The organism is Bacillus sp. L75 (genome assembly GCF_003676355.1).
In the GTDB taxonomy this organism is placed as follows: Bacteria; Bacillota; Bacilli; order Bacillales; family Bacillaceae; genus Bacillus; species Bacillus velezensis.
In genome coordinates this window covers 57,672-173,014 of the sequence record NZ_ML064907.1, presented here as the reverse complement: position 1 = coordinate 173,014, position 115,343 = coordinate 57,672, and the positions used below count along the sequence as shown (strand labels likewise).

Sequence of the window (115,343 nt, the reverse complement as noted above, 5' to 3'; positions counted from 1 at the left end):
ACGGGACGTACAAACTGACAATCCGATCAAATGAAGACAATCAGGTTTTGGGGATCAGCACATCTTATATCTACAGTTCAAACCGCCTTTATCTTAATGGGAAATTAATCGGACAGAGCGGCAATCCTACAGAAAAAGCTGATTTTAAGGCGCAGAACAAACCGTACAGCAGCTTTTTCAGGCTTCACAAGGGTGACAATGAACTTGTCCTGCATTTTTCGAATTTCGGAAAAGTTCCCGGCTGGGGGATCGCAAAACCGATAACGTTTGGGACTCAGGAACAAATTATACGCGAGAATCAAATTTCCTTTTTTAATGATTCCATTATGATTACGGCTTTTTTCATTACCGGTTTATATTTTCTCGGCTTTTTTTTGCAACGGACAAAGGATAAACATTTATTGTTCTTTTCCGTGATGTGTCTGCTTTTTTCTGCCATTATTCTTATGATAGGGAAAGAAAGAATTATCTTTCTCCTCTTTCCGTCTATTTCATTTTCATTGCTGAATTCCTTGCGTATCATCTCAACCGTGCTTGTCAGCATGGCGGTTTTTCTTTATCTCTTTTATGCATACAGAGAAATTGTTTCAAAAACGACGATCACCTTTTTAACCGCTTTATCCGGGATTATCTTGATCACTGATTTTATGTCCGGAAGTTTCATTGACCATCTCTCATACATTTTACATTCTGTGCTTGCCGTTACGACTCTGTTTTATATTACATATATTTTTACGATTGCCGCCATAAGAAAAATAAAAGGAAGCACGTACCTTACACTCGCATCCGTCTCGATGAGCGCTTTTGTGATTCTTACTACCATTTCAGCTTACAGCGGCAAAACGGCTTTTTCTTTTAATTCGCTCTATTCATTGCCGACAGTCATCGCTTTATTGGCGGTGGTTCTTCTGATGGCGCAGCAATTCGCCGGAGCTTTCCGGGACAATGAAGTCCTCTCACGGAAATTAGTCAAAATCGACCAACTGAAAGATGAATTTATCGCCAAAACTTCACACGAATTCAAGACGCCGCTGAACAGCATTATTAATATATGCCAAACCCTTGTAGCCGGCAGAAAAAAGAAGACGATAGAGGAAGAGAAAGAAAATATGCAGCTGATCATCCGTATGGGCTACAGACTTTCTGATCTCGTAAATGATATTCTTGACTTGGAAAAAATGAAGCAGGGTATGCTGCAGATTCGTCCGGTTCCCGTCGATGTGCATGCCGTCATATGCAGTGAAATGAACTTCTACCGGCTTTTATCCAAACATAAAAAACTTGCCATTCTTAATCATGTGCCGGACGGCCTCCCTTTGGTGCTTGCAGATGAAAACCGATTCCGGCAAATCTTAACCAATCTTGTTGAAAACGCAATCAAGTACACATCCGAGGGGAACATTATTCTTTCTGCTGAAAGCCTGAATGACAAAATGATTCAAATCACGGTGGCCGATACCGGCAGCGGCATTCCTGAGGCTGATCTTGAAACCATTTTTGATTCTTTTCAGCAAGCGGGAGGGACGGAAGAAGATGGAACGGGTTTAGGTTTAAGTATTGTGAAACAGCTCGTCAAGCTCCAAAACGGGGACATCTGGGCGGAGTCAGCGGCGGCGCAAGGATCAGCCTTTCATTTTACGTTACCCGCCGCTCAAATTGATTCTTTACCGGAAGCAAAGACCGAACTTCCTGAATCACATCCCGGGCAGAGAATGTCGGATATTTCGCTGGTCACGCCTTATTACTCAGAAAAAATCGATGCTCCGACGATTCTGATCGTCGACGATAACATCGAGAGTTTGAAAATTTTAACTGATATGCTGGAAGGTGTTCCTTATAACGTAATCGCAGTAAAAAGCGGAAAAGAGGCGCTTCAAGCTGTCTCTTCCTCGAAGCTTGACTTGGTCATATTAGACTTGATGATGCCCGACATGACGGGTTTTGAAGTCTGCACAAACATCCGCGAAAGATTCAGCATGGTCGATCTGCCGGTTCTTATCGTTACGGCAGCCATTATCAGCCATGACAAATACAAGGCGTTTCATGCCGGAGCAAACGACATCTTACAAAAGCCTTATCATTACTCTGAATTCACCGCGCGTATTAAAAATTTAATTTTGATGAAGCATACGGCTCACCAAGCCACAAATTTAGAAATGGCATTTCTTCAGTCGCAGATTAAGCCTCATTTTCTTTACAACGTATTAAATACGATCATCGCGCTCAGCCATTTGGATATTGAAAAAGCACGGGAAACCACTGCTGCATTTACAAACTATTTAAGGATGAGTTTTGATTTTCAAAACACTTCGGACATCAGCTCATTCAGAAACGAACTTTCTATCATTACGTCATATCTTTCTATAGAAAAAACACGCTTCGGCAAACGGATTGATATCCTTTTTGATATTGAACAGGACATTGACTTCCCCCTTCCACCTTTAATGATACAGCCATTGGTGGAAAACGCCGTTCATCACGGGATCAGTAAGAAAAGAGGCGGCGGACGGATAAAGCTGACAGCGAAAAAACAAGGCGAAAACACGTATTTTATCAAAGTGGAGGATAATGGAACCGGCATCATGCCGGACATACAGAAAGATATTTTGTCTTCTGATGTTAATCGCAGTGTCGGCCTGAAAAATATCAATCGGCGGCTGAAGCATTTTTGCGGAAGCGAATTGACGATCACCAGCACCCCGGATGAGGGAACCGCTGTTTCGATGATGATTCACACTCCCGGCCCAACGGATGATTTGATCTCACTAAAAACGTCTTCATTAAGATACTGATTAACTTCAAAAGGCATGTAAATACTTCTGCCGGCTGTCGGGAAATTCCCGTCAGCCTTTATTTACCCAAAAAGACGCAAAAACAAAAAAGCTTGAAGAAAAAGTGATATCTTCTCCAAGCTTAGATGATCCGCACCAGTCTGGCCGTTTTCACTTAAGAAATCGTAACTCCCGCGCTTGCATATCCCGCCACTGTATTAATAAGCGAAAGGCCTGTCGCAGTGGCGGAGAATACCATTAACAGCCGGGTTTGAGGAGTTACCGCAATGTTCAGCCCTGTCGTGATTCCGTTGCTGATGCTGCCGATTGACAATATGCCGGTGAGGGGAGGAGCTAAAGTGACGGATGCTCCGGGGATCGGCGTGAACGTATTGTTCGGCACTGTGGAACTGTATAATTGTGCGGTTATCGTAACAGTCGAGCCGACAAGCGACAATGCTGCGGTTGTACTGAAATAGGCGGCAATTGATGTAATGGTTCCGCTTCTCGGAGCCGAAAAAGCAAAGTTCAGCAGAGTTCCTCCAGCCCCGGTAAGATCAATTGCACCTCCCCCTCCGACATTGACGCCCGTCACAGAATTGCCGAAGCCGACAAGGCTCACCGTTCCGATTAATCCGCCGGCAATGGTCGTCACGGCAGTTGGAAGACCTGAAGCATAGGGAATGATCGCGCCTGCTCCGGTTACTCCGGTCGCTCCGGTTACTCCTGTTGCTCCGGTCGCTCCGGTTACTCCCGTTACCCCGGTTGCCCCAGTTGCGCCGGTTACTCCCGTTGCCCCCGTTACTCCCGTTACCCCGGTTGCTCCAGTTGCGCCGGGTACTCCCGTTACCCCGGTGGCTCCCGTTACCCCGGTTACTCCTGTTGCCCCGGTTACCCCAGTTGCTCCGGTTACTCCTGTTGCCCCGGTCGCTCCGGTTACTCCTGTTGCGCCAGTATCTCCGGTTACTCCCGTGGCTCCCGTTACTCCTGTTGCTCCAGTTGCGCCGGTTACTCCCGTTACCCCGGTTGCTCCGGTTACTCCTGTTGCGCCCGTCGCTCCGGTTACTCCCGTGGCTCCCGTTGCTCCTGTTGCTCCAGTTGCGCCGGTTGCTCCCGTTACCCCCGTTGCTCCCGTTACCCCGGTGGCTCCGGTTGCTCCTGTTGCCCCGGTGGCGCCGGTGAGCCCGGTTACTCCCGTTATCCCGATTGCTCCGGTTACTCCGGTTGCGCCGGTTACTCCGGTTGCTCCGGTTGCGCCGGTGGCTCCCGTTACCCCCGTTGCGCCCGTTACCCCGGTGGCTCCCGTCGCTCCGGTTGCTCCCGTTGCCCCGGTGGCGCCGGTTACTCCCGTTACCCCGATTGCTCCGGTTACTCCGGTTGCCCCGGTGGCTCCCGTTATCCCAGCTGCGCCGGTTACTCCGGTTGAGCCTGTTACTCCCGTTGCTCCCGTTATTCCGGTCGATCCAGTAGCTCCGGTTACCCCGGTGGCGCCTGTTACTCCCGTTACCCCGGTTGCTCCGGTTATTCCGGTGGCGCCTGTTACTCCGGTTGAGCCTGTTACTCCGGTTGTTCCCGTTACTCCAGTTGCGCCGGTTGCTCCGGTTGCTCCCGTTATCCCAGTGGCTCCCGTATCCCCGGTTACCCCCGTTACTCCTGTTGAGCCTGTTACTCCGGTGGCGCCTGTTACCCCGGTGGCGCCTGTTACCCCGGTGGCGCCCGTTATTCCGGTCGCTCCTGTTACTCCCGTTACCCCGGTGGCCCCGGTAATCCCGGTTGCTCCAGTTACTCCAGTATCCCCGGTTACACCGGTAGCACCTGTTACTCCGGTGAGCCCGGTTGCTCCTGTTAACCCTGTTGCTCCCGTTACACCAGTGGCTCCTGTTACTCCGGTTGAGCCGGTTACTCCGGTTGCTCCCGTTACCCCGGTCTCTCCCATTATTCCAGTTGCGCCGGTTACTCCGGTCGCTCCCGTTATCCCAGTTGCGCCGGTTACTCCGGTTGCTCCCGTTACCCCGGTCGCTCCCGTTATCCCAGTTGCGCCGGTTACTCCCGTTGTTCCCGTTACCCCAGTTGCCCCTGTTACTCCGGTCGCTCCGGTTGCTCCAGTGGCGCCGGTTACTCCGGTCGCTCCCGTTCTCCCAGTTGCGCCGGTTACTCCGGTTGTGCCCGTTACCCCAGTTGCACCTGTTACCCCGGTCGCTCCGGTTACTCCAGTGGCGCCGGTTACTCCGGTTGCTCCAGTATCCCCGGTCGCTCCCGTTACCCCGGTGGCTCCGGTTACTCCGGTCGCGCCGGTTACCCCAGTTGCGCCGGTTACTCCGGTTGTTCCCGTTACCCCGGTTGCACCGGTTGCTCCGGTCGCTCCGGTTACTCCAGTGGCGCCCGTTACTCCGGTTGCTCCAGTATCCCCGGTCGCGCCCGTTACCCCGGTGGCTCCGGTTATTCCAGTCGCGCCGGTTGCTCCGGTCGAGCCTGTTACTCCCGTTGCTCCCGTTACTCCCGTGGCGCCGGTTGCTCCAGTCGCGCCGGGATCTCCAGTGACGCCGGTTACCCCAGTCGCTCCGGTATTCCCAGTCGAGCCCGTTGCTCCAGTGAATCCCGTTGCTCCAGTAAACCCCGTTGCTCCAGTGAACCCCGTTGCTCCAGTCAGCCCTGTTGCTCCGGTCAGCCCTGTTGCTCCGGTCAGCCCCGTTGCTCCGGTGAATCCTCTTACATGAAAATGATTTGGATGACAGCATGGACACCATCTTTCATGACAGCAAGAAGTTTTGCAACAGAATTCTTCACAGCAATGGGCCCGATTTTGATAACTGCGCCTTTGATTTCTTCTTTTATGTTGAAAATGACAGCAACACTCATTACTATTCCGGCAGTCGTAATCCCAAGAGTCGTATCTGTTATACCAAGTATCTCCTTTTCTCATTACACCACCTCTATTTGCATAATATTTCCACAACAAAAAAAGGTGTGGCAAAATCCCACTTCTATTGGGCAAATTTTTAAATGTTCTTTAAGGCTGCATCATGCAGCATTTACAGAAAAAAAGACCTAACTTTGCATAAGTCAGGTCTTTCATCTTTAAAATATCAGACTGCTATTTTCATGAGGTTGTCGGAAAACTTATGCTGTTAAAATCGATATTGAGAGCAGTTGCTGTCGTTAAATTATTAGCAGTTGTGAAGATAACCCTGAGCTGGTAAGTGTTCGTTCCTGCGGTCGGCGCAGTATCCACTACTGTATCAGCAATCGAAAAACTATCCGTAGCTGCGATAGTACTAGTTCGCGACAGAGTTCTTGTATGAATTTGCACTGCTCCCCTATATAATCTCACTTCATAAACAAAGTTTGAATTGGCTGCAGTTGTTAACGCGACACTGAGTGCATAATCAAGCTTTACATTCTGCAAAGCATTAACCGGGACTGCCAGCGTAGCAACGGGAACTTCTGTATTTAACGGCGGATAAACAGTGAGCGGCCCGTTGGTTCTTGTGAAGAGCAAGGTTGGTGTACTGCCTGTGGCGCCGGTTGGGCCTGTTACTCCCGTGGCTCCTGTTGACCCGGTTGCTCCTGTTACTCCGGTTGGGCCAGTTGCTCCGGTTGGCCCTGTTGCGCCGGTCGATCCTGTGGCGCCGGTGAGCCCGGTTGCTCCTGTTACTCCTGTTACTCCCGTTGCACCAGTGGCTCCTGTTACTCCCGTTGCACCAGTTGCGCCTGTTGCTCCCGTTGCTCCAGTCAAGCCGGTTATGCCTGTCGATCCGGTTGCGCCTGTTGGCCCTGTTGCACCGGTTGGGCCTGTCGCGCCAGTTGAACCGGTCGCTCCGGTGGCTCCTGTTACTCCCGTTGCACCAGTTGCTCCTGTTACTCCCGTTGCACCAGTGGCTCCTGTTACTCCCGTTGCACCAGTGGCTCCTGTTACTCCCGTTGCACCAGTGGCTCCTGTTACTCCCGTTGCACCCGTTGCTTCTGTTACTCCCGTTGCTCCCGTCAAGCCGGTTGGGCCCGTTATTCCAGTTACTCCGGTCGCTCCGGTTGAGCCTGTTGGCCCTGTTGCACCGGTTGGTCCGGTCGCTCCAGTTGAACCGGTCGCTCCGGTAGCTCCGGTGAGCCCGGTTGCTCCCGTTACTCCTGTGGCTCCTGTTGCTCCAGTTAGTCCTGTTACACCAGTTATTCCCGTTACTCCAGTTGGACCAGTTGCTCCGGTTGAACCTGTTACCCCTGTTGCCCCAGTCACTCCAGTTGCACCTGTTGATCCCGTTACTCCGGTGGCTCCAGTCACACCCGTTGAACCGGTTGGGCCTGTCGCGCCTGTTATTCCGGTTGTACCGGTTGGGCCTGTCGCGCCTGTTATTCCAGTTAGCCCGGTTACACCAGTTGCGCCTGTTGCTCCGGTTGAGCCCGTTATTCCGGTCGCTCCGGTTGAACCTGTTATACCCGTTGCTCCAGTCACTCCAGTTGCTCCGGTTGCTCCCGTTGCCCCGGTTGCTCCGGTTGAGCCCGTTATTCCGGTCACTCCGGTTGAACCTGTTATACGCGTTGCTCCAGTCACTCCAGTTGCTCCGGTTTCTCCAGTCGGTCCTGTTGATCCCGTTACTCCCGTTGAACCGGTTGCACCGGTTGCTCCCGTTGCCCCAGTTACTCCGGTTGAGCCCGTGGTTCCGGTTTCTCCTGTTGATCCTGTTGCGCCGGTTTCTCCGGTTTCTCCGGTTGAACCTGTTGCTCCCGTTGCTCCTGTTGGACCAGTTGCTCCGGTTGAGCCCGTGGTTCCGGTTTCTCCTGTTGCTCCTGTTGCGCCGGTTTCTCCGGTTGCTCCGGTTGAACCTGTTACCCCTGTTGCGCCAGTCGCTCCGGTTATCCCCGTTGACCCAGTCACTCCCGTTACACCGGTTGGGCCGGTTGGGCCGGTTGAGCCTGTCGATCCCGTTGCTCCTGTTACACCAGTTGATCCCGTGACCCCAGTTGGGCCGGTTTCTCCGGTTGAACCAGTTGACCCTGTTGGACCTGTTGCTCCTGTTACTCCAGTTGATCCCGTTGAGCCAGTCGCGCCGGTTTCTCCAGTTGGGCCGGTTTCTCCGGTCGAACCTGTTACACCTGTTGGGCCGGTTGGACCGGTCTCTCCCGTTGGGCCAGTTTCTCCCATTGCACCGGTTACTCCTGTTGCTCCAGTTACACCGGTTATTCCTGTTGACCCTGTTACACCAGTCGCTCCGGTTACTCCTGTTGACCCTGTTACACCGGTTGAGCCAGTCGCTCCGGTTATACCAGTTGCCCCTGTCGCTCCTGTTGAACCGGTTGCACCTGTGACTCCTGTTGGGCCGGTTTCTCCCGTTGAGCCAGTCGGTCCGGTTGAACCAATTGCTCCTGTCACTCCAGTTGCACCTGTTATCCCGGTTGAGCCTGTGACCCCAGTTGCTCCGGTTGAGCCAGTTGGTCCTGTTACACCAGTTATTCCCGTTACACCAGTTGGACCAGTTGCTCCGGTTGGGCCGGTCTCTCCCGTTGGACCGATTTCTCCAGTTACACCCGTTGCCCCTGTTGGGCCAGTTGATCCCGTTACTCCGGTTGCGCCGGTTTCTCCAGTAGCTCCGGTATCCCCGGTCGAGCCAGTTACTCCGGTTGCCCCAGTCACTCCAGTTGCACCTGTTGATCCCGTTACTCCGGTTTCTCCTGTCGATCCTGTTGCTCCAGTCACTCCCGTTGGACCGGTCGATCCGGTTACTCCCGTTACCCCAGTCGCTCCTGTTGTTCCCGTTGCTCCGGTTATACCAGTTGGGCCTGTTGCGCCGGTCGCTCCGGTTATCCCCGTTGCCCCTGTCGCTCCTGTTGAACCGGTTGCACCTGTGACTCCTGTTGGGCCGGTTTCTCCCGTTGAGCCGGTTGCACCGGTGACTCCTGTTGACCCTGTTACCCCAGTCGCTCCGGTTATGCCAGTTGCCCCTGTCACTCCTGTTGAACCGGTCGCACCTGTGACTCCTGTTGCGCCGGTTGGGCCGGTCTCTCCCGTTGGACCGGTTTCTCCAGTTACACCAGTTATTCCCGTTACACCAGTTGGACCAGTTGCTCCGGTTGGGCCGGTCTCTCCCGTTGGACCGATTTCTCCAGTTACACCCGTTGCCCCTGTTGGGCCAGTTGATCCCGTTACTCCGGTTGCGCCGGTTTCTCCAGTAGCTCCGGTATCCCCGGTCGAGCCAGTTACTCCGGTTGCCCCAGTCACTCCCGTTGGACCGGTCGATCCGGTTGCTCCCGTTACTCCGGTTGCCCCAGTCACTCCCGTTGCACCTGTTGATCCCGTTCCTCCGGTTGCGCCGGTTTCTCCAGTCGCTCCGGTATCCCCGGTCGCGCCAGTTGCTCCGGTTGCCCCAGTCCCTCCAGTTGCACCTGTTGCTCCCGTTCCTCCGGTTTCTCCTGTCGATCCTGTTGCTCCAGTCACTCCCGTTGGACCGGTCGATCCGGTTACTCCCGTTACCCCAGTCGCTCCTGTTGTTCCCGTTGCTCCGGTTATACCAGTTGGGCCTGTTGCGCCGGTCGCTCCGGTTATCCCCGTTGCCCCTGTCGCTCCTGTTGAACCGGTTGAACCTGTTACTCCTGTTGAGCCTGTTGCTCCGGTTGATCCCGTTATTCCGGTCGCTCCTGTTGCACCGATTGAGCCTGTTGCTCCTGTTATCCCCGTTTCTCCAGTCACTCCAGTTGCTCCGGTTTCTCCTGTTACACCGGTTGGGCCGGTTGATCCTGTTGGACCCGTGATTCCGGTTGGGCCTGTTATTCCTGTTGCTCCGGTTTCTCCCGTTGCTCCGGTTGAGCCGGTTTCTCCTGTTAAGCCAGTTGGGCCTGTTGCTCCGGTTGAACCAGTTACACCAGTTGGGCCGGTTACTCCCGTCGCCCCGGTTTCTCCTGTTGCTCCAGTCACTCCGGTTGAGCCAGTTGCTCCGGTTGCACCAGTTACACCAGTTGGGCCGGTTCCTCCCGTCGCCCCGGTTTCTCCTGTTAAACCAGTTGGGCCTGTTGCCCCGGTTGAACCAGTTACCCCAGTTGGGCCGGTTCCTCCCGTCGCCCCGGTTGCTCCTGTTGCTCCAGTCACGCCGGTTGAGCCAGTAGCTCCGGTATCCCCTGTCGAGCCAGTTACTCCGGTTGAACCAGTCACTCCAGTTGCACCTGTTGATCCCGTTACTCCGGTTTCTCCTGTCGATCCTGTTGCTCCTGTTATTCCGGTTGAGCCTGTTGATCCCGTTGGACCGGCCTCTCCCGTTGGGCCTGTTGATCCGGTTACACCCGTTACCCCAGTCGCTCCTGTTATCCCCGTCGCACCGGTTTCTCCTGTTACACCCGTTGGACCTGTTCCCCCGGTTGCGCCTGTTTCTCCAGTTAATCCCGTCGCACCAGTTGAGCCGGTTGCGCCTGTCGGTCCGGTTGCACCCGTTTCTCCGGTTGGGCCGGTTGAGCCTGTTGGGCCGGTTTCTCCAGTAGCTCCGGTATCCCCGGTCGAGCCAGTTTCTCCGGTTGCACCAGTCACTCCGGTTGCACCGGTTGGGCCGGTTGCGCCTGTCGGTCCGGTTGCACCCGTCACCCCGGTTGCACCGGTTGGGCCGGTTGAGCCCGTTGGGCCGGTTTCTCCAGTAGCGCCGGTATCCCCGGTCGAGCCAGTTTCGCCGGTTGCACCAGTCACTCCGGTTGCACCGGTTGAACCTGTTGCTCCGGTTGAGCCAGTCGCTCCTGTTACACCGGTTGGGCCGGTTGCTCCTGTTGGCCCTGTTGCGCCGGTTGGGCCGGTTTCTCCAGTAGCTCCGGTATCCCCGGCCGAGCCAGTTTCTCCGGTCGCACCAGTCCCTCCGGTGGCACCGGTTGAACCTGTGGCTCCGGTTGAGCCAGCCGCTCCTGTTACACCGGTTGGGCCGATTGATCCTGTTGGACCCGTGATTCCGGTTGGGCCGGTTTCTCCCGTTGAGCCTGTTGCTCCTGTTATTCCGGTTGAGCCGGTTGCTCCGGTTGCCCCAGTCGCTCCTGTTACCCCGGTTGGGCCGGTTGCTCCTGTTGGCCCTGTTGCGCCGGTTGGGCCAGTTTCTCCCGTTGCACCGGTTACACCTGTTGAGCCCGTTACACCAGTTGGACCCGTTACTCCGGTTGAGCCAGTTTCTCCCGTTGAGCCAGTTGAGCCAGTCGCGCCGGTTGAACCTGTTACTCCTGTGGATCCCGTTACTCCTGCTGGGCCAGTTTCTCCCGTTGCCCCAGTTACTCCCGTTGCTCCGGTTACTCCTGTCGCTCCAGTTGCTCCCGTTGCTCCGGTCGCTCCGGTTGAGCCTGTTGCTCCTGTTGCTCCAGTTGCTCCCGTTGCTCCGGTCGCTCCGGTTGAGCCTGTTGCTCCTGTTGCTCCAGTTGCTCCCGTTGCTCCGGTTACTCCTGTCGCTCCAGTTGCTCCCGTTGCCCCAGTTACTCCCGTTGCTCCGGTTGCTCCGGTTGCTCCAGTTGCTCCCGGTGCTCCGGTCGCTCCGGTTGAGCCTGTTGATCCTGTTACTCCAGTCAAACCGGTTGAACCCGTGGTCCCGGTTGCTCCTGTTGATCCTNGTTGGACCCGTTACTCCGGTTGAGCCAGTTTCTCCCGTTGAGCCAGTTGAGCCAGTCGCGCCGGTTGAACCTGTTACTCCTGTGGATCCCGTTACTCCTGCTGGGCCAGTTTCTCCCGTTGCCCCAGTTACTCCCGTTGCTCCGGTTACTCCTGTTGCTCCAGTTGCTCCCGTTGCTCCGGTCGCTCCGGTTGAGCCTGTTGATCCTGTTACTCCAGTCAAACCGGTTGAACCCGTGGTCCCGGTTGCTCCTGTTGATCCTGTTGAGCCTGTTGGCCCTGTTGCGCCGGTTGGTCCGGTTGGACCCGTTAGGCCTGTTGTACCTGTTGACCCGGTTGCGCCAGTTGCACCTGTTATTCCGGTTGAGCCTGTTGGGCCGGTTTCTCCTGTTGGCCCTGTTGCGCCGGTTTCTCCCGTTGCCCCCGTTACTCCGGTCGCTCCGGTTGCGCCTGTTGGGCCGGTTTCTCCCGTTGAACCAGTTACACCAGTTGAGCCGGTTTCTCCTGTTGCGCCCGTTGCTCCGGTTGGACCAGTTGGGCCTGTTGCACCAGTCGAACCGGTTGTTCCTGTTACTCCTGTTGGACCGGTTTCTCCCGTTGCCCCAGTTACTCCGGTCGCCCCGGTTACTCCGGTCGCTCCGGTTGCTCCTGTTACTCCTGTTGGACCGGTTTCTCCCGTGGCCCCAGTTACTCCGGTCGCCCCGGTTACTCCGGTCGCTCCGGTTACTCCGGTTGAACCTGTTACTCCAGTTGATCCCGTTACTCCCGTCGCTCCAGTTGCTCCTGTTGAACCAGTTACACCAGTTGGGCCGGTTTCTCCTGTCGCCCCGGTTACTCCGGTTGGACCCGTGATTCCGGTTGGGCCTGTTATTCCTGTTGCTCCGGTTTCTCCGGTCGCCCCAGTTACTCCCGTTGCTCCAGTCACACCCGTTGCACCGGTTGGGCCTGTTACTCCTGTTACTCCTGTTGCTCCAGTTGCTCCCGTTGCTCCCGTTGCGCCCGTCGCTCCGGTTGAACCGGTTACACCCGTTGCGCCTGTTGCGCCCGTTGCTCCAGTCCCACCCGTTGCACCGGTTGGGCCTGTTCCTCCTGTTACTCCAGTTGATCCCGTTGCGCCAGTCGCTCCGGTTGAACCGGTTACACCAGTTGCGCCTGTTGAGCCCGTTGCACCAGTCGTTCCGGTTACTCCGGTTCCACCTGTTGCGCCTGTTGAGCCGGTTATTCCAGTTATACCAGTTGATCCCGTTGGACCTGTTTCCCCAGTTACACCTGTTGGGCCGGTTGGGCCGGTTTCTCCAGTTATACCTGTCGCCCCAGTTTCCCCTGTTATTCCGGTTGTACCTGTCACTCCCGTTGGTCCAGTCTCCCCCGTTGGACCGGTCGAGCCTGTTATTCCGGTCGCTCCTGTTGTTCCCGTTCTCCCGGTTACACCCGTGACCCCAGTCGATCCTGTCGATCCCGTTACTCCTGCTGGGCCGGTTACTCCCGTCGCACCGGTTTCTCCTCTTGCTCCAGTCACTCCGGTTGAGCCAGTAGCTCCGGTATCCCCGGTCGATCCAGTTACTCCGGTTACCCCAGTCACTCCAGTTGCACCTGTTGATCCTGTTACTCCGGTTGAGCCTGTTGATCCCGTTGGGCCGGTTGACCCGGTTACACCCGTTCCCCCAGTCGCTCCGGTTGTTCCGGTTGCTCCCGTTGGGCCGGTTGACCCGGTTACACCCGTGCCCCCAGTCGCTCCTGTCGATCCCGTTCCTCCGGTTTCTCCTGTCGCGCCTGTTGCTCCTGTTACTCCGGTTGAGCCTGTTGATCCCGTTGGGCCGGTTGATCCGGTTACACCCGTTACCCCAGTCTCTCCAGTTGCACCTGTTGATCCCGTTACTCCGGTTTCTCCTGTCGCTCCTGTTGCTCCTGTTATTCCGGTTGAGCCTATTGATCCCGTTGGGCCGGTTCATCCGGTTACACCCGTTCCCCCAGTCGCTCCGGTTGTCCCCGTTGCTCCGGTTATACCAGTTGCGCCGGTCGCTCCGGTTGAGCCCGTGGTTCCGGTTACTCCTGTTGGCCCTGTTGCGCCGGTTGGGCCTGTCGATCCTGTTGCACCCGTTTCTCCGGTTGGGCCTGTTGAGCCGGTTGGGCCGATTTCTCCCGTTACACCGGTTGCGCCGGTTTCTCCCGTTGCCCCAGTTTCTCCTGTTGGGCCAGTTTCTCCCATTGCCCCGGTTACTCCTGTTGCTCCAGTTGCACCGGTTGGGCCGGTTGGACCAGTTACACCATTCACTCCAGTTGCACCAGTTTCTCCTGTTACACCCGTTGGACCTGTTCCCCCGGTTGCGCCTGTTTCTCCAGTTAATCCCGTCGCACCAGTTGAGCCGGTTGCGCCTGTCGGTCCGGTTGTTCCCGTTCCCCCGGTTACACCAGTTACCCCAGTCGATCCTGTTGCTCCAGTTACTCCTGTTGGGCCAGTTTCTCCTGTTGGGCCAGTTTCTCCTGTTGGGCCAGTTTCTCCTGTTGCACCTGTTGGGCCAGTTTCTCCTGTTGCACCTGTTGGGCCAGTTTCTCCTGTTGATCCTGTCGCGCCGGTTGGGCCTGTTATCCCTGTTGCTCCTGTTGGCCCTGTTATTCCTGTTGCTCCTGTTGGGCCAGTTATTCCCGTTGCGCCGGTCGCCCCGGATGCACCCGTCGCTCCAGTTTCTCCTGTTGAACCAGTTACACCAGTCGCTCCTGTTGGACCGGTCAAGCCGGTTGGGCCTGTTGCACCAGTCAAGCCAGTTGTTCCTGTTACTCCAGTCACTCCGGTTGAGCCCGTAGTTCCGGTTGCTCCCGTTGCACCAGTTACTCCGGTCGCTCCTCTTACTCCAGTCACTCCGGTTGAGCCCGTAGTTCCGGTTGCTCCCGTTGCACCAGTTACTCCGGTCGCTCCTCTTGCTCCAGTTACTCCGGTTGAGCCAGTGGTTCCGGTTGCTCCTCTTGCTCCTGTTACACCAGTCGAGCCGGTAGCTCCAGTTACTCCCGTCGCCCCTGTTACTCCTGTCGGACCAGTCACTCCGGTTGGGCCGGTTACACCCGTTGATCCTGTCGACCCGATTGAGCCGGTTACTCCTGTGGGACCTGTTACTCCCGTCGCCCCTGTTACTCCGGTTGATCCAGTCATTCCAGTCGACCCAGTCGCTCCTCTTGCTCCAGTCACTCCAGTTGAGCCCGTGGTTCCGGTTGCTCCTCTTGCTCCTGTTACACCAGTCGAGCCGGTAGCTCCAGTTACTCCGGTTGCTCCGGTCGCTCCTCTTGCTCCGGTCACTCCTGTGGGGCCCGTCACTCCTGTGGGACCTGTAATTCCCGTTACGCCAGGTTCACCCCCGGTTTGCGCCAATGAAACATCGTCTATTAAAACCGTTCCGGAAGAAACTTTACTTACTACAATGACGGCAAAGGCCGCGCCAGAAGGCACAGTACTTGTTTTATAGATTTCAGACCATGTGTGAAAGAGCACGTTCGGCAAATTTCCGGGTGTAATATTTTCTTGAATGGAACTGATTTGTTCACCTGCTGCGCTGACATATATGATCTGGAGAGTGACTTGGGGACTTGGCTCATTTCCGAGCGTTGCGAGTGATACGAATAGAGTCACTGACTTGGCTGAAATGGGAACGATTTGACTGAGGTAAGCATATGGCTGAGCTCCAATAAATTGCGCAGAATATCTCCCTGAATGTGCAAACAAACTGTTAATCTGGGTATTTGCCGAACTCCACCCCGCTAATGTGCCGGTTTCAAAGCTTCCGTTTATAATCGGATTATTCATTCAATCTTTTTCCCTCTCCTTCCCGTTGTTGACCGTCTTACTTATTAAGACAGCATATTAATACGGGCTGTGTTTTGACAATCTAAATAAAAAAGGTGATTTCTTTTCATCACCTTAATCCGATCCTTGAATGGGGAATCCCGTCGCAATGAGGGAGCGGTTTGCCGCTGCGACTTGTGTTACGTAATTCGAAGAAAGGACGGATAAATAGAGCTGATACGCGGCTGTTTCATCCGCCTTCATTTCGTCGATGTACGTAAAAGGAATTCCTATGATTTGCCCGCCTGAAGAAAAGAGGTTCCGCTCTTGTCTCTGTGTTTGTATCGATACGCCATTTCTTTGCAGCTCGAGAGCTAAGACCAATGAGAAATGAGACGCGAGCGGATCTAATTCCACATTTACTTGTATGACGGCATCCGTTTTCACCAATTGATCTGTCGGCGCGGCTATCACTGTGCTTAACACGTTTATCGGTGTTCCTTCTAACGGAATCATCATCTGGTCTGCTGTATTTTGAAAAGCTACAGCCGGAACCGCTCCCGGCGGCCCCTCAGGCCCCGGGGGACCGGGCGGACCCGCCTCCCCTTGCGGACCGCGGGAGCCGGCGGGTCCTCTTTTGCCTTCGGGACCTCGCAGCCCGGGTACGCACAAGGCAGATCGATTTTCATCTGAAGACGGAAACCGTTTTTCCGTCCCTGTTTCCGGCCTTTCATGTTCACATGGTAATTGTTCATACCGGTGTTTCATATGTCTGCTCATATATTTGTAAGGTTTCTGTTTCAATATCATGTATTGATTACGGCCGCTGCTCATATTATCACCCCGGCCATATTCTATTCGCACTGGAGTCATCATGTGCAGGCCCTTCCCCTTCCTTACAGAAATAAAAAAAAGGCAGACCTGAGTCTGCCTTTTTTTCTTCTACCATAACCCTAATACTTTCCACCATAATCCGCCGATCACAAGCCATGTCACAATATGGACGATTGACAGGATAAAGCCGATGGACCACCATTTGCTTTGCGATATATAACCCGCTCCGAAAAAGACCGGAGCTGCTCCTGAGCCGTAATGCGTCGTCGAACCGAAAAGGTTGCTGAAAAACGCCAGGCTGAGCGCCGCCAACAGCGGCGGAGCGCCTGCCGCCACGATGACGGCGAGAAATGCCGCATACATGGCGCTGATATGCGCGGTTGCGCTCGCAAAGAAGTAATGCGTGTAATAATACACGACAATCAGAATCATAAATGCCACAATCCATGAAAAACCGGAAACAGAAGATTTCATCATATTGCTGAACCAAGACACCATGCCGAGCTCATTCAGGAAATTCGCCAGCATCACAAGCGCCGCGAACCAAGTCAGCGTATCCCATGCACCTTGTTCCTTTTTGATGTCCTCCCATGTTAATACCTGTGACAAAAGCAAAACGGATAATCCGATCAGGGCCGTCGTCGTTGCGTCAATATTTAAGCTTCCTCCGAAAATCCACAGCGCAAGCACCAATAGAAAGACAATGACCATGGAGAGTTCGGATTTTTTAAACGGACCCATTTCTTTCAATTTTTCCGTTGCGATTTTAGCCGCATCCGGTGTTTCTTTAATTTCCGGCGGATACAGCTTATAAATGACGAGCGGCGTAATGATTAAGCTCGCCAATCCCGGTACAATGGCTGCGATTGCCCAGCTTGTCCATGTGATGTCCACCCCTGCGACATCGTGGGCCAGCTTGGCGATCAGCGGGTTCGCCGCCATTGCCGTCAAAAACATCGCAGACGTAATCAAGTTTCCTTGAAAACCGGTTTTTAATAAGAAAGCGCCGATTTTCCGCTCTGTTCCGTCTGCCGGCGTTGATCCGAAAGTTTCGGATAATGATCTGATAATAGGAAAAATAATGCCGCCCGCCCGTGCCGTGTTGCTCGGAATGGCAGGTGATAAAATTAAATCACTGAAAAGCAGTGAATAAGAAAGGCCGAGTGTTTTCTTCCCGAACCGTTGTACGAATACGTAAGAAATCCTGGCGCCGAGCCCGGTTTTGATAAATCCCCGGGAAATAAAAAAGGCGATGACAATCAGCCAGATTGTCTTGTTTCCAAATCCGCTTAACGTATTTTCAATAGATAGCGTTCCCGTTAACGCGGTGACTGCCAATGCAAAAATTGCAATTGCGCCCATTGGCAAGGGCTTGGAGATAAAGCCGATAATTGTTGCGACAAAAATAGCGAACAAATGCCATGCTTTAGGTTCAAGTCCGGACGGCGCGGGAATAAACCAAATGATTAATCCCACAGCAACAGTAATAAGCAAAGGAATGATTTTTACTGCCTGCTGTTTTTTTGCGTCTTTTTCTGAAGCCATTACAGGTCTCCTCCTATTTTGTTGTCTTCCATCCCCTATCCCATTTTACTACTTAACTAAGTTAATAAACGTTTTTGTTAATTAAAAAACACAAAGGAATATTTTCCTTTGTGTTTCTTGTTTCTTATTTTAATATGCCCGACCCGGCTTTAGATATAACATCTGATTTTACATTTGATGATGAGCCGATGGAACCGTGCAATGACGGTGTCCAGCCGACGGACTGACTTAATCCGTTGGCGGCCGACGCGTTAATGGAGGAGCCGTTTAAAAGAGTGCCGTCTTCATGAAGCGCTTTTCCGCCGCTGAAGACGCTGATGACTTTATCAGCAGCCAGTCCCGGCACTTCAAAAACATTATTCTGGGCATATATTTTTGACGCGCGGCCCGCGCCCCACGCATAGCTGAACGGGTATGCAGCGCTTTTCGAGCCTGCGTAAAAATTATTATAAATATGAACCTGCCCGTACCGGACCCGCGGCGCGCGCTGGACGATGTTCTGGTAATAGTTATGGTGAAGGGTCACCTTCAGTTTTCCCTCATCCGACGTCTTGCTGTCGCTGTTTCCGATGACGGAGCCTTTGTCATGGTCATGATATTTATTATAGGACAATGTAATATAATTCGCCCCGTTGGCTATATCCGTCTGGCCGTCATGGTGCTGATATTTTCTCCCGTAATAGTAGGGAAAACCGCTGTCGGGATTCGATCCGTCATTAAAGGTGCAATGATCGATCCAGATGTGCGTCGCGCCGTTAATGGTGATATTGTCATATTCCGAGTTCCAGTTGCCGCTGCTGCCGTCCGTCGGGTCCCATTGCGGAAAATAGTCGTAAGCGTCTTGAAATTCAATGTTGCGGATGATGACATTGTCGACACCGTTCTTAATATTAAAATTCCCGCCTGTCACTTTGGCATTTGAACCCGAGCCGATGATCGTCGTATTTGAAGGAATGTCAACCACGACCCGTGCCTTCTGGTTTTTTTGCGATCGCTGTCTGGCGTCTTCCTGGGTGCCTGACGGCGCTTTTTTTCCCCATTTGTCCGGGTCGTACGCCTTCAGATAGGCGTTCGGATCATATGCCGGATCTTTATAATCATCAAAGCCGAGCGTTTTATTGCGGTCGTCCGTATTCATATTGATTGTGCCTTGTATGTAAATAATCTTCGGTGTGCTGTTGGCGCTTCCCCCTAATGCAGAAACGAGCTGCTGTCTGTTTGATACGGTGTATACATTCGATGAAGAGGCTTTCGCGCCGCCGGTTGTCCCGCCGGAAGCGGCTCCCCAGCCGTCATTTGTTCCTAACGTCTGCCGTCCCAGATCAGCGGCATAGACGTCCGCAGGGATCATACATAAACAAACCGCCAGCATAAATAACATTTTTTTCATGAATTGTGCTCCTCCTGATTCTTTGTTCCAATTTATTACAGATGAATTGTATCAAATCAGTTGAGAAACAGCACCGAAAATGTACAGAATGTGCCTTTTGGTTTTATTGCGGAAACCGCAAAAAAATCCCAAGGGGCCGAAAACCCCTTGGGATCTGTTCAGCTTACGCCCATGATTTTACTTTTTCGTTATCCGTGACAAACAGAAGAACTTTTCCTTCATCTAAGCGCTTTTCAAATTGTGATGCTTCCTCTTCCGAAAAGCCGATTTCGTGAATTTTGTTGCGGAGCTCGTCGCCTTTTTTATTAAACATATTGCCGACTGCGTGTTTAATGCCCGTTTCTTTCGCTCCGATGGTATTGACATCAGTGTTATCGGCCAGGCGGTCCGTTCTGTCGTCATCATGTGAAAGCACATATACGTCTTCTTTTGCGACACCCAATTGCTGAAGCTCTTTTACGTCCTGCATCAGTTTTTGATCATTTGTATATTCTCTTACTACCGGTTTCATTGATAAGTCCTCCCTTTTGTTTTGTATATTGGATGTTTACCCGATCAATCAAGGATCAAACAAAAGAAAGAGAGTTCAGTGGGAAAACGGGCAGATTGTCGGTGGATATTTTCTGGCGGGACATGTTACAGTAGAAAAAGCAACTTTTATCAGAAAAATAAAAATCTTCTTGAGCCGATTAAGCAGGGAGGTGGTTCCTATTCATTACTTTTCACCGGAACAGCGATTTAACGCTTGGGTTGTCAGTGATTTAGTGAAGCAGGTATTCCGCCGGCATACCCGCTGCCCGGATGGAATAAAAGAGCTTACGGCCTTTGCTGAAGATACTTTTCATATTAATATCGATTTCGTTTTCTCTATCATTATCAATATCGGTGATATCGAATCCGTTCTGCCGGCAGAAATTGAAAATAGGCTGGGTTCTTATCTGACCGCGCTTCAGCCCGTGATTACCGCTGACATGCTTCATTCTTCAAAAACGAATGCCTATGAATATTTGGAACATGAGAAAAACACCGATGTGTATCGGTTATTCTATTAAATATGCATATAAGGAAAGAAGGGCCCTGGTCCTTCTTTTTTTATGGCCGCTGACGGTTTGATTTTGTAATTGGGAAATGGTTCGTGTTACATTTGGAACAACCACTTATCTTGAAGGAGGATTCAGTATGCCGAATCATCAGCAGCAAATTCAATTGGCAAGACGCCCCAAAGGCGTTCCCGCCCATGACGATTTCCGCTTTGAAACGATTGCCGTGCCCGAACCGAAAGACGGCGAAGTGCTTGTGAAAACGAGTTATGTGTCCGTTGATCCGTACATGCGCGGACGGATGCAGGATACAAAATCATATGTAGAGCCGTTCGCTTTAGATGAAGCCATAACAGGCGGAGTGATTGCCGAGGTTCTGACAGACGGCGATAAGCTGAAAAAAGGAGATGTTGTGATCGGAAATCTCGCGTGGCAGGAATATTCAGCCGTCAATGAGTCCGCCCTCCGCAAGTTGGATACGGATATCGCACCCGCCCAGGCGTATCTCGGCATTTTAGGGATGACCGGACTGACCGCTTACTTCGGGCTGCTCGATATCGGCCGTCCGAAAAAAGGCGAAACCGTCGTCGTTTCAGGCGCGGCGGGCGCCGTCGGCTCAACAGTCGGACAGATTGCCAAAATCAAAGGCGCGCGGATTGTCGGCATCGCCGGATCTGATGAAAAAATTGCGTATTTGAAAGAGGAGCTTCAATTTGATGAAGCCATTAATTACAAAACGGCGGATGATATTCAAAAAGCGCTGGAACAGGCATGTCCTGACGGCGTCGATGTCTATTTTGACAATGTCGGCGGACCGATTTCAGATGCGGTGATAAACCTGCTGAATGAATTCGCCCGCATTCCGGTATGCGGAGCGATCTCATCGTACAATACCGAAAGTGAAGAAGAAGACATGGGCCCCCGCGTCCAGCCGAAGCTGATCAAAACAAAAGCGCTGATGCAGGGATTCATCGTCAGTGATTATGCTGATCGCTTTTCCGAAGGTGCGAAACAATTGGCCGAATGGCTTAAGGATGGAAAGCTTCATTATGAAGAAACGATTACGGAAGGATTCAGCAATATTCCTGACGCATTCCTCGGTCTGTTTAAAGGAGAAAACAAAGGCAAACAGATCATCAAAGTCAGTGATCTAAGTTAACATGATGATGAAAAAAGGAGGGCTTTGTCCCCTCCTTTTCTTTTTTTTTCGGATCAGCCGCGAAGAATCAAAGTAAGAAAGCCGTCTTCATCAGGCTCCGTATCTTCCAAAGTGAATCCTGCTGCTTGAAAGCAGGCTAAACTGATTTGATTGTCTTTTTCGATGCTTGCCGCCCATTCCCGCACGCTGGTAAACCCAGGGTCAGTCAGCAGTTTTTGCAAGATCTGTTTTCCGTACCCTTGAAGCTGGTACAAAGGATTGACGATCAATCCGATATACGCCCGCTCCTCCACAAACTCTATAGAGACCATGCCTCCCGGAAGCTGCCCGTTATATGCCATAAGGACAGTATCGTCTTCATCTTTACTCAATCGTGCATACCACGCGTCTAATGGCAGCATCGCATCCATTCTCCGTCTGATGTTATCGTTTTTAAACCAGTGTTCAAGTATTTTCAGCTCACGTACCTTCAATATTTGAAATCTGTCTATTGACACCATCTTCCCGCCCCCGCCTGAACCTTTTCTATTATTTTACAACAAAAAAACGAAGGGCTTCCCGCCCTCCGTTTCTTATTTCTCAGATAATTTTCCGCCTGAATAAACGGCCTCTTTCAGCTCAATTCCGAGTGATTTGGCCATTTTTTTCAATTTGGATTCTTCCATCGGCGTGACAAGGCTGAGTACGGTTCCTTCTTTACCGGCCCGCCCCGTCCGGCCTGATCTGTGAATGTACCCGTCTTCATTCGGGATGTCCGCGTGAATGACGTACGGAAGATCATCGATATCGAGTCCGCGCGCCGCAATGTCAGTCGCCAGAAGCAGCGGAAATTCTCCCCGTTCAAACGCTGATAATATCTTTGCCCGCTCCATTTTTTTCGCTTCTCCGTGCAGGATGCCGAGATCCACATGGTGATAGGCGAGTTTTTCCGCATAGACGCTTAAATTTCCGATATCTCTGACGAACACGAGCGCCTGCATGCCGTTCAGCCGTGACAGCTTTTGCAATAGCTTCACTTTATCCCGCTGATCGCAGACGAGATATTGATGCGTGACGCGCGCTTTTTCCGCCGTATTCCGCTCCACTTTCAAAACGGCCGGTTCGTGTGCGATGGTATTCAGCACCTGTTCTGTTTCCGGCTGCAGCGTAGCGGAAAAGCTTAAAAGCTGTCGGTCTTTCAGCGTCGTTTTAATGATTTTTTTCATCGTTTCGCGGTGTTCCTGTGTCACGAGCTGATCCGCTTCATCAAGAACGATCGTCTTGACTTCATGCATTTTCAGCTTTTTCGCCTGAATCAATTCGAGCACCCTGCCCGGTGTGCCCGCAATGATATGCGGTTTATTTTTGAGCTTTTCCACCTGCTTTTTCACGTTTGCTCCGCCGATCAAAGACAAAGCGCGAAGATCAGAGCCTTTTATCCACTCCTGAATCACTTGAAAAATCTGCATCACAAGTTCGCGGGACGGTGCTAAAATGATCACTTGCGGATGTTTCTGTTCCGGGTTGATCCGCTCCAGAACCGGAAGCGTGTACGCCAATGTTTTTCCCGTTCCCGTCGGGGATTCGGCAATGACGTCTTTCCCTTCCATAATCACCTGAGCGGCTTTTTCCTGAATAACGGTCGGCTCCTGAAAACCTGACGCCTCCCAGTTTTCGGCGATAAATGGTTGTGTATGCTGTAAAAATGGCCATGTTTGGGTCATGTCGTTCTCCTCAATTCTTAAAATCTACTCCATAGTATCTCAAATGCAAGCGCCAAACGCAATTTTCTTTTTCCTTCCAAGCCTTTTAACAAACGGTCTCCTCCTTTATAATCATAAATGAGAAAGACACAAGATAAAAAATGCGTGTCTGATAACGATAGAGGTGTAATGATGAGTATTTTATCCGTAAAAGATTTAAGCCACGGCTTTGGTGACCGTGCGCTTTTTAACAATGTATCGTTCCGTCTTTTAAAAGGGGAGCACGTCGGCTTAATCGGAGCAAACGGCGAAGGTAAATCAACGTTTATGAATATTATTACCGGAAAGCTTGAGCCTGATGAGGGTAAAGTTGAATGGGCGAAAAACGTGCGCGTCGGCTACCTCGATCAGCATACCGTGCTTGAAAAAGGAAAAACGATCCGCGACGTGCTGAAAGATGCGTTCCATTACTTATTTGCGATGGAAGAGGAAATGAATGAGATTTACAACAAAATGGGCGAAGCGGACCCTGATGAGCTTGAGCAGCTGCTTGAAGATGTCGGTGTCATTCAAGACGCCCTGACAAACAATGACTTCTACGTGATTGACAGCAAAGTTGAAGAAATCGCCCGCGGCCTCGGCCTGCAGGATGTCGGACTTGACCGCGACGTCACTGATTTAAGCGGCGGACAGCGGACGAAAGTGCTGCTCGCCAAACTGCTTTTAGAAAAACCGGAAATTCTTCTGTTGGACGAACCGACCAACTACCTTGATGAGCAGCATATTGAATGGCTGAAACGCTATTTGCAGGAATATGAAAATGCGTTCATCTTAATTTCTCACGACATTCCGTTTTTAAACAGCGTGATCAATTTGATTTATCATGTGGAAAATCAGGAGCTGACTCGTTATGTCGGCGACTACCATCAGTTTATGGAAGTCTACGAAGTGAAAAAGCAGCAGCTCGAAGCCGCCTATAAAAAACAGCAGCAGGAAGTGGCTGAGCTAAAAGATTTCGTCGCCCGCAACAAAGCGCGGGTCAGCACGAGAAATATGGCGATGTCCCGCCAGAAAAAGCTTGATAAGATGGATATGATCGAACTGGCGGCCGAAAAACCGAAGCCGGAATTCCATTTCAAGCCTGCGAGAACGTCAGGCAAGCTCATTTTTGAAACGAAGGACTTAGTCATCGGCTACGATACTCCGCTGTCACGCCCGCTCAATCTCAGAATGGAGCGCGGACAGAAAGTCGCCCTGTACGGCGCAAACGGCATCGGGAAGACGACGCTGTTAAAGAGCCTGCTCGGTGAAATCCAGCCGCTGGAAGGCACGGTGGAACGGGGCGAGCATCAATACACGGGCTATTTCGAGCAGGAAGTGAAAGAAACCAATAACAATACGTGCATCGAAGAAGTGTGGAGCGAATTTCCTTCCTTTACCCAGTATGAAATCCGCGCCGCCCTCGCCAAATGCGGCCTGACGACCAAACACATTGAAAGCCGCGTCTCCGTTCTCAGCGGAGGAGAAAAAGCGAAGGTCAGACTGTGCAAGCTGATCAATTCAGAAACAAACCTGCTCGTGCTTGACGAACCGACAAACCACCTGGATGTCGATGCGAAAGAAGAGCTGAAACGCGCGCTGAAAGAATACAAAGGCTCCATTCTGCTGATTTCCCACGAACCCGAGTTCTACATGGATATCGCGACGGAAACATGGAATTGTGAATCTTGGACGACGAAAGTGCTGTAAACACAAAAAGGAACTCCCGCCTGTGCGGAAGTTCCTTTTTTTCTTAATGTCCGGCTTTTATTCCGGCGAGATGTTTGCGTCCCATGAGAAGGACAAGCATGCCGACAAAAACGACGATCCCGCCTACTGTATATGGAGTGCTTGCGGTGAAGTGTTCTGACAGCATTCCCGCAATCCACGGAGCGAGCGCACCGCCGATAAAACGGACTGAGCTGTAGGCTGAAGACGCGATTGAACGTTCAACCGGCGCAGAACCCATCACAGCGGTTGTCATGATCGTATTCACCATACCGAGAACAGCACCGGCGACAACGATACATGTAATGATCAACGTCTGATGGTCAGTCCAGATCCCCATGACGATGAGAATGACCGCAAAGGCGATAAAGAGAACGACGAGCGAACCCACTGTTCCCAGCGCTTTGTGCACGAGCGGCGCCGTAAAGACTGACGTAATTGCCAGCAATAACCCCCAGCCGAAGAAGACATATCCAAGGCCGTGTTCATCTAAATCCAGCACGAACGGAGAATAAGCAAGCAAAATAAAAAATCCAAAGTTGTATAAGAATGCAGATACTGCCATTGTCAAAAGGCCTTTATATTTGAGCGCCTTCATCGCATCAAACACACCGACGCGTTTCGCCGGTTTCGGCAGCTTCGGCAGCATGAGTGAAATCGCGCAAAGCGCTATGAACATAAGGACAGATACTCCGAAGAACGGAGCGCGCCATGAGATGCTGCCAAGCTCTCCGCCGGCAAGCGGCCCGACGGAAATCCCCAAGCCGAGCGCAGCCTCATACAGAATAATGGCTTTGGCGCTGCCGCCGACTGATACCCCGACAATGACGGCAAGCGCGGTTGAAATAAAGAGAGCATTCCCAAGCCCCCAGCCGCCGCGATAGCCGACAAGCTGAGCGATTGAACTTGAGCTTCCGCCGAGGGCGGCAAACACGATGATAAAAATAAGTCCGAGAAGCAGCGTCCATTTTGCGCCGATCCGGCTTGAAATCGCGCCGGAGAAAAACATCATAAAACCGGTAACGAGCAAATAACTTGTAAATAACAGAGATACTTCACTAGGTGAAGCATGTAATTGTGCGGCGATCGCCGGAAGAATCGGATCGACAAGACCGATTCCCATAAAGGAAATAACACAGGCAAACGCAACCGCCCAAACGGCTTTCGGCTGGCTGAATAAGCCTGTTTTCTGTTGTGATGATGTATCCATTTGACCAGACCTCCTGTTTCATCCATTAAAAGAAACGCTATATCCATAGCGTTTACAGCAAAATCATTCGATTGATTGAATGGCGCGGTCAGCTTTTTCTTTCATTCCGTTAAGGCGCGTTTTAAAATGCTGAAATGTGCTGATCTTCTCATCAATCATCTCAAGCTGGTGGTTCAAAGCGTGCTGAATCTCTTCCAGCTTTTCTTTCCGTTCCTTCGGATCCAGTGACAACAAGTACCCCTCTTTGTTTAATTCCAGCTGACGGCTCATCTCCATAAACTGCTGAAGCTCCTGAAGGGAAAAACCGAGCACTTCTTTTGTGCTGGTGACTTTTTCGAGCTCCTCCATATCATCTTCAGAGTAAAGCCGGACGCCGCCTTCTGTCCGTTTAGGAGCAGGAATCAAACCAATCTCCTCGTAAAAACGAATGGTTCGTTTTGTCAATCCGCTTCGCTTGGCAACTTGATCAATCTTCATCCATTCCAAGGTGAATCCCCCTCTTGTCGTATCTGTTTCTATTATACACCATTTGAACCTTAACGTAAACGTTAACTTTTTATGCCTGATAAACTTGGTTTGGACAAAACGTTTGTCTTTAAAGCGCCGGGAGACATCTGTGTAAGATAAAAAAAGCCGGTATGACCCGCCATCTTTCTCGGGGGCCGTACCGGCTTTTCTTAATTCTCAAGTTCTTCAATCATCAGTGACAATTCGGTCCAGCGCTCCATCGCCGCTTCAAGCTCTTCAGCCGTTTTTGCCTGTTCGGCCATCAGTTCTTGAATCTTTCCGAAATCACTTCCCGCTTCAGCGATTTCCGCTTCCAGACGCTGATGCTTTTCTTCAAGGCCGGCGATTTTGTCTTCGATGCCGTCCCATTCAATCTGATCCTTATATGAAAGCTTTTTGCGCTTTTTCTTCGGCTCTTCTTCCGCCTTTTTCTCTTCGGCCGGCTGTTTTACCGCCGTCTTCTTCGCTTTTGCGTGTTCCATGTATTCACTGTACGAACCTTGGAAACGGGAAATGACGCCTTGTCCTTCAAATACGATCAGGCGGTCAATGACGCGGTCAAGGAAATAGCGGTCATGGGATACGGTGATGACGACGCCCGGGAACTGTTCGATATAATCTTCGAGCACGCTTAATGTTTCCGTGTCCAGATCATTGGTCGGCTCATCTAAAAACAGCACATTCGGTTCCTGCATCAGTACATTCAGCAAGTACAGACGGCGCTTTTCCCCGCCCGACAGCTTTCTGATATATGTCTGCTGCATCGGACGAGGGAACAGAAAACGCTCAAGCATTTGTTCCGCGGTGATGACATCGCCTTCCGCCGTTTTGACGATTTCAGCCGTCTCTTTTATATATTCAATGACTTTCATATCACCGTTCATTTCGCTGTGGTCCTGGGTGTAGTAGCCGATCCGGACCGTCTGCCCGATGGTGATATTGCCGCTGTCAGGCTGAATTCTGCCGGCGAGGCTGTTTAAAAGTGTCGTTTTCCCGATTCCGTTCGGCCCGATGATGCCGATTCGTTCCCCCGGGATGACAAGCTCATTAAACTGACTGATCAGCGCTTGGCCGTTATAGGTAATGGCGACGTTATCGGCTTCGATCACCTGTTTTCCGAGACGGTGGGAGCCGATCGCGAAATCGAGTGATCCGGAGACTGCCGGCCCTTTTTGCTCTTTGAGCGCCTCCGCTCTGTCCACTCTCGCTTTTTGTTTCGTCGAGCGCGCTTTCGCCCCTCTTCTGAGCCACGCCAATTCGCGGCGCAGGAGGTTTTGACGTTTTGTTTCTTTCTGCTCCGCCAGCGCTTCCCGTTCGGCCCGTTTTTCCAGGAATACTTCATAGTTTCCTTTATACGTATAAAGGCTGCCTCTCTCAAGCTCGTAAATTCTGTTCGTCACCCTGTTCAGAAAATATCTGTCGTGCGTGACAAGCATAACGGCGCCCGGATATTGCGATAAGTAGCCTTCCAGCCATTCAATCGTTTCATTGTCCAAGTGGTTTGTCGGTTCATCCAAAATGAGCAGGTCAGCCGGCTGGATGACGTTTTTCGCAATCGCGACGCGCTTTCTCTGGCCGCCGGACAGCTCGCTGACATCCTTCATCAGATCGGTGACGCCAAGTTTGGTTAAAACCGTTTTGGCTAACGTATTCGCCTCCCACGCATCATTCGCGTCCATTCGGGCCTGCGCATCAAGCAGCTGTTTCTGGCGCTGGTCATTTTCCGGTTCTTCATTCAGCGCCTGAAGCGCTTTTTCGTATTCTCTCATCGTTCTCATGACGGCTGATCCGCCGGAATAAATATGTTCAAGAACGGTTTGTCCGGCCGGAAGATCAGGGTCCTGATGCAAAAACTCAATATGCACGTTTCCTGAGGCCGTAATCTCGCCTTCCTCCGTTGATTCAAGGCCGGCAATGGTTTTCAGAAGCGTAGACTTCCCCGTTCCGTTCGGGCCGATTAAACCGATTCTTTCATTCTCTTCAATATGAAAGGAGATATGGTCGAATAATGTCTTATCTCCGTATGTTTTATAAAGGTTTTCCGCTTTTATGATGCTCATGGTCCCTATCAATCCTCACGTAAGTTCATGTGTTCATTTTAAATCAGGCGCTGGAATAAAACTAGTAAAAGGACAGACAAATTTCTTGGAAGAGATCATTTTGTCCGAAGAATGTTTCCGCCTCTCCTTTTATACACTGGAGGTGAAGAGGTGATGACATGATCAGCGTCAGTTTGTGCGTTATCGTGAAAAATGAAGAGGAAGTGCTTGCGGGCTGTCTTGATTCCGTCAAAGACATTGCGGATGAAATTGTGATTGCTGATACGGGCTCGACCGACCGGACGAAAGAAATCGCGGCCCGTTATACGGATAAGATTTATGATTTTGAATGGATCGATCACTTTGCGGCCGCCCGTAACTTTGTGTTTTCGAAAGCGGAAATGGATTATATTCTGTGGCTGGACGCCGACGATATATTGACGGAAAAGGACCGTGAAAAGCTGATTGAACTGAAGGCGTCGCTTTCAAAAGAGGTGGACGCGGTATCCATGTATTATCACGTCGGCTTTGATGATCGGGGAGAGGTCAGCTTCAGATACCGCCGCAACCGACTCGTCAAGCGTGAAAAAGGGTTCCGCTGGATCGGAGCCGTGCATGAGTATCTTGAAGTATACGGAAACATCATAGAAACCGATATTGCCGTCACACACCGGAAATCCGAGAAAAAGCACTCGCCTCCCTCAGACCGCAACTTGAAGATTTATGAGAAAATGGCGGAAAACAGTGAAACGATGACACCGCGCGATTTGTTTTACTTCGCGAATGAATTAAAGGATCACGGCCAGTATCAGCGCGCCATCACGTATTATCACCATTTTCTTTCCACAAAACAGTGCTGGATCGAAGACGAGATCAGAACGTGCCAATATCTATCCGATTGCTACAGGGCGGTCGGCCATGAAGAGGCCGCCATGACGTCTCTCTTAAAATCATTTCTGATCGATTGTCCGCGGCCGGAGTTCTGCTGCAGGCTCGGCGACTATTTTGCGGAGAAACGGCAATACCGGCAGAGTGTGTTTTGGTATGAGCTCGCCCTATCCGCCAAAAGCAGTGATGCAGGCTTTACCCAGCTCGAATATTCCACCTGGTATCCCCATCTGCAGCTCTGCGTCTGCCACTGGCAGCTCGGCGACAGAGAAAAAGCGAAGATTCATAACGACAAAGCCGCCTCCTATCATCCGTCACATCCGAGTGTCCTGTATAATCAAAACGTGCTCGGCACATAACATCGAAAAAAAGAGCTGCCCCGTATGAAGGGCAGCTCCTTATTGATTACGCTGTCGGAATTCCTCCGCTTACACTGTAAATTTGGGATGTCACATAGCTCGATTCTTCTGAGGCCAAAAAGACATAAATCCCTGCTAGCTCCGCCGGCTGTCCGGCGCGGTTTAATGGAACGGCAGGTGTTTCCTTGCCGAATTTCGGAATGTTTTCACCGGGCTGTCCTCCCGAAATCTGCAGAGGCGTCCAGATCGGCCCCGGCGCTACCGAGTTGACTCTGATTCCTTTATTTGCCAGCTGTTTTCCTAAGCCGACGGTAAAACCGATAATGGCATGTTTCGTCGCGGCATAATCCAACAGCATCGGGCTTGGATTATACCCTTCTACGGACGTTGTCGTGATAATAGACGCGCCTTCCGGCAGATACGGAAGCGCGGCTTTGACGAGCCAATACAGCGAGAATACGTTGACTTCAAATGTTTGATAGATTTGTTCTGTGGCAAGATCGCTGATATCATCCACTGCCTGCTGATTGCCGGCGACAAGAGCGAGCGTGTCAAGACCGCCAAGCTCTTGATACGCTTTTTCCGCCAATTCTCCGCAAATCGCTTCATCGCTTAAATCTCCCGGCAGCAGAACGGCTTTTCTTCCCTCTTTTTCAATTAACGCTTTCACTTCTTCGGCATCCGGCTGTTCCTCAGGCAGATAGTTAATGGCCACATCCGCCCCTTCCCGGGCATAAGCAATCGCGGCGGCCCGGCCGATACCTGAATCGCCGCCGGTGACGAGGGCTTTTCTTCCCTTCAGCTTGCCGGCTCCTTTATAGCTCGTTTCACCGCAGTCCGGCACAGGCTTCATCTCTTTTTGCAAACCGGGCGGTTCTTGATATTGTTTTGGAAATTCATCATGATCATATTTCGTCAGCGGGTTGTGCAGATTTGCATCAGACATACAAGACTCTCCTTTATCATGGGTGATGTATTCGTATGTGTACCCCTTTAGCATGACGGATCAAACGTGTAAGTGCAGTTTCCGATTGATAAAGGAAAAACAAAAAAGGAGCCCGTAAGCTCCCTTTTTTTATGACTCTCCGAGTACGTTTTCAGCCATTTTCGCTAAATGCTGGGCGCTTCCCGAAATTTCCTGCATCGTGGCAGAAATTTGTTCAACCGCCGCCGCTTGGCCGTTTGTGTTCTGGTTGATGGATTCAATAGAGTCCTCCAGCCCTTTCAGCAGGCTGTGGATTTTTTTCGTAATCTGGTCAATTTGGCCGACGTTGTCTTTTGAATGAGTGGCAAGCTTGCGGATCTCATCCGCCACCACGGAAAAGCCCTTGCCGGATTCTCCTGCTCTCGCGGCTTCAATGGCCGCATTCAAACCGAGCAGATTGCTTTGATCCGAGATGCCCTTGACAGTGACGGAAATGTCGGCGATTTCTCCCGCGCTTTCACTGACTTGTTTCGCCTGAGCGGAAATTCCGGTCATCTGTGCTGAGAAACCGCTGATGGATTCTGAGATATCCGCGATGGCCGAAGCGGTCTGTTCCACGACGGCGGACAGGCTTTCAGCGACATCATGAAGCTTGGCTGATTTTTCAAGGCTCGTGCCGAGACCGACGCCGCCGATGACTTTTCCGTTTTCATCGTGAAGCGGAATCGCTCTGGCGATCAGCGGAAATCCGAACAGCTCTTTCGGCACCATGCTTGTCTTCTTCTGATTCATGCGGATCGCGTCTGTAATGATGTCCCCTTTTTGCAGCGGGTCTCCCGGCTTTACATTAAGAGAAAACGTTTTAGCCGGAATATTCACGATTAATTTTTCTGTATCATAAATTCCGATGGTGATGTCATCTTGGATCAGGCTGTTTAAAAAAGGCGCAACTTTGACAAATGCGTCAAGCAGGCTGTGCGTTTGCTGCTCCGTCTGTATACTCATTTCTTTCACTCCTTCTTAATATGGGAATTGCCGTTTTTCATGCTGAACCGAAATCCATTTCAGCGTGGTGAATTCTTCAAGGCTCCATTCACCGTTCAGCCTGCCGAGACCTGATTGCTTCTCGCCGCCGAACGCGACGTTCGGTTCATCATTAATGGTCGTATCGTTGACGTGAATCATGCCGGTTTCGATCCGCTTAGCAAACTCAACGCCGCGCTCAACGTTTGCCGTATGCACGGCTCCGCTTAAACCGAACGGTGTCGCGTTTGCGATGCTTACCGCTTCATCCTCCGTTTCAAATGGCATGATGCAGACGGCCGGTCCGAACAGCTCCTCCTTCGCAATGCTCATCTCAGGTTTCACATCTTTTAAAATGACGGGCTCAGCGACCGTTCCGCTGAATCGGCCGGACAGCACCGGAACCGCTCCCTCTTCTATCGCTTTTTCGACAGACCGTCTCAAACCTTCCGCCTGTCTCTCATTGATTAAAGGGCCGATAACCGTATCAGGGTCCATCGGATCGCCGACTTTCAGCGATGACACTTTCGCTTCGTAAAGCTCTGTAAATTTGTCATATACAGATGTGTGAACGAGCACGCGGTTCGCCGACATACAGATCTGGCCTTGATGCGTAAACCGGCTGAATACGGCCGCATTGACGGCGTATTCAAGATCAGCATCCTCAAGCACGATCAGCGCGCTGTTTCCGCCAAGCTCCAACAGCGGTTTTTTAAAGTGTTTGACCGCAAGCTGTCCGATATAGCTGCCCACTCCGGTTGAGCCTGTAAATGAGATTATCCGCGGGACGGGATGCTCAACAAAGCTGTCGCCGATCTCCCCGATATCCGTCACGATAACATTCAGCAGCCCGTCCGGTACGCCGGCCGCTTCAAAAATTTTCGCGATAAGCGTTCCGCCGCAGATCGGTGTTTCTTCATGAGGCTTCAGCACGACGCCGTTCCCCGCGCCGAGTGCCGGCGCAACAGATTTCATCGAAAGGAAAAACGGGAAATTAAACGGGCTGATCACCCCCACGACTCCGGCGGGTATTCTGTACAGCCTGTTTTCTTTTCCGTCAATCGTGGACGGGAGAATTTTCCCTTCCATCCGCACCGGAAATGTTGCGGCTTCTTTTATCATATTTTTGACAAGTCCGATTTCAAACTCAGCCTTCAGCCGTGTTCCGCCAAGCTCCTCCATGATTAAGTAAATAATCGCTTCTTCGTGCTCTTCAATGAAAGAAACGGCTTTTTCCAAAATGGCCCGCTTTTTAAAAGGGTTTACTTTGTCCCATTCTTGTTTCGCAAGAGCCGCGGCGCGATATGCCGCATCCACGTCATCAGACGTCGCTTTTTGGAATGAGGTGATGACTTTTTGAGTATAAGGATTTCTGTTTTCCAATACGTTCCGGCTGCTCCCATCCCTCCATCGGCCGCCGATAAACTGCTTATTTAGTTCTTCATATTGAAACATGTAAAACATCTCCCTTTCACCGAAACTTGAAATTAGTTGATGAGTCATCTTTTGTATCGGTCTTAAGGTGAGAAAATTGAACTATTTCACAATAAAATTCCCGTTCCTTCCGTGCATCGACGCTTTTTAGCTTTGTCCTTTTAAAGTGGAAAATTCTTTAATTGACTGCGAGAAATTTCGACAATATAATACAAACGTCAGTGTATATAATGATAAGAATATTATGAATTTTCAGGAGGACCCATATGTCTTTACTATTTCGGAAAAAGCCGCTGGCCGACTTAAAGGCCCAGAGCAAACAGACCAGCCTGTCCCGCTCGTTAAGCGCTTTTGACTTGGTTTTGCTCGGAATCGGCTGTGTTGTCGGCACGGGGATTTTTGTGATTACCGGGACTGTGGCCGCGACAGGCGCAGGACCGGCTTTGATTCTGTCGTTTGTGCTCGCGGGCCTTGCCTGCGCGCTCGCCGCGTTTTGTTATGCGGAATTTTCTTCATCCATTCCGATTTCAGGCAGCGTATATACGTATTCATATGTTACTCTCGGGGAGTGTCTCGCGTTTTTAATCGGATGGGACTTAATGCTTGAATATGTCATCGCGCTCGCCGCCGTCGCAACCGGCTGGTCATCCTATTTCCAGTCGCTTCTTGCAGGCTTCGGGCTGCATCTTCCGGAGGCGCTGACCGCCGCACCCGGCAGCAAAACGGGTGCCGTGTTCAACCTGCCGGCCGTTATCATTATTTTGGTCATTACCGCGATTGTTTCAAGGGGCGTGAAAGAAAGTACCCGCTTTAACAATGTCATTGTATTGATGAAAATTGCGATCATTCTGCTGTTTATCATCGTCGGTTTCGGCTACGTGAAACCGGAAAACTGGTCGCCGTTTATGCCGTTCGGAATGAAAGGCGTCATCACGAGCGCCGCGACCGTTTTCTTCGCGTATCTCGGATTTGATGCCGTGTCAAACGCGTCGGAAGAAGTGAAAAACCCGCAGAAATCAATGCCGGTCGGAATCATCGGCGCGCTTGCCATCTGCACCGTCCTTTACATTACGGTATCGCTCGTCCTGACGGGAATGCTTTCGTACACCAAGCTGAATGTCGGAGATCCGGTATCTTTCGCGCTCCAATTTGTCGGCCAGAACAAAATAGCAGGCATTATTTCCGTCGGCGCGATTATCGGGATTACAACGGTCATGCTCGCTCTGCTTTACGCTCAGGTGCGCCTTACATTTGCGATGAGCAGAGACGGCCTTTTGCCCCGCATGTTTTCCAAGGTTCACCCGCATTTTAAAACACCGTTTCAAAACACATGGGTGACGGGGATCATTGCCGCCGGGATCGCAGGTTTTATTGATCTGGGAACCTTGGCGCATCTCGTCAATATGGGAACCTTGGCGGCCTTTACGGTCATTGCGATCGCCGTCATCGTTTTAAGAAAGAAACATCCGGAGATCAAATCTTCCTTCCGTGTTCCTTTCGTGCCTTTTGTGCCGATCATCAGCGCATGCTTATGCCTGTATCTCGCAAGCAGCCTGCCGGGCGTGACATGGCTCGCCTTTGTCATCTGGATCGCCGCCGGGATCGTCGTTTATATGATGTATTCGAGAAAACACAGCTTGTTAAATAAATAAAAAGGGAGGCTCTTTTTTCTGTTTGAGAAAGAAGAGCCTTTTTTGCACTTGATAATTCATTCACCTTATGAATAATATGGTGTATGCTTCGTTTACATAAAAAGGAGGAGAATCACTTTGGCAATTGCCGCCCCGCTTAAAGAAAAACCTGTCCATCGTCCCGAGACAACCATGTATTCTATTTTGTTCATTATCGGGATCTGTCATCTGCTGAACGATTCACTGCAAGCGGTGATTCCGGCGATGTTTCCGATTTTGGAACGTTCCATGAATCTTACATTTACGCAGCTCGGAATTATCGCCTTTACGCTGAATATGGTGTCTTCCGTGATGCAGCCCGTCATCGGCTGGTATACGGATAAACGCCCGATGCCGTATGCCTTGCCGCTCGGACTCACCGCAAGCATGCTCGGCATTTTAGGTCTCGCGTTCGCCCCGTCTTTTCTGACGATTTTATGCTGTGTCTTTTTTATCGGCCTTGGCTCCGCCGTCTTTCATCCTGAAGGATCGCGTGTCGCCTACATGGCCGCCGGCGAAAAGCGCGGCTTGGCGCAATCGATTTACCAAGTCGGAGGGAATACCGGCCAGGCGATGGCGCCCTTGATTACCGCGCTGATTCTCGTTCCGCTCGGTCAATTCGGCTCTGTCTGGTTTACACTTGTCGCCGCAATCGCTGTGCTGTTTCTCATCTATATCGCCAAATGGTATAAAGGCCGCCTTATTCATTTGCGCGCCGTAAGTAAAAAATCACCGGCCTCCGCTGTGCAGACCGTGATTACAAAACCGATTATTCTCGCCCTTATCATGATTATCTTCTTAATTTTCGCGCGCTCCTGGTATGTGAGCGCGATCGGCAACTTTTATACGTTCTATGCGATGAATGCCTATCATGTCAGCATTCAGCAGGCACAGAGCTACATCTTCGTCTTTTTATTTTTCGGAGCTGTCGGAACGTTTCTCGGCGGGCCGCTTGCAGACCGTTTCGGAAAGCGGAACGTCATCTTCGTTTCGATGATAGCATCGGCTCCCTTGACGATTTTCCTTCCGTTTGCGGGGCCTGTCATCGCCTATGGCGTACTGGCGCTGATCGGTGTTGTTCTGATGTCCAGCTTCTCCGTGACTGTTGTCTACGCGCAGGAGCTTGTTCCAGGCAAAATCGGAACGATGTCAGGGCTTACGGTCGGGCTCGCCTTCGGAATGGGCGCGATCGGAGCCGTTGCGCTCGGAGCTCTTATTGATTCAGCGGGATTGACGCCGACCATGACAGCCGTCGCCTTTCTGCCCGTTTTAGGTCTGCTCGCCTTTGTCCTGCCGAGCGACAAAACATTAAAAGAATGGCATTCATAAAAACAATCCCTGCCGAAAAGGCAGGGATTTTATGTTTCAACCGTATAAAAATGAGTGTCAGGAACCGCATACTTCGGAATAAACCCGTCTCTGAAATCAGGAAACGCTTTTTGAATTTCATCAATCCATTTTTTTACGTTTTTGATGTACGGCACGTAAATCATATTGACTGTCGCCTCGTCATCAATGTGATAGTACCAGCACAGATTGAATTCGTTCTCCGTGACGAGCGTAAAGCCTGAAAAATGATAAAAAATCAGCGGGGTGTCATTGACATATACAGCCCCGCCGCGCAGGCTGACGTCATATTGCTCAATATTCCACAGCGCCGCATTCGCGCCGATCGACTCCGTGACATGAACGTCTTCAAACTGCGCGGGCCACTTTTCAACATACCTTTGGTCACCGTATGTCTTTTTTTCTTCATTCATCTCCACCGTACAATAGGAGATGCAATCCTGTCTCCACTGCCAGACCGCCCGATACGCTTCCCCGGTATTCCGCGCGCCGACAAACCCGGTGTTGTACTGCCCCGTCAGCTTGTAATAAGACGCAAACCGTTCTGAATTGCGGTGATCCGTCAGAAAAAGGGAAGCATCCGGCTTTTCCGCAAACAACTCGCCCGCATCTGAGAAGAAAAAGAGATCGGTGTCCAAGTGGGCAAAATATTCGGCTCCATCATACTCCGTCATCACATGGAACAGAAATGCCGGTTTCAGCGTCCAGCAATATTCATGAAACGTCCGTCCGCCCTTTGCTTCAAGCAGCTCCGGGTCCTCCATTTCATGGAGCTGAACCGCCGTGACATGTTCCCACGGCACCTGCTGAAGCAGTTCGTACGCTTTCTGGTCGACACACAGCACATACAGATGAAAATCCCGGCAATGCTCATGGAGAGAATGAATCATCGGCATCAGTTTAAAGATATGCGTTCTGGAAACAATGGTTGAAAAATGATATTTACTCACCATATCACATCCAATTTATTTAAGATCCACATGCAGTAAATCAGCAGCCAGCGCTTTGAACGCCCTTGCAAAGTGCGTGACGCCCAGCTTTTTTTCCGCTTTTGCCAAAAGCTTTCCGACCTCCGGCAGATTGAAGCTGTTCGCCGTGATCCGCGGGCTTTTCGTCTTCCAGTCCGGGTCGAGGTTGCGGTCTTTAACCGCGTGCAGCAGCTCGAGAAAAATGTGCAGCAGGCTTTCATATTTCTCATAATCAAGCAGCACTTCGATGTCTGCCATCATGCTGTTGGTTAACTCCGCGTCAAACGGGCCGTTAAACGCGAGGTGCACGTCAAGCGAACGAATGTCATTGTACTTGTCGCACATGTACGCGATATTCGCCCTGATATCATCAACGGAAGCGCAGTTGCTCGGATGCTCCTGATGGACGCTCATGATATCGCGCCGCAGCTGAAATCTCATTCCCGACTGATGAAGCCTGATGCCGAGATCATAATCTTCAAAGCCGTATCTGACAATGCCTTCATCAAACAGCCCGAGATCTGCCACGTGCTGTCTCTTGACTGACGAATTGTTCGTAATGAAAAAACGCCACGGCAGACGGTAGCCTTTCAAATCATCTCCGTATTTTTCCAAAATGCTTTTCAGCACACGGATAAAGTCGGTATCTAAATCAAAGCATTGGTCAAGAAAACTTCCGTCTCTGATGTCACTTTCATCAAGGAGCGGCTCTTTATCGCCCGGCAGCTCTTCATACAGTTCGGCGAGTTTCTCTTTATGCTCTTTTTCAAAACGGTCATAATAAAAGCTGTAAATCCGCTTCCAGAACATACCGCATACGACTAAATCGTCCCGGTTCTCATGAGCCTTGATATGCTTCGCCACCAAATCCTTTTCGGCAAGCATGTCGCTGTCATGGAAGATCAAAATATCGCCTCTGGCATTGCGGACCGCCTGATTCCGTCCGTAAGCGATCCCTCTGTTTTCTTTAATTCTCACAAAAATCAGCGGAAAATTCGCGCTGAATGATTCAAGCATGGATAAGGTTCCGTCTTCCGAACCGTTGTCAGCCACAATCACTTCGAACGGCTCTGTGCATTCCTGTTCATTCAGGGACAGCAGGCTGTTATAAAGCCGCTCCTTGGAATTATATGCGGGAACAATGACGCTTGCCTTCACTTTTCGTTCACTTCCTGTATATGATCATTTATTTGTTATCATCCTCAGATGCAAAGCCGCTGAACTCCGGGCAGACGGCGCTGACCGTCCCGATCACCCGCTTCAGAATGTCCTGATAAAGCTGATGGACAAACGGCAGGTCGGTCCGGTCCGTCTCATGAATCTGCCGAATGTCGCCGGCTGTAACGATCCGGTATCCGCTGAAATGATAGAAAATCAGCGGACTTCCGTCTTCGAGCACAAGACGCCCGTCCTTCCATGAAAACGTGTGGCGGCCGTAATTCCAATGGCCGATATTCACGCCGGGCGTGGTGATGTCACACACATTCGGGAACAGGCCGGACATGTAATCCAAGTAGCCTTGATCTCCGAATTTTCCTTCGCCCGGCGCATTTTTGCATTCTTCCAGGCAGCGTTCTTTCCACCATCTGAGACAATCTGTGCCGGCACTGTCGGTTTTGAAGCTGAGAAAACCGGAATTATACCGGCCTAAAAGACGCTGCAGCATGTCGATTTCCTGTTTTCCAAATGAGGGAATGACGATATCGCCCCGTGACAGAAGCACCGAACAATCCGGCTGATTGTCAAAAATCGCGCGCGGATCAGCGAAGAAAAACAAATCGGCATCAATGTACGTGACACGCTCTAATTCCGGATGTCCGTCCAGCACGAATTCGAGAAATACCGGCTTCACCGTCCAGCAGTATTCGCTCTGATCCCTCGTCCGCTTCAGTTCAAGGAGCTCCTCATTTTCCAGTGCGGACACCTGAATCAAGGTGACATTATCCTGCCGCATTGCCTGAAGCACGTCATAGGTGTCTTGGTCCATACACAAAGTAAAAATGGGGGCGTCCGCCTGAACCGCTTTCAATGAGCCGAACAAAGCGATAGCCTGATACAGCCTTCCTTTTGATAAAACTGTGCAATATGCGCTTGTCACGTCTTTCTCTCACCTCTGTTTCTGTTACTTTTGAAAAAAGGCTTTATACCATTTGATCGTTTTTTCCAATCCTTCATCAATGGTATGTGCGGGTGTCCAATTCAGAAGCTTCCTCGCCTTTTCCGCCGATAAATATTGGTGCTTGATTTCATGGCTTCCCTGGTTGAGCACTTTCGGCTTGAGGTCACTGTCCATGGCCTTAAGAATTTTTTCTACAAGCTCCAGCACCGTCAGCTGAATCTCATTGCTGAAGTTGAACGCTTCTCCCGCAAGATTGAGCTCCTCCATCTTTTCCGCCAGCAAAAGGTATGCCTCGACCGCATCCTCGATGTAAAAATAATCACGGATAAATGTGCCGTCGCTGCGGATTTCCGGCGCTTCACCGTTCAGCACGAGCTGAATCGTCTGCGGAATAATCCGGTTGAAGTTCAAATCTCCGCCGCCGTACAAGTTGCCGCAGCGCGTAATACAGACCGGAAGTCCGTACGTATTAAAATATGTGTGGCTTAACAAATCGGCACAGCTTTTTGATACGTCATACGGATGTTTGCCTTGAAGAGGCATGTTTTCATCGTACGGCAGTGTCGGCTGGTCGCCGTACGCTTTATCACTGGACGCGACGATCACCCGCTTGATGAGCGGATGCCTGCGGCACGCTTCAAGGATGTTCCATGTGCCAAGAATATTGGCTTCAAATGTGGAAATCGGATTGCGGTTTGCGACGCCGACGATCGCCTGAGCGGCTAAATGAAAGACCGTGTCAATTTCATATTCGCCCAGCGCCCGCTCAATCACATCCAGATCTTCAAGCGCGCCCTGCACGATATTCATTTGCTTCACTTGTTCTCCCTGATACAGGTTCGACTTGGGTACAGTGTCACGGACAAGTCCCGTCACATTGGCCCCCTGATCGATCAGTTCCTTCACCAAGCAGCTTCCTAAAAGACCTGTACATCCCGTCACAAACACATTTTTATTTTTCCAGAAACTCAAACTTGATCACCATACCTTCCATACATGTTGTCCCCGGTCCCACATCTTGTTGATTTCCAGCAGGTTTTTATACGTATCGATCGCCGTCCAGAAACCGTAATGCCGGTATACCGCCAATTCGCCGTCTTTCGCCAGCTCTTTCAGCGGTTCTTCTTCAAACATGACATCCCTGTCTTTCGGCAGATACTCAAATACCTTCGGGCTGAGTACGAAAAATCCGCCGTTGATGATGCCGTCACTCGAGGTTTTTTCAGAAAAGCTTTTCGCCATGCCGTCTTCAACCGTCAACGTTCCGAATTGCGAGGACTTTTCTATACCGGTGACGGTCACCGCTGCCCCTTTTGATTGATGATAGCTGATCAGATGAAACAGGTTGATGTTGGCCAGTCCGTCCCCGTACGTCATAAGAAAGGTTTCATCACCGATGATGTCCTTTGCCTGTAAAAGCCGCCCCGCTGTCTGCGTGTGTTCCCCCGTGTCTAAAAAAGTGATTTTCCACGGCTCGGATTTTCCCAATATCCGTACTTCTCCGGTAGAGCTGTCCAGCGTCATGCTGTGATTCTTCCAGTCATAATCTAAGAAATATTCCTTAATCATCTCTCCTTTGAAACCAAGAAGCAGGATAAATTCGTTCACGCCATAGTATTGATAGAGTTTCATAATATGCCATAGAATCGGTTTGCCGCCTATCATGGCGAGCGGTTTGGGACGTTCATTGGTGATTTCGCTCATTCTCGTTCCTTTTCCGCCGCAGAGAATGACTGCTTTCATCTCTACCCCTCTTCTCTGTGAATATTGGATTCGAAACCGCCCGTATAAGAGAAACAACCCGATAATTTGTCCGATTCTCTATCACCGGTTTCAAAATCTACTGTAAGATATGAGAGATTGGCGCCCTTTGTGACCAAAAGCTCTCTCTTTTTTCAGATTGGTGAAGATACACACAAAAAAAGAGCCTCACGGAAATTCCGTAAGGCTCTTTCTATTATTTATTATCCTGATTCAGCTTTTCTTTGCCGTAATGATATTTAGACGGATCAACCGGCGTAAAGTCGCTCAATTTGTGGAATCTGAGCAAGTCTTTGTACATCACGCTGTCAGACAGCTTCAGCTGCTCTGTGACTCTGGCTTTCAGGTTTTTCGTTTCCTGATTGCCTTTCAGTTCTTTTCCTGTCTTCGTATCGTATACGACATTGGAGATGGAAGTATATTTCGGCGTGACGTAATCTCCGTTACGGAACGTCACCGTATCATCATGGTCTTTCGAGAAGAGATCGGTGCCGAAATTAATATATTTCTTAGAATCGATGCCTTCCAAGTGAAGGATCGTCGGCACAACGTCCATTTCACCGCCGTACGTATGGTTCACCCCGCCTTTTTTGCCGGGGATGCGAAGCATAAGCGGCACACGCTGATTCTGCGCGTTTTGATAAGGCGTAATTTCTTTGCCGAGAATTTCTTTCATCGCGCGGTTATGGTTTTCAGAGATTCCGTAGTGGTCTCCGTAAAGCATAATCACCGAGTTGTCATATAAACCGGATGACTTCAGATCTTTAAAGAACTGTTCAAGCGCCTCGTCGAGATAACGCGCCGTCTGGAAATAGTCATCCACAGTCGCGTCGCCCGTTTTCGCTTTTTCGATCGTTGCGTCTTTTTCATCAAGCGTAAACGGATAATGGTTCGTCAGCGTCAGCAAATGCGCGTAGAACGGCTGTTTCAGCGATTGAAGCTTCGGAATGGATTCTTTGAAGAATGGTTTATCCTTCAGTCCCATATTGACAAGGTTGTCATCAGACATATCGTATGTGCTGGCGTCAAAGAATTTATCGTAGCCGATATGTTTGTAAATCTGGTCACGGTTCCAGAATGATTTGTAGTCACCGTGTAAAACGGCGCTTGTATAGCCCTCACTTTGGTCAAGGATGGCAGGAAGCGATTGATACGTGTTTTCCCCTTTTGTCACGAAGGCTGACCCTTCAGGCAGTCCGAACAGACTGTTATCCATCATCAGCTCGGCGTCAGATGTTTTACCTTGGCCCGTTTGGTGGAAAAAGTTATCAAAGTACGTCATGTCCTCTCCGCCGCGGGCGAGTTTATTCAGGAACGGCGTGACTTCTTTTCCGTCAAGTTTGTAGTTGATCAAAAACGATTGGAAACTTTCCAAGTGAATCTTAATAATGTTTTTGCCTTTGGCCTTGCCGAAATACTCGGCGTTCGGCTTCGCATAATGCGACGATGTGTAGTTTTCAACGCTCGTCAGGTCATCGCTGCTGGCATATGCCCGCTGGGATTCCGTCTGCGCCGTCTGTACGCCGTCATAAATCGTGTAATTATAAAGGCCTAAGTATTTTACAATGTAATTGCGGTCAAACGTTCTTGTCAGCAGCTCCGGGCGGTCCTCTTCGGCAATCGCCAGGTTCACGAAGAACAAAACAATACCCGTCACGATAATTAATGACGTATACCGTTTTTTCAGCTTGAATTCCTTCAGCTCACGTCTCCACACCAGAAGTGCGATTAAAATAATAATATCAACAAAGTATAAAATATCATGGCCGGACATAATGCTGAAGATGCCGTCTCCCATATTTCCCACATTACCGGATTGCTTTAAGTTCGGGAATGTCAAGAAATCATCGAAGAATCGATAGAATAGGATATTTGCATACAAAATAAACGTCATGATGAAATCAATAATCACCATGATAATCGCTGATTTGCGGCCTTTCGCAAACAATGCCAGTCCTAAAAAGAAAATGGCGCTTGAGAACGGATTGATCACAAGCAGAAACTGCTGCGTCGGACCCTTCACCCCAAGGTTGAATTCAGCATGATAGGCTAAATACGTTTTGGCCCAAAACAAAATAATAGCCAGTACAAAAAAACTAAGTCTGTAAGAAAATAATTTCTTCATGGCAACCTCTACTTTCCTAAACACTTTAAATCTGTATTCTTACTTTTTGCTTCAATTCCTGCTTTCCGAGCAAAACGAAAGCATCACACAGCCCCATAAACACACCATTTAAAAAAACGATATATTTATCATTCGTGTCATGCCCATTGAACATCTTATCCCGCCAGCCATTAGACGCAGGATATCCGTTCTTCGTTTCACATTTTTTTCTGGCATTAAAAGGTACCGTATCAGACCCGGTCTGAAAATAGGAGATACCAAATATAAGAATAACACAAACTTCTAAAAACGAAAAATGAATATCAAAGACAGCCGCCCAACAGGCGGGCTGAAGTTATTGTATGCAAAGGGGCTGAAAAACTTGAAGGTTTTTTTTGCTGATGTAAAAAAAGGACTGGAGTCATCCAGTCCTTTACCTGTCAAATTATCGCTTAGACCCTAAAGATATACAAAAATGCTTTCTTCACGTTTACCTTTTGTTTTTTATAATCCAACCATGCAGCAGAGCTGGCATTTGTGACTGCTTAAACTGTTCTCCAACACTGGTCCTTAACGCGTCTTGCAAATTTCTGTTTCTCATTAGCGAAAAAAATTGTGAACTGGTTTCATCAAACCCGCCAATAAAGGAATTACCCACCTGAAATGACACCCCATGTTGTTCTTTGGTCACAACATGCAGCAGCTGTTTAAATTCTTCCAGTGTTAAAGAAGCACGGTATTGATCTTTTAAATAGGCTTCTTCCTCACGAGATTGCGCTGTGTTAAGGCCCTCTCCCAAACTGTTCCTGTCCAAGTCTACAATATAGATACATGATTGATCTGATAATAGATGGATGAGTGTATTTACAATAGCAATAGGATTCTTAAAGAGTCCAAAACATAGATGTATGAATATAATGTCTTGCTTCTTAGACACATATTGCATAATATTTTCTGCATTTGAACATATAAAAGATGCATTAATACCGAGTTTTTTTGCTGAAGAAATTGCTTGGGCAGAGGAATCAATACCTGTCAGTTCGATCTTTTGAAACCGACTGTTCAAATATTGAATTACTTGCCCCTGTCCGCAACCAATATCTAATACAGAATACGGCTCTCTATTAAATTTACTGGAGTAAAACGACAGAAATGTTTCAATTGAAATACTTCTAATGGATGAGGTTTCCCTCTCATCATACCGAAAGCTCACTTTACTTTTCTCAGGATGAGAAAACCATGTTTGTGCTTGAATTCTGTTGGCTTCTGACTCTCTGACAATTGTTTCAATTTCCATATAACTGTGACACCTCCAAAGAGTTTACCACTCTGCTTGAGACATTGTCGGCGAAGATGTATTTATTTTCCTTTTGCTGACAGGACGAAAATACTGGATAGTTAAATTATGCACAATATGGAATGCAGCTACTGATAAAAAATCAAATTGTGCAGCTATTACAGCTATTACAGTAAATACAGTCATATAGGGGGCTGACTTTACACCACCAAGGGGAATATGGAGCAGTAAGAATCCTATCGAGCTAATACACGTACACAATAAGACAGAATCAAAGAAGTATAGTTTAAATAGAAAAGGAATACAAATTCTCCATATTAATTCCTCTGAAACTGCGCATAAAGGCAGGAAAATCAATGTATCAAGTTTATTTACTTTTCTTTTAACAAATACAACAGATTTGTTTTTACGCTTCCAGATAACATAAGGAAAAAAGAAACCTAGGGCACTAAATAATAAAACACCGTACGCATTATTGCTATGTATTAAAAAAAAGTTATCATCTAATAAGAAGATGCTGCAACACATAATTCCACCAAAAACGGTGATAATATCATAACTGCGCTGCGGTGTTATATGACGAGTCAGTTTATATTCCTTAGTTCTATGCTTGATTTGATACATAACTGTTAGCTTTGAAACATAGGGACCCATCAAATGAATCAGGATCCCTATAAAGATGCATACCCTTAACTCCATCATGTTCCTGCAACTAAAGTATATATAGGTGCATCGTCTACTCCATTATGGCCACCAATAAGATCCATGAGCTCATCATCTATAAACCCTCCGTATGGACGGCTCTGGATACATTGGGCTGTGGCCAATAAAATCATATTCTGCATCAGATGACCCGCTTCAATAAATATAAATCGATATGAACGATGGCCATATTTAAACCTTGACCTCCAAAAGCTAGCCGATATGATTACAGCGAAAGAAAAGTCCTTTACAGCTTCTTCTTGTAACATTATTCTTCCGAAATCCTCTTCAGAGTACTCACCTAGATGAACTAGGCCCTTTCGATAAGGATCAAAGTGATATAGACCTTTTTCCAAAGAATCCACCTTGTTGCTAACAACGTACAGATCCAACGGATAAAGAGCTCCGCCAGAAGGAATAGGGCGTCTAGGACCTTCAGGGCGCTCTATTAATCCATAACTACCCTGCAGAATGGTAGAAAGCTGTGATAATGTTGTACTACCACCGTTAAACTGTTCGATACTTCTCCTATTTCGAATAACTTCATCTAATGATACACTTGTCCTCAATGGGGAAGGTAATGTAATCAATGGCAAGTCATCAAATCGTTTACCTGCATGAGTAGCGATCTTCTGTAATGTTGCAGATCTCATTAGGCCTGCTACTCCTGGCGCGTCCCACGCCATAGAGCTTCGATAAACTTTCGAAGCCTCAAACCAGTTCTCAGAAGGATCATCAAATCTTAGTTTTTCATTGCCATAGACTACATCAACCAAATTAGTGGCATGCCTTTCAATCTCTTTCATTTCGTTAACCCCTTTCACCTTAGTATTTATGGGAATGGATGAGGTACTGGATTAAGTGTTTCGATTGTAAACGGCTCTGGTACTAACCCTAAATCGTAAGAATGTCGTAATATACGTTCTCCACCCAACATTCTTCCCCTGTAAAGGACATCTATAGGTTTAAACCCTGGAATGATGGACTTTACTACATAAGCTCCGGCATCTTTTATATCAGGACTTGTTAAATCAAATGTAGCCACTTTGAAACCTTTTTCATATAGGTGATCATTTAGACTATTCCAAAGTACATCAGGAGAACTATCATCGAATGACTTAAATTGGTTAACATCAACTAAAGTGCTGTTACTTGTAAGGAAATCAGCTTCCTTGACGATATCGGTTCCTGCGTAAAGCTTGATATGGTCCTCAAAACTATTGATATCCCTATTAAAATCCGCATTCACTAATGCGTTACCTAAACGTTGTTCCGTCTTGACCCAAGTTCTTGTATACATCCCTTCAATTGCTGCCTTTTCACAAGCCCTTTCTATTGAATAGGAGGAGGCGGCTCCAATTGCAAAAGGGGCTAAATTCGTATGAGGATTTCTGACAACTGCTAGCACAGAAGGAATACCTGAAAATACAGTCATATCAACTAAGTGCAGCCGCAATGATGTTGGTTTAATATATCTTTCATAAAAGCGTTTTAATCTCGGAGAAGAATTCACATCAATCTGGGGCAAGCTCAGCTTGTTATACCAGGTAAGCATAAAAGCATCCCGTTCAATCGTTTCAAATAAACCTGAAATTGCTGCTTCTACAAAGGTAATTCCGCAAGCAAGACCGTTACTTGTAGCATGACCTATATTAGTGTCCCCAGGCCATTCCGTATGATTGGCGATATGGATTAGTTGCCCTGGGGTCCATACCTCCTCATTTGTTTTCGCATATGTCCCTTTTCTCCACCACAGCTTAGTATTTTCATCCCAAACTTCATGAGGAAATATAGGATCTTTGAATTGAGTTGGAGCGTACAATTCCCAATCTTTATATCCAATGAAACGCTTATTCTCCTTCTCTAATTCCTTTTGTGATCCAAAACATACAACATCGGAATCAAATGGAAGATAAGCTGCACTATATCTTTCCACCGTTTCCCCAATAGCAGCTAGTCTTGCCGCAGCCGCATTATCCGATCCGCCTCCATTATAAGAATTAGAGGGGACTCCGAATAAAATTTTACTGTCTGTCCCATGAGCACCGTACGAGTGTCCCCAAACGTCATCTACATCGCGTAATTTCCGATACTCTCTTCTCACTATACCTACATATGGATCAGCAAGACTATCAAGGACTTTCCATGAATCTTCTAATGTCGTCCATTTACTCACCATAATTATTTGGGCACCTCGCCGTGATACCATACTTGAGGAAATCCTGTGTCAGCGGCAGGAGAACACTTTTGGCATCTCGGTACTCTATATACACGATGATTATCAACCGAAACTCCCCTGTCATCCAAATTGACAGTTATAAAACCACCTGGAACGGCGCTTGGTGCATAGTCTCTTAGTGTAATCCACTCTGTGACAAGATTATTCGCTATTCCTGCCTGTACCAAATGAACTGGCTGATTATATACCGGTTGTTTCGCAGCGTTGACTGGCTTGACCTTCATCAATTCTGAACGAAATACCTCATCTGAAAAGTTTGCTGATTTACGTAAGTTATAACAATGGAGACATGCAGACTTGTGCGGGATGAAAAATGGACCAACCCAAGCTGTCTGACCATCGTATGGAATAACACACAACCAAGGGACATGATCTTCTAATGATTGATCATTTACTTGTTCTAACAGCGGGTCCAAATGTGAAGCTGCTACAGCAATACGTATCGAAGGCTTCCCATTATCCGGTTTTTCTTTCCAATCTATGTTTAATCCTGTTTCCTGCAAGCTATTAGTAAGGGTTATTGCTAGGTTATTTTCCCCATGTGCTACAACTTCCACTATGCTTGTCTTTAATCTATGTAAGATCTGGTTGACTTTCACTTGCCCCCCTGCCCTCTCATATGCCAAAAAAGCAGTCATGTCAAAATTAGAAGTAGATTGTATACACAATCCGTTCGTCACCAGGAAATCGAAGACGTTTCTTAACTGTTCTTTCTCTAAGTTGAACCTTTGGTGCAGTTCTTCAATTGAGACTCCATTCTCACATACAAGATATTCTGAAATTGCCTCAAAGAATTCAACGATTCCTTCTCCATCAACTTTTGTAATGGATTGTGCTTTAAAGCTTAACAGGCTTCCTTCCAATTCTCCCAAAGTAATATGAGGAGATAATTTGAACCTTACAACCGTTTGAATAGATTGAGTTTGTTGAGACATCTGTATTCCTCCTTAATTAATTTGTTTATTTTCAAATAATTGAGCTGCATTTGGCGGATGCCCAATTATCTGTTCCAGAATATTAGTAGTTGGTTCTAATCGGTCATCGGAAGACAGTATCTGATATTCTACCAACCATTCTATTAGATCCAGTGGCATGTTATTTTGCATCAGCATCCTAATCGCTTCCTCTTTATTTTTACATTGTAAATCTATCTGCATCTCCAAATCTTGTTCAAATATATCTTTAAGTCTTTCCATACTAATAACTTCCGCTCCGGTTAGGTCAAAGGCTTTCCCTGCGCGAACATTTACATCTTTTTTTGAGATTAAGCATGCAGATGCAACATCTTGAGTGGAAATCCAATTTACGCCTACCGGAGAAAAAGCAGTGAGCAGTATTCCTGTGGCTGCTGCCCATCCTCTGTACAACTCGATTCCGATATCCAAAGGGGATGTTCTGTATAAAATACTTTTTTTATATTTTTGTAGTAACTCTGTTTCCACGTAACCCAATTCATCATTCAAATTATATCTCCGGTTTGAAAGTATGATTGTTTCTGCATCCAAGTCAAAAGAGTTGATGAAAGAATCACTTTCGTACTTTATTGATCCGCCTAAATCTACAATCTGCAATGGATAATCATGGAGCTCAGCCGCCTTATCCTCCAATATTTGTTTCAGGGGTTCCCTAACTCCCATGTAGTGAATTTTCACGTCCAATACCTCCTAATCAATAATCTCACTCGATCAATCTCATGATTTGTCATCAGAAAGATAAGCAAAAAGTTAATATAACCAATTAATACTTAATATGGAAATTATAAATTTGATAATCACCGTAAATAAATGTCTTAACAAAAGATGGTTGAACCATAACAGTTAGGACAGTGCAGCAGCAAATAGAAAACAGCATACAAGATTAAGTTAGTTAGGATCAGAAGTTAAATACCTTTCTTAAAAGTAAACAAAGGATGGTGTCTTGAGAAAAACAAATAAGTTAATAACGTATTACTTCCTCCTACTTTAGCCTGGTTCATCTCTCTGCGACAAAATAATACAGGGAGTTACGAATACACAAATATCATTAAATCAGTTATTGATTTTGTAATACTATCTGAAGAAGCTTCGAAGAATGCTGAGGTAATACAAAGAAGAGTAAATCTTTCGTAGGTGACACCAGAATCATTACAATACCAATGGGGTACAAGAAACCCTTAGTAAATTTAAGCTTTATTCTAAGCAGTCGGGCAGTCATCCCTTTTGTCCAACAGACAAAGCTCAAGCTTCCTTGAAGTTTGACATTTCCTGTTAAGAATCCACCCAAAGCCCCGATCAGCCTATGCGATTCGCCTGAATTGGCTTAGCTTTAACTTCAAACAACGTTTCCTTTTTCCTAACAAGTTGGGTTATTCCGCTTAAAAAATAGTATTTATTCCCATAACCCTATTAAAACACATACTTTCCCTCTGATCAAATATAAAATTCAGAATTATTAATTTCATTTTTAACTAAATTTAGAGTGATTCAGCTTCTTAAACCAAATTGCTCATTATAAATCCATTATCTATATCACAAAAAATTACATATTTGGGTTGACAATATTGTCCATATAAATCACAATATGGTACATATCGGTAAATTCTTTGTCGATAAATTTTATGGAGGAGGTAACAATTATGACTCAAATTAAAGTGCCAACTGCTCTTATTGCAAGTGTACACGGAGAAGGTCAACATTTATTCGAGCCAATGGCTGCACGCTGTACCTGTACCACAATCATCTCTAGTTCATCTACGTTTTAACCTCTAAGACAAATAGACCAATAAGATGATTCTTATTGGTCTATGCTTCTTTATATTAAATTTAAATTAATTCTACTGAATGTAATGAAGTCCCCTCTTCTTGCAGTATACGGTATGTTGTTTTATCCATTTTGCCTCCTGTAATTTTAACGTTTGCAATATCACAAGATTCAAACCGAATATTAATTAGATTGCAGTTCGTAAAGGATACTTTCTTTAGATAGCAGTTCTTGAAGAACGTATGCAGGATGGAGGTATCTGTAAAATTGACTTTTGGCAGGTGACAACCGATATAAAGCATATACTCAAGTTTACATGTGTCATAATTTGACTGGCTGAGATCACTTTTTTTAAATGTCGATTCTATGATGGCGGAGTCTTTACATGAGAAATTCTTGAAGTAGCAGTTTTTGAAGACAGAGTGTTCGACATCGATATTCTGAAGAGTTGCACTTTTAAAGTCACTGAGATAGTACTCGGCATTTACCGGCTCAAAATCCTCCGTTTTTTGCAAATTCTTATTTATAAACGTCTTTTTTTTGAGTTTTAATACATTGGATTTATCTATATTCAGGTCACTGGTATCGACCGCCAAGCTTTTGGATTCTATTTCGCGTATAAGCAACTTCTCAATATCCAGCTTTGTCATACCCTCTGCTTCCAAGCTAATACTTCTATCATGAAGCTTAGTTAAAAGCTCCGTTTTTTTTCTGCTCAGTAACGAATTTCTTTCGTACTTTTTAAATAGACCCTCGACATACAGTTTTAGTTTTTCACTTATCATTTCCCGCTCTCCTTTTAGTCCCAGCTGCGTTTTAATGACCCATTCTTCAGCGGTCTAGTTTCTTGCCATTTTAATGTAATGCCGGTATCCAATTAGAGAAACTATAAATCCCAGTATTGTATAGCTCAGTACAACAAGGGTTACCCATATTAGACTTTCTCCTCCCGATATCGTCGAGACCGATTGAATTAACCCTTGATGCGCCCAGTACTGCGGAAAGAGCATTCCAATAGTTTGAAGATAGCTTGGTAATTGATCATAAGGGGTCCATAAACCGCATACAACAGCGGTACCTAATGCAATCACATTTGTCATGACCAAACCGGTATTTTCAGTCTTTGCAAAGACTGAAATGGCAACTCCCCAGGATGTAACTAGTAAAGATATCAACACAACAACCCACATATACGCCGGAAAATTATTAATTTCAATATCATACAGAAATATTCCCAGAACGGACAGGAGAAGAATTTGCATAAAAGTTATGACTAAAAAAGGGATACTTTTTCCTAAGAAGAAGTTATAAGGCTTTAAAGGGGTACTTGCCAGTCTTGATACAATTCCTTTTTCCCGATCCTTTACAAAACTTATAACGATGGAGATAATAATGAATGTAGAAAAGAATACGCTCATACCGGTTACAGATTGTGAAGCTACTAAAGTTTTGTTTGTACTGTCTGTCGTAAATAGCTCAATCAGCAATATGATGGACACAATAGGTAATATAATCGTCCAAAAAAACAGAGACTTATCCTTTAACTGTTTTAGCGTTTCAATTTGAGCGAGCGGTAACATGATAAATTCCCCCTTTATTCTTCATCACGCAAATCAGTGCCGGTAAGTTTAAAGAATACATCTTCTAATTTTGGCTTATATAAAAACAACTGATGAGGCACAATATTGTTTTCCTTACTGACGCTAATTAAGCGCTCCATGGTTTCTAAAGGTTTTTTGGTTTTTATTATCAGCCCTGAATTAACGACTGAAAACTCAAAACCATGGCTCTTTATTAATTCATGAGACAATGAGGAGTTAAACATAATAGATGATTCTTCATGTCGTTTAAGCAGTTCATTTATTTCTCCTTCATCGATAATCTGCCCTCTGTCGATAAAAGCTACATAGTCACAAAGAGTTTCAATCTCTTCCATGTAATGGCTCACATAAATAATGGTTTTACCGGCTTTTTTGAGTCGATTTACGATGTTAAAAATGTAGCGGCGTGATTGCGGATCCACGCCTACCGTCGGCTCATCTAGAATAATTAAGTCTGGATCGTGCATTAGTGCACACCCGATATTTAAACGGCGCTTCATTCCTCCGGAAAAGTTCTCCACAACGTCGTTTGCCCTTTCTGACAACCCGATATCTTCTAACAGTTTTTTTGTTGTTTGCTTTAGTTTTAAGCCATTCAGTCCATGCACCTTTCCAAAAAATTCCATGTTGGTCTTTGCGGTTAATTTTTCTTCAAGGCTGATATCCTGTGGAACATAACCCAGTCTGCCATTTTTATTGCCGACAAATTCAATCTTACCGTCATATTCCCGGATGATGCGCGAGATGATCTTAATTAAGGTAGATTTACCGGATCCGTTCGGTCCAACAAGTCCATAACAGACTCCTTTCGGAATTGTTAAAGCCACATTGTCCAAAGCCAGAGTCGTGCCATAGCGCTTACTTATATGTTCAACTTGCAGCATTTACACCATTCCCCCACTGTTATTTATTTTAAATATGGATTCAATTGTATTAATGTACTCCTTGTAGGCTGCTTTCCCTTCTTTCGTAATCTGAACAATAGTCTTCGGCTTTTTGGATACGAACTTCTTGGTTAGTTCTATATAAGCTGCATCTTCTAACTTTTTCAGATGCGAACCTAAATTCCCATCTGTGATGTCTAATGACTTTTTCAGGAAAGTAAAATCACATTGATCATAAGTCATCAGTAAACTCATAATTCCCAACCGTACTTTGGCATGTATTAAATCATTGATATTGTTAACATTACTCATTTCCTTGCCCTTTTCTTTTCAAAATCATTCCTGTAAGTAATAGGCTGCCTCCGCCAATAAATGCAAAAACAATATTCATTGCCTCAGGAAATAAACAGAATGTAAGCATACCGAGTATGCTCAGCCAAAATCCCATAATAAAAATCTCTTTTGTTAACACGATGCCTAAGAATATGTACATAATAGACACCATTAACACAATCAAAAACGATAGAAATTCTCCTGTTCGCGGCAATAATCCCATTAAAATCAGGAAAACAAAAATGCATACCATTAATATGAATCCAATCCATGCATATTTTAATTGATTCTTTAAGAAAGTGGGCATGGGATCAAATTGTTTCTGCTTAAGATATGTCTTCAAAGTCAGTATCCACCCTAATACTGCCAGTATTAACCAGACACAAGCGAGGACTACAGAAGGTACCTTACATAAAGAAACGGAATACGTAATAATCCATATACAGCCCCAAATAATGAAATATGGACTGGTTTGCCTTGAGTACTCAGTCTTGTAGTTCGTCAAGACCTTGATATGAGATAAGTTTTCGGCTATCTCTGATTCAAGAAAATTCTGATTTGACATAAGACAGGCTCCTCTTTTCGCAAAGTACTTTGTGGAACAGAGTATATTCTAATTCCATATATTTGTAAAGAGGTTTTATCCAAAATAGGCACAACTATTTAATCTTGGAAACAGCAGATGGGACTCTTGGCGCTGATATCCTTCCACCACTGTGAGACATCCTTATCTTGTTATAAGATCTCACAACAAAGCCTTCAGATTGCTGACAAACCGAATGTATATCGATTGGAAAGCAATTCATTTTATTGAAGGAAAAAGGACTGGAGTCATCCAGTCCTTTTCATCAAATCGGTCAAATCCCCGCCCAAACATCTTTTGCGTAAATGCCTTTTGTCTGGAGGTCCAAAAGCCATTTTTGCGCTTGCCGTTCGTCTGTTTCGCGGACCGACTGATACGCTTTTTGCAGCGTTGCCTCTACATCGGGCGCCATTCTGCTGCCGTCGCCGCATACGTAGAGGTGCCCTCCCCGGCCGAGGATGGAAATTAAAGCGCCGGCGTCTTTCGCCATTAAGTGCTGCACATACGTTTTCGGTACGCCTTCTTTGCGGGAGAAAGCCGTATGAAGCGTCACGATTCCGTCTTTTTCATAAGCTTCAAGCTCGTCACGGTAAATAAAATCATGATCGTTTCTGCATCCGAAATACAGATGAGCCTCCCCCAGCTCTTTTCCTTCTTTTTTTAACGCCGCCCGGGCCTGCAGAAATCCGCGGAACGGGGCGACTCCTGTGCCGGGACCGACCATAATAATCGGTTTTTCCGGATCTTCCGGCAGCCGGAATCGTGTTTCCGGAGTGCGGACAAACATCACGATTCCATCCTCAGGGCCGCGGTCCGCTAAATAATTCGAAGCGACTCCGCGATACTCCCCCAAACCGCTCCGGGCGGGGCCGCGAACGACGCCGACGGTAATTGAAGCCTGCCCGGGATGTTTCCGGGGCGAACTTGAAATCGAATAATACCGCGGCTTCAACGGGCGCAAAAGCTCCAGAAATCGCTCAAACGGAAGTTCACACGCTTCATATTTTTCAAGGAGATCGAGCATCGAGACGCGCGATGTTAAGATTTGCTCCTGATAGACGCCCTCCTCAAGAAAATCTTCCAATTCCCGTTTGTGCGGCGGGCAGACCGTATAAGCGGCCATTTCCCGGATTTGAGCCCTTGATGCCGCTTCCTGCAATTCGACACAGCTGCTCAGAAGATCATGCAGCCTGACCGGCCGATCGAGCGGGAGATGAGCCGCGCTCTGTCCGCTGGCCGTCAGCAGCACTTGATCATTCCCGTTCAGATTGAACCGGCGGAGAACACGGCTGACCTGCTCTTTGCTGTTTACCGGCAGCACGCCGAGATGATCCCCTTCATGATAGGCAGCCTCTTTCGGCAGAGTGATTTCGATATGCCTTGTGCTCCGGCCGCTTTCCGGCGCCTGAAGTTCCCTGTTTTCCGCAACGGATGCGTAAACCGCTTCATACGTCTGTGCCAAAGGAGACCCGCCAAGCCCGCTGACAAACTGAAGGCCCAGCGCACTTCGCTCTTTTTCTGCATTTTCATTCAGCTTGAGACCGAATGCCTTCATAGCGTCCGTCCACATGCTTTTTTTCCATTCATCAAGCTTTCCTTCAAAATCGCCGCTGACGTCCCCCTCGCCTCGGGAGGAAAAGCGTTCCGCCCCTTTTTCGGCAAGCTTCTCATCAATAAGCCTCGGTACAGCCTGATATGTCGCCGCCCAGTTATGATCACCGCAGCCAAAGACGGCATATCGGACGCCTTCCAGTTCCCCGGGTTTGACTTCTTCAAGCCATTGAACGAATTGTCCCGCGTTGCTCGGAGGCTTTCCGTTATAAGAGGACGTAATGATCAAGAGAGCTCCTTCTTTCGGCAGTTTTCCGATCCGGTCATTTAAAGGCGCCGTTTCAGTCCGGACGCCGTGCATCCCGGCAGTATCGGCAAGCTCCCGCGCCACGCCTTCTGCGGTTCCCGTATCTGAGCCGTACAGAATCAGAAGCGGTCGGTTATCAAGCCCGATAATGGATGCGCCTTTTGTTTCCCGTTTTTCTTTTTCGACTTCTTCCGCCGCTTTTTCAGCCGCCGGGAGAGCAGCCGCAACGGCTTCTTTGTTTCTCGGCCGCACCCGGATATGAAAGTCGCCGGGCTTGATCGTTAGTGTCTGTTTAATATCGAGCTCATAATCGGTGTGATCGATAAAGGTAAAATGCTGCAGAATCATCCCCAGAACAAGAGTTGCTTCATGCAGGGCGAACTGCATACCGATACACGCCCTCTGACCGTTTCCGAACGGCTTATACGCATGGTGAGGCACTTGATCAGGATGTTCAAACCGCTCCGGATAAAATTCCTCCGCATTGTCTCCCCACGCGTCTTTATCACGGTGAAGCTGGGGAATTAAGACGGAAATTCTGTCTTTCGGCGTGATCGGATATTTCCCGCCGATCACCGTATCCTCTTTCGCATAAAGGCTGAACGCAGGCGCGGTCGGCCATAAGCGCAATGACTCCTGCAAAATCATTCGGATATAAGTAAGATCCAGCACTTGTTTATATGAAGGAACGGGATCGGTCAATACCCGATCAGCTTCTTCATAGGCTTTTTCCAAAACACGGGGATGTTTCAGCAGAAAATAGATGGCAAAGGAAAGCAGGCCGCTGGTCGTTTCGTGGCCGGCAATTAAAAACGTGATGATTTGGTACCGGATATTTTCATCATCAAGTTTTTCGCCCGTTTCCGGGTCTTCCACATTCAGCATTCTGGCCAACAGATCCTTTTCATCCCGGCCGCCTGACCGGCGCTCTGCGATAATACTGTCTACTAACGAAAACATCGCCTGAATGTCATGATGAAATTGGCGCTTCGTCCTGATCATAAGCTTATCCTGAACATCAAGGCGCTGCATTTGGTGCATCGCTTCATCAAGGGCGCGCACCATGCTGTTGATAAACGGATGAGGCGTTTCCCTGTAATAGCTGTTAAACCGATAGTTAAAGCCGCAAAGCCCGATTGTATCGAGCGTCAGGCGGGTCATATCAGCAGGCACATCAACGGCCTCATCCGGATTGAGCCTAGCCCATTTTTGAATCAGCTGCACCGCGATATCAGTCATCATCGAATGATAATCTTTCATCGCGCGCTGGCTGAAGGTCGGCATCAGAATATTATGCGCCTTTCGCCAGTTAGGCTCATGCGTCCAGCTTGTAAACAGCCCGTCACCGGAAAACGCCCGGACTTTCTCCAAAGCCCCTTCAATGCTTTTATCGAACCGTTCTTCATCACAAACCTCTTTCACCAGTTCATGGCCGGACACGACGATAATGGCGCCCGCCGGCGTATGCAGCTGAAAAATAGGCCCCTGCTCGTTTGCCAGTTTGATCAGCGACATTGTAGGCTTGTCTTTATCAAGCAAAGGAAGATTGCCGAGCGGGCCGAATGTCTTCGGCTGCGGAATCGGACCTGTTTCCTTCATGAATAACACCCTTTCTTACACGTTGATGCGTTCCTTCCAACTACATTGCCCTTTTCACCGGCCGATTATCCGCCGTCACGGATCAATCATCGGATTGACGATCGATAACGGTTTTTTCTATACTGGAGAGGCTTGTTAAATACAGAAATAAGGTGAGTTCACATATGGATTTTGAAATCAAGTTTTTATCGTTTTATGTCATTCAAGTGGAAGGAAAAGACGAACAGGCAAACAAACAGTTCAAACATTTCCAGACCCTTGACACGGAAGAATTTGAAGAAAGCGAGCTGAAGGATTTTCTTGACGGGGAATTGAAGAAAATCGTCAAACGGAAAGCCGAACGGCATCCGCAATCCGAGCAAGTCCCAACAAAAATCGGCCATTTTATCACGGAGCCGGGCCATGAGCTTGATTCAAATCCGAATTACAACCTTTTCAACCGCGCCAGACTTGCGGATACGAAGGAAGCATTTATCGAAGCAAGCGAGCAGTTCGTCCGCACTTACCTTGACACGAGCGCCGTGCGCGGCGGTGTTTTTATCGTGGCATCGGCCGTTCCGCGCAAGTATTTTGAAGACAAATTCGTCTTTATGATGAAATGCGATTTCGAGCCGAAGGTCGCCCGCATCTCAGACGCCTCGTCTCTCATTAAAAAGGTCGAAATGGCCATCACGACAAAAAACATGAAAAGCATTCAATATCCGTATATGCCGGAAGAAGGCATGACGGAAGAGCATGAGCTGAAAATCCACCAGGCCTCGCACGCCCGTTATTTCGAAGATTTTCTCAAATTTGTCGAATATGGCGAATCGATGCCGGAAATCATGAAAAGCCAAGTCATGAACATGGTGCAGGAACACGTGTATGAAACTTTTGAAGAAAACAGCGAAGAGCTTCAGCAGTTTGAGCACGACATTGAAATTTGGGAAGCGAGTGAAAAGCGGGAAATTCAGGAGCGCCTCGACACCCATCAAGTCATCGAGGCATCCGCGCAGATCATTGAACACACGCCGGAAGCCGAGCTGAAAATGAAAGTCGGAGAAACAGAGATTAAAGGATTACTGGCTGATTTCGGCGAATCCATCCATCTCGCAAAAGTGAACGGGCGCTATGTCGCGCTCATTGAGGCGGAGACGATCTCGTTTGAAAAAGGCAGTTCGCCGGTGGAGTTTCACAAGCCTGAGGGGCTGCATGAGGTGATTGAACGGATACGGAATAAATCTGAACAAGACTGACAAAAGTCCAGACGCCATGTTCTGGACTTTCTTTATTTAATAAGGCTCTTTGAGCAATCGATAGCATGCACCGATGATGTCTTGGACTCCGGGCGTTCCCTTTATCTCGCGGCGGACGATTTCAGATGATAGATTCTGCACCTGTAATGCCCGCTCCGCCCGTCTTTCGAAGTATGCTTGACATGCAGTTTCATGGTTTTCTTGTTTTTGCAGTTCTTCACTAAGCACAATCGCGTCTTCAATCGCCATCGCCGCTCCCTGCGCCAATGTCGGCGCTCCTGCATGGACGGCATCCCCGCCCAGAACGACGCGGCCTCTGTGCCACGGTTCTTTGACCGCCATCTGCTCAATCTTATGAAACAAAACGGGATATTCCTTTGACATATTCTCTGTCACAAACTTCACTCCCGGAATTCCGCGCAGCAAGTCTTTCACCCGTTCAAAACGCGTGTCCTCGTCATCCCTGAAGTCAGCGTCATACGGCCGGATGATAAATACGTATCCTGTTTTTTCAGAGAGCGGCACGACTCCGACCTGCGTCTGCCCTTTTTTATACATCAGTGTCGAATCATGAAATATCGGCTCGGGAAAAGAAATGTAAAATCTGTGCGCTCCCATGCCGAGATACTCTGTTTTCACTTCTCTTTGCAGCATTTGATCGCGGACAGCGGAGCGGATGCCGTCAAAGCCGGCGAGGATGTCAGCCGTCATCGCGGTTCCGTCTGCACAATGCACCGTTATTTCATCTGCCGTTTCTTCGTAAGACACGACTTTTTTACCGAGCAGAATCGTGACCCCCGCCGCTTCAGCATGCTTTTTGAGGATATCGTTTAACGTTTGCCGCAATATATTATTCCGCCCCGGCAATGAATCATCTAAAAACGCCTCACTCACTTTAAACTGCAGCGTTCCGTTTTCATCATGCTGCTTCAGCCATTCCGTTTGAAAGCCGTGTTGACAGCATTCATCATACACACCGATTTCCCGAAGCACCCGCAGCGCATTTTGAGGCTGGAGAATGCCCGCTCCGCTTTTTCGCATGTCGGACGCCGCCTCGCAAAGGGTTACTTCAAAACCCGCTCTGCCGAGAGAAATCGCTGCGGACAGGCCGCCGATCCCTCCGCCCGCTATGATGATCTTTTTCACTTCATGGTTCATCACGATACCGCCTTCTCTATTTATTTATCACTTATTAAATATTAGCCACCTTACTATATAGGCTGAAAAACTGTCAATCTTTATAGGTTGCCTTTTGAATCCGGCAAGCTTATACTTTGAATCACTAAAATGGTACGGAGGCTTACAAAAATGGAGTTGAGACATTTGCCGGATTACTCGCAGATTGCCGGACGCGCTGAGATTTACGCCGATATGGATGCTGAATCATTGAAAACATTTTTGACGTTATTTGATATGTCTAAAAAAATGAATCAGGTCATGGAGCATTATTTCTCAAGTCACGGATTGTCCGAAGGGAAATTCAAAATTTTGATGTTTCTGTTTGACGCACCCGGACACAGCCTGAGTCCCACAGAGCTGGCGAAAAAATCCAACGTCACCAAAGCGACCATCACCGGATTGATCGACGGACTCGCACGGGACGGCTTTGTAAACCGCAGCCGGCATACCGGCGACAGACGAAAAATCAGCATCGAACTCACAAAAGAAGGAAAAGAAAAGCTGATGCTGTTTCTTCCCGGCCACTTCTCCAATATTTCAGGAGTCATGGAAAGCTTCACCGCTGAACAAAAAGCGGAATTGACAAAAATGCTTGAAGTATTATTTGATAAGCTTCTGCTGTTTTCCGGCGGCAGAACATAAAGTAGTATCGTAAAAACAAAGGCAAATTTCTATGAGATGGAAATTGAAGTAAAAAGATGAGGGTTATAACAAAACAGCCTGCACATTTGTTTGTTCAGGCTGTTTCAGAAGAAAGTAATTTTAAAATTACTTTCTCTTCACTATAAATGCAGGTGTTTTAATGCTGGAAGTTACATTTGTATATCGATTTTTAGTCTTCAACCTCACTCTCACACTATTTGATCCTTTTTTTAACGATTTTTGATTTGAGAGTTTAAATACTTTTTTAGGTGTTGAGTGACTGAAAGAACCTTTCTTTGTTTCATTAGCCACCCATTTTGAACCGTTCCAAACATCAATTGTCATGGAATAATCAAATGTTGCGATTGTCCCGCCCCCATATGATGCTACACAATCAATGGAAGTAGCTTTTGCAGAATAAGAATCCGCATCGGTACAAACTCTCAATACATATGTTGCATAATCTGTACTACAAGGCATAATATCCTTCCCCTTTCAAATTTTTTGAAACAGGTTTGTTATTATGACAAACCCTCCGTTCACTTCTAGCTGGCAAACGTATGACAAAGGGGATCTCATGGCTTATGAGATTAAAAATTCAAAACTCTTAGAATTAACAAAAGGCGCCCCTCTCAGCAGGGCGCCTTTTTCGCGCGGTTAATCATCACTGTTTAAAATTCCGAAAAACCGTAGCAGGTTGATAAACAGGTTAATAAAGTCGATATAAAGCGTCAATGCCATCAAAGGAATCAGGTCAGCCGTGATGTCCCGGTGCTTGATCTGGTTCAGATCGTATAAGATGTACATTGAAAACACAATCGTTCCGATGACGGAATACGCCATCATGGCGGCGGAATTCAGCGGGCTGAAAATATTAAAGATCCCCACTGCGAGAAGCGCGATGACAGCGACAAGCAAGAAGGACCATAAAAACGACAAGTCCTTTTTCGTCTTAGCGCCGATCGTGCCGAGCACCGCAAAAATCACAAACGATGAACCGAATGCCTCCAATACGACATAGGCCCCCGCTGCGGACGCATAATGGCTGATAATCGGAAACAGCGTCATTCCGGAAATGAAAGCGAATGAAAAGACAAACACATATCCGACGGCTTTTTTTCGGCGCAGCCAAAACGCGGCGATGATCATGACAACCTCTAAGATCGACAGCGGCAGCATCAATGCCGGCGGAATGAACTGACCCGTATACAGGCCGATTGTCGCAACTAACAGTGTAAACACAAATACCGTTATAATGCGCTGCATAATAGATTGTTTGCTCTCATAAGCAGCAGTTTGCATGTCAAAAGTCCTCCCAAAAAAATGATCTTGATAGGTCTATTATAAATAAAATGGGAGAAATTTGCATGATTTTAAGAAGATTTTAAGGATGTCAGGCCTGACGTTTTGCTGCGCACTCCTGCATATCCATGAAATCATGCAGTTTTTTCGTCAATCCGCCGTGCCCGAATCGGATATTCCCCTTCTGCCCCGGCGTTTTCGCGAAATCGAGAAATGCCAGCACATAAAGACGCCTGACGGGAATCGGAATGACGCCCGCATCATAAAACCAGCCGTCAATTGTATTGAGCACGCCTTTGTTAATGCCGTATTGCTTCGTGCACCAATGCAGAAAGCGCACTTCGGGCAGGTGCAGATACCGGCTCTCCCGGAAAGGAACAGTTGAATGCTTCATATGTACCGCCTCCTGTCATTGGCTGTTTTTTAAGATTGTTTTACTTCTTTGCTCTTCAGGGAAAATCGATATTTCTCCACCTTATCAATTTGTGTCACTTGGGAATTATGAACCGTGATCTGAACAGTCCCGAAATCGAGCGTTTCCAGCGCGCTGATAATCTTTTCGATCACATGCGGATCTACGTTTCCTTTGGACGTCATCATGCTCCCCCTTTATGTCTGGCCGTTCGTCTTTTGACAATGAGCGTTTTAATCCATACTATTCTGATAAGAAATATATAATTATACTATTATGTTTTCATTCAGAAATCAATAACATTTACACAATTTTTGGATATGTTTTCTTTGCGAAAACTTTCACTTCCTTCGCTTTGATATAAACCGTGTCGCCGACGCCCGCCCCCAAGGCGTCATATTGCTCTTTTGAGAGCTCAATCTCCAAGTGCTGGCCTGTGTCGGTACGGACGGCTTCCAATCTGACGGACGGTCCGATGGCGCGGATATGAGCCGCCTTTGCTTCAAATGAATGCAGACCGGACGGTTTTTTTTCTACGGTAAAATGGTGTGGCCTCACATAAGCGATCCCCTTGTCCTGATCAGTATGCCCGACAGGTATTGCCGCGTTTCCGGTGATCAGCTTTCCTTCCTCCACTCTTCCTTCAAATACGTTGACACTGCCGAGAAAGTCGTACACAAACGGATTTGCGGGGTGATCATACACCTCCTGCGGCGTTCCGATCTGTTCAATCGCACCTTCATTCATAATGACGATGCGGTCGGCGACATCAAGCGCTTCTTCCTGGTCGTGAGTGACGAAAATACTTGTCATGCCGAATTCATCATGAAGCCGTCTGAGCCATTGCCTTAACTCTTTTCTTACTTTGGCGTCAAGCGCGCCGAACGGTTCATCCAACAGCAGAATGTTCGGTTCTACGGCCAAGGCGCGTGCGAGGGCGGCTCTTTGTCTTTGTCCGCCTGACAGCTGCGAGGGATAGCGCTTTTCATAAGGTTCCAGTTTCACAAGCGCCAGAAGCTCTCTCACCTTTTCGGCAATTTCCTTTTTGGCGGGACGCTGCTTTCGCGGACGGACTTTTAATCCGTAGGCGACATTTTCAAAAATCGTCATCTTGCTGAATAACGCATAGTGCTGAAACACAAAACCGACATGTCTGCTTTTCACATGCGTATCCGTCACATCTTGTTTTCCGAACAGGACACGTCCCCCATCCGCCTGCTCAAGACCGGCAATGACTCTCAATAATGACGTTTTGCCTGAGCCTGACGGGCCGAGAAGCGCAACCAGCTCGCCATTATTGACGTGAAGATTGATATCCCGCAATGCCTGATAGTTTCCGTAATGCTTAGAAATACTGTCGATCGTAATCTCCATAATGACTCCTTCCTCATCCGGCTTTGACAGAACGATAACCGGCTTTCCATTCAATGATGTTTTTCAAAAACAGTGTCGCAATCGCAAAAACCGACATGACGGAGGCCGCCGCAAAAGCGGCCGTAAACTGATATTCGTTGTACAAAATTTCGATATGAAGCGGGAGCGTGTTGGTAACACCCCTGATATGACCGGAAACGACTGATACGGCGCCGAATTCGCCGATTGTCCGGGCCGCGCTCAAAATCACGCCGTAGATCAGCCCCCATTTGATATTAGGAAGCGTGACATGCCAAAACGTTCTCCAGCCTCCCGCGCCTAGCGTGACGGAGGCTTCTTCTTCAGCATTTCCTAAGCTTTGCATAAGCGGTATTAATTCCCGGGCGATGAAAGGGAGCGTCACAAACAAGGATGCAAGTACGATTCCCGGGACGGCGAATACGATTTTTATCTGGTGATCAAGTAAAAATGGACCAAGCCAGCCGTGAAGCCCGAACAAAAGGACAAAGATCAAACCCGCGATTACCGGAGACACGGCAAACGGCAGATCAATCAGTGTCATAAACAGACTTTTCCCCCTGAATTCATATTTGGTCACAGCCCACGCCGCGGCGACGCCGAACAGCGTATTCAGCGGCACCGTGAAGAAAACGACGAGGAGCGTCAATTTCATCGCGGCAAGGGAATCCGGATGCGTGACAAATAGGATATATGCTTCCGCTCCCTTTTTAAAAGCTTCAATAAATATGAATGCAAGCGGCATGATTAAAAATATGGACAAAAAGAGCAGGACCCCTGAGATCAGCACCCATTTCACAACGGGTGATTCCCGCATCTCCCGCTTTGGCACGGCTGTTTTCGCTGTTTCCAGCTGCATGGCATATCCCCTACCTTCCTGCGTATTTTCTCGCGGTGAGCCATTGCCATCCATTGATGACGAATAAAATGAAGAATGTGATGACAAGCATGACTGCCGCAACAGCCGTCGCCCCGGCATAATCGTATTGCTCTAATTTCGTCATAATGATCAGCGGGGAAATCTCGGTTTTAAACGGCATATTGCCCGAGATAAAAACGACAGAACCATACTCCCCGAGGGCGCGGGCAAAAGATAATGCGAAACCCGATATAATAGAAGGAGAAAGCTCCGGCAGAATGACCTTTTGGAAGGTTTTCCATTTCGAAGCTCCAAGTGAAGCAGATGCTTCTTCCGTTTCCTTTTGGAGATTTTCTAAGACGGGCTGAACCATCCTGACGACAAAAGGCAGCCCGATAAACGTTAGTGCGATGACAATGCCGATCGGCGTAAAGGAAATACGGAAAGGAAACAGCTGTCCGATCCAGCCGTCCGGTGAATACATTGCCGTTAATGTAATGCCTGCGACGGCTGTCGGCAGCGCAAACGGCAGATCAACCAGACCGTCAGCCAGCCTTTTCCCCGGAAAGTCATATCTCGTCAGCACCCAGGCGATGACAACGCCGAAAACCGCATTGATCAAAGCGGCGCAACCCGCAGTCAAGAAGCTCAGCCGATAGGAAGCCGCGGCCCTCGGCTCAGAAATGATATGCCAGACATCCCCGGGCCCCATTGACATCGTATGAAAAAACACCATGGACAGCGGCACGATAACCAAAACGGCCATATATAAAAATGTAAATCCCATCGTTAATCCGAAACCCGGAATCACGGACGATTTTGTTTTTTTGAAAAGTAACGTTCTCATACTCGTTTCCTCTTTCTATTTCTCATAGATGCTGTCAAAGGTTCCGCCGTCATTGAAATGGATTTCCTGCGCTTTTTTCCAGCCGCCGAATTCCTTTTCTACCGTCACCGTTTTAATCTGCGGGAACTGTTTTTCATACTTTTTCAGAACCTCTTTATCGCGAGGCCGGTAAAAATTCTTCGCGGCGATCTCCTGCCCTTTTTTGCTGTAGAGATAGGATAAATATGCTTCAGCCGCTTTTTTTGTTCCTTTTTTATCCGCGGTTTTGTCGACGACCGAGACAGGAGGCTCAGCCAGAATGCTGATTGAAGGATTGACAATCTCAAATTTCTCCTTGCCGAATTCCTTTAGTGTGAGATAGGCCTCATTTTCCCAGGCGATCAGCACATCCCCCATCCCTCTTTCTGTAAAACTGGTCGTGGCTCCGCGCGCCCCTGAATCAAGCACTTCCACATTGCCGTAGAGGTCTTTCATAAACTGTTTGATTTTCGTGTCGTCATGATGATACGTTTTATCCGCATATGCCCATGCCGCTAAATAGTTCCATCTGGCTCCGCCCGATGTTTTCGGATTGGGCGTAATGACCGAAACGTCCTTTTTCACCAAGTCAGCCCAATCAGTGATGTGTTTCGGATTCCCTTTTCTGACTAAGAATACGATGGTTGACGTGTAAGGAGTTGATTGATCCGGCAGACGTGACTGCCAGTTTTGATCAATGAGCCGGGCTTTTTCTGCTATCGAATCAATGTCATAACCTAAAGCAAGCGTTACGACATCAGCGTCAAGTCCGTCTATTACGGATCTGGCCTGCTTCCCCGAACCTCCGTGCGACTGCTGAACGGTTACATCTTGACCCGTTTTCTTTTTCCAATAGGAAGAAAAGGCCTGATTATACTCTTTATACAGCTCCCGTGTCGGATCATACGATACATTCAGCAGCTGAACGGTCTTTCCGTCTGATGACGCGCTGCCGGACTCAGATTGACAGGCTGACAGTGCCCCTGCCAATAAGATCAATACTAAAAATGCCGCTGTTTTTTTCATGTGCCTGATTTCTCCTCTCTTTTTCCGCATAAAAAAAGGCATATTATCCCCTTTCAAAAAAGAGAAATAATATGCCTTCAGTTGACTGATGGGCAATTATACCGGTATCAGATTTGGGCAGAACGGCCAGCTTTCGTTTGTGTACGATCAGCTATTTGTGCCGGTTCGATGTGTATAAGAATAATTCAAACTATCCCTAGCTGTCAACTGAGTTTTAGAATATTTAAATTGTTTTCCGCTGACAAAAAAAGCGCCCCGCCTCTGGACGGAGCACCCTTTTTTCTATGCTTTTGCTTCCTCGATCACACATGTGACACCCATGCTGGCGAGCGCCTGCTCCAGGGAGCCGTAAGTTTGATACTCTGAAAAATCAAGCCCCAATTGGATAGAAGTCTGTGCCACATCAGGCCGAATGCCGGAAAACACGGTTCTGATGCCGAGGAGAAATAACGTTTTCGACAGCATATACAATTGCTGCGCCACCATCGTATCGACAATGGGCACACCGGACAGATCAATCACAAGGTTTGTGATCCGTTTGGCGACACAGTTTTCCGGCACCGACTCCAAAATCACGCGTGCCCGTCTCGTATCAATCGATCCGATGAGCGGCAGAGTGCCGATCGTATCCGCGATCAAAATAACCGGACAGCTCAATTCGGAAATAAGCTCCTGCTGAGATGACAGCCTCGCGATCATTAATTTCTGAAACTGTTCAGTAAAATCCGTCATCAGCTGATCAAACGAGCCGTTGACAAGGTGATTCCAGCGGCGGGCATCCTCGTTTGTTACGATGTCCTGATGCTCATCCATAAAACGGGTGACCGCCTCCCAAAAGACGGTTCTTGAATTGCCGATCGCCTCAACGACCTCATGAACCTCCGCGTCTTGCTCCACTCTGCTTTTCGCTACCTGTGCGGCCCATTTTTCTTTGTTATGCTGAAAAACGGCCGGATCCTCCAAAAAAGCGCTTGCGATGACCGTGTTTGTAAAGGTATGCTGCTCGATCAGCAGCCGTTTCATTTCCTCACTTAATTGATCCGCAGAATAAAAACGCCCTCTCAGCTTCCGTCTCAGCTTGAGCCATTTTTCCGTCAGCTCTGCCGAATGTGTAATAATATAATCATGAAGTAATTGGTCTTTGTTCACTGCCGTCTCCTCTTTCAAGAATATGTACTTTTGTCTAAATTATAAATCGGAATCGCCGATCGTACTAGAGAAATTAAAAAAAGCCTGCACATTAAAGCTGTTGATTGCTTTTTTCGGCAGGAGGATACACTATAAAAGAAATGAAACAGGAGGTCAGTATGATGATCAAAAAAATCGCAACAGTCGCCGTATACACTGATGATCAGCAAAAAGCGAAAACATTCTGGACGGAAAAAGCGGGGTTTGAAACCGTAGCCGAGCATCCGATGGGCCCGGGCGCCTTCTGGCTTGAGGTAGCGCCCAAAGGGGCCGCCACTCATTTGGTGATTTATCCGAAATCAATGATGAAAGGGGCCGAGCATATGAAGGCTTCTATCGTATTTGAGTGTGAAGATGTCTTTGCCGCATACGAACAGATGAAAAAGAACGGCATCACCTTTTTAGATGAACCGAAACAAATGGAATGGGGCAGCTTCGTGCAATTTAAAGATGAGGATGGTCATGTCTTTCTCCTGAAATCGTAATCCGTCATGCACCTTAATTGACTTTGAGAATCATTTTCATTTAAAATGTTGGATAAAGCGTGAAAAGGATTGGAGAGCTGCCAGATGTTTGTGCAAATCAGAAAAATGACCGTAAAAGAAGGACATGCCGACAAAGTAATCGAACGCTTCAGTTCAGAAGGCGTGATTGAAAAGCAGGAAGGTTTGATAGACGTAACGGTCCTGGAAAAAAAAGTCCGCCGCGGTGATGAAGAAGTCGTCGTGTTAATCCGCTGGGAGTCAGAAGACCATTGGAAACAATGGGAAAAAAGCGAAGACCACATCGCGGCCCACAAAGCAAACCAAGGCAAGCCGAAACCTGATTATATGCTTGGGACGGATGTCGGTATGTATCATGTCAGAGCCGTTAAAACAGGCGTACATGAAAAATAATAAAGAGCATTTGCCCCAGGGCAATGCTCTTTTTATTTTTTCTCCTCATACGGCAGGACAAACAGCGGTTTATCGGGCTTCCATTCCGCATACAGCACATCCTCCGTTTTTTTGATGTTCAGCTTTTTCAGCTCCTGATTCAGCTGCTTTTCTTCCAGCCCGGCTTCTTTCAGATTTTCATACAGCACTTCGCCGTCAATAATCAGCGTGACCGGCAAAGAGACCTGCTTCGGCTTTATTTGCATGTCGCCGTTTTTCGTCGTGTCATATTGAAATTTCGGCAGGACACTGACCATCCCGTTTGTTTCTAAAATCGCGTACTCCGCTTCCTGTATGGAAAAGCAATTCGCCTGTCTGAGAAGGCTTTGCAATTGATTAATGTCCAGCTTATTCTTTTTCAGCACATCATATTTCAGTTTTCCTTTATGTATGATAATACTCGGCTCGCCTTCCAACAGCTTTCTGGAGCTTTTTACTTTCTGCGTAATCAGTTCGATGAGATAAATTAAAACCCCCCATAACAGAGAGGCAAAAATGATTTCAAAAATCCTGACGCCTTTATCATACACCGCATTTCCGACCAGTTCGCCGAGGATGAGCGCGGAAATAAAATCAAACGGCGTAATTTGCGAGAATTGAGTTTTTCCAAGCAATTTTAAAATCACAAATAAAATACCCAAACCGCATACTAACTCCCAAGCCACTGTAAGTAAATGTCCCATATTCGCACCTTCTTCTTAAAAGTCATTACCATTATGGACATTCGCCTGTTTTCTATACAGCGGCCGGCAACACACAAAAAAACGCAGCCGAGGCCGCGTTTTTTCACTTCTGCTTACTGTTTTTGATTCGATCTGACGACCCGTAAGCACACCTCAGCGGCATAACCGGCAGCCGCTCCGGAACCCGCAAACATCGCGGCAAGCCCCAAGCCCATTCCTTCCCAGCCGCCGACACCGAAAATGCTGTAAACAACCGTACCGAAAGCAGTCAGGCCCAGCACCGCCAAAAGGCACTCAGGCCACATCTTTTTCGGCCATTTCTTGCGGAGCACAGCCGATACGGCAAAGTTAAGACAAAATGCGGCCAGACAGATCAGAAAAAAAAACCCCATGTCTTTTGCACCTCCGTCATGAGTAGCTTTTTATTTGCTCACCTTTTTTTCAAACAAATGATAACCCGGCGCGGGTCCTTTTGATTCGTACCCCATTCCGCTGTAAAACGACTGAAGCGCCTTGTTTTCGGACACGCAATCGAGCCGGATTTTCGTTTTTCCCGGACAAGACACACCCGTCTCCGCCCAAGTCATGATTGTCCGGCCGAGCCCCGCCCCTGCAAACCGCCTGTTAATCGCCAGCCGGTGGAGATATACGGACTCCTCATGTCCTTCATCGCCCCAAAGACGTCTGTCCCACCCGCTTGCTTCGGGAAGCAGCATGACGACGCCGGCCAGCTCTTCATTCTGCCTGAATAAAAAAACATACCCTTGGGCGATCGCCTCCCGCATATTGTGGGTATCTTCCCCTTGCAGAAGGCCGCTCCACTGGTTCGACCCTTTATCGCGAAGCCATTCTGCCGCTTGCACGAGCAGATCCATGACCTCTTTTGCATCATCTTTCCGGGCGGAGGTGACCCGGAATGCCCCCGCCTTCTCCTCCGTAATCGTAAAAGGTGTCATAAAATCCTCCTGTAATCAGAATATTCGACACCTTCATTATAGACCAAACGCAGAAAGGAAAAAAACAGCCGTCGTGTTTGAGGGCCGTTTAAAAAATTTTCTTCTTATCACGTTCTTCTTTTAAAATCTCAACCGCTTCCCTGAAACGCATAGAGTGGACGATTTCACGCTCACGCAGAAAACGGAGTGAATCATTCAGGTCAGGATCATCGGAAATATCAATAATCCATTGATACGTCGCTCTCGCCTTTTCTTCAGCCGCAATATCCTCATATAAATCAGCGATCGGATCTCCCTTCGCCTGTATGTAAGACGCTGTGAACGGAACTCCGGCCGCATTGTGATAAAACAGCGCGCTGTCATGGTTGACGTAATGATCACTGAGCCCTGCATCACGCAGCTGCTCCGGGGTCGCATCTTTTGTCAGCTTATAAATCATCGTCGCAATCATTTCTAAATGCGCAAACTCCTCCGTGCCGATATCCGTCAGCAGGCCGATCACCTTGTCAGGAATCGTGTAGCGCTGGTTTAAGTACCGGAGCGCTGCGGCCAATTCGCCGTCCGCCCCGCCGTATTGTTCAATGAGAAACTTAGCCAGCATCGGGTTGCATGTACTGACTTTAACCGGATACTGCAGCTTTTTTTCATATACCCACATTTACAGATCCCTCCTTATACTTGCCATGGCCAAGGACCGCGGCCCCAGTCCCATTGAGCGCCGACCTGACTCACGCCGAATTGCAGAAGCGGTCCGTACTCAGGTTCAAACCGTTTTCTCAGCTGCCTTGAGTACCGGGAATATTCATGAAACTGCTGAAGCGCGAGACGGTCATGGGGATGCGTATCCAGATAAAGCGTCAGCTCCACCAAGACAAAGTCCGCCGCCTGAATTTGCTCCAGCAGCCGATAATATTCATCATCAATCTTTTTCGCCATATTCGATTCCCCCCCGATAAGGATTATCATAGAAATCGTAAAGATCCTTCCAAAGGGTCCCTTTTCTCAATGCCTCCATCGGAGAAAACTGCTCCAAGTGATACGGCTGAAACCGCATATAAAGATGCGGCGGCGTTCTGAAGTATTTTCTCCCGATCGGCGGGCAGGGATCAAACCGGCTGTGGAAGGGTTTATAGGATTTGACCGGTGTAAACGGCTGATTTTCTTTCATTACGATCCTCCTTTCCTAAACACATGACCTTAATAGGTATGAATCCGTATCGGCATTTATGCCCTGTAAGAAAATAAAAAAGCCAGCGCTTAGAAACGGTCACAAAAAAACACTCTTGCTGTTCCAAGAGTGCTTTTCCCGAATGGTCAGATATATTGGCTGTCCCGATGATGATGATGATAGAACGGGTAGCCGCCATAGCCGCCAAAACCGTACCCCGGATATCCTCCGTAGCCTCCGTAGCCGCCGTAGCCGCCAAAACCGTACCCCGGGTAGCCATAGCCGCCGCCGAAACCGTATCCCGGATATCCTCCGAAGCCGCCGTAGCCACCGTAGCCTCCGTAGCCTCCGTAGCCGCCATAGCCGCCGCCGTAAATCGGTCTTCTTTCATTCATGATTTATCGCTCCTTCACATAGGTTACAGTCCAGTTTATGACATGCGGAAGGAAACGTATGGGCATCCGCCCAGTTTTGGCGAAATAATCAATAATTGCTTACGGAGAAATACGATACAGGCCGACCGCATAAGCAAAATTAAAAAGGCCGGAACTTATGCCGCCCCGGCCTTTTTGTCTTTATTCGCCTAAATCTACATTGTGATAAACCTGCTGTACGTCTTCGAGGTCTTCCAGCACATCGATCAGCTTTTCAAATTGAGCTTTCGCATCTTCCGGGAGCTCGACTTCATTTTGCGCAAGCATCGTCAGCTCCGCAACCGTGAACTCTTCAACGCCGGCATTTTTGAATGCCTCCTGCACGGCATGGAATTGGTCAGGCTCGGCATACACGATCACACTGTCATCCTCTTCTAAAATATCGCGCACGTCCACATCAGCTTCCATCAGCAATTCCAGCGCTTCATCCGCCGTCTTGCCTTCAACGCCGATAACGGCAGTCGCATCGAACATGTAAGCGACAGACCCGCTCACACCCATATTTCCGCCGTTTTTCCCGAATGCGGCGCGCACTTCAGGCGCCGTGCGGTTTACATTATTCGTTAACGCATCAACGATGATCATTGAACCGTTCGGCCCGAAACCTTCGTAACGCAGCTCGTCAAAGTTCTCCTCCGCGCCGCCTTTCGCCTTTTCAATCGCACGCTCAATAATATTTTTCGGCACACTGTACGTCTTCGCGCGCTCAAGCACCACTTTTAACGCCTGGTTCGATTCCGGATCTGGCTCGCCTTGTTTTGCCGCCACATAAATCTCACGGCCGAACTTCGCGTAAATCCGGCTCGTATTTGCGTCCTTCGATGCTTTCTTTTCTTTAATATTGTTCCACTTACGGCCCATTTTGTTCCACTCTCTTTCACGAATTGAATCTGTATGATAAATACTCTGCTTCTATTATACCTCAGCGGTTGGGTTGTTTCGAGTGTAAGACATTAGAAAAAAACAGGCACGCTTAAAACAGTAAGCCGAATGTGAGGGTTATTATACAAAACATAAAAAGCCTCCCTTCATACAGGAAGGAAGTCGCAAGCCAAAAGATTCATTTTATTCTTATTACCTATTTCCTACACTGTATATCCTGACTCACGTGGTAAAATTTTGATATCGAACAAAAGAAAGGATATGGTCATGAAAGTTTTCGAAGCAACCACCCTCCTCGCCGCCGCCAAGCAGCGCGCGGGTGAATACAAAGAACTCCGCGGCCAAATGGTCAATCTGAAAAAAGCGTTTCAAGGTATGGCTGATCTTGGTGACAATGATTTCTCAGGCCGGGGCGCAAATAACATCAAAGCTTTTTTTAAGGACCACGCCGGCGTCACAGACAGCTGGCTTGATCTGATCGACATGAAAATCGCATTTCTCACAAGCCTTCCCGGCAAAATCGAAGACGCAGGTCTTTCCGGATCTCATGTAGAAGAATCATTTCTGGAGCACGAGCTCACCCACGCCCTCAGTAAATCAAAGGCAATTATGGAAGAGCAGAAAAAGGACATGCGCTCCATCCTCGGTGAGATCGATGACATCATCTCGCTTGATCTATTTTCAACGGAAAGCACAGATCAGAAGCTTTCTTCAGCTATCAAAAAAAGAAGCGAAACGATACATAAGCTCGGCAAGCTTGATCACGATCTAACGAAAGAATACGCAGAAACCGAAGCAAATGAACATTTTATCCAAGCAGATTTCCAGCAGCTCCAAAACGCTACAGGCAAAGGAAAAAACGCCACGCCGCTTCACTACAATGCCAAGGCGTACCGAGAAAGCGACATCCATAAGAAAAAAGACGAGATTTCAAGACATTCGGATGCTTATTTGACGATTAAAAAGGAAGAAGCGAAAGAGCGTGAGATTGAAAAACTGAAAGAAAGACTGAAAAACTACGATTATGCGAATGCCGATGAATTCTATTCAATGGCCAAAACGATCGGCTATAAAAACCTGACAAAAGAACAGCAGCGCTACTTCACTCAAATTGAAAACACGCGTGAACTTACAGACGGTTTCAAAGGCGTTGCCGTCGGCCTTTATGATTCCGGAAAAGACGCGGTCACAGGCCTGTGGGATATGGTCACAGATCCGGGCGGAACGGTTGAAGCCATTACAGGAGCGGTGGCTCACCCGATCAAAACGTATGAAGCCATTTCAGCGGCAATCGAAGAATCATACCAAAAAGACATGGTGAATGGCGACACCTACTCCAGAGCAAGATGGGTGTCATATGCAGTGGGCACCGTTGTGACATCAGTCGTCGGCACAAAAGGCGTCGGCGCCGTCTCAAAAACAGGCACAGCCGCCAAAGTGACAACCAAAGTCAAAACAGCAGCAAGCAAATCCGCCACAGCTCAAAAAGCGATAACGGTCTCAAAACAAACCGTTGATCACATCAAACAAAAAGTAAACACAGGCATCGAAGTATCAAAAAAACGCGCCAAAACCAAGTTAAATCAAATGGGAGATCTCACCCTGGCTGATATTCTCCCGTATCATCCGCGTCACGACTTAGTGCCGGCGGGCGTTCCTTACAACGCAGTCAACGGGGTCACACTTAAAGAAGGACTTCAGAAATTCGCCAAGGTCATCCTGCCGAAACCGTACGGAACCTCCGCAAGCGGCAGACGGACACCGGCACCGCATGTACCGCCGGTAACGGTCAAATACGGCGAGCATTTTGCGAAATGGACCAGAAAGAAAGTATTGAAGCCGAATGTCATCTACAAAACAAAAGAAGGCTACACGTACACCACTGACAACTATGGTAGAATTACAAGTGTCAAAGCAGACTTGCAGCTGGGAGAAGCAAAACGCAACCAATATGCACAGTCAAAAGCAGGTAAACCAGACCGTCTGACAGATGACGACGGAGGCCACCTAATCGCCACCCAATTCAAAGGCTCAGGCCAATTCGACAACATCGTGCCGATGAACTCTCAGATTAATAGGAGCGGCGGGAAATGGTATGAGATGGAGCAAGAGTGGGCAAAAGCCCTAAGCAAAAAACCACCTAAAAAAGTAGCAGTTCAAATAGAACCAGTCTATTCTGGAGATTCACTTAGACCATCATATTTCGATGTAACCTACAAAATTGGGAGCAGAAAAGAAATAAGCGTCTCTATTAAAAATCAGCGAGGGGGTTAACCTAATGGAAACTAAGAGAATGCAAGATTTATATCAACTTATTGGAGAAAAACTAAATGACATTATACCTGGTGAATGGACAAAGATATATCTTTATGCAGAAGTATTAGATGATTCCACAATGGTTCTTTTTCACTTCAGAACACCCGAAAATAATCAAATTATTTATTCACAAGATATACCTAGCCATTACAACGTAAGCAAGGACATTTTCAAGACGTTGTTAAGAGAACTAAGAGAACTTTTTGAAGAATTAAAAACTGAACACAGAAATAATAACGATGATGTTTGGACTAACCTTACACTAACATTGGATCGTAGCGGAGAATTCCAATTAGATTATAATTATGATGATATTTTAGCATCAGATTTAGATGGATATGAAAGAATCGCAATATGGGAATATCAAAACTTGGGGATTTTGCCTGAAGATGAGGACGATAAAGAATTTGTAATAAGCTACTTCGGTCTATAAATCAATAATGGCCCAGCGCTTCTCTGCTGGGCTATTTTTTATAACTAGGATTTTTCGACAATCGGAGTTGAAAAGATTGGAAACTAAAAAAATGCAAGATTTGTACCAGCTTATTAGTCAGAAATTAAATGACATCATACCTTGTGAATGGGCAAAAGTATATCTTTATGCAGAAGTATTAGATGACTCTACCATGGTCCTCTTTCACTTCACGACACCAGAAAAACATCAACTTATTTATTCACAAGATATATCTGCCCGATACAGTGTAAATAAAGATATCTTCAACACTTTTCAAGAGAAATCCGAGAACTCTTTAGAATTGAGCACAAAAAGAATAATGATAAACAAAACAGGCAGCATCCAGTAAACGGATGCTGCCTGTTACATCGTTATGTATCGTCTGAGGAGGTCATTTATTTTGTTTTTTAAATATGAAAATAGATATGACGGTAAATATGATGGCTGTAATGACAATGACCCACAAGCTCGCAGCCGTACTGATAAAATGGCCGTTTAACTTGTAGACGATCCCGTAATGCTTTTCATATTCCTGTATTTGGTCCGCAGAAGCATGTTTAAATACTTTATCAACTGAGTCTGTCATAAACGCTTTTCTGAACAGAACAGCGGTGTGGCTGATAGGGAAATACATAATAATCTTCTGCACAAACACCGGTACGCCGCCGATCGGCACATATACTCCGCATAAAAAACCGATGGCTGTTCCGACAATCGTACTTAACGTCGAAAATGCATTTTGTGTGTGAATAAACAGCGTTAAAAATAAATTAATGGAGCTTGACAGTGCAACTGAAAGAATAATAATCCCCAATACTTCAAGTATATCTGTACCGCTTAAAAGTTTGCTGCCTGATGAAACGAGAAAAATTTCACAGCCTAAAAAGGCGATGAATGAAAAGATCAAGCCGATGACAAATGAATGAATGACATAGCTCAATTGGATGGTCGCCCTTGATAAAGGAGCTGTTAAAAAGTCATACGTTCTCTTGCTTTCTTTATCTTTCACCATAATTCCGAAAGCGCCTAAAGTCGTTGTCACAGCTGTAATGGACAGCAATCCCGCCACCATCCATTCGTTCACCATTGCTTTGGAATCATCTGTCGAACCGACCAAGGCCTTAATGGCGTCCAGCTGTGTCTGCTGTAAGAACACGGCATATAACAGAATGACGATAAATACTGACAGCAAAGAAAGAAGCAAAAGAGTTCGATCACGGAAGTATATTTTTATATTTCTGCTGATTAAACTGGATAAAGACTTCATTTATGCAATGCTCCCCTTTACTGGCAAACTGCTTCCTTGTTCTTCGATAATATGGATAAACACATCATCCATATTCCCTTTAATCACCTCGAAAGATTCAATTTTTCCTTCAAGACCTTTCAAAATGTCAAACGCTTGGAGAGTGGACTCTACACGAAGGGAATAAATAGAGTTTTTAACCGTAAAATCCAGTTGTTTATTTTCAAACCATGCAGTCGGATCAACGCCTTGCTTAAACATCATATGCAGACTGTCAAACGCATATTGATCTTTCAGCTGACTCGGTGTACCCTCTGCGATCAGACGTCCTTCTTTGATGACCACAACGTTATCAGCCACAGCGGCCTCCTCCATGTAATGGGTCGTTAAAAAGATCGTCATGTTTGTTTCTTCCTGCAGCCTTTTAATCGCATTCCAAACAAAAACTCTCGTTTGCGGATCAAGACCTGTAGTAGGCTCATCTAAAAATAATATTGTCGGTTTATGGATGATGGCACGGGCAATATCTGCTCTTCTTCTTTGTCCGCCTGACAAATCGCTGTATTTTTTCTCCTTAATATCATCCAATTTTAAATAGTCTGTTACAAACTGATAGTTCTCTTGCACTTGTGCCTTGCTTAAATGATAATATTGTCCGCGGTTCATGATATTTTCATAAACGGTCAATCGTTCATCCAAAATGCTCTCTTGGAAAACAACTCCGATCTTTTTGCGGATATGATTATTCTCTTTCCCCTCACCAAGCGTATAACCGTCTATTACCACTTTTCCGGATGTCTTTTTAATCAGCGTACAGAGAATATCGATAGTGGTCGATTTTCCTGCGCCGTTCGTTCCCAGAAATGCAAACAGCTCGCCGCGTTTGACAGAAAAGGATACCCCTTTCACTGCTTCAAATGATCCATATTTTTTACGAAGATCCGTTACTGTAATAATGTCTTGTTCTTCTCCCATTCTGTTCACCTCGAAAAGTAAGATTCTATACCGTTGTTCACTAACTTTATATCGTCATTCCCGCCAGGATTTTCTCATTTTTATCCAACTTTATTATCTTTTTATAAATAATTATAACGATATAATTTATTATTTTCGCGTTTTGTTATTGGGTTTAGGCTCGGTGGATTTTCTATACATAGGGATCACTTATTGATTTTGCATGAAACTTATACATGCTGTAATCAATAAACCCTTTATCATAAAAAGGGTTTTTATTGGTTAAGAATCTCTAATACTATTTAAAATTCTTGTTTGTAACCGAAATACATATTATCTTAGAATATTCAGAAAGGAGAACGTAATGGAAACATGCCCTTATTGTGCAACTTCAATTCAAAAGGATAATCAGTATTACTGTAGTTTTTGCTTAATGTACATACATAATGTTCAGAGAGATGGCAAACGTGAAATCATAGAATATCGTGAGCATACTTCTGAATTAGATTTGGATAAGTCTACACCAGAACTAATGACTCTGCCAACAATTGAATTATTTCATTTACTGCGGCTCTCAAGAAAAATACGCAAACAGAAGTATGATCAGCTATATAAATCTCGACTTGAATCAGAAAAGGGAAATGAATCAGAAAATGTTCAAATCGCAACGGATAGTTACCAATATTACACAAAGAAAATGTATATCATAGAGAATATATTAAATAAACGTCTGGGTTACATTCCGGATAGGATAGATAATGTATTTCTTAAGAGTTATTTAGAAAAAGTAATGATTAGTAAGGAGAAAAAACAAGATATGAAAGTGTATTAAAAAAGCTGCCCCTCTAGAGTGAATATTAATAAAGGGTTCCTAAAAAGGTACCCTTTATTACATAAAGAGGTGTATAGAAAGCTATATTATAGGCGTCAACCAAACATCTTCTGGTACTCCTCTCATGTCACGAGTTCGTCCTGAATGCAAAAAAAATGCGGATTAAAAAAAGGCAACCATCCCTAAGGGTTAGTTGCCTTCTCTTAATTCCAGCACAGCCACACACTCCACATGATTCGTATGCGGGAACATATCCACAGGCTGCACTTCGCGCGTCACGTACCCGCCATCCTCAAGCACCCGCAGGTCTCTTGCAAGCGTTCCTGGATTGCAGGATACGTACACCACCCGCTTCGGTTTCATCTCGATGATTGTCCGCAGGAGGGCTTCGTCGCAGCCTTTTCTTGGCGGGTCGACGACGAGGGTGTCGGCCGTGATACCTTCTTTATACCATTTCGGAATGACGGTTTCCGCTTCTCCGACTGCGAATTCCGCGTTTGTGATGCCATTCAGCTCAGCGTTGCGTTTTGCATCCTCGATGGCTTCCGGCACGATTTCGACGCCGTATACTTTCTTCGCCTGCTTCGCCAGAAATAGAGAAATCGTTCCGATGCCGCAGTAGGCGTCGATGACGGTTTCTTCCCCTTGCAGCTCCGCGTACTCAAGCGCTTTGTCGTAGAGCACTTTTGTCTGTTCCGGGTTGACCTGATAGAACGATCTGGCGGAGATGGCGAATTTGACGTCTCCGATGAGGTCGTAGATGTATTCTTCGCCCCAGATGACGTTTGTTTCGTTCCCAAAGATGACGTTTGTTTTGTTTAAATTGATGTTTTGCACGATCGATTTGACGTGCGGGAATTGCGCCGTAATGTCTTCGATGATCTTCGCTTTGTGCGGAAAATCGCTTGTTCTAGTGATAAAGACGATCATCATTTCGCCCGTGACGACGCCGTATCTGACCATGATGTGGCGGAGCCAGCCTTTGTGGCGTTCTTCGTTATAGGCTTTGACGCCGTATGAGGCGCAAATGTCTTTGACGGCTTGAACGGCTTCGTCGTTTTTGGATTGCTGGATCATGCAGGCGCTCATGTCAATGATGTCATGGCTTCTTTGCTGATAGAATCCGGCGACGAGTCCGCCTTCCCGTTCTCCTACCGGCACCTGCGCTTTGTTTCTGTAGTTCCACGGGTCTTCCATGCCGAGCGTCGGATGCACGATGACTTTTGAAAGGTTCAGCTTGCCGATCCGTTCTAAGACGTCTTTGACTTGTTTCTGTTTAAACAAGAGCTGGCCTTCATAGGTCATGTGCTGAAGCTGGCAGCCGCCGCATTGTTTGTAGATTGGGCACGGGGCATCCGTTCTGTGCGGGCTTTCTTCCTTCAGCTCGATTAAGCGGCCGAAAGCGAAGCCTTTTTTGACGCGTGTCACTTTGATTTGCGCTTTTTCCTCAGGCAGGGCGTTCGGCACGAAAATAGGGAAGCCCTGAACCTTTGCGACGCCCGCTCCTTCGTGCGTCAAATCCTCAAATGTCACATCATAGTATTCATTTTTTTCTATCGGGGGTTTCATTTTCATCTATAATCACCTCTAGTTTTACCAATAGCCTTGTTTCAGCGTGCTGGCAAACCTTCAAATTCAATGTCAGCCTTCAAAGGTTTCCGATCACGCTGAAAAGATGACAAAATCCTAAAACGAATACTGTTTTAGGATTTTGTCCACGTATTAATCATCCAGCTGTTCCGCTTTCTCCTTCGGCATGATGACGTGAATATGCCGGTACAGGTTCACGAATTCGCCCGGCAGCATGCCGCCGTACTCGCCGTCCAGGTTCAGCTGCATCTTTTCTGATACATTGACTTTCACACGGTTCGCTTTTGTGTAAATAATGTGCTGATCGTTAATATGATCGCCTCTGAGCGCCATGCTCGCGACTCTGATAAACTCCGCGAGATTGGCTTTTTTCAAAATAATTAAATCAAACATGCCGTCATTTAGGCTGGAATCAGGGGCCAGCTTCTCGAATCCGCCGACCGAGTTGGTCAGCGTCACTAAAAACAGCATAATTTCGCCTTGAAACAGCTTGCCGTCATATTCAATCTCGACTTCTGTCGGTCGAAGTGAAGGCAGCATTTCCATTCCCTTTAAATAATAAGCAAGCTGGCCGAGCATCGTTTTCAGTTTGCTCGGCACATCATACGTCAGCTCCGTCAGACGGCCTCCGCCGGCGATGTTGATAAAATACTGACCGTTCACCTGTCCGATGTCGATCGGGCGGGCTACGCCGTTAATGACGGTATCAGCGGCATTCAGTATATTCTCTCTCGGAATGCCCAGCGCTCTGGCGAAGTCATTTGTCGTGCCGACCGGAATGATGCCGAGTGTCGGGCGTTTGTCTAACGGCGCAAGGCCGTTGACGACTTCATTAATCGTTCCGTCTCCGCCGGCTGCGATAATCAAGTCAAACTCCCGCAAAGCGGCTTCTTTTGCGGCGTTGGTGGCATCCCCCGCGCATGTGGTGGCATGGGTGGAGGTTTCATAACCGGCTTGTTCAAATTTTTGCAGGACCTGGGCAAGATTTTTCTTAAAAAGCTCCCGTCCTGAAGTCGGATTGTATATTATGCGTGCACGTTTCATTATCTCATCATCCTACTTAAGAGTATCCGATCCATTATTAACACTAACAACCTTTAATTATACTATGACTTGAGAAAATCGCAACAATATGTACAGAAATTGCCAGAAGAAAAAAGGCCCCGGCTCCGTTTAAGGAGCCAAGGCCCGCTGTCTTACTCTTCTTCCGTTCCAGGTTTTTTCTTACGAAATTTCGCTAATACTTCATATACGATCGGCACAATCAGAAGGGTAAGCAGAGTCGAACTGATTAAACCGCCGATAACAGTGACACCGAGTCCTTTAGAAATGACCTGGCTTCCGCCTTCGAAGCCCAATGCCAATGGAAGCAGGGCGCCGATTGTCGCGATCGCCGTCATCAGAATCGGACGCAATCTCGTAGAGCCGGCTTCCAGGAGCGCTTCTCTCGTCGATAAGCCTTCCGCTTCTTTATGGATGACGCGATCAATTAAGACAATCGCATTTGTGACGACGATTCCGATCAGCATCAGCATACCGATCATGGCATTCAGACTGATCGTCTCTCCGGATACATACAGTCCGGCTAATGCGCCGATGACTGTAAACGGAAGCGAGAACAGAATCGCAAACGGCGCTAATGCTCCGCCGAACGTGATCACAAGAACGAGGTATACGATGGCGATTGCGGCAAGCATTGCTAAGCCGAGTTTCGTAAAGGAATCAGCTATATCCGCTGATACACCGCCGGTATCAATCGATACATTGTCCGGGTGATCCAGTTTGTCAACTTTCTTTTGAACGGCTGATGACACCTTCGTGACGTTGTCAGAAGTGACGGTTGCCGTTACGTCAGCGTACACTTTGCCGTCGCGTTTGGAAATGGTATCGGATGTCGTGCCGTTTTTCACTTTCGCCACATCGCCGATTTTTACTTCTTGGCCTGCAGGCGATGTGATGGTTTTATCCTCTAATTCTTTTACACTCTTATACTGGTCTTTTTCTGTTTTGATGTTCACATCAAGCTCTTTGCCGTCCTTTTTCACCGTTGTCAAAGGAGACTGTGACGTTTGGGACATCAGGGCTTGGGAGATTTGCGAAGCCGTCAGGCCCTTCTTGCTGAGTTTCTCCTGGTCAGCGACGAACGTGTACTCATCATATGTGCTGGAAAGGCCTGAGTTGACGTCTTTCAGATCCTTCTGCTTTTTCATGATGCCTTCGATGTCTTTGACCGTGCCTTTAATATCAGACTCTGAATCTCCGTACACATAGTACGTTAATTCGTTGTTGTTGCCTGACGAACTGAAATTTTGTGATTTCCATTCGCCGCGGCTGGATGTTTTTTTGATTTCTTTTAAGACATTGTCTTTTTCTTTGTCAAAATCAGGCGTGTCATCCTCGTATTTCACGTAGAACAATGCGCCGTTTGAGCTTCCGCCGAGCGGACTTTGCGAGCCTAATGAATACTGAACGGTATCGACATGTTTGCGTTTAAGCAGCATGTCTTCCGCTTTTTGCGCAGCTTTTTCAGCTTCGCTTTTCGTTTCGCCCGGTTCAGGCGTGTATGTGAGCTGCATCGTTTTGTCCGCTTGCGCAGGCAGGTAGCTCGCGCCGATCAGAGGTACGAGGAACAAACTGCCGACAAGCATCAGAACCGCGATGATAGATGTAATCCATTTATGTCTTAATGACCAATTCAGCACTTTTTTATAGAAATTGGCCAATCTGCCCGGCTTATGCTCTTTCGCTTTAACAGGCGCGCCTGTGAGCGATTTTTTGAATAAGCTGTGCGCAAGCATCGGCACCAGTGTGATCGAAATCAACAGCGATGCGGCAAGCGCGAAGACGATTGTTAATGCAAACGGCATAAACAGTTCGCCGATCTGTCCGCCGACCATGGCAAGCGGCAGGAATACGGCAATGGTTACGATCGTTGATGACATGATCGGTTTAAACATTTCTTTCGTCGCTTCACGCACCAATTGCTTCCCGCGTAAAGGTTCATCTTTCAGCCTCATGCGGCGGTAAATGTTTTCGATCACGACAATCGAATCATCGACTACCCGTCCGATGGCGACCGTCATCGCACCGAGCGTCATTATGTTCAATGTGACATCAAGCTGATTCAGCACAAGAAGCGCAATCAGCAGTGACAGCGGGATGGAAACGATAGAAATCATCGTTGATTTAATATCTCTTAAGAATAAGAGAATGATCACGACCGCAAAAATCGCGCCGAAAATCGCTTTGCTTAACATCGTATCCACCGACTCTGTAATCGGCTCTGCCATATCAAGAGTCGAGCTGTACTTGAACCCTTTATGGTCTTTTTTGTATTGATTCAGTTCATCTTTAATCGCATCGGCCACTTCTACCGTGTTGGCGTCATTGGCTTTTACGATATTAATTCCGATGCTGTCCTTTCCGTTCGTGCGGGAAATGGATTCAGCTTTTTTCACATCTTTAATGTCGGCAATGTCAGAAAGCTTGACTGTCGGCACCCCTGCTGCCGCGCTTTGCTGTGCCTGCTGCATAGCCTGAGCGTCCGCCGCAGATGCCGCACCGGCTCCGCCCGTTTGACCTTGAGCGGCAGAAGAAGATGTGACCGGAATTCTCATATCTTTCAGATCTTTAATTGACGTAATATCTCCGTTAACGACAACTGATTTTTCTTTGTTGCCGAACGTGTACAATCCAAGCGGCGTATTGACGTCAGAGCCTTGGATCACTTTCTTGACGGTATCTTCATCAAGTCCGTACTCTTTCATTTTTTTGTCTTTGAAAGAGAATTCCACCTGCTCTTCCTGCTGTCCGGAAACTTGCACGGACGCAACGCCCTGAATGCCTTCAAGCTTAGGTACGAGAGTGTTTTCCACATTTTTGGTCAGGTCTTCAAGCGAGCTTTTGCCGCTTGTCACACTGAGCGTCAAAATCGGGAAAGAGTTGAGGCTGTAACGGGAAATGTCAGGTTTTTTCGCGTCGTCAGGAAGGCTGACACTGTCCAGCGCTTCAGCGACTTCGGTTTTCGCCTTGTCCATATCCTTGTTGTAATCATATTCAATCATAACCGATGAGACGTTTTCAGAGGATGTGGACGTTACGACGCTCACTCCTTCTAAATTCTGGACCGCCTGCTCGATCGGTTTTGTCACGTCATCCGCAACTTGACTCGGAGCAGCTCCGGGATAAGTCGTATTTACTGAAAGGTAAGGCATGTTGACGTCCGGTATGGATTCCTGCTTCATATTCAGACCGGCATACAGCCCTGCTACAGTAACGATAATCGTCATCAGCCAAACTGCGAATTTGTTCTTCAGTACAAAGTTAATAATGTGGTTCATCATGTCCTCCGTTAATTTTTATTGACTGACTGGTCATTCTATATAATACTAAACGGTATAACTCAACATCGTCAACTAATAAGGCAGTAAATTTTTCTAAATTTTTCAGGATTAAGGGGAAGCACGTCATGAACGAAAAAAAAGAGAAAATCATAAAAACAGGCATCCATTTATTTGCCAAAAAAGGGTTTTCTTCAACAACCATTCAGGAAATCGCCGGTGAATGCGGAATTTCAAAAGGGGCCTTCTATCTCCATTTCAAATCAAAAGAAGACCTTTTGCTCTCAGCATGTGAGTATTACATCGGCATGTCTATGGAAGAAATAAAGAAAATCAAAACAGAACATCAACATAAACCGCCTAAGGACGTATTCCGAAAACAAATCGCATATCAATTCCAGGAATTTATGGAACACAAGGACTTTATCATCCTCTTGCTGAGCGAAAAGGTCATTCCTGAAAATCAAAAGGTCAAACAGTATTTTCATGAGGCCAATATTCAATTTAACATGCTGTATCGGGATGCGTTGCTCTCCGTTTACGGAGATGCCGTCACACCGTTTTTAGCGGATGCGTCCGTTATGGCGCAAGGAATTGTGAGCTCCTATATTCATTTCTTGATTTTTAATGAACATACGGCATTCCGGACGGAAAACGTGGCGGCCTTTCTGATTGCCAGAATCGATGATCTGATTACGGGGCTGATAAGAGACAATCCCGATCCGCTGCTGCCTGAGGATATCTTCACTCAGCCCGCGGCGGACAGAGAAAGACTGCTTGCGGATATTCAAAAGATTAAAACACAGCAGGAGCTGCCTGAGGACGTCCTCGTATCGCTTGAAGTCATTGAAGAGGAATGTGCAAAAGAAGAGCCGCGAAAACCGATTATTAAAGGAATGCTGTCCAACTTGGCAGGCAGCGGAAATGAGCAGATTGAAATGCTGCGGGCTTCCATTGAAACCTATTTCAGCTTATAAAAAAAAAGAGACCGGCGCTTACCGGTCTCCATGTCAGCAGCGCCCTTACAGGCGGCTGCTTTTTTTTATCGTTTTTTGATTTCTTCAAGTAAGATCTTGTTGACCATCGGCGGGTTGGCCTGTCCTTTTGAGGCTTTCATAATCTGCCCGACAAGGAAGCCGATCGCGCGGTCTTTTCCGTTTTTGAAGTCTTCAATTGACTGCGGGTTGCTGTCAAGCGCATCTGTTACCAGCTTCAGAAGCACGCTTTCGTCAGAAATCTGAACAAGGCCTTTTTCTTTGACGATTTTTTCTGCGTCGCCGCCTTTTTCAATTAATTCTTTAAAGACTTTCTTCGCGATTTTGGACGAGATGGTTCCTTTTTCAATCAGCTTAATCATGCCGGCAAGGCCTTCAGGAGTCAGTGCGACATCCTCAAGCTCTTTTTGTTCGGCGTTCAGGTAAGCTGAGACTTCACCCATCAGCCAGTTTGATGCCTGCTTGGCTTCTGCGCCTTTATTGACCGTTTCTTCGAAGAAGTCAGCCATTTCTTTCGTCAGCGTCAGAACCATTGCGTCATAAGCCGGCAGGCCGAGCTCTTCGATATAACGCTTGCGGCGCTCATCCGGAAGCTCAGGAATGGTTGCTCTTACGCGTTCTTTCCATTCGTCATCAATGTAGAGCTCGACAAGGTCAGGCTCAGGGAAATAACGATAGTCGTCCGAACCTTCTTTGACACGCATCAAAATGGTTTTTTTCGTCGCTTCATCGTAGCGGCGCGTCTCCTGCTGAATGACTCCGCCTGACAGAAGCACCTGCTCTTGGCGTTTTTCTTCATGCTCAAGGCCTTTTTGCACGAATGCGAAAGAGTTGAGGTTTTTCAGCTCCGTTTTTGTGCCGAATTTCTCCTGGCCGATCGGACGGAGGGAAATGTTGGCGTCACAGCGCAGTGAACCTTCTTCCATTTTACAGTCGGAAACACCTGTGTATTGGATAATTGATTTCAGCTTTTCGAGATATGCGTAAGCTTCCTCCGGTGTGCGGATATCCGGCTCAGATACAATCTCGACAAGCGGCGTGCCCTGGCGGTTGAAGTCAACGAGGGAATAGCCGTCGCCCGTATGCGTCAGTTTTCCCGCATCTTCTTCAAGGTGAAGACGGGTGATGCCGATTTTTTTCGTTTTTCCGCCGACTTCGATTTCGATCCAGCCGTTTTCGCCGATTGGCTTGTCAAATTGAGAAATTTGATATGCCTTCGGGTTGTCCGGGTAGAAATAGTTTTTCCGGTCAAACTTCGTATCCGTTGCGATTTCGCAGTTCAAAGCCATTGCGGCTTTCATCGCGAATTCGACCGCTTCTTTGTTCAAAACGGGCAGCACGCCGGGATAGCCGAGGTCGATGACGCTCGTTTGGGTATTCGCTTCCGCGCCGAATGGCGTCGGTGAGCTTGAGAAAATTTTAGATTTTGTTTTTAATTCCACATGGACTTCAAGTCCGATTACCGTTTCAAAGTTCACTTCATTTCACCCCTTACAGTTCAGGTTTCGCTTTATGATGATCTGTTGCCTGCTCAAAAGCATGAGCGACGCGGTATACAGTGCCTTCATCGAAGTGTTTTCCGATGATTTGCAGTCCGAGCGGCAGTCCGTCCGCAAATCCGCACGGCACGCTGATTCCCGGCACACCCGCGAGGTTGACAGGGATCGTTAAAATATCGTTGGCGTACATTGTGAGCGGATCGCTGGTTTTTTCGCCGATTTTGAATGCCGGTGTCGGCGTTGTCGGTCCGACGATGACATCGTATTTCTCAAATACGTCTTCAAAATCTTTTTTAATAAGCGTGCGCACTTTTTGCGCTTTTTTGTAATACGCGTCATAGTAGCCGGAGCTGAGCGCGAAGGTGCCGAGCATGATGCGGCGCTTCACTTCGTTGCCGAAGCCTTCAGAGCGTGTCTGTTTATAAAGGTCGATCAGGTTGTCCGCATTGTCTGAGCGGTAGCCGTAGCGGATGCCGTCAAAGCGCGCAAGGTTTGCAGACGCTTCGGAAGAAGACAGCAGATAATACGTCGCAAGCGCGTATTTGCTGTGCGGCAGAGATACTTCTTCCCATGTCGCTCCGAGGTCTTCAAGCACTTTTAAAGCGGCTAAAACCGATTCTTTCGCTTCTTTGCCGACGCCTTCTCCGAGATATTCTTTCGGTACGGCGATTTTCAAGCCTTTAATATCGCCAGTTAATGAAGAAAGAAAGTCCGGCACTTCGACATTGGCGCTCGTAGAGTCCATTTTGTCCGGGCCTGAAATCGCCTGAAGAAGGAATGCGTTATCTTCTACGGTTCTTGTGATCGGCCCGATCTGGTCCAGTGAAGACGCAAAAGCGACCAAACCGTAACGCGACACACGTCCGTATGTAGGCTTTAATCCGACGACGCCGCAGAAAGAAGCCGGCTGGCGGATGGAGCCGCCCGTATCAGATCCGAGTGAAAACGGGACTTCGCCCGCGGCAACCGCAGCTGCGGAACCGCCGCTTGATCCGCCGGGAACCGTATCGAGATTCCAAGGGTTTTTCGTCGCTTTGTACGCGGAGTTTTCAGTAGAAGAACCCATCGCGAACTCGTCCATATTCAGCTTTCCGATCGTTACGGCTTCAGCGGCTTGAAGGCGCTCCACAACCGTCGCATCGTAAATCGGATCGAAGTTTTCGAGGATTTTGCTTGAGCATGTGGTGCGAAGCCCTTTGGTCACGATGTTGTCTTTGACGCCGATCGGCATTCCGAAGAGAAGACCGTGTTCAGACCGTCCGTCAACCGCTTCGTCAAGTTCTTTCGCGTAAGCGCGGGCTCTTTCTTCATCAAGCTGTAAAAACGCCTGCACCTTATCATCCACGGATGCGATCCGTTTGTAAGATTCATCAACAAGATCGGAAATCTTGATTTCTTTTTTATGTATCATTTGTTTCAGTTCTGTGATTTTGTGATCAAATAATGACATACTGTCTCCCTCCTTTAATCCAGAATAGATGGCACACGGACATAGCCGTCTTTATGATCGGGAGCATTTTTCATGACATCCTCGACCGGAAGGCCTTTACCCGCTTCATCTTCTCTCATTACGTTTTTCATTTTCAGCACGTGTGTTGTCGGTTCCACGTTATCCGTGTCCACTTCATTAAGCTCCTCGGCAAACGAGATGATGCTGTCAAGCTGTTCTGTAAACATTTCAGCTTCTTCATCCGTAATGGCGAGTCTCGCCAAATGAGCGACATGCTTTACTTCTTCTATAGAAATTCGTGACATAAGATCCACCTCCGCATAATTCTCCGTTTCGTCATATAATACTGATCATATCAAAAACGAGCCCTCTAAAGCAACAAAACGCCGCCTTCTGAGGCATGATGAAACCCTCTCTATTTTATCCTAAATCGGGGAGAAAGAGAAACGAATTATATGTCAGAAAATTTTTACTTTTATAATTTATTGGTAGCGTTTTCATCTCTAAGCTGTTCTATGTTGGCGGGGATTTTTTCCTTGAGCGGGCCAGGTTTCGAGAGTTGATTGATCGGGGATACTTTGTTAGGTTTAGTAACCATAGCCAGCACTAAATCATGCGATCCGCACGGAATGATGACTAAAGGCTGGATCGCCGGCGCATATTCCGGCACTACTAATCTACAGAGGTGATGCAACATTTACATGAAAGAAGAGAGGGTCCAAAAACGTGAGTATTGAATTAATTATATCTCTTGGCATTTACTTTGCTGCCATGCTGTTAATCGGCTGGTACGCATTCAGGAAGACAACGAATATTAATGATTACATGCTGGGCGGAAGAGGACTTGGCCCGTTCGTAACGGCGCTGTCCGCAGGTGCGGCCGATATGAGCGCATGGATGCTGATGGGAGTTCCCGGCGCAATGTTCGCAACGGGGTTATCGACCTTATGGCTGGCGCTCGGTTTGACGATCGGCGCGTATTCAAATTATCTGCTGCTTGCTCCGAGGCTGCGCGCTTACACGGAAGTTGCGGATGATGCGATTACGATTCCCGATTTTTTCGATAAACGGTTCCGCCACTCGTCATCATTGCTGAAAATTGTTTCCGCCGTGATTATTATGATCTTTTTCACACTGTACACATCGTCCGGGATGGTATCCGGAGGCAGGTTATTTGAATCGGCATTCGGCGCCGACTACAAATTCGGTTTGTTTTTAACGGCCGGTGTTGTTGTGCTTTACACGCTGTTTGGCGGTTTCCTCGCTGTCAGTCTGACTGACTTTGTACAGGGAGCGATCATGTTTGCGGCATTAGTGCTTGTGCCGATCGTTGCTTTTACCCAGCTCGGGAGCGTTTCAACGACGATTGATTCGATCAACGCCGTTAACCCGAAACTATTGGATATCTTTAAAGGCGCGAGCGTCATTAGCATTATTTCTTATTTGGCATGGGGACTCGGCTATTACGGCCAGCCTCATATCATCGTACGATTTATGGCGATTAAAGAAGTGAAAGATTTAAAACCCGCCCGCAGAATCGGGATGAGCTGGATGGTTATTTCAGTTGTCGGTTCATTGCTTACCGGGATTATCGGGGTTGCGTATTCTCATCACTTCGGAGTCTCCGTAAAAGATCCGGAAACGATTTTCATTATTTTTTCTAAAATCTTGTTCCATCCGCTGATTACGGGCTTCTTGCTGTCCGCGATTTTAGCGGCGATCATGAGTTCCATTTCCTCACAGCTTCTCGTAACGGCAAGCGCCATTACGGAAGATTTATACCGCGCCTTTTTCAGACGGGAAGCGAGCGATAAAGAATTGGTCATGACCGGACGCCTGTCGGTATTGATCGTGGCCGTTATCGCCATTTTGCTTTCCATGAATCCGAACAGCACCATTCTTGATCTGGTCGGATATGCGTGGGCAGGCTTCGGTTCGGCTATCGGCCCGGCGCTCTTGCTCAGTCTGTACTGGAAACGGATGAATGAATGGGGAGCGCTTGCGGCGATGATTACCGGGGCCGCGGCCGTTTTAATCTGGATCACGACAGGGCTTGCCGCTTCAACCGGCGTATACGAAATCATTCCGGGGTTCTTCCTCAGTCTGATTGCCGGTATTGCCGTCAGCCTGCTGACCAAAAAACCGGCCGATGCTTCTTATCAGCTGTTCAGCCGGATGGAAGCTCTTTTGAAAAACAAGAAATAGACAAAAAGCCGTCAGATTTTATCCCTGACGGCTTTTTTCTTCCGCACTTGTCCTGCTATAAATACTGTGAGAAAATCATATCAATTTATTATAAGAAAAATTGCGGAGGTGCTGTGCAAATTGAGCTGGCCTATCGAACCAGACATTTTATTAAAGCTGGGCATTGCCACGCTGATCGGCATGATCATCGGTCTTGAACGCGAGCTGAAAAACAAACCGCTCGGACTGAAAACCTGTATCGTCATCGCCGTCAGCTCCTGTATGCTGACGATCGTCAGCATTAATGCGGCATATCATTTCCCAAAATATTACCGAATCATGATGGATCCGCTCCGCCTTCCCGCCCAAATCATTTCCGGCGTCGGTTTTATTGGCGCGGGTGTGATCCTGCGTAAAAGCAATGACGTCATATCCGGCCTGACGACATCGGCCATCATCTGGGGCGCAGCCGGGCTCGGTCTGGCTACAGGCGCCGGCTTTTATAAAGAGGCGTTCGCAAGCCTCTTGTTTATCCTGATCAGCGTCGAATTTCTTCCGTGGCTGATCAGAAAAATCGGTCCCAACCGCTTGAAGGAAAAAGATATCCGCGTGAGAATGTCTCTTTCCGATAAAGACAAAATGACCGAGATTTTAAAGGAAATGAAAAGCAAACAGCTCCGCATTCACTCCGTCCGGATTGATGATCTGGGCGAAAAAGAATTTCCGATTATGGAAGTGAAAGTCAGTGTTCATAAAAACCGCTACACCACTGACGTCTATTATGATATTAAAGAAATTCAAGGTGTCGTCGGAGTGAAGTGTGATACGCTATAAAAAAACGCCGGGCTGGATTCAGCCGGCGTTTTTCTATTTATACGAATGCAGAAAAGTTATACTCCGTAATCGGGGTTTCATTTTCGATATCGCGCCTGAAGGTTTTCAGCATCTCAAGTTCCTCGTCCCCGAGTGAATTGAGGTCAAACGCCTGATGCAATAATCCGTAGATCAGCATATGACGCAGCCGGAGGAAATCCGGGATGTGTTCAAGCCAGGCGGGATCAAGGTCATTTTCTTCCCTGTAGCCTTTCATAAAGTGAGTCATGAATTCACCCGTAAACGCGGCCTTGTCTTCATACGGGATGACCGGATACCACAACATGTTGTACAGCAGAATACTGATATCATTCACAAACCAATTGTAGCCGATATCATCAAAATCAAATGCAGTGATTTTTCCGTTGTCCCAATTGAAATTGCCGTGGTGCAGATCGGCGTGCACAAGGCCGTAGTTTTCAGGGTTCTTCGGCAAACGGCGCAGTTTTTCCATTAGAGCATCCGCCCGCTCAAATACGAGATGCTGATCTGCGGGCACGTATTTTCTCAGCTTCAGCTGCTCCTCTTCATCCCATTCCTGCCTTTTATATGTCGGATCGCTCAGACGGTAGCTTTTCGTCAGCCGGTGCATGTTCCCCGTGTACTTTCCAAGCTCGTAAAACAGAGTTCCGTTCCAGTCTGATTCCTCCACTTTGCGTCCGGGCGCTTTTTCATAGACTCTTACTAAAAACGCTCCGCCTTTTCCATCCGGCACTTCTTCGACATCTTTGCCATTTAATGAAGGAATCGGCTTTGCTGCTGAAAGCCCTCCCTTTGCCAGATGATGAAGCCATTCCATTTCTCCGAGAATATATTCCGGTGTTCTTCTGATCGTATGCGTAATTTTTAAAATATAAGGTTCGTTATCTTTCACAATTTCATATACGTAGTTCTCTGCGTCCGCGATAAATTGAAACTTGGTAAAGCCGTATATTTCACCTGCTTCAGCGAGCACCTTATCTTCCTCAAAAATCGCTTTAATATCTTTATGCATGCTGATTCACCCTTTTCATAACGTTTGTAGGCGGTGTGTGTACTCAGCAAATGTCATTCATCAACATTCCTGCCCTTCTTTTTTCACAGCAGATTAGTAACATCCGCTTAGAAATGAAATGTGTTTTCCTGTTAATTCCTGATTATACAAATATCTTAACATACCTCATTCCTCGCTCCAACGATATTCACATTAAAAAAACCCTTGCTCATACAGAAATGAACAAGGGCATCTTGGTTAATCGTAAATATGGACGGTCGGTTCTTTGTCACCCGCATTGCGGACGATCAGCGCTTCCTGCCCATCAGACGAGGTAATGTTAATTTCGACATCAACTGAGCCTTTTGAATAATAATCCATCAGCTCACCTGTTAAGTATTGGGTGAAGGCGATGACTTCGCTTTTCCCGTAAAATTGCATCGGGATTTCAATCTTCATTTTTCTCATTTCATCGTTTTCGTACATTGCCGTTCCGACGACTCCGGTGTAATTCGGGAAGTAGCTGTCGATGGCGTTTTTGAAGCGTTTAAATACTTCGGAATCATCAGGGTATTTCTTTGCCGTGTCTGTATCCGCCGGATAGAAGACGTACTTTTCTTTGACATCATCCCAGTTTGAAATGGTGGATGAGCCGGCTTTGACTTCTGTTTTTGCAATGTAATTCCCCGGTACGATTGATGTTTTCGGCGCTTGTTTATAAAGGGCGACGGTAATCGGCACATTTTTCAGGTTATCCATTTTCCGAAGGCGGTTAACGACTTCCTGAGCGATTTCTTCACCGTGGCTGCGGATCGTTTTGTCACTGAGCTCCACTTCCTGCTGCGGATCACCTGTGTTTTCACGGTAATAGTATACAGAGTTGAGAGCGAGACCGATCATGATACCGCCAAGCTGGATGGAATTTTTATCTTTTCTTACTAAGTAATCCTGCTCAAGCATGGACGCTAAGTAAATCGGGCTGTTTTCATTTTTCTCTTTTGCCGATCCCGAGCTTGGCAGCACGGGATTTAAGCCGAGATTCTGAAAATTGGAATCTGCCTTTTTCGCCTTTTTCAGATCACTGCCTTCTTTTTTGCGGTCAAGCCAGCTGAGTACCGTGTCCTCATCTAAATACTGGCCTTCCTGATACAAATAGTCATCCGTCGGGAACGTGTCTTGAGCGAGCCGCATCAGACCCGTCTCGAATTCATCGATGTCCAGCCTCGTGTTCAGCCGGTCCGCAGTCAGGCCGCGCGCTTTTCCGGCCTTAAACGGAAGCACCATTTTATAGTAGGAATCAGAGATATTATATTTCGGTATGATCGCTTTTTCAGAAGACTTTGCCGTTTTCTGCGTGATCTCTTCCTCTTTGTTCCCCCCGAAACTCGGCGAACAGGCCGACAGCATGAGTACTGCCGCCGTTGCCGTCGCCGCCAATGCCAACATCTTTTTCAATAGAAAACACTCCTCTTATTTCTTTAGCTCTCCCAATAGCTGTGCTTCATTCCATACTTCAATATTTAATTCCTGCGCTTTTGTCAGCTTGCTTCCGGCCGCTTCTCCGGCAATCAGCAAGTCTGTTTTTTTGCTGACAGATCCCGTCAGCTTTCCGCCGAGCGCTTCAATCTGCGCCTTGGCTTCATTTCTGGACAGCTCTTCAAGCTTTCCGGTCAACACGATGGTTTTGCCGGCAAAATAAGAGTCGCTGTCCTCCGCTTTTACTTTTTTCGGGCCTTTGTAGAGTGTGTTCACACCGAGTTCCTCAAGTTCATTCAATAGCTCAAGCATTTCTTCTTTGCGGAAATAGGTGATAACGGCATCGGCCATCTTTTCGCCGATTTCATCCACCGCAAGCAGCTCTTCTTCCGTGGCTTGTTTCAGATTTTCCAGGCTTTCAAAATGCATGGCGAGTGTTTTGGCCGCTTTTGAGCCGATAAAACGGATGCCGAGACCGAACAGCAGGCGTTCCAGCGAATTCTCTTTCGACTTTTGGATGGAGCTGATCAGATTGTCAGTTGATTTTTCCCCCATCCGCTCAAGCCGGATGACCTGCTCTTTCGTCAGCTTATACAAATCAGCGACATTACGGACGAGATGTTCACGGAAAAGCTGTGTGATGACACGTTCTCCGAGTCCGTCAATATTCATCGCGTTGCGTGAGACAAAGTGAATCAGGCCTTCTCTGATCTGCGCCGGACATTCCGGATTGATGCAGCGCAGCGCGACTTCTCCTTCAATGCGGACAAGTTCGCTTTCGCACTCAGGGCAGCTGGTCGGCATATTGAATTCTTTTTCTTCCCCGGTCCGCTGTTCGATTAAGACATTGACGACCTCAGGGATGATGTCGCCCGCTTTTTTGACGACCACTTTATCGAGAATGCGGATATCCTTCTCTTTAATTAAATCTTCGTTGTGAAGGGATGCTCTTGAGACCGTCGTTCCCGCGACTTTTACCGGTTCCAGAACGGCGGTCGGCGTAATGACGCCCGTTCTTCCGACATTCAGTTCGATATCGAGCAGTTTTGTCACGACCTCTTCCGCCGGGAATTTATAAGCAATCGCCCAGCGCGGGCTTTTTGCCGTATACCCGAGCTCTTCCTGCTGGTCGAGCGAATCGACTTTGATGACGATTCCGTCAATTTCATACGGGAGATCGGCCCGCTTCGCCTGCAGCTCTTCGATCATTTCAATGACTTCATCTATCGTGGCGCATTTTTTCCGTTCCTGGTTTGTTTTAAAACCGAGCTCATCCAGAAAATCCAGGCCCTGACTCTGTGTTTCCACACCCATTTCGTCAAGCTCCGCTATACTGTAGACGAAGATGTCAAGATTTCGTTTCGCTGCAATTTTCGGATCGAGCTGTCTGAGTGAGCCCGCAGCCGCGTTCCGGGGATTGGCGAACGGCTCCTCTTCATGTTTCAGCCTTTCTTCATTGAGCGCTTCAAATGACTGTTTCGGCATGTACGCCTCTCCGCGCACTTCTATGGAAAGATTCCGTTTCATTTTCAGCGGAATGTTGCGGATCGTTTTTAAGTTTTCCGTGATATCTTCGCCCGTCGTTCCGTCTCCTCTTGTCGCGCCTCTGACGAAATAGCCGTCTTCATAACGGAGAGAAACAGCAAGACCGTCTATTTTCAGCTCCACATTATAAGCAACGCCGTCACCGACAGCCTGACGGACCCGGCGGTCAAAATCGCGCAGATCATCATCGTTAAATGCGTTGCCGAGACTGAGCATCGGCGTGCCGTGCTGCACCTTTTGAAACGATTCAAGCACCGCTCCCCCGACCCGCTGTGTGGGCGAATCAGGCGTTCTGAGTTCCGGGTGCTCTTCCTCTATGGCAATCAGCTCCTGAATCAGTCTGTCGTACTCGGAATCCGGCACGCTCGGTTCATCTAAGGTGTAATATTCATAACTGTACTGATCGATGGTGCGGCGCAATTCTTCTGCCCGGTGTTTCGCTGTTTCTTTGTCCATCATGTTCTTCCTTTCCTCTTCAGGTTACTGCTTTTCAATCGGCGCAAAAGCGGCAAGCAGACGCTTCACGCCGACTGGGCTCGGGAATGCGATATCAAGCTCGGTGCTTTCGCCTTCTCCTTTTACGCTGACAACCGTTCCGGTGCCCCATTTTTTATGGCCCGCTTTATCGCCGACCGCCCAGCTGAGCGAGTCGCCGCCTGTTTTGTTCGCATAGGAAACGGGACGGGATACGGGCCCGCGTTTTTGCTGCACTTTTCTTCCCGGCTGCATGCGAGGTGTTTTCTTCTCATTTAGGTTCTCCAATAAATCGCCAGGTATTTCCCTGATAAAGCGGGATTCCGGATTCATATTGGTGCGGCCGAATAAGGTGCGCATTTTGGCATTCGTTAAATACAGTTCTTCTTCCGCCCTCGTAATGCCTACATATGCGAGCCTGCGTTCTTCTTCCATCTCGGCTTCTTCCATCAGGGAGCGGCTGTGCGGGAACACGCCTTCTTCCATGCCCATTAAGAACACGACAGGAAATTCAAGCCCCTTAGCGGCGTGCAGTGTCATTAAAGTGACGGCATCCTTTCCGCCTGATTCCTCTTCCTTCTGGTCGAGCTGGTCAATATCCGCAATCAGCGCCAAATCAGTCAGAAACGCAACGAGAGACTTGTCTTCGCTTTTTTGTTCGAAGTTTTTCGTCACGGAAAGAAACTCGTCGATATTTTCAAGGCGGCTTTGGGCTTCGATTGATTTTTCGGCCTTCAGCATTTCTCTGTATTCCGTTTTCTCGAGAATTTCTTCCGTGAGTTCCGTAATGGACAGGTAATCCTGCATGTTCGTCAGATTTTCAATCATCGCGCCAAAGCCGTCAAGCGCGTTTGCCGCTTTCGCGCTGACGCCGATGAAATCAACCTGTTTGATCGCCTGGAACATTGACATTCCGTTCATCGCCGCATATGAAGCGATTTTTTCTAGCGAAGTGGCGCCGACGCCCCGCTTCGGCACATTGACGATCCGCGTAAAACTGATGTCGTCGTCCGGGTTTGACACAAGGCGCAGGTATGCGAGAATGTCTTTAATTTCTTTCCTGTCGTAGAACTTGGTTCCGCCGACGATATTGTAGTTCAGTCCGGATTTTAAAAGGGTTTCCTCAATGACGCGCGACTGGGCGTTTGTCCGGTATAAAATCGCGATATCGGAAAGCTTCCGCCGCCCCGAGCTGTGCAGCTCATAAATTTTCCCCGCGACGAATTGGCCTTCGCCGAATTCATTGTCGCCGCTGTAATAAGAAAGCTTGATGCCTTCGTCATTTTCCGTCCACAGGTTTTTCGGCTTGCGGTTTGAGTTGTTTTTGATCACTTCGTTAGCCGCCTGCAGAATCCGCTTTGTTGAGCGGTAGTTTTGCTCGAGCAAAATCACGTTTGCGCTCGGATAATCTTTTTCAAAGGAAAGGATATTCGCGATATCCGCCCCGCGCCATCTGTAAATGGACTGGTCGGAGTCACCGACGACGCAGATATTTTCAAGACGGGCCGCAAGCTGCTTCACAAGCAGGTATTGTGCCCTGTTCGTATCCTGATACTCGTCTACGTGAATGTACTGGAATTTGCGCTGATAAAACTCAAGCACTTCCGGCACACGCTCGAAAAGCTTAATCGTCGTCATGATTAAATCATCAAAATCAAGCGATTGGTTTTTCAGCAGTTTTTTCTGATAATCGGTATACACGTCACTCGTGACCTGATCGTAGTAGCCGCCGGCCGATTTTGCGAATTCCTCAGGTTCGATCAGCTCGTTTTTTGCGCTGCTGATGGACCCTAAAATACTTCTCGGATCAAACTTTTTCGGATCGATATTCCGCTCTTTCAGAATCCCTTTAATAACGGAAAGCTGATCAGCCGTATCAAGAATGGAGAAATTTCGGTTGATGCCGATTCTGTCAATATCCCTGCGCAGAATCCGCACGCACATGCTGTGGAAAGTGGAAATCCAGATTTCATCCGCGCCGGGTCCGAGAATGCTCTCTACCCTCTCCTTCATTTCTCTGGCGGCTTTATTTGTAAATGTAATCGCCAGAATGTTCCATGGCGCCACGTGTTTTTCCGCCATTAAGTATGCGATTCTGTGCGTCAGCACACGTGTTTTTCCGCTTCCCGCGCCCGCCATCAGAAGCAGCGGACCGTCCGTCGTCTTGACCGCTTCCTGCTGAACGGGATTTAATCCGCTTAATAATTGATTGCTAATGTAATTCATATCCGTTCACCGCCTATCAAACATATGTTCTATCATAAATCAATTTCGTCCGCTTGGCTACTTTGTCTTTACAGCCGCCACCGTTTTAAGCGCCTGATCAAAATCTTCATATACGGCATTTCCGACAACGATGACATCGGCATGACGGCCGAACCGTTCCGCCGTTTCCGCGTCTTTAATGCCGCCTCCGTAAAACAGGACGGACTTGTCCAGCACAGCCTTCGTTTTCTCCACCGTTTCTATGTCCGCCAGCATCCCGCTGTATTCCAGATAAAAAATCGGGAGATGAAGCAAATGCTCCGCGACCCGCGCATAGGCGAGAATATCTTCTGTTTCTATATGTGTATCCGCCTCCGTCAAAGCGGCCGCCTTACAATCAGGGTTGACGATGCAGTAGCCCTCCGTCACGATTTCCTCCACTGACATGAGCTCTCCGTATTCTTTCATCGCCTGATGATGCATGCCGACAATCCAGTCCGCCTTTTTGCTGTTGAGCACACTCGGAATGAAATAAAGATCAAACCCGGGCACAATGGAATCAATCGTCGACACCTCAAGTACGCACGGCACTAAAAACCGCCGCACCTTTGACATCAGTCTCAGCACATTGTCCTCGGTGATATTGTCGCTTCCTCCGATCACAATGGCGTCAGTCCCTGATTCACAAAGCCGTTCCAGTTGTTCATCCGGTAAATCTTTATTCGGATCGAGTTTAAAAACATGCTTCCACTCGTTAACATCGTACATGCGTTTTCGTTCCTCCATTCGTTTCTTGCCATTTAAACATTATAACAAATTCGTTTGGCCCGGAAAAACGGAAAAAGACGTCATTCACCTGATTCACAAAAAAAGATTGCGCTCCGCCGGACGGGAAACGGCTATGTTTGAAAACAGACAATATGTGGAATGTCAAAGAGAAAAAAGACAAGGAGTCTGATCTCAATGGAACAAGCCATTATCGTACTGATTTGTATATTGATTTTTATTATTTTAGTTCCCGCCGCATTGTTTCTCTGGATATACATAAGAGACGAAAAGCAGGAAGAACATTCAGTGCTGCGCAATTATCCCGCAGCGGGAAAACTGCGCTATATATTTGAAAAAATCGGACCTGAGCTGCGGCAGTATTTATTCAGCAATGATAACGAAGAACAGCCGTTTTCCCGGAGAGAATATGAACAGACGGTCATGTCCGGAAAGTATAAGAGCAGAATGATGGGCTTCGGCTCAGAACGGGATTTCGATCAGCCGGGCTATTATATCCGTAACGCCCTCTTCCCGAAACAAAGGGAGGAGCTGCGCGCAGATCAGACGCCGAAGATCGACACGATGGTATACAAGATTGACAAAGACAACCTGCTGAAACGCAGCGAACACCGCGAAAAAGCAAAAGCGGACCCTTATTACCTGCATCCGGACGATGTGCAAGTGATCGGCCGCGACACATGCAAGAAGCCGTTTTATGTGAAAGGGTTAATCGGACAATCAGCGATGAGCTACGGCTCACTTGGCGACAGGGCAATCACCGCCCTGTCAAAAGGGCTGCACCAGGCCGGCGGCACATGGATGAATACAGGCGAAGGCGGCCTGTCTGAGTATCACCTGAAAGGCGGCGCGGATATTATCTGCCAAATCGGCCCCGGGCTGTTCGGCGTCCGCACCGAAGATGGAGAATTTTCGTGGGAAGAATTCAAGAAAAAAAGCCGCCTCGAGCAGATTAAAGCCTTTGAATTAAAGCTTGCACAAGGGGCGAAAGCAAGAGGCGGGCATATTGACGGTTCAAAGGTAACCGAAGAAATTGCCGCCATCAGAAATGTGCAGCCCGGACAATCCATTGACAGCCCAAACCGCTTCAACGAGTTCTCAAATGTTCCGGACATGCTTGATTTCATTGAGAAATTAAGGACTGTCGGTGAAAAACCGGTCGGCATCAAAATTGTCCCGGGCAGCCGCAAAGACCTTGAAGACCTTATTTCCTGTATGAGTTCATCAGGCAAACTTCCCGACTTTATTACGATTGACGGAAGTGAAGGGGGAACGGGAGCTTCTTTCCATGAGCTGGCGGATTCCGTCGGCCTGCCGATTCTGACCGGCCTCCCCCTTGTTGACGGCCTTTTGAAGACATACGGGATAAGAAATAAGCTGAAAATTTTCGCATCCGGAAAGCTGCTCACTCCGGATAAGATTGCCGTTGCCCTCGCGTTAGGCGCGGATTTTGTCAATATTGCCCGGGGAATGATGTTTTCAGTCGGCTGTATCCGCGCTCAAGTATGCCACACCAATCATTGTCCTGTCGGAGTGGCGACAACCGATCCAAAACTTCAGCGCGCGCTCAGTATCGAGGATAAACAGCACCGCGTCTGCAACTACGTGCTCTCGTTGCGTGAAGGGCTGTTTCACCTCGCCGCGGCGGCGGGCATCAGCTCACCGATTCATTTCTCAGCTGAACACATCGTATACCGGGAGGAAGACGGAAGCCTGAGGGAACTTCCCGGCCTTTTGAATCAGCACGCATAAAAAAAACCGCCTGCCGTCATCGGCAGAGCGGTTTTTTACGTAGCTGAGGAGGATTCTCCTTTGTTTACGCGGTCAAGCGCCATTTCATAGGCGTCGTTACCGTAATTTAAGCATCTCTTCACCCGGGAAATCGTCGCTGTGGAAGCACCCGTTTCGCTTTCTATTTTGTGATACGTATTTCCTTCGCGGAGCATTCTCGCCACTTCCAAACGCTGCGCCAGCGATTGGATTTCATTAATCGTACAAAGATCGTCAAAGAAACGATAGCATTCCTCCAGATCTTTCAGCGATAAAATAGATAAAAATAACTGGTCCAGTTCTTTTCCGCGTAATTTATCGATTTGCATCGTCAAACACCTTCTCCTTTACTAATGGAAGCTGCATCGAGATCAGGCACGATATTAATCCATGTCTTTCCTGGCACAAACGGAAGAATCTCATTGCCTTTTACGGGCAGAATACGGCCGTCTTTATATTCCCAGTCTGACTCCATAACATCGCCGTGCTGAAGCAGGAGGCCCTTCCCCCCTGACTGAATATCGATGGCCCGCCTTCCATCTTTGTCTGTCATGCGATGGCCGGCTTCAACAATAAAAATGTTGTGCATGGCTAAAGGCTTTCCGGTCTCCCGGTCTGTCGCTTTCACACCATCAGAGCTTCTTGTATAAGCATCAGCTTTTTTATCATAATCGTATTCGACAAGATTTGTAATGTTTTGTGTTCCATAATCTATCCGAATATTGTAGGTTTCATTTCCTGGTTTTGCATCTGATGTCTGAAATGGGAGCGGTTCTGTTTTTCCGTTCAGCTTGTATCCTTTTTGTTCCGCCGCCTTCCTGATATTGTCATACGACGTGTAGGAATTGTGGGGCGGCTTGCTGAAATCGGCTCTCCAAAACAGGCTTCCGTCAAAATCCAAACCGTTTATATAATCGTAAGCTCCGGACTCCAGCTGCTTTTTTGCGCCGGGACTCCAGCCATGATGGACAAATATGCTGTTAAACCCGCTGCTGAGCGTGACAAAATATTCCCTCGCGCTCCGCACAGGCCCGACCGTTTCCGGCATCTCACTTTGAAAAATCGCGAGAAACCGCGTAATCCGGCCCTCCGCGAGCGCTTCGATGACAACATCCGCCTTTGACAGCCCGGATTGGGGCCTCGCCTTCGGATGATTGTTCACTGCGACTGCAATCGGACGGCGTTCTGCAAGCTTCTGCTCAGTTTTCAGCCCCGTTAAAGGAGCTTCCGCTTCTTTCGGCTGCACCTGATCGGCATTGTTCTGCCGGCAGGCGGCAAGCAGCAAAAACGCAAAACAAAGCATACAAACGGTTTTCCATCTTTTCATATGTCGGCTCCCTGCTTTTATATTTTAACGCATTATCGATGGAAAGAGTACAGTTTTTTTCATCACGTCGAATATTCCTCTCGGCGTAATGCGGATATAAGGCAGGTGTGTGCTCTGCAAAAAGAGCAGCGTATAGATCGGATCGCAGAATCGGTAGCCCCGCTCCTCCAGCAGCGTCCTCAGTTTTTGCTCTTTCTCAAGCACTTCTTCATACTTCTCCGCGGATGCAGAACCGTTTAAGGCGAGGGGAATCTCATGAAGAATCTTCCCGTTTTCGGCAAGCACGATTCCGCCGCCGATTTCTTTCATCCGTGAGAAAGCGAGCAGGATATCTTCTTTATTTTTTCCGGCAGCGATAATATCTCCGGTTGTCGTGTAGGAACTGACAAAGCCCTGCACCCGATCGGCAAAACCTTTCAGCATTGTATTGACCCGCCATTTTCCATGCTTATCGAGAAGCGTGAGATAGCATTCATCATGATCAAAAGAAAGCTGGTCAACAGAATTATCAATCGCAATCATATACGGCTCCATAATGACCGCGTTGCGCATCGTCACACCCATCGGCATTGAAAACTGTAAATCATCCATCGTCATATCATATGAAAGCTCAAGAGGGACGAGACCGCCCTTTTTCCAATCCGTTTCTGTAAACGCATTCATATTTCGGCCGTCTTCTTTCAGCAGGATGCCTTTGGAGATCACCGTGACCGGGTCAGGATTCATCGGGTCATCGAGAATGTTCAATGAAGCAAGCCGTCCCGGACCGACCACACCGAGATAGTCGTCCATCTGATAATACTTCGCGATATTAAAGGAGGCCATATTGTAGGCATCGATTGCCGGAACTCCTTCCTCCAAAGCGATTTTGATTAATTCATTCGTCATGCCGCCTTTATAAAAATGCGGCGTCGCTCCATCCGTCGTGTAGAAGAAATGATCATAATGCCGGAAGCCTTTTTGATGGAGATCCTGCAAAATCGTTCTCAAATCAGGGCGGATGGATGAATGTCTGAGCGAAACATAGTAGCCCAATTCAAGCCGTCTCATCACCTCGCCGCCATTCATCGCCTCGTGGTCGGAATCAGCTCCGAACAGTTTCATCTTCGTCAGTGTTTTTTCAGAGGCTCCGGGAAAATGCCCTTCTATCCGCTTGCGCAGTTTCTTTGTCGCCTGCATGCAATGAAGCATCAGGTCATCGCCGTCCATGAGGCGCGGCCATCCGGTCAATTCTCCGCCTTGAATGACATCCGGGTGCTCAATCCATTGCTTTCGAACATCAAAAGAAAGAAGCTGATCCTCATTCAGCACTTCAGTCTGCAGATCATATCTGGACCACCAGAAATATTGCACCGGCTGTTTTTTCAGTTCTTCCAATATAGTAAGCGCTTTCTTTTTACCGCTGTGCAAAAGAAAAAACAAGTTATCATTAACAAACGTCGTTGTTCCGAATTGAGACACATATTCGGCGAGCGTTTGGGGATTATATATTTGAAAAGGATGTGTATGCGGTTCAATGTAACCTGGCACAATGTATTTTCCTTCACAATTTATGGTATGAATGTGCTCTGCTGCATCAGGAAGCTCATGACCAACATATACAATTCGATCTCCGTAAATCCAGACATTCTTTTTCAGCCATTGTTTTAAAAAAGGATTTAATACGAGAGCATCCCGTAAAAGTAGCGTTGGAAGCAGCTTTGAGTCTACAACATCCGCCTGTGATCTGATGTCTTTATTTTTCCAGTTAAAGGTGCGTTCGGACATTCACATACTCTCCTTCGCTTATATTAGACCCATCGTATCACATCCGCACAATTATCGCACGGCTAAAACGTTACAAATTATTGAAGATGAATGAAAAACTTTTTCTAAGGGAGCTGAAATGATGAAACCGAATATCAGTTTATTAAATGCCGTTATGCGCATCACTTGCGGCCTCACCATTTTGTCTGCTGCTTCAGCGAAATACACGAGAAAACCTTGGTGCAAGATGCATCTCTTCTGTATGATGATGGGCGCGATGAAAGCGGCGTCCGGCATCCTCCGCTTCTGTCCGGCGACATATATGTTCCAAACCGGAATGAATCAGGATGACAGCCATCAGCAAGAAAAATAACAAGCCGTTTCGGCTTGTTATTTAATTTCTCCTGTCCCGCGAGTCTAAGAAGAATCCGTCTATACGCCGGAGGACTTCATCGATGCCTGCGTGTCACACGGCAAGCCGACAGTCTTAGTCGTCTTTTCAGAAGAAAACCCGCATCTTATATGACGCGGGGTTTTCCTCTTTATCGCTGCGATGCTTTCAGCGCACGGGCGCCGATATCGCTTCTGTAAAACAGTCCGGGTTTTGTCAGCCCTGAAACGGCGCTGTACACTTTATCTCTCGCCGCTTCAAATGTCTCAGCAAATGCCGTGACATTGGCGACCCGGCCGCCGTTTGTAACAAATTGTCCGCCGTCTTTTTTCGTTCCGGCATGAAAAACGGCGATCCCGTCTTCAGCGGACGTCAAACTGCCGATCGGCGTCCCTTTCGCATAGCCTTCCGGATAGCCTTCAGAAGCCAGCACAACGCTGACTGCGGCCGTATCCTTCCACCTTAGGTCAACATCCTTCTCATGCAGAAGATCTAAGAGCACCTGAATGAGGTCGGATTCCATTCTCGGCACGACGACCTGTGTTTCCGGATCTCCGAAGCGCGCGTTGAATTCAATGACTTTTGATCCGTTTTCCGTCAGAATCAGCCCCGCGTACAGCACGCCCGTGAAGGAGCGCCCCTCTTTTACCATTGCTTTTGCCGCCGGCTTCACAATCGTTTCGACTGCGCTTCTGACGATATCATCGGAAATGTGCGGCACTGGTGAGTAGGCTCCCATTCCGCCCGTATTCGGCCCTTTGTCTCCATCGAAGGCGCGTTTATGATCTTGAGCGATGACCATCGGATAGACGGTCTCCCCTTTTACAAACGCCATTAAAGAAAATTCTTCGCCGGCGAGGAACTCTTCAATGACAACAGATGCGCTCGCCTCCCCGAATTTCTCATCCTCAAGAAAATCGTGCAGGCATTCAATCGCTTCTTCTTCCGTCATCGCGACCGTGACACCTTTTCCGGCGGCAAGCCCGTCCGCTTTAATGACAATCGGCGCGCCTTTTTGCTGCACATATGCTTTCGCCTCTTCAAATGAAGTAAACGTCTCATACTCCGCCGTCGGAATGCCGTATTTTTTCATTAAATCCTTGGCAAACTGTTTGCTCCCTTCAATGATTGCCGCTTTTTCAGACGGTCCGAAAACAAGCAGTCCGGCTTTTTCAAACTCGTCGGCTATCCCTTCAATCAGAGGAACTTCGGGGCCGATAATCGTCAGGCCGACATGATGTTCTTTCGCAAACGCAATGAGTGCGGCATGATCGCTTTCTTTAATGTTGACCAGCGTCGCGCAGTCTGCCATACCGTCATTTCCGGGCGCGGTGTACACCGTGTCAACAAGCGGGCTTTGCGCCGCTTTCCAAGCCAATGTATGCTCTCTGCCGCCTTTTCCGATAATCAATACATTCACGCTTCGTTCCCCCTCTTAATGTTTGAAATGTCTGATACCGGTGAATACCATGGCGATGCCGTATTCATCCGCTTTTTTAATCGAATCTTCATCGCGGACCGATCCGCCTGGCTGGATAATCGCCGTGACACCGGCTTTTGCGGCTTCTTCGACTGTATCCGGCATCGGGAAAAACGCGTCTGATCCGAGCGCGCTGCCTTTTGCTTTTTCTCCGGCCTGCTCAATGGCGATTTTAGCTGAACCGACGCGATTCATCTGCCCTGCTCCCACACCGACCGTCATATGGTCTTTTGCAAGAACGATCGCGTTGGATTTCACGTGTTTGACGACTTTCCAGGCCAACTTCAAATCTTCCCATTCCTGCTCGCTCGGCTCTCTTTTTGTCGGGATGCTGATGTCGGCGTCATCAAATCCATGGACGTCTAAATCTTGAATCAAAAGGCCGCCCTGTACGGATGTCAGCTGTTTTTCTTTCTTCCCTGATGCGGACACGTCAAGCGTGAGCAGACGAAGGTTTTTCTTCGCCGTCAGTACGTTCAGCGCTTCTTCACTGAAAGAAGGGGCGATAATGATTTCTAAAAAGATGCCGTGAAGGGCTTCAGCCGTTGCCTGATCAACTTCACGGTTCAGCGCGATGATGCCGCCGAAAATGGAGGTTTTATCAGCTTCATACGCTTTATTGAATGCTTCCTCAATTGAAGCTCCCGTACCGACTCCGCACGGGTTCATATGTTTAACGGCAACAGCTGCGGGTTCTGTAAATTCCCGGACGATTTGAACGGCCGCATCCGCGTCCTTAATATTGTTGTAAGAAAGCTCTTTCCCGTGAAGCTGTTTTGCCGCCGCGATGGAACCGGAGACGGGAAGTGCGCTTTGATAGAAAACAGCCTCTTGGTGAGGGTTTTCACCATAGCGGAGCGATTGTTTTTTCTCAAATGTAACGGTGAATTGCTCAGGGTCTTTCTCACCGGCCTCGCGTGTTAAGTAATCAGCGATTAATGCGTCGTATGCCGCGGTATGGCGGAATACTTTGGCCGCAAGCTCGCGTTTTCTTTTAAGCGAAACACCGCCGTGTTCTTTAATCTCATTGAGCACGGAGCTGTAATCGGCCGGATCTGTGATGACCGTCACATCCTGATGGTTTTTCGATGCGGCGCGCAGCATGCCGGGACCGCCGATATCAATGTTTTCTATCGCTTCATCGTATGTTACGTCTTCTTTCGAAATCGTTTCTTTAAACGGGTAAAGGTTGACGACCACAAGGTCAATGGGGGCAATGCCATGCTCATTGATCTGCGCCATATGCTCTTCATTGTCTCTTACGGCAAGCAGTCCGCCGTGAATATTAGGATGGAGCGTTTTTAACCGTCCGTCCATAATTTCAGGAAATCCGGTCACTTCTGAAATGCCGATGACATCCACACCGTTTTCCTGAAGAAGTTTTTTTGTTCCTCCGGTCGAAATGACTTCGACGCCGAGCTCTGTCAGTTCCTTTACGAAAGGTACGAGATTTGTTTTATCAGAAACACTGATTAGTGCGCGTTTGATTGTCATGCCTTTTCACCTCTGTTATTTAGTCCCAGCAGCTGTTTCACAACGCTCGGATACCATTTGTGCTCAAGCTCGTGTATTGTATGCTCTATGTTTTCAAGCGTATCGTTTTCCTGTATTTCGAATGCTTTTTGCGCGATAATCGGTCCGGTGTCCATGCCTTCGTCGACGTAATGAACGGTAATGCCCGCCACTTTCACACCGGCCCGATACGCCTGTCCGACAGCGTCAATCCCGGGGAATGCCGGAAGAAGCGAGGGATGTATATTAATAATGCGGCCCCCGTATGCTTCAAGCAGCGTATCTCCAATCAGTCTCATATAGCCGGCGAGAACGATTAATTCCGCCCCGTGCAGGCGCAGCTGTTCAATAACGGCCCGTTCAAAGGCCGCTTTGTTTTCAAAAGATGACGGTTCAAAGGCGAATGACGGAATGTGTAAAGCCTCCGCCCTTTCCACCGCCTTTGCCTGAGGCTTATCCGTCACGAGAAGCGAGAGCTCCGCATCCCACTTCTCTTCTCTCATGCGTTTGGCAATGGCCTCGAAGTTCGATCCGTTTCCTGAAGCAAATACCGCAAACTTTTTCATGAAAGAGCCGCACCGCCGAAAGAAATGCCTTCGCCCCGCTTGACCCGGCCGATCAAATAAGCCTTCTCGCCCTGAGCTTCAAGCGTGTCGATAACGTCTGTCAAGTCCTCTTCTTTAACGGCAAGGACAAAACCGATGCCCATATTAAAGACATTGAACATTTCTTCTTCTTTCAGCTTGCCGTGCTCCTGCAGAAACGGAAAAATCGGCGGGATCGGCCATGATCCGTGATCAATTTCCGCGCTCAATCCGTCCGGCAGCATCCGCGGAATGTTCTCGATGAATCCTCCGCCTGTCACATGCGCCATGCCGTCCACCTTACCGCTTTTCACCGCCTTGAGCACCGGCTTCACATATATTCTCGTCGGTTCCAGCAATTCTTCTCCGAGAGGACGCGCAAACGGTTCATAGACAGTATCCAAATCAAGTCCGCCGTCATCAAGAAGCACTTTTCTCACAAGGGAAAACCCGTTGCTGTGAAGGCCGCTTGAAGTAAGTCCGATTAAGAGATGTCCCTCTTCGATATGTTCACCGGTGACGATTTCGTCTTTTTCCGCGACGCCGACTGAAAAGCCCGCAATATCGTATTCATCAGCCGTATACAGCCCCGGCATTTCCGCCGTCTCACCGCCGATAAGCGCTGATCCTGACTGCTCGCATCCGTCCGCCACGCCCTGAACGATCTGCTCAATTTTTACCGGATCGGCCTTGCCGACCGCTAAATAATCAAGGAAAAACAGCGGCTCCGCTCCTTGGGCAAGCACATCGTTTACACACATCGCGACCGCATCGACGCCGATCGTGTCATGCTTATCCATTGAAAATGCGAGTTTCAGCTTGGTGCCGACACCGTCTGTTCCGGAAATTAAAACAGGCTTTTGATACGGAAGCTCTGACAGATCAAACATTCCGCCAAAACCGCCCAGGCTTCCCATAACGCCGAGCCTTTTCGTGCGCTCCACGTGTTTTTTCATTCGTTTGACGGCTTCATACCCGGCTTCGATGTCAACTCCGGCATTTTTATAAGCATCAGACATCCCTATCACTCCTTATCAATTCGTTTCTCCTTAAAAGGCAGAAAGAGAAAGGCAGCCTGAATTCCCGCTGCCTTTATGTCATTTTCAGATTTTATTTTGTCAGCACCGCTTCTTTTACGTGAGGAAGCACTGTATCCTGATAAATTTCCGTCGGATATTTGCCCGTAAAACAAGCGAGGCATTGTCCGCAATTGGTGTCTTCAAATTTTCGGCCGACTCCTTTTAACAATCCGTCTACACTTAAGAAAGAAAGCGTGTCAGCACCGATGATCTGGCGGATTTCTTCCACGGAATGAGAAGAAGCGATCAGCTCCTCATGGGTTGATGTGTCGATGCCGTAGAAGCACGGATGAGCGATCGGCGGTGAACTAATTTTCACATGCACCTCTGTCGCACCCGCTTCTCTGAGCATCGTGACAATCCGGCGGCTTGTCGTCCCGCGCACGATGGAATCATCAACCATGACGACCCGTTTTCCTTCGACAACACCGCGGACGGCGGACAGCTTCATTCTGACGCCTTGCTCACGGAGAGCCTGTGACGGCTGGATAAACGTTCTGCCGACATAACGGTTTTTAATGAGACCGAGTTCGTACGGGATGCCCGTTGCCTCGGCATAGCCGATGGCCGCAGAAATACTGGAATCAGGCACGCCTGTGACGACATCCGCTTCAACCGCGGACTCCTGGGCAAGCATTTTTCCGAGGTTTTTCCGGGCGCTGTGCACGTTAATGCCGTCAATATTGCTGTCAGGCCTTGAGAAATAAATGTACTCCATGCTGCAGATGGAACGGTTGATATTCATGGAGAAACGCTCTGATTTCATGCCTTCATCATTGATGATCAGCATTTCGCCCGGCTCTACCTCGCGAAGGTATGTCGCGCCGACCACATCGAATGCGCATGTTTCTGATGCGACGACGTAAGCATCGCCCATCATGCCGATTGACAGCGGTCTGAGTCCGTTCGGGTCAAGCGCTACGATCATTTCTGTTTCAGTCATGATTAAAAAGGCATAAGCGCCTTTCAGCATAGATAGCGAATTTTTGATCTGATCCTTCAGCGAAAAGTGTCCGCTGCGTTTAATCAGGTGAGCCAGCACTTCCGTATCGGAGGAAGTCTGAAAGATGCTCCCTTGGTTTTCAAGCTGCTGCTTCAACTGTGTGGCGTTGACCAAGTTGCCGTTATGGGCGAGCGCGAGGCTGCCGTTGTTTTGCGAACGGAATAGGAGCGGCTGGACATTTTCATATCCGCCTCCGCCTGCCGTCGCATAACGGACGTGCCCGATCGCGCCTTTTCCCTTCACTTTGCTCAGTTCGCCGTTTTGAAAAACCTCGGTAATAAGCCCCTGTCCTTTATGCGCCGTCAGTTTTTCACCGTCAGTTGCGACAATTCCCGCGCCTTCCTGTCCTCTGTGCTGGAGGCTGTGCAGGCCGTAATATGTGATCTGCGGAGCTTCTTCATGTCCCCAGATGCCAAACACACCGCATTCTTCATTCAGGCCTTTGATTTCAGCAAGCATGGAATAGCTCCTTTCCACGCGCGCTCAAGTTCTTTCGTTTGCGCGTGAACCAATTGTTGTCCGTCCTGGTTTTGAATCGCCAGAAGTCCGTCAGCCGTTACCTCACCGATATGAACCGCATCGGCCACAGCCGCTTCAAACGCCTCATGGTGTTCTTTTTTCACTGAAACGACGAAGCGGGATTGAGATTCAGAGAATAATAATGCCGCTTCCCCTTCTACAGTCACGTTGGCGCCAAGGTTTTCCGTCGTCATGACGCTTTCTGCAATCGCTACGCCTAAGCCGCCTTCAGACACATCATGCGCTGATTGAACAAAGCCTTTTTTAATCGCGTCAAGCAATGCTTTTTGGCGTGACAGCTCTATATCAAGATCGATTTGCGGCGCTTTGCCGTAAATGCGCCCTTCTGTCATTTTTTGCAGTTCGCTTCCGGCAAACTCAGGTTTTGTTTCGCCGATCACGTATACAAGATCCCCCGCTTGTTTGAAATGCTGTGTCGTAATATGAGCGGTATCTTCAATTAAGCCGACCATGCCGATAACAGGCGTCGGGTAGATCGCCGTTCCGTTCGATTCATTATAAAGTGATACGTTACCGCCGATGACGGGAGTGCTGAGAACATTGCACGCCTCGCTGATGCCGTCGGCCGCTTTTTCGATCTGCCAGAAAATTTCAGGTTTTTCCGGGTTTCCGAAATTCAGATTATCCGTGACCGCAAGCGGTTCGGCGCCTGAGCATACGATGTTGCGCGCCGCTTCGGCAACGGCGATTTTCCCGCCTTCTTCAGGATCAAGATATAAATAACGGGCGTTGCAATCCGTCGTCATCGCCAGCGCTTTTTTCGTGCCGCGGATTCTGAGCACTCCCGCGTCAGAGCCCGGAGCGACCACCGTATTTGTGCGCACCATGTAGTCATATTGATCGTACACCCACTCTTTGCTGGCAATTGTCGGCTGCTGCAGCAAGGCAAAAAGCGTCTCTGTCCCATCTTTTACTTCAGGCGCGGGAACTTCTGTTTCCTGAAACTCGCGGTAGTACGCGGGTTCTGCTGACGGCTTGTGGTATACAGGCGCTTCTTCCGCCAGCGCGTCAACCGGAAGCTCGCAAACAACCTCTCCGTTATGGCGGAGGCGGAGCATTTTATCATCCGTAACATGACCTACGGAAACCGCTTCAAGATCATATTTATCAAAAATATCGACAATTTCCTGTTCACGTCCGCGTTCAATGACGAGAAGCATGCGTTCCTGAGACTCGGAAAGCATCATTTCGTAAGCGGTCATACCAGTTTCCCGCTGCGGAATGAGATCAAGGTTCATTTCAATGCCTGAGCCGGCTTTGCTTGCCATTTCAGCACTCGAACTTGTCAGACCGGCCGCCCCCATATCCTGAATGCCGACTAAGGCGTCGCATTGGATGACTTCTAGGCATGCTTCCAGGAGAAGTTTTTCCATGAAAGGATCGCCGACCTGCACCGCGGAACGTTTTTCTTCAGATGAATCTGACATTTCTTCCGATGCGAAAGTAGCGCCGTGTATGCCGTCGCGGCCCGTTTTAGCGCCGACGTACATGACCGTGTTGCCGACACCTTTCGCCTGGCCTTTTTTAATATCTTTATGATCAATTAAGCCGACGCACATTGCATTGACAAGCGGATTTCCCTCATAGCTTGCGTCAAACTGCACTTCTCCGCCGACCGTCGGAATTCCGATACAGTTTCCGTATCCCGCGATTCCCGCCACTACTTCTTCAAACAAGTACTTCACACGAGGTGAAGTGAGCTCACCAAATCGAAGAGAGTTTAATACAGCTATCGGACGGGCGCCCATTGAGAAAACGTCACGGATGATGCCGCCCACTCCCGTCGCGGCACCTTGGTATGGCTCAATCGCTGACGGATGGTTATGAGATTCAATTTTGAACACGACCGCCTGATTGTCACCGATGTCAACGATTCCCGCGCCTTCACCGGGACCCTGCAGCACGCGTTCGCCGCTAGTCGGGAATTTGCGTAAAACCGGTTTTGAGTTTTTATAGCTGCAGTGCTCTGACCACATGACGGAAAAAATCCCGATTTCCGTGTAGTTCGGCAATCTTCCGATAATAGATTCAATGAGTGCGAACTCGTCATCACTGACACCCATTTGCTGATAGAGTTTCTCTTCTTTTATTTGTTCTTTACTTGGTTCAAGCAGTAGCGACATGAGTTTCCCTCCAATTTTTCACGATAGACCGGAACAATGTAAGACCGTCTGCGCTGCCGAGCAGTTCATCGACTGCGCGCTCAGGGTGAGGCATCATGCCTAATACGTTGCCTTTCTCATTCACGACGCCGGCAATGCCGCTGACGCTTCCGTTAATATCGCCGCCGTATGTGAAGGCGATTTGATTGTTTTCTTTTAATCTTTCAAGCGTTTCGTCATCACAGTAGAAATTGCCTTCGCCGTGGGCAACCGGAATCGTAATCGATTGTCCTTTTTCATAGGAAGATGTGAATAACGTACCGCCGTTCTGCACGATTAATTCAACCGGTCGGCAGATGAACTTTAAATCTTTGTTGCGTCTCATCGCGCCGGGCAGAAGTCCGAGCTCCTGCAGAATCTGGAATCCGTTGCAGACGCCGAGAACCGGTTTTCCTTCGGCAGCCGCTTTTTTCACAGCCGGCATGATGTTTGCGAATCTGGCGATGGCGCCGCATCTCAAGTAGTCGCCGTATGAAAACCCGCCGGGGATGAGCACGCCGTCAAATCCGTCAAGGCTTGTTTCCTCGTGCCAGACATACTCGACTTCTTCGCCGAGTTCGTCCTTTACGGCGTGGAACATATCAATATCACAGTTGGAGCCGGGTAACACAATCACCGCAAATTTCACTGTGCGACAACCTCCTCAACTTCATATCGGTAGTCTTCAATGACTGTATTGGCAAGGAGCTTTTCACACATTTCTTTCACGAGCGCGTCAAGATCGCGGTCAGATTTTTCAATCGTCAGCTCCATATATTTTCCGATGCGCACATCCTGCACTTCATTGTAGGTCATGCTGTGCAATGCATGCTGCACCGCGCTTCCTTGAGGATCGAGCACACTTTCTTTTAAGCTGACATAAACTTTCACTTTATACATTATGAAATGCCTCCCAGTCTTTTGAAAATCTCTTCATATGCGTCGGTTAAGCTTCCCAGGTTCCGTCTGAACAAATCTTTATCGAGCTTTTCGTTTGTGTCTTTGTCCCACAGACGGCACGTGTCAGGAGAAATTTCATCCGCTAAAAGAACCCGTCCCTCTGCGTCTAAGCCGAATTCCAGCTTAAAATCTATTAATCTGACGCCGCAGTCTTCAAAAATATGCTGCAGCTCTTGATTCACCTGTTTTGTAATCGATTTGATCGTTTCCACCTGCTCAGGAGCCGCCGCTTTTAAAAGCCAGATATGATCTTCTGTGATGAGCGGATCGCCGAGTGCGTCATCTTTATAGTAAAATTCGATAATCGGCTGCGGAAGCTCTGTTCCTTCCGGGATGCCGAGGCGTTTCGACATGCTTCCGGCGGCAACGTTTCTGACCACGACTTCAAGGGGAATGATGCTCACTTTTTTGATAAGCTGCTCTGATTCTGAAACACGCTCCACAAAGTGGTTGTCAATTCCTTTGGCGTGCAGATGTTTGAAAATCAGGCTTGAAATTTCATTGTTCAGACGGCCCTTTCCGCTGATCTCCGCTTTTTTCTCACCGTTAAAGGCTGTTGCGGAATCCTTGTAGACCACGCGGAGAATCTGTTCGTCTTCAGTTTGATAAATCCGTTTCGCTTTTCCTTCATAAAGAAGATTATTGTTCACAATATTCACGGAAGGCCTCCTAACCCGAATGTTGGGAATATTCAATCTATGGCGGCTGAAGAAGCCGCCTCCGGCTGGCTTCTTCTATAAACCTAAACGCTCAAAGATCAAGTCGACGTTTTTCAAATGATAATTGTAGTCAAAGCAATCGGCAATCTGTTCCGGTGTGAGACGGGACGTGATTTTTTCCTCCGCTTCGACAAGCTGGCGGAACGGCACTTGTTTTTCCCACGCTTCCATCGCTTTCGGCTGAACCGTGTCATATGCTTCTTCACGAGGCAGACCCGTGTCGATTAAAGCGAGCAGCACGCGCTGAGAGTAGATTAAACCGAGTGTGCGGTCCATGTTGCGTTTCATATTTTCCGGGAATACCGTTAAGTTTTTGACGATATTGCTGAATCGGTTCAGCATGTAATTCAGCGCGATTGTCGCGTCAGGAAGAATGATGCGCTCAGCTGATGAATGAGAAATATCACGCTCATGCCATAACGGTACATTTTCGTATGCCGTCAGCATGTACCCGCGGATCACGCGCGCCATGCCCGTCATATTTTCCGACCCGATCGGATTCCGTTTATGAGGCATAGCCGATGAACCTTTTTGTCCTTTTGCAAAAAACTCTTCCACTTCACGAGTTTCACTCTTTTGCAGACCGCGGATTTCCACTGCGAATTTTTCAATGCTCGTCGCGATCAAAGCCAGTGCCGCCATGTAATCCGCATGACGGTCGCGCTGTAATGTCTGAGTCGAAATCGGCGCCGCTTTCAGGCCGAGTTTTTCACAGACATACTGTTCTACGAACGGATCAATATTTGCATATGTGCCGACCGCGCCGGAAAGCTTCCCGACTTCGATCCCTTCTTTTGCCTGCTTGAAACGTTCAAGGTTGCGTTTCATTTCTTCGTGCCAAAGCGCGAGTTTCAGGCCGAATGTCGTCGGTTCCGCGTGTACGCCGTGCGTGCGGCCCATCATGACCGTGTATTTATGTTCTTTCGCTTTTTCTTTTATAATGTCAACAAATCTCTCAATGTCCTTGAGCAAGATCTCATTCGCCTGTTTTAATAGATAGGAAAGAGCGGTATCCACGACATCTGTTGACGTCAGGCCGTAGTGAACCCATTTTCTTTCTTCGCCTAATGATTCTGAAACCGCGCGGGTGAATGCAACGACGTCATGGCGCGTATCCTGCTCGATTTCCAAAATGCGGTTGATGTCGAAAGACGCGTTTTCGCGCATGACTTTGACGTCTTCTTTCGGAATGACGCCAAGCTCAGCCCAGGCTTCACAGGCTAAAATCTCGACTTCCAGCCATGCCTGGTATCTGTTTTCGTCCGTCCAGATCGCGGACATTTCAGGTCTTGAATAACGTTCGATCATTATGCTCGTCCTCCGTCTCTTTTCATCCATATGTTCGTGATGTCCTGAATCCATGTTTCATCAGGCTTCCGTAAAAATGTCATATGCCCCATTTTGCGGCCTTTTTTAATCTCATGTTTTCCGTACAGGTACAGTTTGGCTTCCTTTAAAAGCTCCATATGCTCCTCCGCAAGCTTCACTTCATCACCGAGCAGATTCACCATCATTCCCGGTTTGAGAAGATCGGTTCTGCCGAGAGGAAGTCCGCAGACCGCTCTGATGTGCTGTTCGAATTGGCTCGTTTCACAAAGGTCGAGCGTATAATGCCCGGAGTTGTGAGGACGCGGCGCCAGTTCATTAATCAAAAGGTCTCCGTCTTCCGTGACGAACATTTCCACCGCAAGCGGCCCGACAAGTTCCAATTTCTCCGCGAGCTGAACGGCAAGCGCCTCTGCCCGCTTTTGAACCGTTTCCTCCGCTCTCGCGGGTACGATGCTTTGGAACAGAATATTATTTTTGTGGATATTTTCAGCAGCCGGAAAGGTTGAAATCTCACCGTGCACCGATCTCGTCACGATAACGGAAAGCTCCATCCGGAACGATACCCAGCTTTCAAGTATGCACGTGCCGTTTTCTAACAGCACAGCCGCTTCATCTGTCTGTCCTTCTTCCTTAATGACAAATTGGCCTTTGCCGTCATATCCGCCGCGGCATGTTTTCAGCACCGCCGGGAGCCCCAGTGCCTGAA

Annotated in this window: 96 protein-coding genes and 4 pseudogenes (2 of these 100 cut by a window edge); 22 read left to right on the top strand and 78 right to left on the bottom strand. The window is 47.9% G+C overall.

Going from position 1 to position 115,343, the window contains the following annotated elements:
- Positions 1 to 1,640 (top strand): annotated as a pseudogene (locus D5S11_RS20230) (sensor histidine kinase); its annotated part reaches 244 nt to the left of the window's first position; the annotation flags it as partial.
- A gap of 72 nt (positions 1,641 to 1,712) precedes the next feature.
- Positions 1,713 to 2,792: a response regulator gene (locus D5S11_RS20225; RefSeq protein WP_268749115.1), complete on the top strand. Its 1,080-nt coding sequence runs from the start codon at positions 1,713 to 1,715 to the stop codon at positions 2,790 to 2,792.
- A 154-nt stretch (positions 2,793 to 2,946) separates the two neighbouring features.
- Here D5S11_RS20225 and D5S11_RS13455 read toward each other — a convergent pair whose 3' ends face one another.
- The 7 genes and pseudogenes from D5S11_RS13455 to D5S11_RS13420 all read right to left on the bottom strand — a co-directional run bounded on the left by D5S11_RS13455 (position 2,947) and on the right by D5S11_RS13420 (position 19,380).
- Entirely contained in the window at positions 2,947 to 5,694 is a 2,748-nt protein-coding gene (locus D5S11_RS13455) for an exosporium glycoprotein BclB-related protein (protein WP_128424630.1), read from the bottom strand.
- 177 nt (positions 5,695 to 5,871) lie between these two features.
- A pseudogene (locus D5S11_RS13450) lies at positions 5,872 to 11,326 on the bottom strand (beta strand repeat-containing protein); the annotation flags it as partial.
- A gap of 1 nt (position 11,327) precedes the next feature.
- Positions 11,328 to 15,121, bottom strand: a pseudogene (locus D5S11_RS20410) (NTTRR-F1 domain); the annotation flags it as partial.
- Positions 15,122 to 15,235: 114 nt separating this feature from the next.
- Entirely contained in the window at positions 15,236 to 15,934 is a 699-nt protein-coding gene (locus D5S11_RS13435) for a hypothetical protein (RefSeq protein ID WP_064108255.1), read from the bottom strand.
- Positions 15,935 to 16,042: 108 nt separating this feature from the next.
- Positions 16,043 to 17,479: an anion permease gene (locus tag D5S11_RS13430; RefSeq protein WP_007408966.1), complete on the bottom strand. Its 1,437-nt coding sequence runs from the start codon at positions 17,477 to 17,479 to the stop codon at positions 16,043 to 16,045.
- A gap of 124 nt (positions 17,480 to 17,603) precedes the next feature.
- A complete protein-coding gene (locus D5S11_RS13425; RefSeq protein ID WP_108725108.1) occupies positions 17,604 to 18,869 on the bottom strand; it encodes a pectate lyase in 1,266 nt (421 codons plus the stop codon).
- Between the two features lie 163 nt (positions 18,870 to 19,032).
- Positions 19,033 to 19,380 (bottom strand): YflT domain-containing protein, encoded by a 348-nt coding sequence (locus tag D5S11_RS13420; protein ID WP_003155650.1) that lies wholly within the window; start codon positions 19,378 to 19,380, stop codon positions 19,033 to 19,035.
- 190 nt (positions 19,381 to 19,570) lie between these two features.
- Here D5S11_RS13420 and D5S11_RS13415 point away from each other — a divergent pair, with 190 nt between their 5' ends.
- Together D5S11_RS13415 and D5S11_RS13410 are read left to right on the top strand one after the other, a co-directional pair.
- A complete protein-coding gene (locus D5S11_RS13415; RefSeq protein ID WP_051058666.1) occupies positions 19,571 to 19,921 on the top strand; it encodes a DUF3212 family protein in 351 nt (116 codons plus the stop codon).
- Between the two features lie 127 nt (positions 19,922 to 20,048).
- A complete protein-coding gene (locus D5S11_RS13410) occupies positions 20,049 to 21,068 on the top strand; it encodes an NADP-dependent oxidoreductase (protein ID WP_108725109.1) in 1,020 nt (339 codons plus the stop codon).
- 53 nt (positions 21,069 to 21,121) lie between these two features.
- Here D5S11_RS13410 and D5S11_RS13405 read toward each other — a convergent pair whose 3' ends face one another.
- Together D5S11_RS13405 and D5S11_RS13400 are read right to left on the bottom strand one after the other, a co-directional pair.
- On the bottom strand, positions 21,122 to 21,568 hold the full coding sequence (locus D5S11_RS13405) for a GNAT family N-acetyltransferase (RefSeq protein WP_108725110.1): 447 nt from the start codon (positions 21,566 to 21,568) through the stop codon (positions 21,122 to 21,124).
- A 72-nt stretch (positions 21,569 to 21,640) separates the two neighbouring features.
- Positions 21,641 to 22,771, bottom strand: coding sequence for a DEAD/DEAH box helicase (locus tag D5S11_RS13400; protein WP_015239365.1), 1,131 nt, complete (start codon positions 22,769 to 22,771; stop codon positions 21,641 to 21,643).
- Positions 22,772 to 22,942: 171 nt separating this feature from the next.
- On the opposite strand from D5S11_RS13400, the gene D5S11_RS13395 reads away from it, so the two are divergent.
- Positions 22,943 to 24,499 carry an ABC-F family ATP-binding cassette domain-containing protein gene (locus D5S11_RS13395; protein ID WP_012117051.1) on the top strand — a complete coding sequence of 519 codons (1,557 nt, stop codon included), beginning with the start codon at positions 22,943 to 22,945 and terminating at the stop codon, positions 24,497 to 24,499.
- A gap of 43 nt (positions 24,500 to 24,542) precedes the next feature.
- Here the strand turns inward: D5S11_RS13395 and D5S11_RS13390 are convergent, their stop codons facing one another.
- The 3 genes from D5S11_RS13390 to D5S11_RS13380 all read right to left on the bottom strand — a co-directional run bounded on the left by D5S11_RS13390 (position 24,543) and on the right by D5S11_RS13380 (position 28,294).
- Complete coding sequence (locus tag D5S11_RS13390) at positions 24,543 to 25,727, bottom strand: MFS transporter (protein WP_007408959.1); 1,185 nt, start codon at positions 25,725 to 25,727, stop codon at positions 24,543 to 24,545.
- 63 nt (positions 25,728 to 25,790) lie between these two features.
- Complete coding sequence (locus D5S11_RS13385) at positions 25,791 to 26,213, bottom strand: MerR family transcriptional regulator (protein ID WP_003155658.1); 423 nt, start codon at positions 26,211 to 26,213, stop codon at positions 25,791 to 25,793.
- 191 nt (positions 26,214 to 26,404) lie between these two features.
- Positions 26,405 to 28,294: an ABC-F family ATP-binding cassette domain-containing protein gene (locus tag D5S11_RS13380; RefSeq protein WP_108725111.1), complete on the bottom strand. Its 1,890-nt coding sequence runs from the start codon at positions 28,292 to 28,294 to the stop codon at positions 26,405 to 26,407.
- A gap of 158 nt (positions 28,295 to 28,452) precedes the next feature.
- On the opposite strand from D5S11_RS13380, the gene D5S11_RS13375 reads away from it, so the two are divergent.
- Positions 28,453 to 29,520, top strand: a complete 1,068-nt coding sequence (locus D5S11_RS13375) for a glycosyltransferase (RefSeq protein WP_108725112.1) — start codon at positions 28,453 to 28,455, stop codon at positions 29,518 to 29,520.
- Positions 29,521 to 29,566: 46 nt separating this feature from the next.
- Here the strand turns inward: D5S11_RS13375 and D5S11_RS13370 are convergent, their stop codons facing one another.
- From D5S11_RS13370 to yfmT, 3 genes are all read right to left on the bottom strand, one after another.
- A complete protein-coding gene (locus tag D5S11_RS13370) occupies positions 29,567 to 30,466 on the bottom strand; it encodes an SDR family oxidoreductase (protein ID WP_108725113.1) in 900 nt (299 codons plus the stop codon).
- Between the two features lie 129 nt (positions 30,467 to 30,595).
- Positions 30,596 to 31,000: a methyl-accepting chemotaxis protein gene (locus tag D5S11_RS20485; protein WP_369878808.1), complete on the bottom strand. Its 405-nt coding sequence runs from the start codon at positions 30,998 to 31,000 to the stop codon at positions 30,596 to 30,598.
- 465 nt (positions 31,001 to 31,465) lie between these two features.
- Positions 31,466 to 32,923 carry a benzaldehyde dehydrogenase gene (gene yfmT, locus D5S11_RS13360; RefSeq protein WP_007408954.1) on the bottom strand — a complete coding sequence of 486 codons (1,458 nt, stop codon included), beginning with the start codon at positions 32,921 to 32,923 and terminating at the stop codon, positions 31,466 to 31,468.
- 245 nt (positions 32,924 to 33,168) lie between these two features.
- On the opposite strand from yfmT, the gene bcaP reads away from it, so the two are divergent.
- Both bcaP and D5S11_RS13350 read left to right on the top strand, forming a co-directional pair.
- Positions 33,169 to 34,554, top strand: coding sequence for a branched-chain amino acid transporter BcaP (gene bcaP, locus D5S11_RS13355; protein WP_108725114.1), 1,386 nt, complete (start codon positions 33,169 to 33,171; stop codon positions 34,552 to 34,554).
- Positions 34,555 to 34,671: 117 nt separating this feature from the next.
- Positions 34,672 to 35,901 (top strand): MFS transporter, encoded by a 1,230-nt coding sequence (locus tag D5S11_RS13350; RefSeq protein WP_094032616.1) that lies wholly within the window; start codon positions 34,672 to 34,674, stop codon positions 35,899 to 35,901.
- A gap of 29 nt (positions 35,902 to 35,930) precedes the next feature.
- Here the strand turns inward: D5S11_RS13350 and D5S11_RS13345 are convergent, their stop codons facing one another.
- The 12 genes from D5S11_RS13345 to D5S11_RS13290 form a co-directional block, all read right to left on the bottom strand.
- Entirely contained in the window at positions 35,931 to 36,869 is a 939-nt protein-coding gene (locus D5S11_RS13345) for a putative nucleotide-diphospho-sugar transferase (RefSeq protein ID WP_032871781.1), read from the bottom strand.
- Between the two features lie 15 nt (positions 36,870 to 36,884).
- Positions 36,885 to 38,045 carry a glycosyltransferase gene (locus D5S11_RS13340; RefSeq protein ID WP_020955479.1) on the bottom strand — a complete coding sequence of 387 codons (1,161 nt, stop codon included), beginning with the start codon at positions 38,043 to 38,045 and terminating at the stop codon, positions 36,885 to 36,887.
- 28 nt (positions 38,046 to 38,073) lie between these two features.
- Positions 38,074 to 38,985 (bottom strand): putative nucleotide-diphospho-sugar transferase, encoded by a 912-nt coding sequence (locus D5S11_RS13335; protein ID WP_007408949.1) that lies wholly within the window; start codon positions 38,983 to 38,985, stop codon positions 38,074 to 38,076.
- 24 nt (positions 38,986 to 39,009) lie between these two features.
- Positions 39,010 to 39,978, bottom strand: coding sequence for a GDP-mannose 4,6-dehydratase (locus D5S11_RS13330; protein ID WP_020953934.1), 969 nt, complete (start codon positions 39,976 to 39,978; stop codon positions 39,010 to 39,012).
- Positions 39,979 to 39,984: 6 nt separating this feature from the next.
- The gene (locus D5S11_RS13325; RefSeq protein ID WP_108725115.1) at positions 39,985 to 40,749 is read right to left on the bottom strand and encodes a glucose-1-phosphate cytidylyltransferase; all 765 of its coding nucleotides are present in this window, start codon (positions 40,747 to 40,749) and stop codon (positions 39,985 to 39,987) included.
- A gap of 214 nt (positions 40,750 to 40,963) precedes the next feature.
- Positions 40,964 to 42,892, bottom strand: coding sequence for a lipoteichoic acid synthase (gene ltaS, locus D5S11_RS13320; protein ID WP_003155677.1), 1,929 nt, complete (start codon positions 42,890 to 42,892; stop codon positions 40,964 to 40,966).
- A 469-nt stretch (positions 42,893 to 43,361) separates the two neighbouring features.
- Positions 43,362 to 44,168, bottom strand: coding sequence for a class I SAM-dependent methyltransferase (locus D5S11_RS13315; protein ID WP_108725116.1), 807 nt, complete (start codon positions 44,166 to 44,168; stop codon positions 43,362 to 43,364).
- A 24-nt stretch (positions 44,169 to 44,192) separates the two neighbouring features.
- Positions 44,193 to 44,867 (bottom strand): CPBP family glutamic-type intramembrane protease, encoded by a 675-nt coding sequence (locus tag D5S11_RS13310; RefSeq protein WP_237436811.1) that lies wholly within the window; start codon positions 44,865 to 44,867, stop codon positions 44,193 to 44,195.
- Positions 44,867 to 45,676: a SagB/ThcOx family dehydrogenase gene (locus tag D5S11_RS13305; RefSeq protein WP_108725118.1), complete on the bottom strand. Its 810-nt coding sequence runs from the start codon at positions 45,674 to 45,676 to the stop codon at positions 44,867 to 44,869. The genes D5S11_RS13310 and D5S11_RS13305 overlap by 1 nt, the downstream gene beginning before the upstream one ends.
- Before the next feature lie 26 nt (positions 45,677 to 45,702).
- The gene (locus D5S11_RS13300; protein WP_108725119.1) at positions 45,703 to 47,049 is read right to left on the bottom strand and encodes a YcaO-like family protein; all 1,347 of its coding nucleotides are present in this window, start codon (positions 47,047 to 47,049) and stop codon (positions 45,703 to 45,705) included.
- 2 nt (positions 47,050 to 47,051) lie between these two features.
- Positions 47,052 to 48,044 (bottom strand): TOMM precursor leader peptide-binding protein, encoded by a 993-nt coding sequence (locus D5S11_RS13295; RefSeq protein ID WP_108725120.1) that lies wholly within the window; start codon positions 48,042 to 48,044, stop codon positions 47,052 to 47,054.
- A 12-nt stretch (positions 48,045 to 48,056) separates the two neighbouring features.
- Positions 48,057 to 48,761 (bottom strand): Rossmann-fold NAD(P)-binding domain-containing protein, encoded by a 705-nt coding sequence (locus D5S11_RS13290; RefSeq protein ID WP_012117035.1) that lies wholly within the window; start codon positions 48,759 to 48,761, stop codon positions 48,057 to 48,059.
- A 962-nt stretch (positions 48,762 to 49,723) separates the two neighbouring features.
- Between D5S11_RS13290 and pznA the strand changes: the two genes are divergently transcribed.
- On the top strand, positions 49,724 to 49,849 hold the full coding sequence (pznA, locus tag D5S11_RS13285; RefSeq protein ID WP_157662605.1) for a TOMM peptide plantazolicin: 126 nt from the start codon (positions 49,724 to 49,726) through the stop codon (positions 49,847 to 49,849).
- A 61-nt stretch (positions 49,850 to 49,910) separates the two neighbouring features.
- Here the strand turns inward: pznA and D5S11_RS13280 are convergent, their stop codons facing one another.
- The 6 genes from D5S11_RS13280 to D5S11_RS13255 form a co-directional block, all read right to left on the bottom strand.
- A complete protein-coding gene (locus tag D5S11_RS13280) occupies positions 49,911 to 50,633 on the bottom strand; it encodes a pentapeptide repeat-containing protein (protein ID WP_108725121.1) in 723 nt (240 codons plus the stop codon).
- Between the two features lie 54 nt (positions 50,634 to 50,687).
- A complete protein-coding gene (locus D5S11_RS13275; RefSeq protein ID WP_007609959.1) occupies positions 50,688 to 51,428 on the bottom strand; it encodes an ABC transporter permease in 741 nt (246 codons plus the stop codon).
- Positions 51,429 to 51,442: 14 nt separating this feature from the next.
- On the bottom strand, positions 51,443 to 52,333 hold the full coding sequence (locus D5S11_RS13270) for an ABC transporter ATP-binding protein (RefSeq protein ID WP_108725122.1): 891 nt from the start codon (positions 52,331 to 52,333) through the stop codon (positions 51,443 to 51,445).
- Positions 52,334 to 52,645, bottom strand: coding sequence for a winged helix-turn-helix domain-containing protein (locus D5S11_RS13265; RefSeq protein ID WP_007609957.1), 312 nt, complete (start codon positions 52,643 to 52,645; stop codon positions 52,334 to 52,336).
- Positions 52,638 to 53,231, bottom strand: a complete 594-nt coding sequence (locus D5S11_RS13260) for a hypothetical protein (protein ID WP_108725123.1) — start codon at positions 53,229 to 53,231, stop codon at positions 52,638 to 52,640. Before D5S11_RS13260 ends, D5S11_RS13265 begins: the two co-directional genes overlap by 8 nt.
- Positions 53,232 to 53,523: 292 nt before the next feature.
- Positions 53,524 to 56,706: a bifunctional cytochrome P450/NADPH--P450 reductase gene (locus tag D5S11_RS13255; RefSeq protein WP_108725124.1), complete on the bottom strand. Its 3,183-nt coding sequence runs from the start codon at positions 56,704 to 56,706 to the stop codon at positions 53,524 to 53,526.
- Positions 56,707 to 56,870: 164 nt separating this feature from the next.
- On the opposite strand from D5S11_RS13255, the gene D5S11_RS13250 reads away from it, so the two are divergent.
- Entirely contained in the window at positions 56,871 to 57,941 is a 1,071-nt protein-coding gene (locus tag D5S11_RS13250; protein ID WP_007609950.1) for a DUF3900 domain-containing protein, read from the top strand.
- 36 nt (positions 57,942 to 57,977) lie between these two features.
- On the opposite strand, the gene D5S11_RS13245 is transcribed toward D5S11_RS13250, so the two are convergent.
- Entirely contained in the window at positions 57,978 to 59,099 is a 1,122-nt protein-coding gene (locus D5S11_RS13245) for an FAD-dependent oxidoreductase (RefSeq protein WP_108725125.1), read from the bottom strand.
- 150 nt (positions 59,100 to 59,249) lie between these two features.
- Here D5S11_RS13245 and D5S11_RS13240 point away from each other — a divergent pair, with 150 nt between their 5' ends.
- Positions 59,250 to 59,762, top strand: coding sequence for a MarR family winged helix-turn-helix transcriptional regulator (locus D5S11_RS13240; RefSeq protein ID WP_007408942.1), 513 nt, complete (start codon positions 59,250 to 59,252; stop codon positions 59,760 to 59,762).
- 126 nt (positions 59,763 to 59,888) lie between these two features.
- Here D5S11_RS13240 and D5S11_RS13235 read toward each other — a convergent pair whose 3' ends face one another.
- The 9 genes from D5S11_RS13235 to D5S11_RS13195 all read right to left on the bottom strand — a co-directional run bounded on the left by D5S11_RS13235 (position 59,889) and on the right by D5S11_RS13195 (position 66,767).
- Positions 59,889 to 60,242, bottom strand: coding sequence for a hypothetical protein (locus tag D5S11_RS13235; RefSeq protein WP_015416996.1), 354 nt, complete (start codon positions 60,240 to 60,242; stop codon positions 59,889 to 59,891).
- 177 nt (positions 60,243 to 60,419) lie between these two features.
- Positions 60,420 to 61,064 (bottom strand): Bax inhibitor-1/YccA family protein, encoded by a 645-nt coding sequence (locus D5S11_RS13230; protein ID WP_012117028.1) that lies wholly within the window; start codon positions 61,062 to 61,064, stop codon positions 60,420 to 60,422.
- Positions 61,065 to 61,155: 91 nt separating this feature from the next.
- The gene (gene ribR, locus D5S11_RS13225) at positions 61,156 to 61,458 is read right to left on the bottom strand and encodes an FMN riboswitch-binding regulator RibR (protein WP_007408940.1); all 303 of its coding nucleotides are present in this window, start codon (positions 61,456 to 61,458) and stop codon (positions 61,156 to 61,158) included.
- Between the two features lie 29 nt (positions 61,459 to 61,487).
- The gene (locus D5S11_RS13220) at positions 61,488 to 61,661 is read right to left on the bottom strand and encodes a YezD family protein (protein WP_003155693.1); all 174 of its coding nucleotides are present in this window, start codon (positions 61,659 to 61,661) and stop codon (positions 61,488 to 61,490) included.
- Between the two features lie 118 nt (positions 61,662 to 61,779).
- Positions 61,780 to 62,850, bottom strand: coding sequence for a sulfate/molybdate ABC transporter ATP-binding protein (locus tag D5S11_RS13215; protein ID WP_039062749.1), 1,071 nt, complete (start codon positions 62,848 to 62,850; stop codon positions 61,780 to 61,782).
- A gap of 13 nt (positions 62,851 to 62,863) precedes the next feature.
- On the bottom strand, positions 62,864 to 63,727 hold the full coding sequence (gene cysW / locus D5S11_RS13210) for a sulfate ABC transporter permease subunit CysW (RefSeq protein WP_039062748.1): 864 nt from the start codon (positions 63,725 to 63,727) through the stop codon (positions 62,864 to 62,866).
- A 10-nt stretch (positions 63,728 to 63,737) separates the two neighbouring features.
- Entirely contained in the window at positions 63,738 to 64,574 is an 837-nt protein-coding gene (gene cysT / locus D5S11_RS13205; RefSeq protein ID WP_039062747.1) for a sulfate ABC transporter permease subunit CysT, read from the bottom strand.
- A 15-nt stretch (positions 64,575 to 64,589) separates the two neighbouring features.
- Positions 64,590 to 65,618, bottom strand: a complete 1,029-nt coding sequence (locus D5S11_RS13200; RefSeq protein WP_039062804.1) for a sulfate ABC transporter substrate-binding protein — start codon at positions 65,616 to 65,618, stop codon at positions 64,590 to 64,592.
- Between the two features lie 282 nt (positions 65,619 to 65,900).
- Positions 65,901 to 66,767, bottom strand: coding sequence for an STAS domain-containing protein (locus D5S11_RS13195; RefSeq protein ID WP_007408939.1), 867 nt, complete (start codon positions 66,765 to 66,767; stop codon positions 65,901 to 65,903).
- A 161-nt stretch (positions 66,768 to 66,928) separates the two neighbouring features.
- On the opposite strand from D5S11_RS13195, the gene D5S11_RS13185 reads away from it, so the two are divergent.
- Together D5S11_RS13185 and hmoA are read left to right on the top strand one after the other, a co-directional pair.
- Positions 66,929 to 67,291, top strand: coding sequence for a VOC family protein (locus D5S11_RS13185; RefSeq protein ID WP_007408938.1), 363 nt, complete (start codon positions 66,929 to 66,931; stop codon positions 67,289 to 67,291).
- A gap of 84 nt (positions 67,292 to 67,375) precedes the next feature.
- Positions 67,376 to 67,702 carry a heme-degrading oxygenase HmoA gene (hmoA, locus tag D5S11_RS13180; RefSeq protein WP_003155696.1) on the top strand — a complete coding sequence of 109 codons (327 nt, stop codon included), beginning with the start codon at positions 67,376 to 67,378 and terminating at the stop codon, positions 67,700 to 67,702.
- A gap of 32 nt (positions 67,703 to 67,734) precedes the next feature.
- Here hmoA and D5S11_RS13175 read toward each other — a convergent pair whose 3' ends face one another.
- The 8 genes from D5S11_RS13175 to D5S11_RS13140 form a co-directional block, all read right to left on the bottom strand.
- Positions 67,735 to 68,424 (bottom strand): YetF domain-containing protein, encoded by a 690-nt coding sequence (locus D5S11_RS13175; RefSeq protein WP_020953931.1) that lies wholly within the window; start codon positions 68,422 to 68,424, stop codon positions 67,735 to 67,737.
- Between the two features lie 113 nt (positions 68,425 to 68,537).
- Positions 68,538 to 68,816 carry a YesK-like family protein gene (locus D5S11_RS13170; RefSeq protein ID WP_007408936.1) on the bottom strand — a complete coding sequence of 93 codons (279 nt, stop codon included), beginning with the start codon at positions 68,814 to 68,816 and terminating at the stop codon, positions 68,538 to 68,540.
- 30 nt (positions 68,817 to 68,846) lie between these two features.
- Complete coding sequence (locus D5S11_RS13165; RefSeq protein ID WP_007408935.1) at positions 68,847 to 69,380, bottom strand: GNAT family N-acetyltransferase; 534 nt, start codon at positions 69,378 to 69,380, stop codon at positions 68,847 to 68,849.
- Between the two features lie 88 nt (positions 69,381 to 69,468).
- Positions 69,469 to 70,038 (bottom strand): spore coat protein CotJC, encoded by a 570-nt coding sequence (gene cotJC, locus D5S11_RS13160; protein WP_003155700.1) that lies wholly within the window; start codon positions 70,036 to 70,038, stop codon positions 69,469 to 69,471.
- 14 nt (positions 70,039 to 70,052) lie between these two features.
- Entirely contained in the window at positions 70,053 to 70,316 is a 264-nt protein-coding gene (cotJB, locus tag D5S11_RS13155) for a spore coat protein CotJB (protein WP_007408934.1), read from the bottom strand.
- Positions 70,300 to 70,548, bottom strand: a complete 249-nt coding sequence (cotJA, locus tag D5S11_RS13150; RefSeq protein WP_007408933.1) for a spore coat-associated protein CotJA — start codon at positions 70,546 to 70,548, stop codon at positions 70,300 to 70,302. Before cotJA ends, cotJB begins: the two co-directional genes overlap by 17 nt.
- A gap of 146 nt (positions 70,549 to 70,694) precedes the next feature.
- On the bottom strand, positions 70,695 to 70,943 hold the full coding sequence (locus D5S11_RS13145) for a spore coat protein (RefSeq protein ID WP_128424625.1): 249 nt from the start codon (positions 70,941 to 70,943) through the stop codon (positions 70,695 to 70,697).
- Positions 70,944 to 71,123: 180 nt separating this feature from the next.
- A complete protein-coding gene (locus tag D5S11_RS13140) occupies positions 71,124 to 71,843 on the bottom strand; it encodes a YebC/PmpR family DNA-binding transcriptional regulator (protein ID WP_003155709.1) in 720 nt (239 codons plus the stop codon).
- Between the two features lie 288 nt (positions 71,844 to 72,131).
- Here D5S11_RS13140 and D5S11_RS13135 point away from each other — a divergent pair, with 288 nt between their 5' ends.
- From D5S11_RS13135 to D5S11_RS13125, 3 genes and pseudogenes are all read left to right on the top strand, one after another.
- The gene (locus D5S11_RS13135) at positions 72,132 to 74,138 is read left to right on the top strand and encodes a T7SS effector LXG polymorphic toxin (RefSeq protein ID WP_108725127.1); all 2,007 of its coding nucleotides are present in this window, start codon (positions 72,132 to 72,134) and stop codon (positions 74,136 to 74,138) included.
- A gap of 19 nt (positions 74,139 to 74,157) precedes the next feature.
- Positions 74,158 to 74,613 (top strand): TIGR01741 family protein, encoded by a 456-nt coding sequence (locus D5S11_RS13130; protein WP_094032660.1) that lies wholly within the window; start codon positions 74,158 to 74,160, stop codon positions 74,611 to 74,613.
- Positions 74,614 to 74,704: 91 nt separating this feature from the next.
- Positions 74,705 to 74,958 (top strand): annotated as a pseudogene (locus D5S11_RS13125) (TIGR01741 family protein); the annotation flags it as partial.
- Positions 74,959 to 75,025: 67 nt separating this feature from the next.
- Here the strand turns inward: D5S11_RS13125 and D5S11_RS13120 are convergent.
- Positions 75,026 to 75,901: an ABC transporter permease gene (locus tag D5S11_RS13120; RefSeq protein WP_047935418.1), complete on the bottom strand. Its 876-nt coding sequence runs from the start codon at positions 75,899 to 75,901 to the stop codon at positions 75,026 to 75,028.
- Positions 75,902 to 76,855, bottom strand: a complete 954-nt coding sequence (locus tag D5S11_RS13115; RefSeq protein WP_003155721.1) for an ABC transporter ATP-binding protein — start codon at positions 76,853 to 76,855, stop codon at positions 75,902 to 75,904.
- Positions 76,856 to 77,198: 343 nt separating this feature from the next.
- Between D5S11_RS13115 and D5S11_RS13110 the strand changes: the two genes are divergently transcribed.
- A complete protein-coding gene (locus D5S11_RS13110) occupies positions 77,199 to 77,666 on the top strand; it encodes a hypothetical protein (protein WP_015416986.1) in 468 nt (155 codons plus the stop codon).
- A 189-nt stretch (positions 77,667 to 77,855) separates the two neighbouring features.
- On the opposite strand, the gene rlmD is transcribed toward D5S11_RS13110, so the two are convergent.
- The 3 genes from rlmD to D5S11_RS13095 all read right to left on the bottom strand — a co-directional run bounded on the left by rlmD (position 77,856) and on the right by D5S11_RS13095 (position 83,596).
- Complete coding sequence (gene rlmD / locus D5S11_RS13105) at positions 77,856 to 79,241, bottom strand: 23S rRNA (uracil(1939)-C(5))-methyltransferase RlmD (RefSeq protein ID WP_108725128.1); 1,386 nt, start codon at positions 79,239 to 79,241, stop codon at positions 77,856 to 77,858.
- Between the two features lie 147 nt (positions 79,242 to 79,388).
- Positions 79,389 to 80,300 carry a diacylglycerol kinase gene (locus D5S11_RS13100; protein ID WP_015239327.1) on the bottom strand — a complete coding sequence of 304 codons (912 nt, stop codon included), beginning with the start codon at positions 80,298 to 80,300 and terminating at the stop codon, positions 79,389 to 79,391.
- A 152-nt stretch (positions 80,301 to 80,452) separates the two neighbouring features.
- Complete coding sequence (locus D5S11_RS13095) at positions 80,453 to 83,596, bottom strand: efflux RND transporter permease subunit (protein ID WP_108725129.1); 3,144 nt, start codon at positions 83,594 to 83,596, stop codon at positions 80,453 to 80,455.
- 128 nt (positions 83,597 to 83,724) lie between these two features.
- Between D5S11_RS13095 and D5S11_RS13090 the strand changes: the two genes are divergently transcribed.
- On the top strand, positions 83,725 to 84,573 hold the full coding sequence (locus tag D5S11_RS13090; protein ID WP_032871752.1) for a TetR/AcrR family transcriptional regulator: 849 nt from the start codon (positions 83,725 to 83,727) through the stop codon (positions 84,571 to 84,573).
- Between the two features lie 65 nt (positions 84,574 to 84,638).
- Here D5S11_RS13090 and gatB read toward each other — a convergent pair whose 3' ends face one another.
- Genes gatB through gatC form a run of 3 tightly spaced genes read right to left on the bottom strand, consistent with a single transcriptional unit; the run spans position 84,639 to position 87,845 of the window.
- Positions 84,639 to 86,069 carry an Asp-tRNA(Asn)/Glu-tRNA(Gln) amidotransferase subunit GatB gene (gene gatB / locus D5S11_RS13085; protein ID WP_003155730.1) on the bottom strand — a complete coding sequence of 477 codons (1,431 nt, stop codon included), beginning with the start codon at positions 86,067 to 86,069 and terminating at the stop codon, positions 84,639 to 84,641.
- A 13-nt stretch (positions 86,070 to 86,082) separates the two neighbouring features.
- The gene (gatA, locus tag D5S11_RS13080; RefSeq protein ID WP_007408915.1) at positions 86,083 to 87,540 is read right to left on the bottom strand and encodes an Asp-tRNA(Asn)/Glu-tRNA(Gln) amidotransferase subunit GatA; all 1,458 of its coding nucleotides are present in this window, start codon (positions 87,538 to 87,540) and stop codon (positions 86,083 to 86,085) included.
- 14 nt (positions 87,541 to 87,554) lie between these two features.
- Positions 87,555 to 87,845 (bottom strand): Asp-tRNA(Asn)/Glu-tRNA(Gln) amidotransferase subunit GatC, encoded by a 291-nt coding sequence (gene gatC, locus D5S11_RS13075; RefSeq protein ID WP_003155732.1) that lies wholly within the window; start codon positions 87,843 to 87,845, stop codon positions 87,555 to 87,557.
- Positions 87,846 to 88,266: 421 nt separating this feature from the next.
- Between gatC and putP the strand changes: the two genes are divergently transcribed.
- Together putP and D5S11_RS13065 are read left to right on the top strand one after the other, a co-directional pair.
- Complete coding sequence (putP, locus tag D5S11_RS13070; protein WP_007408914.1) at positions 88,267 to 89,745, top strand: sodium/proline symporter PutP; 1,479 nt, start codon at positions 88,267 to 88,269, stop codon at positions 89,743 to 89,745.
- Between the two features lie 120 nt (positions 89,746 to 89,865).
- Complete coding sequence (locus D5S11_RS13065; RefSeq protein ID WP_003155735.1) at positions 89,866 to 90,558, top strand: MgtC/SapB family protein; 693 nt, start codon at positions 89,866 to 89,868, stop codon at positions 90,556 to 90,558.
- 37 nt (positions 90,559 to 90,595) lie between these two features.
- On the opposite strand, the gene D5S11_RS13060 is transcribed toward D5S11_RS13065, so the two are convergent.
- The 5 genes from D5S11_RS13060 to pcrB form a co-directional block, all read right to left on the bottom strand.
- Positions 90,596 to 91,591 (bottom strand): phosphotransferase enzyme family protein, encoded by a 996-nt coding sequence (locus D5S11_RS13060; RefSeq protein ID WP_039062736.1) that lies wholly within the window; start codon positions 91,589 to 91,591, stop codon positions 90,596 to 90,598.
- A gap of 237 nt (positions 91,592 to 91,828) precedes the next feature.
- The gene (locus D5S11_RS13055; RefSeq protein WP_007408912.1) at positions 91,829 to 93,025 is read right to left on the bottom strand and encodes a CamS family sex pheromone protein; all 1,197 of its coding nucleotides are present in this window, start codon (positions 93,023 to 93,025) and stop codon (positions 91,829 to 91,831) included.
- 15 nt (positions 93,026 to 93,040) lie between these two features.
- Positions 93,041 to 95,047 carry an NAD-dependent DNA ligase LigA gene (gene ligA, locus D5S11_RS13050; RefSeq protein WP_015239322.1) on the bottom strand — a complete coding sequence of 669 codons (2,007 nt, stop codon included), beginning with the start codon at positions 95,045 to 95,047 and terminating at the stop codon, positions 93,041 to 93,043.
- Between the two features lie 24 nt (positions 95,048 to 95,071).
- Positions 95,072 to 97,291 (bottom strand): DNA helicase PcrA, encoded by a 2,220-nt coding sequence (pcrA, locus tag D5S11_RS13045; protein WP_032867578.1) that lies wholly within the window; start codon positions 97,289 to 97,291, stop codon positions 95,072 to 95,074.
- A gap of 57 nt (positions 97,292 to 97,348) precedes the next feature.
- On the bottom strand, positions 97,349 to 98,038 hold the full coding sequence (gene pcrB / locus D5S11_RS13040) for a heptaprenylglyceryl phosphate synthase (protein ID WP_108725130.1): 690 nt from the start codon (positions 98,036 to 98,038) through the stop codon (positions 97,349 to 97,351).
- A gap of 195 nt (positions 98,039 to 98,233) precedes the next feature.
- Here pcrB and D5S11_RS13035 point away from each other — a divergent pair, with 195 nt between their 5' ends.
- A complete protein-coding gene (locus D5S11_RS13035; RefSeq protein WP_032867582.1) occupies positions 98,234 to 99,808 on the top strand; it encodes an FMN-binding glutamate synthase family protein in 1,575 nt (524 codons plus the stop codon).
- Between the two features lie 35 nt (positions 99,809 to 99,843).
- Here the strand turns inward: D5S11_RS13035 and D5S11_RS13030 are convergent, their stop codons facing one another.
- The 3 genes from D5S11_RS13030 to D5S11_RS13020 are packed head-to-tail and all read right to left on the bottom strand — an operon-like array spanning position 99,844 to position 102,920.
- Positions 99,844 to 100,155, bottom strand: a complete 312-nt coding sequence (locus D5S11_RS13030; RefSeq protein WP_003155745.1) for a YerC/YecD family TrpR-related protein — start codon at positions 100,153 to 100,155, stop codon at positions 99,844 to 99,846.
- Positions 100,156 to 100,157: 2 nt separating this feature from the next.
- Entirely contained in the window at positions 100,158 to 101,153 is a 996-nt protein-coding gene (locus tag D5S11_RS13025; protein WP_108725131.1) for a DUF3048 domain-containing protein, read from the bottom strand.
- Between the two features lie 24 nt (positions 101,154 to 101,177).
- Entirely contained in the window at positions 101,178 to 102,920 is a 1,743-nt protein-coding gene (locus D5S11_RS13020; protein WP_108725132.1) for an adenine deaminase, read from the bottom strand.
- Between the two features lie 121 nt (positions 102,921 to 103,041).
- Between D5S11_RS13020 and D5S11_RS13015 the strand changes: the two genes are divergently transcribed.
- Positions 103,042 to 103,272 carry a YgaP family membrane protein gene (locus D5S11_RS13015; RefSeq protein ID WP_047935412.1) on the top strand — a complete coding sequence of 77 codons (231 nt, stop codon included), beginning with the start codon at positions 103,042 to 103,044 and terminating at the stop codon, positions 103,270 to 103,272.
- 169 nt (positions 103,273 to 103,441) lie between these two features.
- On the opposite strand, the gene purD is transcribed toward D5S11_RS13015, so the two are convergent.
- From purD to purK, 11 genes are all read right to left on the bottom strand, one after another.
- The gene (gene purD / locus D5S11_RS13010) at positions 103,442 to 104,710 is read right to left on the bottom strand and encodes a phosphoribosylamine--glycine ligase (protein WP_108725133.1); all 1,269 of its coding nucleotides are present in this window, start codon (positions 104,708 to 104,710) and stop codon (positions 103,442 to 103,444) included.
- A gap of 15 nt (positions 104,711 to 104,725) precedes the next feature.
- Positions 104,726 to 106,264 (bottom strand): bifunctional phosphoribosylaminoimidazolecarboxamide formyltransferase/IMP cyclohydrolase, encoded by a 1,539-nt coding sequence (gene purH, locus D5S11_RS13005; RefSeq protein WP_032871757.1) that lies wholly within the window; start codon positions 106,262 to 106,264, stop codon positions 104,726 to 104,728.
- On the bottom strand, positions 106,261 to 106,848 hold the full coding sequence (purN, locus tag D5S11_RS13000) for a phosphoribosylglycinamide formyltransferase (protein WP_012116999.1): 588 nt from the start codon (positions 106,846 to 106,848) through the stop codon (positions 106,261 to 106,263). The genes purH and purN overlap by 4 nt, the downstream gene beginning before the upstream one ends.
- Positions 106,845 to 107,885 (bottom strand): phosphoribosylformylglycinamidine cyclo-ligase, encoded by a 1,041-nt coding sequence (gene purM / locus D5S11_RS12995; RefSeq protein ID WP_015239317.1) that lies wholly within the window; start codon positions 107,883 to 107,885, stop codon positions 106,845 to 106,847. The genes purN and purM overlap by 4 nt, the downstream gene beginning before the upstream one ends.
- Before the next feature lie 91 nt (positions 107,886 to 107,976).
- Positions 107,977 to 109,407 (bottom strand): amidophosphoribosyltransferase, encoded by a 1,431-nt coding sequence (gene purF, locus D5S11_RS12990; protein WP_007609856.1) that lies wholly within the window; start codon positions 109,405 to 109,407, stop codon positions 107,977 to 107,979.
- A complete protein-coding gene (gene purL / locus D5S11_RS12985; protein ID WP_053104704.1) occupies positions 109,383 to 111,611 on the bottom strand; it encodes a phosphoribosylformylglycinamidine synthase subunit PurL in 2,229 nt (742 codons plus the stop codon). The genes purF and purL overlap by 25 nt, the downstream gene beginning before the upstream one ends.
- Positions 111,595 to 112,278 carry a phosphoribosylformylglycinamidine synthase subunit PurQ gene (gene purQ / locus D5S11_RS12980; RefSeq protein WP_007408898.1) on the bottom strand — a complete coding sequence of 228 codons (684 nt, stop codon included), beginning with the start codon at positions 112,276 to 112,278 and terminating at the stop codon, positions 111,595 to 111,597. The genes purL and purQ overlap by 17 nt, the downstream gene beginning before the upstream one ends.
- Complete coding sequence (gene purS, locus D5S11_RS12975) at positions 112,275 to 112,529, bottom strand: phosphoribosylformylglycinamidine synthase subunit PurS (protein WP_003155758.1); 255 nt, start codon at positions 112,527 to 112,529, stop codon at positions 112,275 to 112,277. Before purS ends, purQ begins: the two co-directional genes overlap by 4 nt.
- Positions 112,529 to 113,248 (bottom strand): phosphoribosylaminoimidazolesuccinocarboxamide synthase, encoded by a 720-nt coding sequence (gene purC, locus D5S11_RS12970; protein WP_053104705.1) that lies wholly within the window; start codon positions 113,246 to 113,248, stop codon positions 112,529 to 112,531. The genes purS and purC overlap by 1 nt, the downstream gene beginning before the upstream one ends.
- A 75-nt stretch (positions 113,249 to 113,323) precedes the next feature.
- Complete coding sequence (gene purB, locus D5S11_RS12965) at positions 113,324 to 114,616, bottom strand: adenylosuccinate lyase (protein WP_007408896.1); 1,293 nt, start codon at positions 114,614 to 114,616, stop codon at positions 113,324 to 113,326.
- Positions 114,616 to 115,343, bottom strand: the 3' portion of a protein-coding gene (gene purK, locus D5S11_RS12960) for a 5-(carboxyamino)imidazole ribonucleotide synthase (RefSeq protein ID WP_108725134.1). 454 nt of this gene lie beyond the right edge of the window; only the last 728 of its 1,182 coding nucleotides appear in the window; the start codon falls outside the window, past its right edge; the stop codon is at positions 114,616 to 114,618. Before purK ends, purB begins: the two co-directional genes overlap by 1 nt.

Bases quoted from the DNA above. Each gene is read 5' to 3' on its own strand.
- D5S11_RS20225 (WP_268749115.1), top strand. From the start codon at position 1,713: ATGTCGGATATTTCGCTGGTCACGCCTTATTACTCAGAAAAAATCGAT.
- D5S11_RS13455 (WP_128424630.1), bottom strand. From the start codon at position 5,694: ATGAGAAAAGGAGATACTTGGTATAACAGATACGACTCTTGGGATTAC.
- D5S11_RS13435 (WP_064108255.1), bottom strand. From the start codon at position 15,934: ATGAGCAGCGGCCGTAATCAATACATGATATTGAAACAGAAACCTTAC.
- D5S11_RS13430 (WP_007408966.1), bottom strand. From the start codon at position 17,479: ATGGCTTCAGAAAAAGACGCAAAAAAACAGCAGGCAGTAAAAATCATT.
- D5S11_RS13425 (WP_108725108.1), bottom strand. From the start codon at position 18,869: ATGAAAAAAATGTTATTTATGCTGGCGGTTTGTTTATGTATGATCCCT.
- D5S11_RS13420 (WP_003155650.1), bottom strand. From the start codon at position 19,380: ATGAAACCGGTAGTAAGAGAATATACAAATGATCAAAAACTGATGCAG.
- D5S11_RS13410 (WP_108725109.1), top strand. From the start codon at position 20,049: ATGCCGAATCATCAGCAGCAAATTCAATTGGCAAGACGCCCCAAAGGC.
- D5S11_RS13405 (WP_108725110.1), bottom strand. From the start codon at position 21,568: ATGGTGTCAATAGACAGATTTCAAATATTGAAGGTACGTGAGCTGAAA.
- D5S11_RS13400 (WP_015239365.1), bottom strand. From the start codon at position 22,771: ATGACCCAAACATGGCCATTTTTACAGCATACACAACCATTTATCGCC.
- D5S11_RS13395 (WP_012117051.1), top strand. From the start codon at position 22,943: ATGAGTATTTTATCCGTAAAAGATTTAAGCCACGGCTTTGGTGACCGT.
- D5S11_RS13390 (WP_007408959.1), bottom strand. From the start codon at position 25,727: ATGGATACATCATCACAACAGAAAACAGGCTTATTCAGCCAGCCGAAA.
- D5S11_RS13380 (WP_108725111.1), bottom strand. From the start codon at position 28,294: ATGAGCATCATAAAAGCGGAAAACCTTTATAAAACATACGGAGATAAG.
- D5S11_RS13375 (WP_108725112.1), top strand. From the start codon at position 28,453: ATGATCAGCGTCAGTTTGTGCGTTATCGTGAAAAATGAAGAGGAAGTG.
- D5S11_RS13370 (WP_108725113.1), bottom strand. From the start codon at position 30,466: ATGTCTGATGCAAATCTGCACAACCCGCTGACGAAATATGATCATGAT.
- D5S11_RS20485 (WP_369878808.1), bottom strand. From the start codon at position 31,000: ATGACCGGAATTTCCGCTCAGGCGAAACAAGTCAGTGAAAGCGCGGGA.
- yfmT (WP_007408954.1), bottom strand. From the start codon at position 32,923: ATGTTTCAATATGAAGAACTAAATAAGCAGTTTATCGGCGGCCGATGG.
- bcaP (WP_108725114.1), top strand. From the start codon at position 33,169: ATGTCTTTACTATTTCGGAAAAAGCCGCTGGCCGACTTAAAGGCCCAG.
- D5S11_RS13325 (WP_108725115.1), bottom strand. From the start codon at position 40,749: ATGAAAGCAGTCATTCTCTGCGGCGGAAAAGGAACGAGAATGAGCGAA.
- ltaS (WP_003155677.1), bottom strand. From the start codon at position 42,892: ATGAAGAAATTATTTTCTTACAGACTTAGTTTTTTTGTACTGGCTATT.
- D5S11_RS13315 (WP_108725116.1), bottom strand. From the start codon at position 44,168: ATGGAAATTGAAACAATTGTCAGAGAGTCAGAAGCCAACAGAATTCAA.
- D5S11_RS13310 (WP_237436811.1), bottom strand. From the start codon at position 44,867: ATGGAGTTAAGGGTATGCATCTTTATAGGGATCCTGATTCATTTGATG.
- D5S11_RS13305 (WP_108725118.1), bottom strand. From the start codon at position 45,676: ATGAAAGAGATTGAAAGGCATGCCACTAATTTGGTTGATGTAGTCTAT.
- D5S11_RS13300 (WP_108725119.1), bottom strand. From the start codon at position 47,049: ATGGTGAGTAAATGGACGACATTAGAAGATTCATGGAAAGTCCTTGAT.
- D5S11_RS13295 (WP_108725120.1), bottom strand. From the start codon at position 48,044: ATGTCTCAACAAACTCAATCTATTCAAACGGTTGTAAGGTTCAAATTA.
- pznA (WP_157662605.1), top strand. From the start codon at position 49,724: ATGACTCAAATTAAAGTGCCAACTGCTCTTATTGCAAGTGTACACGGA.
- D5S11_RS13280 (WP_108725121.1), bottom strand. From the start codon at position 50,633: ATGATAAGTGAAAAACTAAAACTGTATGTCGAGGGTCTATTTAAAAAG.
- D5S11_RS13275 (WP_007609959.1), bottom strand. From the start codon at position 51,428: ATGTTACCGCTCGCTCAAATTGAAACGCTAAAACAGTTAAAGGATAAG.
- D5S11_RS13270 (WP_108725122.1), bottom strand. From the start codon at position 52,333: ATGCTGCAAGTTGAACATATAAGTAAGCGCTATGGCACGACTCTGGCT.
- D5S11_RS13265 (WP_007609957.1), bottom strand. From the start codon at position 52,645: ATGAGTAATGTTAACAATATCAATGATTTAATACATGCCAAAGTACGG.
- D5S11_RS13260 (WP_108725123.1), bottom strand. From the start codon at position 53,231: ATGTCAAATCAGAATTTTCTTGAATCAGAGATAGCCGAAAACTTATCT.
- D5S11_RS13255 (WP_108725124.1), bottom strand. From the start codon at position 56,706: ATGAAGGAAACAGGTCCGATTCCGCAGCCGAAGACATTCGGCCCGCTC.
- D5S11_RS13250 (WP_007609950.1), top strand. From the start codon at position 56,871: ATGGATTTTGAAATCAAGTTTTTATCGTTTTATGTCATTCAAGTGGAA.
- D5S11_RS13245 (WP_108725125.1), bottom strand. From the start codon at position 59,099: ATGAACCATGAAGTGAAAAAGATCATCATAGCGGGCGGAGGGATCGGC.
- D5S11_RS13240 (WP_007408942.1), top strand. From the start codon at position 59,250: ATGGAGTTGAGACATTTGCCGGATTACTCGCAGATTGCCGGACGCGCT.
- D5S11_RS13235 (WP_015416996.1), bottom strand. From the start codon at position 60,242: ATGCCTTGTAGTACAGATTATGCAACATATGTATTGAGAGTTTGTACC.
- D5S11_RS13230 (WP_012117028.1), bottom strand. From the start codon at position 61,064: ATGCAAACTGCTGCTTATGAGAGCAAACAATCTATTATGCAGCGCATT.
- ribR (WP_007408940.1), bottom strand. From the start codon at position 61,458: ATGAAGCATTCAACTGTTCCTTTCCGGGAGAGCCGGTATCTGCACCTG.
- D5S11_RS13220 (WP_003155693.1), bottom strand. From the start codon at position 61,661: ATGACGTCCAAAGGAAACGTAGATCCGCATGTGATCGAAAAGATTATC.
- D5S11_RS13215 (WP_039062749.1), bottom strand. From the start codon at position 62,850: ATGGAGATTACGATCGACAGTATTTCTAAGCATTACGGAAACTATCAG.
- cysW (WP_039062748.1), bottom strand. From the start codon at position 63,727: ATGCAGCTGGAAACAGCGAAAACAGCCGTGCCAAAGCGGGAGATGCGG.
- cysT (WP_039062747.1), bottom strand. From the start codon at position 64,574: ATGAGAACGTTACTTTTCAAAAAAACAAAATCGTCCGTGATTCCGGGT.
- D5S11_RS13200 (WP_039062804.1), bottom strand. From the start codon at position 65,618: ATGAAAAAAACAGCGGCATTTTTAGTATTGATCTTATTGGCAGGGGCA.
- D5S11_RS13185 (WP_007408938.1), top strand. From the start codon at position 66,929: ATGATCAAAAAAATCGCAACAGTCGCCGTATACACTGATGATCAGCAA.
- hmoA (WP_003155696.1), top strand. From the start codon at position 67,376: ATGTTTGTGCAAATCAGAAAAATGACCGTAAAAGAAGGACATGCCGAC.
- D5S11_RS13175 (WP_020953931.1), bottom strand. From the start codon at position 68,424: ATGGGACATTTACTTACAGTGGCTTGGGAGTTAGTATGCGGTTTGGGT.
- D5S11_RS13170 (WP_007408936.1), bottom strand. From the start codon at position 68,816: ATGGGGTTTTTTTTTCTGATCTGTCTGGCCGCATTTTGTCTTAACTTT.
- D5S11_RS13165 (WP_007408935.1), bottom strand. From the start codon at position 69,380: ATGACACCTTTTACGATTACGGAGGAGAAGGCGGGGGCATTCCGGGTC.
- cotJC (WP_003155700.1), bottom strand. From the start codon at position 70,038: ATGTGGGTATATGAAAAAAAGCTGCAGTATCCGGTTAAAGTCAGTACA.
- cotJB (WP_007408934.1), bottom strand. From the start codon at position 70,316: ATGGCGAAAAAGATTGATGATGAATATTATCGGCTGCTGGAGCAAATT.
- cotJA (WP_007408933.1), bottom strand. From the start codon at position 70,548: ATGAAAGAAAATCAGCCGTTTACACCGGTCAAATCCTATAAACCCTTC.
- D5S11_RS13145 (WP_128424625.1), bottom strand. From the start codon at position 70,943: ATGAATGAAAGAAGACCGATTTACGGCGGCGGCTATGGCGGCTACGGA.
- D5S11_RS13140 (WP_003155709.1), bottom strand. From the start codon at position 71,843: ATGGGCCGTAAGTGGAACAATATTAAAGAAAAGAAAGCATCGAAGGAC.
- D5S11_RS13135 (WP_108725127.1), top strand. From the start codon at position 72,132: ATGAAAGTTTTCGAAGCAACCACCCTCCTCGCCGCCGCCAAGCAGCGC.
- D5S11_RS13130 (WP_094032660.1), top strand. From the start codon at position 74,158: ATGCAAGATTTATATCAACTTATTGGAGAAAAACTAAATGACATTATA.
- D5S11_RS13120 (WP_047935418.1), bottom strand. From the start codon at position 75,901: ATGAAGTCTTTATCCAGTTTAATCAGCAGAAATATAAAAATATACTTC.
- D5S11_RS13115 (WP_003155721.1), bottom strand. From the start codon at position 76,855: ATGGGAGAAGAACAAGACATTATTACAGTAACGGATCTTCGTAAAAAA.
- D5S11_RS13110 (WP_015416986.1), top strand. From the start codon at position 77,199: ATGGAAACATGCCCTTATTGTGCAACTTCAATTCAAAAGGATAATCAG.
- rlmD (WP_108725128.1), bottom strand. From the start codon at position 79,241: ATGAAAATGAAACCCCCGATAGAAAAAAATGAATACTATGATGTGACA.
- D5S11_RS13100 (WP_015239327.1), bottom strand. From the start codon at position 80,300: ATGAAACGTGCACGCATAATATACAATCCGACTTCAGGACGGGAGCTT.
- D5S11_RS13095 (WP_108725129.1), bottom strand. From the start codon at position 83,596: ATGAACCACATTATTAACTTTGTACTGAAGAACAAATTCGCAGTTTGG.
- D5S11_RS13090 (WP_032871752.1), top strand. From the start codon at position 83,725: ATGAACGAAAAAAAAGAGAAAATCATAAAAACAGGCATCCATTTATTT.
- gatA (WP_007408915.1), bottom strand. From the start codon at position 87,540: ATGTCATTATTTGATCACAAAATCACAGAACTGAAACAAATGATACAT.
- gatC (WP_003155732.1), bottom strand. From the start codon at position 87,845: ATGTCACGAATTTCTATAGAAGAAGTAAAGCATGTCGCTCATTTGGCG.
- D5S11_RS13060 (WP_039062736.1), bottom strand. From the start codon at position 91,591: ATGCATAAAGATATTAAAGCGATTTTTGAGGAAGATAAGGTGCTCGCT.
- ligA (WP_015239322.1), bottom strand. From the start codon at position 95,047: ATGGACAAAGAAACAGCGAAACACCGGGCAGAAGAATTGCGCCGCACC.
- pcrA (WP_032867578.1), bottom strand. From the start codon at position 97,291: ATGAATTACATTAGCAATCAATTATTAAGCGGATTAAATCCCGTTCAG.
- pcrB (WP_108725130.1), bottom strand. From the start codon at position 98,038: ATGTACGATGTTAACGAGTGGAAGCATGTTTTTAAACTCGATCCGAAT.
- D5S11_RS13035 (WP_032867582.1), top strand. From the start codon at position 98,234: ATGGAACAAGCCATTATCGTACTGATTTGTATATTGATTTTTATTATT.
- D5S11_RS13030 (WP_003155745.1), bottom strand. From the start codon at position 100,155: ATGCAAATCGATAAATTACGCGGAAAAGAACTGGACCAGTTATTTTTA.
- D5S11_RS13025 (WP_108725131.1), bottom strand. From the start codon at position 101,153: ATGAAAAGATGGAAAACCGTTTGTATGCTTTGTTTTGCGTTTTTGCTG.
- D5S11_RS13020 (WP_108725132.1), bottom strand. From the start codon at position 102,920: ATGTCCGAACGCACCTTTAACTGGAAAAATAAAGACATCAGATCACAG.
- D5S11_RS13015 (WP_047935412.1), top strand. From the start codon at position 103,042: ATGAAACCGAATATCAGTTTATTAAATGCCGTTATGCGCATCACTTGC.
- purH (WP_032871757.1), bottom strand. From the start codon at position 106,264: ATGACAATCAAACGCGCACTAATCAGTGTTTCTGATAAAACAAATCTC.
- purN (WP_012116999.1), bottom strand. From the start codon at position 106,848: ATGAAAAAGTTTGCGGTATTTGCTTCAGGAAACGGATCGAACTTCGAG.
- purM (WP_015239317.1), bottom strand. From the start codon at position 107,885: ATGTCTGATGCTTATAAAAATGCCGGAGTTGACATCGAAGCCGGGTAT.
- purF (WP_007609856.1), bottom strand. From the start codon at position 109,407: ATGCTTGCTGAAATCAAAGGCCTGAATGAAGAATGCGGTGTGTTTGGC.
- purL (WP_053104704.1), bottom strand. From the start codon at position 111,611: ATGTCGCTACTGCTTGAACCAAGTAAAGAACAAATAAAAGAAGAGAAA.
- purS (WP_003155758.1), bottom strand. From the start codon at position 112,529: ATGTATAAAGTGAAAGTTTATGTCAGCTTAAAAGAAAGTGTGCTCGAT.
- purB (WP_007408896.1), bottom strand. From the start codon at position 114,616: ATGATCGAACGTTATTCAAGACCTGAAATGTCCGCGATCTGGACGGAC.